The organism is Brachybacterium rhamnosum (assembly GCF_039526185.1).
Taxonomy (GTDB): domain Bacteria; phylum Actinomycetota; class Actinomycetes; order Actinomycetales; family Dermabacteraceae; genus Brachybacterium; species Brachybacterium rhamnosum.
Window position 1 is genome coordinate 1129291 of record NZ_BAAAIS010000002.1, and the last position, 110305, is coordinate 1239595.

122 protein-coding genes, 1 tRNA gene and 1 riboswitch (2 of these 124 running past the window's edge) are annotated in these 110305 nt (G+C 72.5%); of the genes, 89 read left to right on the forward strand and 34 right to left on the reverse strand.

Annotated features, from left to right (window positions below; all coding sequences use genetic code 11):
• Positions 1-1012: the 3' portion of a transglutaminaseTgpA domain-containing protein gene (locus ABD080_RS06910; protein WP_343904179.1), read on the forward strand. The gene continues 1553 nt to the left of window position 1, outside the view; only the last 1012 of its 2565 coding nucleotides appear in the window; its start codon lies off the left edge, out of view; it ends in the stop codon at positions 1010-1012.
• A 68-nt stretch (positions 1013-1080) separates the two neighbouring features.
• Here the strand turns inward: ABD080_RS06910 and ABD080_RS06915 are convergent, their stop codons facing one another.
• The gene (locus ABD080_RS06915) at positions 1081-2088 is read right to left on the reverse strand and encodes a helix-turn-helix transcriptional regulator (protein ID WP_343904180.1); all 1008 of its coding nucleotides are present in this window, start codon (positions 2086-2088) and stop codon (positions 1081-1083) included.
• 92 nt (positions 2089-2180) lie between these two features.
• Between ABD080_RS06915 and ABD080_RS06920 the strand changes: the two genes are divergently transcribed.
• The 8 genes from ABD080_RS06920 to ribH all read left to right on the forward strand — a co-directional run bounded on the left by ABD080_RS06920 (position 2181) and on the right by ribH (position 8338).
• Positions 2181-2546, forward strand: coding sequence for a VOC family protein (locus ABD080_RS06920; protein ID WP_343904181.1), 366 nt, complete (start codon positions 2181-2183; stop codon positions 2544-2546).
• Between the two features lie 119 nt (positions 2547-2665).
• The gene (locus ABD080_RS06925; protein ID WP_343904182.1) at positions 2666-3664 is read left to right on the forward strand and encodes a formylglycine-generating enzyme family protein; all 999 of its coding nucleotides are present in this window, start codon (positions 2666-2668) and stop codon (positions 3662-3664) included.
• Positions 3661-4023 carry a YidH family protein gene (locus ABD080_RS06930; protein ID WP_343904183.1) on the forward strand — a complete coding sequence of 121 codons (363 nt, stop codon included), beginning with the start codon at positions 3661-3663 and terminating at the stop codon, positions 4021-4023. Before ABD080_RS06925 ends, ABD080_RS06930 begins: the two co-directional genes overlap by 4 nt.
• A complete protein-coding gene (locus ABD080_RS06935; RefSeq protein WP_343904184.1) occupies positions 4020-4400 on the forward strand; it encodes a DUF202 domain-containing protein in 381 nt (126 codons plus the stop codon). The genes ABD080_RS06930 and ABD080_RS06935 overlap by 4 nt, the downstream gene beginning before the upstream one ends.
• A 122-nt stretch (positions 4401-4522) precedes the next feature.
• Positions 4523-4650: riboswitch (FMN riboswitch) on the forward strand.
• Between the two features lie 118 nt (positions 4651-4768).
• Entirely contained in the window at positions 4769-5863 is a 1095-nt protein-coding gene (gene ribD / locus ABD080_RS06940) for a bifunctional diaminohydroxyphosphoribosylaminopyrimidine deaminase/5-amino-6-(5-phosphoribosylamino)uracil reductase RibD (protein ID WP_377827283.1), read from the forward strand.
• Positions 5864-5883: 20 nt separating this feature from the next.
• Positions 5884-6510 carry a riboflavin synthase gene (locus tag ABD080_RS06945; RefSeq protein ID WP_343904185.1) on the forward strand — a complete coding sequence of 209 codons (627 nt, stop codon included), beginning with the start codon at positions 5884-5886 and terminating at the stop codon, positions 6508-6510.
• Positions 6507-7874 (forward strand): GTP cyclohydrolase II, encoded by a 1368-nt coding sequence (gene ribA / locus ABD080_RS06950; protein ID WP_343904186.1) that lies wholly within the window; start codon positions 6507-6509, stop codon positions 7872-7874. The genes ABD080_RS06945 and ribA overlap by 4 nt, the downstream gene beginning before the upstream one ends.
• Positions 7871-8338 (forward strand): 6,7-dimethyl-8-ribityllumazine synthase, encoded by a 468-nt coding sequence (ribH, locus tag ABD080_RS06955; RefSeq protein ID WP_343904187.1) that lies wholly within the window; start codon positions 7871-7873, stop codon positions 8336-8338. The genes ribA and ribH overlap by 4 nt, the downstream gene beginning before the upstream one ends.
• A gap of 87 nt (positions 8339-8425) precedes the next feature.
• Here the strand turns inward: ribH and ABD080_RS06960 are convergent, their stop codons facing one another.
• Positions 8426-9808 (reverse strand): NAD(P)/FAD-dependent oxidoreductase, encoded by a 1383-nt coding sequence (locus ABD080_RS06960; RefSeq protein ID WP_137769775.1) that lies wholly within the window; start codon positions 9806-9808, stop codon positions 8426-8428.
• A gap of 467 nt (positions 9809-10275) precedes the next feature.
• Here ABD080_RS06960 and ABD080_RS06965 point away from each other — a divergent pair, with 467 nt between their 5' ends.
• From ABD080_RS06965 to ABD080_RS06985, 5 genes are all read left to right on the forward strand, one after another.
• Positions 10276-12828: a 5'-nucleotidase C-terminal domain-containing protein gene (locus ABD080_RS06965; protein ID WP_343904188.1), complete on the forward strand. Its 2553-nt coding sequence runs from the start codon at positions 10276-10278 to the stop codon at positions 12826-12828.
• Between the two features lie 116 nt (positions 12829-12944).
• Positions 12945-15650, forward strand: a complete 2706-nt coding sequence (locus ABD080_RS06970; protein ID WP_343904189.1) for an ExeM/NucH family extracellular endonuclease — start codon at positions 12945-12947, stop codon at positions 15648-15650.
• 63 nt (positions 15651-15713) lie between these two features.
• On the forward strand, positions 15714-17033 hold the full coding sequence (locus ABD080_RS06975) for an APC family permease (RefSeq protein WP_343904190.1): 1320 nt from the start codon (positions 15714-15716) through the stop codon (positions 17031-17033).
• Positions 17034-17172: 139 nt separating this feature from the next.
• Positions 17173-17532 (forward strand): ArsR/SmtB family transcription factor, encoded by a 360-nt coding sequence (locus tag ABD080_RS06980; RefSeq protein ID WP_343904191.1) that lies wholly within the window; start codon positions 17173-17175, stop codon positions 17530-17532.
• Position 17533: 1 nt separating this feature from the next.
• On the forward strand, positions 17534-18193 hold the full coding sequence (locus tag ABD080_RS06985; protein ID WP_343904192.1) for an SRPBCC domain-containing protein: 660 nt from the start codon (positions 17534-17536) through the stop codon (positions 18191-18193).
• A gap of 4 nt (positions 18194-18197) precedes the next feature.
• On the opposite strand, the gene ABD080_RS06990 is transcribed toward ABD080_RS06985, so the two are convergent.
• The 3 genes from ABD080_RS06990 to ABD080_RS07000 form a co-directional block, all read right to left on the reverse strand.
• Complete coding sequence (locus ABD080_RS06990; protein ID WP_343904193.1) at positions 18198-18965, reverse strand: class I SAM-dependent methyltransferase; 768 nt, start codon at positions 18963-18965, stop codon at positions 18198-18200.
• Positions 18966-19062: 97 nt separating this feature from the next.
• Positions 19063-19758, reverse strand: coding sequence for a hypothetical protein (locus tag ABD080_RS06995; protein WP_343904194.1), 696 nt, complete (start codon positions 19756-19758; stop codon positions 19063-19065).
• A 144-nt stretch (positions 19759-19902) separates the two neighbouring features.
• Complete coding sequence (locus ABD080_RS07000) at positions 19903-21453, reverse strand: dihydrolipoyl dehydrogenase family protein (protein ID WP_343904195.1); 1551 nt, start codon at positions 21451-21453, stop codon at positions 19903-19905.
• Between the two features lie 78 nt (positions 21454-21531).
• Between ABD080_RS07000 and ABD080_RS07005 the strand changes: the two genes are divergently transcribed.
• The 3 genes from ABD080_RS07005 (at position 21532) to ABD080_RS07015 (ending at position 26725) form a co-directional block, all read left to right on the forward strand.
• The gene (locus ABD080_RS07005; protein WP_343904196.1) at positions 21532-22359 is read left to right on the forward strand and encodes a Cof-type HAD-IIB family hydrolase; all 828 of its coding nucleotides are present in this window, start codon (positions 21532-21534) and stop codon (positions 22357-22359) included.
• A gap of 65 nt (positions 22360-22424) precedes the next feature.
• A complete protein-coding gene (locus ABD080_RS07010) occupies positions 22425-23582 on the forward strand; it encodes an exonuclease SbcCD subunit D (protein WP_343904197.1) in 1158 nt (385 codons plus the stop codon).
• Entirely contained in the window at positions 23579-26725 is a 3147-nt protein-coding gene (locus ABD080_RS07015) for an AAA family ATPase (RefSeq protein ID WP_343904198.1), read from the forward strand. Before ABD080_RS07010 ends, ABD080_RS07015 begins: the two co-directional genes overlap by 4 nt.
• 18 nt (positions 26726-26743) lie before the next feature.
• On the opposite strand, the gene ABD080_RS07020 is transcribed toward ABD080_RS07015, so the two are convergent.
• Positions 26744-27154, reverse strand: coding sequence for an Lrp/AsnC ligand binding domain-containing protein (locus ABD080_RS07020; RefSeq protein WP_343904656.1), 411 nt, complete (start codon positions 27152-27154; stop codon positions 26744-26746).
• Here ABD080_RS07020 and ABD080_RS07025 point away from each other — a divergent pair.
• On the forward strand, positions 27035-27361 hold the full coding sequence (locus ABD080_RS07025; protein WP_343904199.1) for a branched-chain amino acid transporter permease: 327 nt from the start codon (positions 27035-27037) through the stop codon (positions 27359-27361). The genes ABD080_RS07020 and ABD080_RS07025 overlap by 120 nt on opposite strands.
• Positions 27362-27412: 51 nt before the next feature.
• On the opposite strand, the gene ABD080_RS07030 is transcribed toward ABD080_RS07025, so the two are convergent.
• Complete coding sequence (locus ABD080_RS07030) at positions 27413-28090, reverse strand: VanZ family protein (protein WP_137769788.1); 678 nt, start codon at positions 28088-28090, stop codon at positions 27413-27415.
• 132 nt (positions 28091-28222) lie between these two features.
• Here ABD080_RS07030 and ABD080_RS07035 point away from each other — a divergent pair, with 132 nt between their 5' ends.
• Positions 28223-29215 (forward strand): beta-ketoacyl-ACP synthase III, encoded by a 993-nt coding sequence (locus ABD080_RS07035; protein WP_343904200.1) that lies wholly within the window; start codon positions 28223-28225, stop codon positions 29213-29215.
• 79 nt (positions 29216-29294) lie between these two features.
• Positions 29295-29807, forward strand: a complete 513-nt coding sequence (locus ABD080_RS07040; RefSeq protein WP_343904201.1) for a DUF456 domain-containing protein — start codon at positions 29295-29297, stop codon at positions 29805-29807.
• Here the strand turns inward: ABD080_RS07040 and ABD080_RS07045 are convergent, their stop codons facing one another.
• Complete coding sequence (locus ABD080_RS07045; RefSeq protein ID WP_343904202.1) at positions 29808-30764, reverse strand: LysR family transcriptional regulator; 957 nt, start codon at positions 30762-30764, stop codon at positions 29808-29810.
• Between the two features lie 74 nt (positions 30765-30838).
• On the opposite strand from ABD080_RS07045, the gene ABD080_RS07050 reads away from it, so the two are divergent.
• Both ABD080_RS07050 and ABD080_RS07055 read left to right on the forward strand, forming a co-directional pair.
• Positions 30839-31675, forward strand: coding sequence for an aldo/keto reductase (locus ABD080_RS07050; RefSeq protein ID WP_343904203.1), 837 nt, complete (start codon positions 30839-30841; stop codon positions 31673-31675).
• An 80-nt stretch (positions 31676-31755) separates the two neighbouring features.
• Positions 31756-32688 carry an aldo/keto reductase gene (locus tag ABD080_RS07055; RefSeq protein ID WP_137769792.1) on the forward strand — a complete coding sequence of 311 codons (933 nt, stop codon included), beginning with the start codon at positions 31756-31758 and terminating at the stop codon, positions 32686-32688.
• A gap of 26 nt (positions 32689-32714) precedes the next feature.
• Here the strand turns inward: ABD080_RS07055 and ABD080_RS07060 are convergent, their stop codons facing one another.
• Positions 32715-33602 carry a helix-turn-helix domain-containing protein gene (locus ABD080_RS07060; protein ID WP_343904204.1) on the reverse strand — a complete coding sequence of 296 codons (888 nt, stop codon included), beginning with the start codon at positions 33600-33602 and terminating at the stop codon, positions 32715-32717.
• A 196-nt stretch (positions 33603-33798) separates the two neighbouring features.
• On the opposite strand from ABD080_RS07060, the gene ABD080_RS07065 reads away from it, so the two are divergent.
• The 8 genes from ABD080_RS07065 to ABD080_RS07100 all read left to right on the forward strand — a co-directional run bounded on the left by ABD080_RS07065 (position 33799) and on the right by ABD080_RS07100 (position 43734).
• Entirely contained in the window at positions 33799-34854 is a 1056-nt protein-coding gene (locus tag ABD080_RS07065; protein WP_343904205.1) for a zinc-binding dehydrogenase, read from the forward strand.
• A gap of 83 nt (positions 34855-34937) precedes the next feature.
• Positions 34938-35750 carry a class I SAM-dependent methyltransferase gene (locus ABD080_RS07070; protein ID WP_137769794.1) on the forward strand — a complete coding sequence of 271 codons (813 nt, stop codon included), beginning with the start codon at positions 34938-34940 and terminating at the stop codon, positions 35748-35750.
• A gap of 325 nt (positions 35751-36075) precedes the next feature.
• Positions 36076-36747 (forward strand): DUF6318 family protein, encoded by a 672-nt coding sequence (locus ABD080_RS07075; protein WP_264451018.1) that lies wholly within the window; start codon positions 36076-36078, stop codon positions 36745-36747.
• 189 nt (positions 36748-36936) lie between these two features.
• Positions 36937-38673, forward strand: coding sequence for an ABC transporter ATP-binding protein (locus ABD080_RS07080; protein ID WP_343904206.1), 1737 nt, complete (start codon positions 36937-36939; stop codon positions 38671-38673).
• Positions 38673-40757: an ABC transporter ATP-binding protein gene (locus ABD080_RS07085; protein WP_343904207.1), complete on the forward strand. Its 2085-nt coding sequence runs from the start codon at positions 38673-38675 to the stop codon at positions 40755-40757. The genes ABD080_RS07080 and ABD080_RS07085 overlap by 1 nt, the downstream gene beginning before the upstream one ends.
• A gap of 192 nt (positions 40758-40949) precedes the next feature.
• The gene (locus ABD080_RS07090) at positions 40950-41882 is read left to right on the forward strand and encodes an ABC transporter substrate-binding protein (RefSeq protein ID WP_343904208.1); all 933 of its coding nucleotides are present in this window, start codon (positions 40950-40952) and stop codon (positions 41880-41882) included.
• Complete coding sequence (locus ABD080_RS07095) at positions 41879-42856, forward strand: amino acid ABC transporter permease (protein ID WP_343904209.1); 978 nt, start codon at positions 41879-41881, stop codon at positions 42854-42856. Before ABD080_RS07090 ends, ABD080_RS07095 begins: the two co-directional genes overlap by 4 nt.
• Before the next feature lie 62 nt (positions 42857-42918).
• Positions 42919-43734, forward strand: a complete 816-nt coding sequence (locus ABD080_RS07100; protein WP_343904658.1) for an amino acid ABC transporter ATP-binding protein — start codon at positions 42919-42921, stop codon at positions 43732-43734.
• 525 nt (positions 43735-44259) lie between these two features.
• Here the strand turns inward: ABD080_RS07100 and ABD080_RS07105 are convergent.
• The gene (locus ABD080_RS07105; RefSeq protein ID WP_343904210.1) at positions 44260-46533 is read right to left on the reverse strand and encodes an HAD-IB family hydrolase; all 2274 of its coding nucleotides are present in this window, start codon (positions 46531-46533) and stop codon (positions 44260-44262) included.
• 152 nt (positions 46534-46685) lie between these two features.
• Between ABD080_RS07105 and ABD080_RS07110 the strand changes: the two genes are divergently transcribed.
• From ABD080_RS07110 to ABD080_RS07140, 7 genes are all read left to right on the forward strand, one after another.
• The gene (locus tag ABD080_RS07110) at positions 46686-47462 is read left to right on the forward strand and encodes an SDR family NAD(P)-dependent oxidoreductase (RefSeq protein WP_343904211.1); all 777 of its coding nucleotides are present in this window, start codon (positions 46686-46688) and stop codon (positions 47460-47462) included.
• A gap of 2 nt (positions 47463-47464) precedes the next feature.
• On the forward strand, positions 47465-48271 hold the full coding sequence (locus ABD080_RS07115; RefSeq protein WP_343904212.1) for a lysophospholipid acyltransferase family protein: 807 nt from the start codon (positions 47465-47467) through the stop codon (positions 48269-48271).
• Positions 48268-49980, forward strand: coding sequence for an FAD-binding oxidoreductase (locus ABD080_RS07120; RefSeq protein WP_343904213.1), 1713 nt, complete (start codon positions 48268-48270; stop codon positions 49978-49980). The genes ABD080_RS07115 and ABD080_RS07120 overlap by 4 nt, the downstream gene beginning before the upstream one ends.
• A 16-nt stretch (positions 49981-49996) precedes the next feature.
• Positions 49997-50602 (forward strand): histidine phosphatase family protein, encoded by a 606-nt coding sequence (locus tag ABD080_RS07125; protein ID WP_343904214.1) that lies wholly within the window; start codon positions 49997-49999, stop codon positions 50600-50602.
• A 10-nt stretch (positions 50603-50612) separates the two neighbouring features.
• Positions 50613-51047, forward strand: coding sequence for a hypothetical protein (locus ABD080_RS07130; RefSeq protein WP_343904215.1), 435 nt, complete (start codon positions 50613-50615; stop codon positions 51045-51047).
• Positions 51048-51343: 296 nt separating this feature from the next.
• Positions 51344-52123 carry a ThuA domain-containing protein gene (locus ABD080_RS07135; protein WP_259362033.1) on the forward strand — a complete coding sequence of 260 codons (780 nt, stop codon included), beginning with the start codon at positions 51344-51346 and terminating at the stop codon, positions 52121-52123.
• Positions 52113-53357: a Gfo/Idh/MocA family protein gene (locus tag ABD080_RS07140; protein WP_343904216.1), complete on the forward strand. Its 1245-nt coding sequence runs from the start codon at positions 52113-52115 to the stop codon at positions 53355-53357. Before ABD080_RS07135 ends, ABD080_RS07140 begins: the two co-directional genes overlap by 11 nt.
• A 110-nt stretch (positions 53358-53467) precedes the next feature.
• Here ABD080_RS07140 and ABD080_RS07145 read toward each other — a convergent pair whose 3' ends face one another.
• The 4 genes from ABD080_RS07145 to ABD080_RS07160 form a co-directional block, all read right to left on the reverse strand.
• On the reverse strand, positions 53468-54409 hold the full coding sequence (locus ABD080_RS07145; RefSeq protein ID WP_343904217.1) for a sulfite exporter TauE/SafE family protein: 942 nt from the start codon (positions 54407-54409) through the stop codon (positions 53468-53470).
• Between the two features lie 268 nt (positions 54410-54677).
• Positions 54678-55850, reverse strand: coding sequence for a tyrosine-type recombinase/integrase (locus ABD080_RS07150; RefSeq protein ID WP_343904218.1), 1173 nt, complete (start codon positions 55848-55850; stop codon positions 54678-54680).
• Entirely contained in the window at positions 55847-56272 is a 426-nt protein-coding gene (locus ABD080_RS07155; protein WP_343904219.1) for an ImmA/IrrE family metallo-endopeptidase, read from the reverse strand. The genes ABD080_RS07150 and ABD080_RS07155 overlap by 4 nt, the downstream gene beginning before the upstream one ends.
• On the reverse strand, positions 56196-56615 hold the full coding sequence (locus ABD080_RS07160; RefSeq protein WP_343904220.1) for a helix-turn-helix domain-containing protein: 420 nt from the start codon (positions 56613-56615) through the stop codon (positions 56196-56198). The genes ABD080_RS07155 and ABD080_RS07160 overlap by 77 nt, the downstream gene beginning before the upstream one ends.
• Before the next feature lie 147 nt (positions 56616-56762).
• On the opposite strand from ABD080_RS07160, the gene ABD080_RS07165 reads away from it, so the two are divergent.
• The 20 genes from ABD080_RS07165 to ABD080_RS07260 all read left to right on the forward strand — a co-directional run bounded on the left by ABD080_RS07165 (position 56763) and on the right by ABD080_RS07260 (position 65466).
• On the forward strand, positions 56763-56981 hold the full coding sequence (locus ABD080_RS07165) for a helix-turn-helix domain-containing protein (RefSeq protein WP_343904221.1): 219 nt from the start codon (positions 56763-56765) through the stop codon (positions 56979-56981).
• Positions 56982-57035: 54 nt separating this feature from the next.
• Positions 57036-57221 (forward strand): helix-turn-helix transcriptional regulator, encoded by a 186-nt coding sequence (locus ABD080_RS07170; RefSeq protein WP_343904222.1) that lies wholly within the window; start codon positions 57036-57038, stop codon positions 57219-57221.
• 105 nt (positions 57222-57326) lie between these two features.
• Positions 57327-57866 (forward strand): hypothetical protein, encoded by a 540-nt coding sequence (locus ABD080_RS07175; protein ID WP_343904223.1) that lies wholly within the window; start codon positions 57327-57329, stop codon positions 57864-57866.
• Positions 57866-58840, forward strand: coding sequence for an AAA family ATPase (locus tag ABD080_RS07180; protein WP_343904224.1), 975 nt, complete (start codon positions 57866-57868; stop codon positions 58838-58840). The genes ABD080_RS07175 and ABD080_RS07180 overlap by 1 nt, the downstream gene beginning before the upstream one ends.
• A 191-nt stretch (positions 58841-59031) precedes the next feature.
• Positions 59032-59190, forward strand: a complete 159-nt coding sequence (locus ABD080_RS07185; RefSeq protein ID WP_343904225.1) for a hypothetical protein — start codon at positions 59032-59034, stop codon at positions 59188-59190.
• Entirely contained in the window at positions 59187-59429 is a 243-nt protein-coding gene (gene nrdH / locus ABD080_RS07190) for a glutaredoxin-like protein NrdH (protein WP_343904226.1), read from the forward strand. Before ABD080_RS07185 ends, nrdH begins: the two co-directional genes overlap by 4 nt.
• Before the next feature lie 2 nt (positions 59430-59431).
• A complete protein-coding gene (locus tag ABD080_RS07195) occupies positions 59432-59902 on the forward strand; it encodes a single-stranded DNA-binding protein (RefSeq protein WP_343904227.1) in 471 nt (156 codons plus the stop codon).
• Between the two features lie 94 nt (positions 59903-59996).
• The gene (locus tag ABD080_RS07200; RefSeq protein WP_343904228.1) at positions 59997-60362 is read left to right on the forward strand and encodes a hypothetical protein; all 366 of its coding nucleotides are present in this window, start codon (positions 59997-59999) and stop codon (positions 60360-60362) included.
• Positions 60359-61258, forward strand: coding sequence for a hypothetical protein (locus ABD080_RS07205; protein ID WP_343904229.1), 900 nt, complete (start codon positions 60359-60361; stop codon positions 61256-61258). Before ABD080_RS07200 ends, ABD080_RS07205 begins: the two co-directional genes overlap by 4 nt.
• Entirely contained in the window at positions 61255-61752 is a 498-nt protein-coding gene (locus ABD080_RS07210) for a hypothetical protein (protein WP_343904230.1), read from the forward strand. Before ABD080_RS07205 ends, ABD080_RS07210 begins: the two co-directional genes overlap by 4 nt.
• A gap of 26 nt (positions 61753-61778) precedes the next feature.
• Positions 61779-62285: a hypothetical protein gene (locus ABD080_RS07215; protein WP_343904231.1), complete on the forward strand. Its 507-nt coding sequence runs from the start codon at positions 61779-61781 to the stop codon at positions 62283-62285.
• Between the two features lie 257 nt (positions 62286-62542).
• Entirely contained in the window at positions 62543-62740 is a 198-nt protein-coding gene (locus tag ABD080_RS07220) for a hypothetical protein (RefSeq protein WP_343904232.1), read from the forward strand.
• 88 nt (positions 62741-62828) lie between these two features.
• Complete coding sequence (locus ABD080_RS07225) at positions 62829-62990, forward strand: hypothetical protein (protein ID WP_343904233.1); 162 nt, start codon at positions 62829-62831, stop codon at positions 62988-62990.
• The gene (locus ABD080_RS07230) at positions 62987-63223 is read left to right on the forward strand and encodes a hypothetical protein (RefSeq protein WP_343904234.1); all 237 of its coding nucleotides are present in this window, start codon (positions 62987-62989) and stop codon (positions 63221-63223) included. The genes ABD080_RS07225 and ABD080_RS07230 overlap by 4 nt, the downstream gene beginning before the upstream one ends.
• The gene (locus tag ABD080_RS07235) at positions 63223-63582 is read left to right on the forward strand and encodes a hypothetical protein (protein ID WP_343904235.1); all 360 of its coding nucleotides are present in this window, start codon (positions 63223-63225) and stop codon (positions 63580-63582) included. The genes ABD080_RS07230 and ABD080_RS07235 overlap by 1 nt, the downstream gene beginning before the upstream one ends.
• 328 nt (positions 63583-63910) lie before the next feature.
• Positions 63911-64426 carry a hypothetical protein gene (locus ABD080_RS07240; RefSeq protein WP_343904236.1) on the forward strand — a complete coding sequence of 172 codons (516 nt, stop codon included), beginning with the start codon at positions 63911-63913 and terminating at the stop codon, positions 64424-64426.
• Complete coding sequence (locus tag ABD080_RS07245; RefSeq protein WP_343904237.1) at positions 64423-64566, forward strand: hypothetical protein; 144 nt, start codon at positions 64423-64425, stop codon at positions 64564-64566. Before ABD080_RS07240 ends, ABD080_RS07245 begins: the two co-directional genes overlap by 4 nt.
• Positions 64563-65039: a hypothetical protein gene (locus tag ABD080_RS07250; RefSeq protein ID WP_343904238.1), complete on the forward strand. Its 477-nt coding sequence runs from the start codon at positions 64563-64565 to the stop codon at positions 65037-65039. Before ABD080_RS07245 ends, ABD080_RS07250 begins: the two co-directional genes overlap by 4 nt.
• The gene (locus tag ABD080_RS07255) at positions 65036-65329 is read left to right on the forward strand and encodes a hypothetical protein (protein ID WP_343904239.1); all 294 of its coding nucleotides are present in this window, start codon (positions 65036-65038) and stop codon (positions 65327-65329) included. The genes ABD080_RS07250 and ABD080_RS07255 overlap by 4 nt, the downstream gene beginning before the upstream one ends.
• Positions 65326-65466, forward strand: coding sequence for a hypothetical protein (locus ABD080_RS07260; protein WP_343904240.1), 141 nt, complete (start codon positions 65326-65328; stop codon positions 65464-65466). The genes ABD080_RS07255 and ABD080_RS07260 overlap by 4 nt, the downstream gene beginning before the upstream one ends.
• A 451-nt stretch (positions 65467-65917) precedes the next feature.
• Here ABD080_RS07260 and ABD080_RS07265 read toward each other — a convergent pair whose 3' ends face one another.
• Positions 65918-66397 (reverse strand): hypothetical protein, encoded by a 480-nt coding sequence (locus ABD080_RS07265; protein ID WP_343904241.1) that lies wholly within the window; start codon positions 66395-66397, stop codon positions 65918-65920.
• 112 nt (positions 66398-66509) lie between these two features.
• On the opposite strand from ABD080_RS07265, the gene ABD080_RS07270 reads away from it, so the two are divergent.
• The 27 genes from ABD080_RS07270 (at position 66510) to ABD080_RS07400 (ending at position 89137) form a co-directional block, all read left to right on the forward strand.
• Positions 66510-66878, forward strand: a complete 369-nt coding sequence (locus tag ABD080_RS07270) for a hypothetical protein (RefSeq protein ID WP_343904242.1) — start codon at positions 66510-66512, stop codon at positions 66876-66878.
• A 97-nt stretch (positions 66879-66975) separates the two neighbouring features.
• Positions 66976-67443 (forward strand): hypothetical protein, encoded by a 468-nt coding sequence (locus ABD080_RS07275; protein WP_343904243.1) that lies wholly within the window; start codon positions 66976-66978, stop codon positions 67441-67443.
• A gap of 208 nt (positions 67444-67651) precedes the next feature.
• Complete coding sequence (locus tag ABD080_RS07280; RefSeq protein ID WP_343904244.1) at positions 67652-67855, forward strand: hypothetical protein; 204 nt, start codon at positions 67652-67654, stop codon at positions 67853-67855.
• A gap of 70 nt (positions 67856-67925) precedes the next feature.
• Positions 67926-68303, forward strand: coding sequence for a hypothetical protein (locus ABD080_RS07285; protein WP_343904245.1), 378 nt, complete (start codon positions 67926-67928; stop codon positions 68301-68303).
• 29 nt (positions 68304-68332) lie between these two features.
• Positions 68333-68899 (forward strand): ParB N-terminal domain-containing protein, encoded by a 567-nt coding sequence (locus ABD080_RS07290; protein ID WP_343904246.1) that lies wholly within the window; start codon positions 68333-68335, stop codon positions 68897-68899.
• A 17-nt stretch (positions 68900-68916) separates the two neighbouring features.
• Positions 68917-70173, forward strand: coding sequence for a PBSX family phage terminase large subunit (locus ABD080_RS07295; RefSeq protein WP_343904247.1), 1257 nt, complete (start codon positions 68917-68919; stop codon positions 70171-70173).
• The gene (locus ABD080_RS07300; protein WP_343904248.1) at positions 70170-71735 is read left to right on the forward strand and encodes a phage portal protein; all 1566 of its coding nucleotides are present in this window, start codon (positions 70170-70172) and stop codon (positions 71733-71735) included. The genes ABD080_RS07295 and ABD080_RS07300 overlap by 4 nt, the downstream gene beginning before the upstream one ends.
• Entirely contained in the window at positions 71732-72814 is a 1083-nt protein-coding gene (locus ABD080_RS07305; protein WP_343904249.1) for a phage minor capsid protein, read from the forward strand. Before ABD080_RS07300 ends, ABD080_RS07305 begins: the two co-directional genes overlap by 4 nt.
• A 70-nt stretch (positions 72815-72884) precedes the next feature.
• Complete coding sequence (locus tag ABD080_RS07310; RefSeq protein WP_343904250.1) at positions 72885-73565, forward strand: hypothetical protein; 681 nt, start codon at positions 72885-72887, stop codon at positions 73563-73565.
• Positions 73566-73581: 16 nt separating this feature from the next.
• A complete protein-coding gene (locus tag ABD080_RS07315) occupies positions 73582-74541 on the forward strand; it encodes a major capsid protein (RefSeq protein ID WP_343904251.1) in 960 nt (319 codons plus the stop codon).
• The gene (locus ABD080_RS07320) at positions 74541-74849 is read left to right on the forward strand and encodes a hypothetical protein (RefSeq protein ID WP_343904252.1); all 309 of its coding nucleotides are present in this window, start codon (positions 74541-74543) and stop codon (positions 74847-74849) included. The genes ABD080_RS07315 and ABD080_RS07320 overlap by 1 nt, the downstream gene beginning before the upstream one ends.
• Before the next feature lie 138 nt (positions 74850-74987).
• Positions 74988-75404: a hypothetical protein gene (locus ABD080_RS07325; protein WP_343904253.1), complete on the forward strand. Its 417-nt coding sequence runs from the start codon at positions 74988-74990 to the stop codon at positions 75402-75404.
• A complete protein-coding gene (locus ABD080_RS07330; protein WP_343904254.1) occupies positions 75401-75721 on the forward strand; it encodes a hypothetical protein in 321 nt (106 codons plus the stop codon). The genes ABD080_RS07325 and ABD080_RS07330 overlap by 4 nt, the downstream gene beginning before the upstream one ends.
• Before the next feature lie 12 nt (positions 75722-75733).
• Entirely contained in the window at positions 75734-76078 is a 345-nt protein-coding gene (locus tag ABD080_RS07335) for a hypothetical protein (RefSeq protein ID WP_343904255.1), read from the forward strand.
• Entirely contained in the window at positions 76075-76509 is a 435-nt protein-coding gene (locus tag ABD080_RS07340; protein WP_343904256.1) for a minor capsid protein, read from the forward strand. The genes ABD080_RS07335 and ABD080_RS07340 overlap by 4 nt, the downstream gene beginning before the upstream one ends.
• A gap of 13 nt (positions 76510-76522) precedes the next feature.
• On the forward strand, positions 76523-77011 hold the full coding sequence (locus ABD080_RS07345) for a phage tail tube protein (protein WP_343904257.1): 489 nt from the start codon (positions 76523-76525) through the stop codon (positions 77009-77011).
• A gap of 82 nt (positions 77012-77093) precedes the next feature.
• Positions 77094-77627, forward strand: coding sequence for a DUF7426 family protein (locus tag ABD080_RS07350; protein ID WP_343904258.1), 534 nt, complete (start codon positions 77094-77096; stop codon positions 77625-77627).
• Positions 77628-77819: 192 nt separating this feature from the next.
• On the forward strand, positions 77820-81557 hold the full coding sequence (locus tag ABD080_RS07355; RefSeq protein WP_343904259.1) for a phage tail tape measure protein: 3738 nt from the start codon (positions 77820-77822) through the stop codon (positions 81555-81557).
• On the forward strand, positions 81554-82333 hold the full coding sequence (locus ABD080_RS07360; protein WP_343904260.1) for a hypothetical protein: 780 nt from the start codon (positions 81554-81556) through the stop codon (positions 82331-82333). The genes ABD080_RS07355 and ABD080_RS07360 overlap by 4 nt, the downstream gene beginning before the upstream one ends.
• Positions 82333-84585, forward strand: coding sequence for a hypothetical protein (locus tag ABD080_RS07365; RefSeq protein ID WP_343904261.1), 2253 nt, complete (start codon positions 82333-82335; stop codon positions 84583-84585). Before ABD080_RS07360 ends, ABD080_RS07365 begins: the two co-directional genes overlap by 1 nt.
• Before the next feature lie 3 nt (positions 84586-84588).
• Complete coding sequence (locus tag ABD080_RS07370) at positions 84589-85821, forward strand: hypothetical protein (protein WP_343904262.1); 1233 nt, start codon at positions 84589-84591, stop codon at positions 85819-85821.
• 90 nt (positions 85822-85911) lie between these two features.
• Complete coding sequence (locus ABD080_RS07375; RefSeq protein ID WP_343904263.1) at positions 85912-86646, forward strand: pyocin knob domain-containing protein; 735 nt, start codon at positions 85912-85914, stop codon at positions 86644-86646.
• An 11-nt stretch (positions 86647-86657) separates the two neighbouring features.
• Positions 86658-86870 carry a hypothetical protein gene (locus tag ABD080_RS07380; RefSeq protein WP_343904264.1) on the forward strand — a complete coding sequence of 71 codons (213 nt, stop codon included), beginning with the start codon at positions 86658-86660 and terminating at the stop codon, positions 86868-86870.
• A 66-nt stretch (positions 86871-86936) separates the two neighbouring features.
• Entirely contained in the window at positions 86937-87914 is a 978-nt protein-coding gene (locus ABD080_RS07385) for a peptidoglycan-binding protein (RefSeq protein WP_343904265.1), read from the forward strand.
• 5 nt (positions 87915-87919) lie between these two features.
• On the forward strand, positions 87920-88426 hold the full coding sequence (locus ABD080_RS07390) for a hypothetical protein (RefSeq protein ID WP_343904266.1): 507 nt from the start codon (positions 87920-87922) through the stop codon (positions 88424-88426).
• Entirely contained in the window at positions 88419-88859 is a 441-nt protein-coding gene (locus ABD080_RS07395) for a hypothetical protein (protein ID WP_343904267.1), read from the forward strand. The genes ABD080_RS07390 and ABD080_RS07395 overlap by 8 nt, the downstream gene beginning before the upstream one ends.
• Positions 88856-89137 carry a hypothetical protein gene (locus ABD080_RS07400; RefSeq protein ID WP_343904268.1) on the forward strand — a complete coding sequence of 94 codons (282 nt, stop codon included), beginning with the start codon at positions 88856-88858 and terminating at the stop codon, positions 89135-89137. Before ABD080_RS07395 ends, ABD080_RS07400 begins: the two co-directional genes overlap by 4 nt.
• A gap of 61 nt (positions 89138-89198) precedes the next feature.
• Here the strand turns inward: ABD080_RS07400 and ABD080_RS07405 are convergent, their stop codons facing one another.
• The 9 genes from ABD080_RS07405 to ABD080_RS07445 all read right to left on the reverse strand — a co-directional run bounded on the left by ABD080_RS07405 (position 89199) and on the right by ABD080_RS07445 (position 94462).
• Complete coding sequence (locus tag ABD080_RS07405; RefSeq protein ID WP_343904269.1) at positions 89199-89456, reverse strand: hypothetical protein; 258 nt, start codon at positions 89454-89456, stop codon at positions 89199-89201.
• A gap of 141 nt (positions 89457-89597) precedes the next feature.
• Positions 89598-90188, reverse strand: coding sequence for a type II toxin-antitoxin system VapC family toxin (locus ABD080_RS07410; protein ID WP_343904270.1), 591 nt, complete (start codon positions 90186-90188; stop codon positions 89598-89600).
• Complete coding sequence (locus tag ABD080_RS07415; protein ID WP_343904271.1) at positions 90181-90960, reverse strand: hypothetical protein; 780 nt, start codon at positions 90958-90960, stop codon at positions 90181-90183. Before ABD080_RS07415 ends, ABD080_RS07410 begins: the two co-directional genes overlap by 8 nt.
• Before the next feature lie 95 nt (positions 90961-91055).
• Entirely contained in the window at positions 91056-91205 is a 150-nt protein-coding gene (locus tag ABD080_RS07420) for a hypothetical protein (RefSeq protein WP_343904272.1), read from the reverse strand.
• A 450-nt stretch (positions 91206-91655) separates the two neighbouring features.
• The gene (locus tag ABD080_RS07425) at positions 91656-91997 is read right to left on the reverse strand and encodes a hypothetical protein (RefSeq protein ID WP_343904273.1); all 342 of its coding nucleotides are present in this window, start codon (positions 91995-91997) and stop codon (positions 91656-91658) included.
• Positions 91994-92167 carry a hypothetical protein gene (locus tag ABD080_RS07430; protein ID WP_343904274.1) on the reverse strand — a complete coding sequence of 58 codons (174 nt, stop codon included), beginning with the start codon at positions 92165-92167 and terminating at the stop codon, positions 91994-91996. Before ABD080_RS07430 ends, ABD080_RS07425 begins: the two co-directional genes overlap by 4 nt.
• Positions 92168-92342: 175 nt before the next feature.
• A tRNA-Arg gene (locus ABD080_RS07435) sits at positions 92343-92418 on the reverse strand.
• A gap of 140 nt (positions 92419-92558) precedes the next feature.
• Complete coding sequence (locus tag ABD080_RS07440) at positions 92559-93602, reverse strand: FeoB-associated Cys-rich membrane protein (protein ID WP_343904275.1); 1044 nt, start codon at positions 93600-93602, stop codon at positions 92559-92561.
• Positions 93603-93739: 137 nt separating this feature from the next.
• A complete protein-coding gene (locus tag ABD080_RS07445; protein ID WP_343904276.1) occupies positions 93740-94462 on the reverse strand; it encodes a cell division protein CrgA in 723 nt (240 codons plus the stop codon).
• 113 nt (positions 94463-94575) lie between these two features.
• On the opposite strand from ABD080_RS07445, the gene ABD080_RS07450 reads away from it, so the two are divergent.
• Complete coding sequence (locus ABD080_RS07450; RefSeq protein ID WP_343904277.1) at positions 94576-95328, forward strand: DUF881 domain-containing protein; 753 nt, start codon at positions 94576-94578, stop codon at positions 95326-95328.
• Between the two features lie 30 nt (positions 95329-95358).
• On the opposite strand, the gene ABD080_RS07455 is transcribed toward ABD080_RS07450, so the two are convergent.
• From ABD080_RS07455 to ABD080_RS07495, 9 genes are all read right to left on the reverse strand, one after another.
• Entirely contained in the window at positions 95359-96024 is a 666-nt protein-coding gene (locus ABD080_RS07455; protein ID WP_343904278.1) for an anthranilate synthase component II, read from the reverse strand.
• Positions 96011-98230, reverse strand: coding sequence for a Stk1 family PASTA domain-containing Ser/Thr kinase (gene pknB, locus ABD080_RS07460; protein WP_343904279.1), 2220 nt, complete (start codon positions 98228-98230; stop codon positions 96011-96013). The genes ABD080_RS07455 and pknB overlap by 14 nt, the downstream gene beginning before the upstream one ends.
• Positions 98227-99714: a serine/threonine-protein kinase gene (locus ABD080_RS07465; protein WP_343904280.1), complete on the reverse strand. Its 1488-nt coding sequence runs from the start codon at positions 99712-99714 to the stop codon at positions 98227-98229. Before ABD080_RS07465 ends, pknB begins: the two co-directional genes overlap by 4 nt.
• Positions 99711-101156, reverse strand: a complete 1446-nt coding sequence (locus ABD080_RS07470; RefSeq protein ID WP_343904281.1) for a peptidoglycan D,D-transpeptidase FtsI family protein — start codon at positions 101154-101156, stop codon at positions 99711-99713. Before ABD080_RS07470 ends, ABD080_RS07465 begins: the two co-directional genes overlap by 4 nt.
• A complete protein-coding gene (locus ABD080_RS07475; protein ID WP_137769816.1) occupies positions 101153-102547 on the reverse strand; it encodes an FtsW/RodA/SpoVE family cell cycle protein in 1395 nt (464 codons plus the stop codon). Before ABD080_RS07475 ends, ABD080_RS07470 begins: the two co-directional genes overlap by 4 nt.
• A 1-nt stretch (position 102548) precedes the next feature.
• On the reverse strand, positions 102549-103832 hold the full coding sequence (locus ABD080_RS07480) for a PP2C family protein-serine/threonine phosphatase (protein WP_343904282.1): 1284 nt from the start codon (positions 103830-103832) through the stop codon (positions 102549-102551).
• Positions 103829-104341 (reverse strand): FHA domain-containing protein FhaB/FipA, encoded by a 513-nt coding sequence (locus tag ABD080_RS07485; protein WP_264451037.1) that lies wholly within the window; start codon positions 104339-104341, stop codon positions 103829-103831. The genes ABD080_RS07480 and ABD080_RS07485 overlap by 4 nt, the downstream gene beginning before the upstream one ends.
• A gap of 7 nt (positions 104342-104348) precedes the next feature.
• Positions 104349-105062: an FHA domain-containing protein gene (locus ABD080_RS07490; RefSeq protein ID WP_137769819.1), complete on the reverse strand. Its 714-nt coding sequence runs from the start codon at positions 105060-105062 to the stop codon at positions 104349-104351.
• A 250-nt stretch (positions 105063-105312) separates the two neighbouring features.
• Positions 105313-106077 (reverse strand): L,D-transpeptidase family protein, encoded by a 765-nt coding sequence (locus ABD080_RS07495; protein ID WP_343904283.1) that lies wholly within the window; start codon positions 106075-106077, stop codon positions 105313-105315.
• Between the two features lie 224 nt (positions 106078-106301).
• On the opposite strand from ABD080_RS07495, the gene ABD080_RS07500 reads away from it, so the two are divergent.
• Together ABD080_RS07500 and ABD080_RS07505 are read left to right on the forward strand one after the other, a co-directional pair.
• Positions 106302-107144, forward strand: a complete 843-nt coding sequence (locus ABD080_RS07500; protein WP_137769821.1) for a serine hydrolase domain-containing protein — start codon at positions 106302-106304, stop codon at positions 107142-107144.
• Positions 107141-107953, forward strand: a complete 813-nt coding sequence (locus tag ABD080_RS07505; RefSeq protein ID WP_343904284.1) for a serine hydrolase domain-containing protein — start codon at positions 107141-107143, stop codon at positions 107951-107953. The genes ABD080_RS07500 and ABD080_RS07505 overlap by 4 nt, the downstream gene beginning before the upstream one ends.
• A gap of 74 nt (positions 107954-108027) precedes the next feature.
• Here ABD080_RS07505 and folP read toward each other — a convergent pair whose 3' ends face one another.
• Entirely contained in the window at positions 108028-108954 is a 927-nt protein-coding gene (folP, locus tag ABD080_RS07510; RefSeq protein ID WP_343904285.1) for a dihydropteroate synthase, read from the reverse strand.
• A gap of 149 nt (positions 108955-109103) precedes the next feature.
• Here folP and ABD080_RS07515 point away from each other — a divergent pair, with 149 nt between their 5' ends.
• Complete coding sequence (locus ABD080_RS07515) at positions 109104-110252, forward strand: NAD-dependent epimerase/dehydratase family protein (protein WP_137769824.1); 1149 nt, start codon at positions 109104-109106, stop codon at positions 110250-110252.
• 10 nt (positions 110253-110262) lie between these two features.
• Positions 110263-110305: the beginning of a glycosyltransferase family 4 protein gene (locus ABD080_RS07520; RefSeq protein ID WP_343904286.1), read on the forward strand. The gene runs 1076 nt beyond the window's last position; 43 of the gene's 1119 nt are visible here — the first part of the coding sequence; it begins with the start codon at positions 110263-110265; its stop codon lies off the right edge, out of view.

Here is a 110305-nt window from a genome sequence, read left to right on the forward strand (position 1 = left end):
GCAGGGCTATCCCACGCGCGTCGTCATCGGCTTCACGGCCGGGGACGTCGACGGCGACCAGCGCGTGGTCTCCTCGACGAACGCGCACGCCTGGCCCGAGGTGTGGTTCGGCCCCGAGCACGGCTGGGTGCGCTTCGAGCCCACGCCGTCGGCCGCGAACAACGGCATCGACGTGCCGTCCGTGACCGACGAGTCCCAGGAGACCGCGCCGAGCTCCGAGCCGAGCGCCGCGCAGACGACCACCGAGGAGCCCACCACCGAGGAGACCACCACGGAGGAGGAGACGACCACGCCGGAGGAGTCGCAGACGGCCTCCGACGCCGGCACCGGCGGCGTCTCCCGCACCGGCGCCGAGGTGGCCGGGGACCTCCTGCGCACCGTCGCCGTGCTCGTGGGCGCGGCGCTCGTCGCGGGCCTGCTCGCCGCGGCCGCCGTGGTGCTGCTGCGCCGCCGCCGGGACGCGCGCCGCACCGCCCGTTGGGAGCGCATGCTCGAGCTGGCGCGCGCGGACGGCGTCTCCTCCGGGGACATGGTGCGCGGCGGGCCAGCCGAGAGCGAGCTGTGGCGCCGCGCCTCCGGGCTCGTGGCCTGGGAGGACCTCGAGGCGGAGCTGCGCGGCCGGGCCGCCGCGGTGCGCTGGCTGGGCTGGACCGGGCTCTGGGGCCGGCCGCCGCTGCACCTGCGCCTGGACGCGGCCCGCCCGCCCGCCGCCGCTCTGGACGCGCTGCTCGACGACATCGAGACCGGCTCCGGGGCCCAGGTCACGGACGAGCACCGCGAGGCGGCCGCGCGGATCGGCGACGCCGTCTCCGACGCCCGCTACGCCGTGCCCGTGGATCCGGCGCTGTGGGAGGAGTCCCCGGGAACCGGGGGAGGGGCCGACGGCGGCGGGGCCGACGGCGGCGGGGCCGACGACGGTGCCGCCGAGGGGACGGCTCCCGGCGAGGTCGAGCGGCGTGCGCTGCGGCCCGACCGCGACCTGCTCGTCGAGCTCGTGCGCCGGGCGCGGTAGGGCGCTCGAGCAGGGGGGGGGCGGCCGCAGGCGAGTGCTCAGGTGCCGGCCGGCAGCGACGGCACCCGTCAGCCCTCCGCCGCCGGCGCATGCGCCGCCGCCAGCTCCTGCGCGAGCTCGTGCACGCGCCGCACGGCCTCCGGCGGGTCCACGACCTGCAGGTGGTCCCCGAACTGCAGGAGCTGGCGCACCGCCTCGAGCTCCTCGCAGGCCACGGTGATCGTGACCCGATCGCCCTCCGGTTCCGAGACGCCGAGGAGTCGGGCGCCCAGGATGCGCCGGGCGAGGTCGAGCCGATTCGCTCGCAGCAGCGCCCGCACCTCGAGGGCCGGCGCGGGGGCGAACTGCTCGAGCAGCGCCGACCACACGCTCGCGAGCGTCGCGCCGTCCCGCAGCCGCGCCGGCTCCGGGAGCGCGGTGTGCGACCGGATCCGCGCGGCGTTGAACATCCGCGCCGTGCCGTCGACGTCGCCGATCAGGTACCACGAGCCGGCCTTGCTGACGAGACCGTACGGATCGACCGTCAGGCGCCGGGCGGCGCTCTCCCCGCTGCGCCGGTAGGCGAGCTCGACCCGTCGGCGCCCACGGCACGCGTCGAGCAGCGCGGTGAGGTCGGTGCCCGGATCGGCGTCGGGACCACCGTCGGACCCACCGTCGGACCCACCGTCGGACCTGGCCGTGAACCACCCTGCGGAGTCGATCCGCAGGACGTCCGCGAGCGGCACGGCCGGCGCGAGCGGCCCGCGCATAGCGGCCTCGAGCTTCTCCTGCGCCCGGGCGCCGAGGTTTCCGAGCCCCACCGCGTCCAGCTGCCGCGTATCCAGTCCCGCCGCGGTGAGGAGCTGCAGCTCCGCGGGCTCGAGGCGGCTGAGGTCGAGCCGTGCCCGGCGGTCCAGGACGATGCCGCCGCCGCGGCCACGCTCCGTGCGGATGGGGATGCCGGCCTCGGAGAGCGCCTCGACGTCCCGCAGGATCGTGCGGCGGGAGACCTCGAACCGCTGCGCGAGCTCCTCGGCGGTCATGGACCCGCGGGTCTGCAGCAGGAGCAGGGTCGACATGAGGCGGGAGGACTTCATGGCGACGATTCTCCCGCAGAAGGGGACAGGAACTGTCGTCTTTCCGTGGTGCTGTGGGCCCTGCATCGACCCCGACACCACAGGAGCACCCGATGACTGCCCCCAACCTCTTCCTCGTCTACGTCCGCGACGCCGAGCGGTCCACCGCCTTCTACCGCGGCCTGCTCGGCATCGAGCCCGTCTTCACGAGCCCCCGCTACGTCGCCTTCGAGGTCGCGCCCGGCGTGCTCTTCGCGCTCTGGACCGGCCGCAGCGAGCACGCCGTCCCGGGCACGCCCCGCACGAGCGAGGTGGGGCTGATGCTGCCCGGGCCCGCCGCGGAGATCGACAAGCTCCACGAGCGGTGGGTCGCCCAGGGCGTGCGCAGCGTGGAGCCGCCGACGGACGAGGTCTTCGGCCGCACCTTCGTCGTCGCGGACCCCGACGGCAACCTCCTCCGCGTGAGCCCGATCGACTGACCCGTGCCCCTCCGCCTCTCGCGGGATCCGCCGCGCCGAGTAGTCTGCGGCGTGACGAATCGCGAGGACGGAGCACGGTGAAGGTGGAGGACACGCGAGGATGCGGCTGCGGATGCGGCATGCCGTGGAGGGAGCAGTCCATCGGCATCGGTGAGAGGTCCCCGTCGTCCGCCGTCCCGTCAGCCGATGCCCCGTCGGCCGCCGCGCCCGCCCCGGCCCGCCATCGGATCGCGCAGGCCACCGTTCCTGCGGGGGCTTTCACGATGGGCGACTCCTCGGGTGACCGGAACCGGGCCGACGGCGAGGTGCCCCGCCATGAGGTGCGCCTGAGCGGCTTCGAGATCGACGCGACGACCGTCACCAACGCGGACTTCGCCCGCTTCGTCGACGCGACCGGGTATCGCACCGAGGCGGAGGTCTTCGGCTACTCCGCCGTCTTCCACCTCGCGATCACGGCGCCCGAGCAGGACCTCATGCCGCCCGCCGCCGGCACCCCCTGGTGGCGGGGCGTGCACGGCGCGGCCTGGCGCCGTCCCGGCGGCGCCGGATCGAGCCTCCACGGCCTCGAGGACCACCCCGTCGTGCACGTGAGCTGGAACGACGCCCGGGCCTACTGCGACTGGGCCGGGCGCCGCCTGCCCACCGAGGCGGAATGGGAGTACGCCGCGCGCGGCGGCATCGACGGCGCGAAGTATCCCTGGGGCGACGCCGAGGTGGACGAGGGCGGCTGGCGCGCCAACATCTGGCAGGGCGAGTTCCCGCGCATCAACACCCTCGAGGACGGCCACCTCACCACCGCCCCCGTTCGCAGCTACCAGCCCAACGGCTACGGGCTCTGGCAGCCCGTGGGCAACGTGTGGGAGTGGTGCGAGGACCGCTTCCACCCCGCCACCTACCGCCGCCCCGGGCTGAGCGGGGAGGTCGTCGACCCCACCGGCCCCGAGGACGGCGAGGAGCGCGTGCTGCGCGGCGGCAGCTACCTCTGCCACGACTCCTACTGCAACCGGTACCGCAACGCCGCCCGCTCCCGGAGCACCCCGGACTCCTCGATGGGCAACGCCGGGTTCCGCACCGTCGCGCTCCGCCCGACCGACGCCCCCAGCAGGGAGGACTCATGACCGACCAGCGCCGCTTCCCCGCCTCCGTGTACCGCGAGGGGGAGGAGCCCGATCCCCGCTTCAGCCTCGCCAACGAGCGCACCTTCCTCGCGTGGGTGCGCACCGCCCTCGCGCTCTACGCCGGGGCCTTCGCCCTCGAGGCGCTCGCGATCCCCGAGCCGATGGTGTGGCGCGCCTCCGCCGCCGCGGTGTTCCTCGTGCTCGGCACGATCGCCGCGCTGCAGGCCTGGTGGGGGTGGCGGCAGACGGAACGCGCCCTGCGCCGCGGTCTCCCGCTGCCGGGGCTCGGCGCAGGCGGCGTGCTCGTCGTGGGCGTGGTGCTCGCCGCCGCGCTCGTCGCCGTCGGGATGTGGGTGTGACCAGCGGCGACAGTGGTCGCGGAGTCGAGGGTGGCGCCGGTTCCGGGGCCGTGTTCGACCCGGGCCTGCAGCCCGAGCGCACCCTCCTCGCCTGGCGCCGCACCTGCCTCTCCTTCGCCGTGGGCAGCCTCGTCGCCATGCGCTTCGCGCTCGACGCGCTGGGCCCGCTCGCCGTCGTGGGCGGCGTGCTCGGCGCCGCCCTCTCCGTGCTCGCCTACCTGCTCGCCGCGACCGGGTACCGCCGCGCGCACCGCTCGCTCACCGCGCAGGGCGCCCTGACCCGCAGCGGTCTGCCGATGCTCGTCGCGACCCTCGCCGTGCTCGCGATCGGGGCGCTGGGCGCCGCCTTCCTGCTGCGCAGCGGGTTCGGGATCTGAGGCCCCGCGCGGCCGTCCCGCCCGCGGCCCCGTCGGCCCCGGCCGCGGGCCCGCGGATGTTCATCGGCCGACACCGCCGCGACGCCGGCTCCCGGCCGGTGCTAGCGTGTCCGGCGAATGAACCACATTTTCCGGGGTCAGTGAAACTCTGAGCCGGCGGTGACAGTCCGCGACCCAGCTCCTTCGGGAGCTGGTTGACCTGGTGGAACTCCAGGACCGACGGTGAAAGTCCGGATGGGAGGAGATGTGGCGTCGCCCAGGCGACGCCTGGTGCACCCTGCGTGCACCCTGCGTCGACCCCCGGCGTCGTCCATGGCCCTGTGCATGCTCCAGGCCATCTCCCCGGACCGCACTCCGGGAGGACGACCGTGCACGACCCGCACCCTCCGCAGCCCGCCGCCGCAGGCACCGCGCCGCTGCCCGCCACCGTGCTGCCCGCCGCCGAGCACGCCGCGCTGCGGCGCGCCCTCGAGCTCGCCGCCCGCGGCCCCGCCGACACCCCGAACCCGCAGGTCGGCTGTGTGCTCCTCGCCCCCGACGGGACGACCCTCGGCGAGGGCCATCACCGCGGCGCGGGCACCCCGCACGCCGAGGCCGACGCCCTCGCGGACGCCGCCGCCCGCGGCCACGACCCCCGCGGCGGCACCGCCGTCGTCACCCTCGAGCCCTGCCGCCACACCGGCCGCACCGGCCCCTGCGCCCGCGCCCTCCGCGAGGCGGGCGTGGCCCGCGTCGTCTTCGCCCTGCCCGATCCGGGCGCGGCCGAGGGCGGCGGCGGGGCCGAGCTCGCCGCCGCCGGCATCGACGTCGCCGGCGGCCCCGCGGCCGTGGGGGAGGAGCTCGCAGAATCGGCCCTCGACCTCATCGGCCCCTGGTACGCGCGCGCCGCCCGGCCTGCCGTGCACGTGATCCTCAAGACCGCGACCACGCTCGACGGCCGCGTCGCCGCCGCGGACGGCACGAGCCGCTGGATCACCGGCCCCGCCGCCCGCGAGCACGCCCACCGGGTGCGCGCGGGCGTCGACGCGATCGTCGTGGGCACCGGGACCGTCCGCGCCGACGACCCCGCCCTCACCGCCCGCCCCGCCGGGGCAGTAGCAGGACCTCAGCCGCTGCGGGTCGCCGTCGGCCGCCGTCCCGTGCCCGCGACGGCGCGGATCCGCGGATCCGACGGCCGCTTCCTGCAGGCGACCACGCACGACCCGGCGCTCGTCATCGCCCACCTCGCCGCTCGCGGCGTGCGGCGCGCCGTGCTCGAGGGCGGCCCGCGCCTGGGTACCGCCTTCCTCCGCGCGGGCGCCGTGGACGAGCTGCACGCCTACCTCGCCCCCGTGCACCTCGGCGCGGGTGCCGCCGCCGTCGGCGACCTCGGCGTCACCACCATCGACGGCGCCCTGCGCTGGCGCACCGTCCACGTCGATCCGCTCGGCGAGGACGTGCTCCTCGTCGCCCGCCCCGCCTGACCCCCACCGAAGGAGACCCCATGTTCACCGGCATCGTCGAGGAGATCGGCACCCTCACCTCCCTCACCCCGCAGCCCGACGGCTCCGCCCGCCTGCTCCTGACCGGCCCGCTCGCCGCCTCCGACGCGGGCCTCGGCGACTCGATCGCCGTGGACGGCGTGTGCCTCACCGTCGTCGACCTGCCCGGCGACGGCAGCTTCGCCGTGGACGCCGTCCCGGAGACCCTGCGACGCACCGCGCTCGGCGAGAAGGCCGCCGGCGCCCCCGTCAACCTCGAGCGCTCCCTGCGCGCCGACTCCCGCCTGGGCGGCCACATCGTCCAGGGGCACGTCGACGGCGTGGGGCGCCTCCTCTCCCGCCGCGGCGAAGGCCGCTGGGAGGACCTCCTGTTCTCCCTGCCCGCGGAGATCGCGCCGCTCGTCGCGGAGAAGGGCGCCGTGACCGTCTCCGGCGTCTCCCTCACCGTGACCTCCGCCGGGGCGGACTCCTTCGGCGTCTCCCTCATCCTCGCGACGCTCGAGGCGACGACCCTCGGCACGCTCCGCGAGGGGGACGCCGTGAACCTCGAGGTCGACGTCATCGCCCGCTACGTCGCCCGCCTCACCGGCTTCACCGCCGACGTGGCCGCGGAGGGGGAGGGGCGATGACCGAGCACGGCACGACCAGCCCCGCCGACGGCGCCCCCGCGGACGACGAGCGCTCCGCCCGCATCGCCCGCGCCCTCGCCGAGATGCGCGCCGGCCGCCCCGTGCTCGTCGCCGACTCCGCGGACCGCGAGAACGAGGTCGACGTCATCCTCTCCGCCGCCCTCGCCACCCCCGACTGGGTCGCCTGGACGGTCCGGCACTCCTCCGGCTACCTGTGCGCCCCGCTGCCCGCGGAGCTCGCCGACCGCCTCGAGCTGCCGCTCATGGTCCCCCGCACCCGCGACCCGCTGCGCACCGCCTACACGGTGAGCGTCGACGCCGCCCAGGGCGTCACGACCGGGATCTCCGCCGCGGACCGCACCCGCACCCTGCGCGCCCTCGCCGCGGCCGACGCCGGACCCGAGGACCTCATCCGCCCCGGCCACGTGCTGCCGCTGCGCGCGGTCGCCGGCGGCGTGCGCGAGCGGCCCGGCCACACCGAGGCCGCCGTGGACCTGTGCCGCCTCGCGGGCCTGCCGCCCGTCGGCATGATCTGCGAGCTCGTGCGGGACGACGGCGACGTCATGCGCCTGCCCGAGGCGGAGCGCCTCGCCGAGCAGCACGGACTCGCCCTCATCACGATCGCCGACCTCGCCGCGGACCTCGACGCCCGGGCGACCGCCGCGACGCGCGGCGCCGTGCCCGTGCCCGGCGCCGCGGAGCCCGCCCCGCGCGTGCACCGCGTCGCCACCGCCCAGCTCCCCACCCGGCACGGCGCCCTCACCGTGCACGCCTACCGGGACCGCCGCACCGGCGCCGAGCACCTCGCCCTCGTGGCCGGGGAGATCGGACCCGACGCCGTCACCACCGTGCGCGTGCATTCCGAGTGCCTGACGGGGGAGGCGCTGGGCTCGCTGCGCTGCGACTGCGGCCCCCAGCTCGACGCCGCCCTCGCCGCGATCGCCCGCGACGGCGGCGCGGTCGTCTACCTGCGCGGCCACGAGGGTCGCGGGATCGGCCTCGCCGAGAAGATCGCCGCCTACGCCCTCCAGGACCAGGGGCGGGACACCGTCAGCGCGAACCTCGAGCTCGGCTGGCCCGCCGAGGCCCGCGAGTACGGCGCCGCCGCCGCGATCCTGCAGGACCTCGGCGCGACCCGCGTGGACCTGCTGACCAACAACCCGGACAAGGCCGCGCAGCTCACCGAGCACGGCGTGGGCGTCGAGCAGGTCTCGCCGCTCGTGGTGGGCGTGGTCCCCGAGAACACCGCCTACCTGCGCACCAAGGCCGAGGAGATGGGCCACCGCCTCCCGCCCGAGCTGCTCGACCCCACTGATCCCACCAGCCCCGACACCACCACCCCCACGGAAGGACCTCTCTCATGAGCAAGGCCGGAGCCCCCGCCCTCACCCCCGACGGCCACGGCCGTCACGTCGTCATCGTTGCCGCGAGCTGGCACGACACGATCATGGACGCCCTCGTCGCCGGTGCGCAGCGCGCCCTCGACGCCGCCGGGGCCACCCACGAGCTGCTGCGCGTGCCCGGCTCCTTCGAGCTGCCGCTCGGAGCCCTCCGCGCCGCCGAGAGTGCGGACGGCGTCGTCGCCCTCGGCACCGTGATCCGCGGCGGCACCCCGCACTTCGAGTACGTGTGCCAGGCCGCGACCCAGGGCTTGATGGACGTCTCGCTGCGCACGGGGAAGCCCGTCGGATTCGGCCTCCTGACCTGCGACGACGAACAGCAGGCGCTCGACCGCTCGGGGCTGCCCGGGTCGAGCGAGGACAAGGGGGCGGAGGCCGCGGAGGCCGTCGTCTCCCTGCTCGCCGCTCTCCCGGCCCCCACCGTCTGAGCCGGCCGGGCGGCACCGGTCCCCGGGCATGCGGACGGGGGCGGGGCCAGGGCGTCTGCCCCGGCTCCCGCCCCCGTCGTGGGGCGATCAGGCCTGGTGGTCGGCGCCGAACTTGCGGTGCCGGGCCTGCTCCTCGAACTCGCGGGCCGCGCGCAGCGAGTCGACCTCGCCCACCACCGGGTTCGGCTGGTGGGTGGCGCGCGTGCCGCTGTACAGGGACAGCAGGTTCATGGCGACGGCGCGCTGGTTGCGGTGGCCGAGCAGCTTCGTGACGTGCACGCCGAGCCACGCGAACCAGCCGACGGTGCCGTTGAGGCCGATCGAGCCGACGCCCGGGAGCTCCGGCATCTCGGTGATCGCGGCATGGCGGCCGATGGTCGCCATCGTGCCGAGGTCGACGTAGTGGAAGGGCTTCTTGACCTTGCCGGCGACGTCGGCCGCGATCGCGCGGGCCACCGCGCGGCCGGCCTGGATGGCGGGCTGGGCGAGCTGGGGGAGGGAGCCGTCGCCACCGGCGATGTCACCCGCGGCGAACACGCCCGGGAAGCCCTTGACCTCGAGGTTCTCGTCGACGTCGAGGCGGCCGCGCTTGTCCTGGGGCAGGCCCCAGGTCTTCACGACGTCCGCGATGGCGACGCCCGCGGCCCAGATGGTGATGTCGGACTCGAGGACGGTGTCGTCATCGAGGGTCACGTAGTCGTAGCCCACGGACTTCACGCCGTGACCCAGGCACAGGTGCACGCCGCGGTCCTCGAGCTCGTGCGCCGCGTACTCGCGGAACTCCTCGCGGAACTCCTTGATGAGCTCGCCGCCGCGCTGCACGAGGCGGATGTTCAGGGTGCCCGGGTCGAGCTCCGGGTAGAGGATGTCCAGCTCCTGCTTGCGGAAGTCGGCGAGCGCACCGGCGATCTCGACGCCGGTGGGGCCGCCGCCCACGATCGAGACGTGCAGCACGTCCCCGTCGCGGGCGCGGCTCGCGCGCTCGAGCTCGGAGAACACACGGTCGCGGATCGCGATGGCCTGCGAGCGCGTGTACATCGGCATCGCGTGCTCCTCGGCGCCCGGCGTGCCGAAGTAGGTGGTCGTGGCGCCGTTGGCGAGCACGAGGTAGTCGTAGCGCAGGCGCTTCTCGCCGCGCTGGCCCTCGTCGACGGTGACGACCTTCTGGTCGGGGTCCACGCCGATGACCTCGCCCTGGCGGTAGCGCATGTTGGGGACCTTGAGCGAGAGGCCGCGCAGGAACATCGTGACGTCGCCCGGGTTCAGGCCCGCGGTCGCCACCTGGTAGAGCAGCGGCTGGAAGGTCTTGTAGACGTTGCGGTCGATGAGGGTGACGCGCACGCGGGAATCCGCCAGGCCCAGCACCGCGTTGGCCCCCGCGAAGCCGCCTCCGATGATCACCACGTGGGGCCAGCTCCCGCCGTCCTTCGCGGGGACGGTGGGACGACGTGCCAGGAACGGCAACACCATGGGGAGCTCCTTCTGGGTGACGGCGGGAGCCGGTCCGAGCGTGCCGCGTCGGGCGGGCCCATCGTCGAGGGGGTGTGACGGTCGGTAGGGCGGGACGGCGGTCAGGAGCACCACGGACGGGGCGCCGGACGCCCATCCGCGGGAAGTCGCATCGATGCTACCCAATCCGGGCTCCCGCGCCCATCCTCGCAGGCCCGGGATGTGGCTGAGGAGACGGACGCGGGGGCCCGCGATGCCCGGCGCCCCGGTCGCGGCGGCCCCGCGGGAATCGCGACGGGCGCCGACCGCGACCCCCGGGCGTCGTGAAGGCGGCATCCGGGCGAACGTTTGATAACGCTCCGGTCACCACCTCGGCGAACGGATCCGGGGAGACGCGCGGGCGGCTTGAATGGACGAGGCCCACGCCACAGCCGCCGTGGTGCCGCCCCCTCCCGTCCCCCGTCTCTCCCCGCGCCAGGAGCATCTCCATGACCCCCTCGGTCTCGCGCCGACTCGCCCGCCGCACCGCCGCCGGGCTCGGCATCGCCGCCGTCTCCCTCACCACGTTCCTCGGCGCCGGCGTCCCCGCCCTCGCCGCGGGCACGGGCGACCAGGTGACGCTGCTGAACATCAACGACTTCCACGGCCGGATCTCCTCGACCGCGAAGGACCTAGCGTGCACGGTCGTCACCGAGGAGAAGGCGGCGCCGAACTCGGCGCTGCTCTCCGCGGGGGACAACATCGGCGCCTCGGAGTTCGCGTCCTACATCGACGACGACAACCCGACGATCGACTACCTGAACGCCCTCGGCCTCGGCGCGTCGGCCGCCGGCAACCACGAGTACGACAAGGGCTACGACGACTTCACGACCCGCGTGCAGGAGCGGGCGGACTGGCCCTACCTCGCCGCGAACGTCACCAAGGACGGCAAGGCCACGACCGATCCCTACGCGATCGTCGACGCCGGTGACGTGAAGGTCGCCGTCGTCGGCGCCGTTACCCAGGAGACCCCGGGGCTCACGTCCCCGGCCGGCCTGCAGGGCGTCGAGTTCGGCGATCCGGTGGACGGCGTGAACGCCGCGATCGAGGAGCTGAAGGCCTCCGGCGAGCAGTACGACGTGCTCGCCGTCGAGTACCACGAGGGCTCCTCCGGCTCCTCCGAGCCGGGCAGCGCCCCCACCCCGACGCCCGTCTTCACGCACCTGATCGACGACACCTCCGCCGAGGCGGACGTCATCTTCACCGCCCACACGCACCAGTCCTACGTCTACCAGGCGGCCGTGCCCGGCGAGTCCGGCGAGACCCGGCCCGTCGTGCAGACCGGCTCCTACGGCGAGAACCTCGGCAAGGTCACCCTCGAGAAGGCCTCCGACGGCGACTGGGACGTCGTCGCCGACGCCACCGCGCTCGTCCCCACCGAGGGCGCGGACCTCGAGGCCTGCGCGGGCGACGCCGCCTACGACACCGCCGCGACGATCGCGGACGACGCTGCCGCCTCCGGCGCCGAGGCCGCGAAGAAGGAGGTGGGCGACATCGACACCGACGTCACCACCGCCTACGCGCCCGACGGCGCCGAGTACGTCGACGGCGTCTGGACGAAGAAGAAGGGCTACACCGGCCGCGGCGACGACCGCGGGAGCTCCTCGGCGCTCTCCGACGAGCTCGCCGACTCGATGGTCTGGGCCACCCAGCAGGACTCCTACTCCGGGGACCGCGCAACGATCGGCGTCATGAACCCCGGCGGCGTGCGCGACAACCTCGCCTACGCGCCCTCCGGCGACGAGGGCAACGGCGTGGTCACCTACGGCGAGGCGAACAACATCGTCCCCTTCGTCAACAACCTCTCCACCACGACCCTCACGGGCGCCCAGTTCAAGGACCTCCTCGAGGAGCAGTGGCAGCTCGACGCGGACGGCAACGTCCCCTCCCGCGGCTACCTGCAGCTCGGCCTCTCCGGCAACGTCGACTACACCTTCGACGAGTCCGCCGCGCAGGGCGAGCACATCACCTCCGTGAGCATCGACGGGAAGCCCCTGGACCCGAAGGCCTCCTACAGCCTCGTCGCCGCGAGCTTCCTCGTGGCCGGCGGCGACAACTTCCACACCTTCGCCAAGGGCACGAACACCAAGGACACGGGCCTGCTGGACCGTGACGCGTGGATCAGCTACCTCGGCAAGCACCGCGGCCTCAAGGCAGACTACTCCCAGCGCGGCATCGGCGTGCAGGTCACGGCCGGTACCGGCTCCTCGATCGTGCGGCTCACGGGCCTCGAGTCCCGCTCCCTCGGCGCCCCCCAGATCAGGACGGCGACGCTCGAGATCGACGGCGAGACCTTCTCCGCCCCGTACAAGCAGAACAAGGACGGTCAGTGGGGCGCCGACGTGCGCGTCACCCTCCCCGCCGGGGAGCACGAGGGCACCGTCACCGCCGTCCCGGTGACCGGCACCTCCGTCACCTTCCCGATCACGCTCGAGACGGAGCCGGTCTCCTTCTCCGACGTGCCCGCGGGCATGCAGTTCTCCGAGGACATCACCTGGGCCGCCGCCCAGGGCTACGTCACCGGCTGGAGCGACGGCACCTACCGCCCGCTGCAGGACGTGAACCGGGACGCGATGGCAGCCTTCCTCTACCGCATGGCGGGCGAGCCGGCCGTGACCCTGCCCGAGACGTCCCCGTTCACGGACGTGAAGCCCACGGACCAGCACTACACGGCGATCGTGTGGGCGCAGCAGCAGGGCATCACGACCGGCTGGAGCGACGGCACCTTCCGCCCCACCACCCCGATCGCCCGTGACGCGATGGCCGCGTTCCTGTACCGCTACGCCGGCGAGCCCCGCTACTCGGACCCGGTCAAGGGCCCCTTCGAGGACGTCTCCGCCTCGCGCAAGTACGCCAAGGAGATCGCCTGGCTGCAGTCCACCGGCATCTCCACCGGCTGGAGCGACGGCACGTACCGCCCGCTGAACCCCATGAAGCGTGACGCGATGGCCGCGTTCATGCACCGCATGGACGACGCCGGCATCGAGTACGTCGAGGACTGACCTCCTCCTCGGGTCCCCGGGGGTGGGCCGTCACGCCCGCCCCCGGGGACCCGCCCTGCCCCACGCCTCACCCCCGCCTCCTCCCCCTCCGCTGCGTCCCCCTGCTAGGAGCCCCCATGAGCCCCGCCCGCACCCTTCTCCCGCTGCGCCGCCTCGCCTGCGGCGCCGCCGCCCTCGCCCTCGGCGCCGGCCTCGTGCCCGCCCTCGACGCCCCGGCCCGCGCCGCCGATCTGCTGCCCCCGGACGACCTCCGCATCAGCGAGGTCTACGGCGGCGGCGGCAACTCCGGCGCCACCTACACCCACGACTTCGTCGAGCTGCGCAACACCTCCGACGCGCCGATCAGCCTCGCCGGCTGGTCCCTGCAGTACGCCGCGAAGGCCGGCGCGTTCTCCGCCGGGAACACGCTGCAGCTGACCGGCACCGTCCCCGCGGGCGGCACCTTCCTCGTCCAGCTCGCCCAGGGCAGCGGCGGCACCGACGCGCTGCCCACCCCGGACCAGACCGGGAGCCTCGCCCTCTCCGGCACCGGCGGCGTCGTCGCGCTGTCGAACGCGAGCGGCACCCTCACCTGCCAGTTCGAGACCTGCGCGGGCGAGACCGCCGTCGTCGACCTGCTCGGCTGGGGAGGCGCCGCGACTTATGCGGGCACCGCCCCCGCCGCGGCGACCACGAACGCCACCTCCGTCTCCCGCACCGCGGAGACCGGGGACAACGCCGCGGATTTCACCGCGGGCGCTCCCACCCCGCAGTCCTCCGGGGCGGATCCGACGGACCCGACCGACCCCACCGATCCCACGGACCCCGTCGAGCCGGGCGCCGTCGTCCCGATCGCGGAGATCCAGGGCACCGGCGCGGCCTCCCCGCTCGCCGGGACCACCGTCACCACCGAGGGCGTCGTCACCGCCGTCTACGCGACGGGCGGCCTGAACGGCTACGTCATCCAGACCGGCGGCACCGGCGGCGACATCGACCCCGCCACCGCGGAGGCCTCGCAGGGCCTGTTCGTGCACTCGCCCGCCACCGTCGGCGACGTCGAGATCGGCCAGGGCGTGAAGGTGACCGGTCAGGTCTCCGAGTACTACGACGCGACCCAGATCTCCGTCGCCGCGGGCGGCCTCACCACCCCGGACGCCGAGCTCGCCCCCGTCGAGCCGGCCGTCCTCACCGGCGGGTTCCCCACCGATCCCGAGCAGCGCGAGCGGCTCGAGAGCATGCTGATCCTGCCCGCAGAGGGCGACCTCACCGTCACCGACGTCTACGAGACGAACAAGTACGGCGAGGTGGGCCTCGCGATCGGAGACCAGGCCTACCGCCAGCCCGCGGAGACCCTGCGCCCCGGCGCCGAGGCGACCGCCCTCTACCAGCAGCAGCTCGACGACATGATCCTGCTGGACGACGGGAGGACCACGAACTTCTCCACCGCCACGGACGTGCCGATGTCCTACCTCTCCACCGAGGAGCCCGTGCGCGTGGGCGCCGGCGTCGGCTTCGAGGAGCCCGTCGTGCTCTCCTACTCCTTCGACACCTGGCGCCTTCAGCCCACGACCCCGTGGGAGTCCTCCGCGACCGACGGCATCAGCTTCGAGGACACCCGCCAGGCGACGCCCGACGAGGTGGGCGGCGACCTCCAGGTGGGCACCTTCAACGTGCTCAACTACTTCACGACCCTCGGCGAGGACACCCCCGGCTGCGAGCCGTACACCGACCGCGCCGGCGAGGGCACCTCCGTGCGCGGCGGCTGCGACCCGCGCGGCGCCTGGGGCCAGGACGACCTCGACCGCCAGCAGTCCAAGATCGTCGACGCGATCTCCACCTCCGGCCTCGACGTCGTGGGCCTCATGGAGATCGAGAACTCCGCACGGCTCGGCGAGGAGGCCGACGAGGCCACTGCGACCCTCGTCGCCGCGCTGAACGAGAAGGACGGCGCCGGCACCTGGGCGTACGTGCCCACCGCCGCGGCCTACGAGGCCGCCGGATCCGACGCCGGCCAGGACGTCATCTCGAGCGCTCTGATCTACAAGCCCGCCGCGGCCGCCCCGCAGGGCGATGCTGTGGTGCTCGCCGAGGATCCGGCCTTCGCCAATGCCCGTGAGCCGCTCGGCCAGGTGTTCGCGCCCGTCGGCGAGGACAGCAAGGGCCGTGCCGTGCAGGGCGAGCCGTTCTTCTTCGCCGTGAACCACTTCAAGTCCAAGGGCTCGAAGGACGCCGCGGACGCCTCCCTCCCCGCGGATCCGGTGCAGGGCAACTCCCGCACCTCCCGCCTCGCGCAGGCGAACGCCCTGAACGCATGGGTGCAGGAGCAGCAGGAGGCGCTCGGCGTCGAGGACGTGCTGCTGGGCGGCGACTTCAACGCCTACACGCAGGAGGACCCGCTGCAGGTGTTCTACGAGGCCGGCTACACGGACCTCGGCTCCACCTTCGACGAGGACGGCTGGTCCTACAGCTTCGACGGCATGACCGGCTCCCTGGACCACGTGCTCGCCAACGACTCCGCTCGCGAGCGGATCACCGGCGCCACGGACTGGTCCATCAACGGCGCCGAGTCCCCGCTCGCGCTGTACAGCCGCGCGAACACCAACGTCACCGAGCTGTACCAGGAGGGCCCCTTCGCCTCCTCGGACCACAACCCGATGATCACCGGCCTGGACGCCGAGTTCGCCCCGGCCTCCGGCGGCGGGAACGGGAACGGGAACGGCAACGGCCACGGGAACGGGAACGGCAAGGGCCGGGACAACGACAACAAGGGCCCCGGGAAGAACAACGGCACGCCCGGTGGCAGCAACAGCGGCATCGGGAAGGGCAAGGGCCGGCAGGGCTGAGCCCTGACCTCGACCGGTGCTGAGGCCGGGGCGCTCTCGCGGCGCCTCGGCCTGACCGATGCCGTGGCGGTGGGCCTCGCCGCGATGATCGGCGCGGGCGTGTTCGTCTCGCTCGGCGCCGCGGCGGATCTCGCCGGTCCCGCCGTGCTCGCGGCGCTGCTGCTCGCGGCCGTCGTCGCGCTCGCCAACGCCACCTCGACCGCCCAGCTCGCCGCTCGCTACCCGACCTCCGGCGGCAGCTACGTCTACGGGCGTGAGCAGCTGGGGCACGGGTGGGGCTTCCTCGCCGGCTGGTGCTTCGTCATCGGCAAGACGGCCTCCTGCGCGGCGATGGCGTTCGTGGTCGCGGCGTACCTGGTGCCGGAGGAGGCCTGGCGGCGGCCCGTCGCCGCGGGGGTGGTCCTGCTCCTCACGGCGGTGAACCTCGTGGGCGTCACCCGCACGGCGGCGCTCGCCCGGGTGCTCGTCGCCGTCGCGCTCGGTGCCCTGCTGCTCACCGCGGGCCGCCTCGCCGCGGGCGTCGTCACCGGGCCCGCCATCGGGGCCGACGGCGCGGGGGAGGCCGGGGGAGCGGCCGAGGGGGACGCCGTGGCCACCGGTGGGACCACGGCCACGGGCCTCGCGGCGGCGGTCCCGGGACCGCTCGCGGACGTGCCGGACGGCACCCTCGGCGTGGTCCTCGCGGTGCTGCAGGCCGCGGCGATCCTGTTCTTCGCCTTCGCGGGCTACGCCCGGGTCGCGACGCTGGGGGAGGAGGTCACCGCCCCGCGCCGCACCATCCCGCGGGCGATCCTGCTGGCCCTCGGCATCGTGCTCGCGCTGTACGTGCTGCTCGCGGTGCTGCTCGTGCTCGTCGGCCCCGCTCCGGACGCCGCCGGTTGGGGCCCGGCACCCTTCGTCTCCGCGCTCGCGGCCGTCGGGGCGGGCGGTGGGTGGACCCTCGTCGTGACGATCGGGGCGACGGCCGCCGCAGCGGGCTCCCTGCTCGCGCTCGTCGCCGGGGTCTCCCGCACGATGCTCTCGATGGCGCGCGAGGGAGATCTCCGGCGCCCGCTCGCGGCGGTCTCGGCGCGCTTCGAGGTGCCGTGGCGGGCGGAGGTGACGGTCGGGGCGCTCGTCGTGGCGCTCGTGCTGCTCGTGCCGAGCGCGCTCACGGCCGTCGCGGCCTCGTCCTTCGGTGTGCTGCTGTACTACGCGGTCGCGAACGCGGCGGCGCTCACCCAGAGGGGTGACGACCGGCTGTTCCCGCGGGCGCTCCAGGTCGTGGGGCTCGCGGGCTGCGTGCTGCTCGTCGCCGCGCTCCCGTGGCCGACGCTCCTCGCGGGTCTCGGCGTGGTGGCCACCGGGATCCTGGTGCGGCTGCTGGTCCGCTCCCGGCGCTGAGCGCCGCTCGTCCCGCGCCCCACCCACTCTGTCTGCCACACCCACTCTGTCTGCCCCGAGCACTCTGCCCGCCCCGTCCGCTCTCCCTTCCCCGCACTTAAGCTTTGACTTATATGACGCGAATGGGCAGGATGGCCGCGTGCACGCGCTCGACGTCCTCGGCGACCCCGTGCGGCGACGGATCCTCGAGCTCCTCGCCGCGGACGGGGAGCGCAGCGCGGGCGAGATCGGCGAGGTGGTCCAGGCGGAGTTCGCCATCAGCCAGCCTGCCGTCTCCCAGCACCTGAAGGTCCTGCGCGAGCACGGCTTCGCGAGCGTCCGCCCCGAGGGCAGGCGCCGCCTCTACGCGGTGGACCCGCGCGGGCCCGCCGAGGCCCGGCAGTGGCTCACCCCCTTCGAACGCTTCTGGCTCCCGAAGCTCGACGCGCTCGGCACCGAGATCGCCCGCGGGAAGCGGCAGCGCCGCCTCGCGACCCCACCCCACGAGAAGGAGACCTGACATGGTCGACGTCCCCACCCAGCTCACCTCCGTCACCCGTGCCTACCGCGTCGAGGAGCGCGACGGCGAGCCCCAGCACGTCCAGACCCTCGAGCAGGACTACCCCGCCGCCCTCGCGGACGTCTGGGAGGCCGTCACCACCGCGGAGCGCATCGCCCGCTGGTTCCTCCCGATCTCCGGCGAGCTGCGCGAGGGCGGCCGCTACCAGTTCGAGGGGCAGGCCGGCGGTGAGGTGCTCAGCTGCGAGCCCCCGGCCGACGGCGCCGCCGCCTACTCCGTGAGCTGGGAGGCCATGGGCAGCGTCTCCTGGGTGACCGTGCGCCTCGAGGCGGTCTCCGAGGAGTCCACCCGCTTCGAGCTCGAGCACAGCAGCAAGGTCGCCGACGTCCCCGCGGAGATGTGGGAGACCTTCGGCCCCGGTGCCACGGGCGTGGGCTGGGACGGCGGTCTGCTGGGCCTCGCCCTGCACCTCGGCGCCGTCGAGGGCTCGCTCGCCCCGTCGGAGGCGGAGGCCTGGGCGGGCACCGAGGAGGGACGTTCCTTCTATCGCGGCGCGGCCGACGGCTGGGCCGTCGCCCACACCGCCTCCGGCGAGGACCCCGAGGTCGCCCAGCGCAACGCCGACGCGACCTACGGCTTCTACACGGGCACCGGGGCCTGAGAGCTCAGACCGCGCGGGCGACCAGCACGTACTCGCGGCCCGGCCGGTCCGGCGCCTCCCGGATCTCCCGGACCTCGAGCCCGGCCTCCGCGAGGGAGGCGCGCAGCTCCGCCTCCTCGCGGAAGCGGAGGGTCGAGGTGGAGGAGCGCGTGGTGCCGTCCTCGAAGCGGAAGTCATCCGTGAAGGTCACCAGCGGCAGCGCCACCTCGACCGACCGCGCACGGCTGCGCACACGGCCCACGCCCGGCACTTCGTGCACCTGCGGATCCGTGTCCGCCTGCCATTCCTCCCAGGCCCGCCGCTTCGGCCTGCGGGACTCCGCGACGAACCATCCGCCGGGGCGCAGGGCGGCGCGGATCCCTCGCAGCGTGCGCAGCCAGGACTCGTCCGTGAGGAACACCTGGGCGACGTTCCCGGTCATCACCGCGAGATCCGCGCCGAGCGGCGGGAGGTCCGGGGCGGTGCCGTGGATCCAGGTGACCGCCTCGGCGTGGGGTTTGGACCGGGCGACGTCGAGGGAGGCGGCGGCCGGGTCCACCCCGGTCACCGTCAGACCCCGCGCGGCGAGCCGCACCGCGAGGGAGCCGGTCCCGCAGCCCACGTCCACGATCGTGCGGGCGCCGAGCTCGTCGATCAGCGCCTCGTAGTGGTCGAGGTCGTCGCGCTCGCCGTCGAAGGTGTCGTAGCAGGCGGCGAGTCGGGGGTCGGCATAGATCTGATCCGGAGCGGGGTCCGCGGCGGGCGGAGGCGGAGGAGGGGAGGTGGCGCTCACGACCGCGAGGCTAGGCCCTTCGCCGCGCCGAGGACCAGCGGTTTTCCTGCGGCAGCCGCGCCGTGTCCCGATCCCGGCAGGTGCCGCCCGCCTCGCCTCAGGTGAAGCTCGTCCAGGTGGTGTCCGCGTCGATGAGCCAGTGGTTGCGCAGCGTGAGCGCCCGCTCGGTCGCGGCGAGGGCGCCCGCGATGACGAGCGCGGTGTTCAGCTCGGCGCTCAGGCTGATCGGGGACGTGAAGGTGCCCACGCGCGCCGCGATCTCGTCGACCGAGGTCACGAGCTCCACGATCTGCGGGATCGTGACGGCGAGGCTCACCAGCAGCACGACGATCGCGACGGCGCCGAGGACCCGGCTCGCGAGCGGGAAGCGCCGGCCCAGCCGCGCCCGCAGCCCCTCGGCCGAGCGCGGGTGCGGGGTGAGCAGTCGCGCCTCGCCGCCGTCGGGCACGTGGTGCATGCGGGAGAGGCCGTAGCTGGTGCGCGCCACCTCGATCACCCCGCCGGGCACGGGGAAGGCGGCGGGCGGGTTCGCGACGTGGGTGCGGCGGCCGTCGCGGTACAGCGCCATCGGGGGAGTGGGCTCCTTCTCCTCGGGGTCCAGGCTCCCGGAGAGCTCGTCCGCGAGGTGGTGCACGTCCACCTCGTAGCGGTGCACGGCGCCGTCGGGCTCCTCGAGGTCGATGTGGAACAGGGTCCGATGCAGCAGCTGCCAGGTGCGGAAGGGCTTCAGTGCGCGGCCGTCACCGGGGCGCACGCGGCGCTCGCGGCGTCGTCGGCGGTGCTTGTCGAACATGACGGAGCTCCGATGGTGGGGGCGGGGCTCGGGGGAGGGCCGCTCCCATCCCACCCGGTCGCGCCGCCGATGGCCAGGGCCACGCGGGCATCCTGTCCGAAGGTCGGAGCGGGCGGAGCCGCCGCCACCCACCCTGGTCGCCCCTCAGCGCACCCGGTACTCGCGGGGGAGCTCCTCGAGCAGCCGCAGCCAGATCTCCGAGGCCGACGGGTAGCTGGCGACCGCGTGCCGCAGCACTCTGACCGGCACCCGGCCCACGATCGCGACGGTCGCGGCGTGGATCAGCTCCCCGGCCTCGGGGCCCACGAGCGTCGCCCCGAGCAGGGTCCGGGTGGCGGCGTCGACGACGATCTGCGCGGTCCCGGCGGCGTCGTCCCGCAGCAGGGCCGTGCCGGCGGCGCCGGTGAAGGGCACCTGCGCCGTGACCACCTCGTGGCCCGCCTCCCACGCGGCCCGCTCGGTGAGCCCCACGCGGGCCACCTGCGGGTCGGTGAAGATCACCTGCGGGACGGGGACCTCCTCGGGGACCGGCTCCGTCCCGTCGGCCCCGTCGGCCCGGTCGGGCTGCCCCTGCTCGCGCAGCGCCTCCGCGCGGATCGCGGCGCCGAGCACGCGGGCGCGGTACTTGCCCCAGTGCGTCAGCGGCGCCTCCCCGCTCGCGTCGCCCACGGCCGCGAGCCACGACGGCAGGCCGCCGGAGGTCACGTCCTGCGGGGTGAGGCCGAGGGCGTCCAGGCCCACGTCGTCCAGCCGCGGGCGGCGCCCCGTCGCGACGAGCACCTCGGCGGCGGTGAGCGTGCGCGCCTCGCCTACCGCGTCGCCGCCGCTCAGCTCGAGGGTCACCTCGCCGCCGTGCACGCGGCCCAGGCCCGTCGCCTCCGCCCGCTCGCGCCGTGCCGACGCGACGGTGGTCCCGGTGAGGACGGTGACGCCCGCGGCCTCGAGCGCTTCGCGCACGTGGATGCCTGCGAAGGGCTCCTCAGCGCCGAGGAGGCCCTCACCCCGCACGATCACCGTCACCTCGCTGCCGAGCGCCGCCATCCAGGTCGCCGCCTCGACCGCGACCACGCCGCCGCCCACGATCGCGAGGGAGGCCGGGACCTCGACCACGCCCGTCGCATCCCGTGAGGTCCACGGCTCGAGACCCGTGAAGGCCTCCGGGATCACGGGGACCGAGCCGGTCGCGATGACGACCCGGCGCCGGGCGCGCACGGTGACCGCATCGGCGCCCGCCGCCGGACCCTCGCCGGGCCCGACCCGCAGCTCCCGCTCGCCCGTGAGCACGGCGTGCCCGCGCACCACGCGGATCCCCGCGCCCTCGGCCCAGGAGACCTGGCCGGCGTCGTCGTAGCCGGAGACCCAGGCGTCGCGGCGGGCGAGCAGACCCGCCGGCTCGATCCGCGGGGTGGTGAGCCCGTCCAGGTGCGCGGCGGTGTGGGCCACGTCGATCGGGCGCAGCAGCGCCTTGGAGGGCATGCACGCGTAGTAGGAGCACTCCCCGCCCATGAGCTCGCGCTCGACGATCACCGCGGTGAGGTCCGTGCCCTCGATCGCGTACTGGGCGAGGTTCTCGCCCACCGGGCCGCCGCCGATCACGACGACGTCCGCGGTGACGGTCTGCGGGTCGGGGCGATCCTCGGGGGTGGTGCTCTCGGCGGCGGTGGTGGTGGACGGGCCCTGCGCGGCGGTGCTCATGGCGTCACGCTACGCGCGTCGGCGGGCCCGTGGTGGGGTGCGGCGAAGGGGGACAGAGCACGCCGGTACTCTCCGAGGGTGACCTTCCGACTCGTCGCCTCCGACCTCGACGGCACCCTGCTCCGCGACGACGGGTCCGTGGCGCCCCGCACCCGCGCCGCCCTCGACGCGGTGCGCGCCGCCGGCGCGGCGGTGATCCCCGTGACCGCCCGGCAGCCGATCGGCGTGCGGGCGATCGCGGCAGCGGCGGGGATCGAGGGCCGCGTGCTGTGCAGCAACGGGGCGCTGTGCGTGGACCCGGGCACGGGGGAGACGCTCTGGGAGGAGACGGTCGCCGTGGCCGCGCAGCGGGAGCTCGCCCACGCCCTCCGGCGGGCGGTCCCCGGCGTGCTGTTCGCGAGCGTCCGGGACCGGGGCGAGGTGTTCGTCGCCGAGCAGGACTACATCGCCGGCGTGCGCTACGCCGACCACAAGCGCGACCCGGCGACGATGATCCCGGCCGGGTGGGACCTCGTCACCGGCACGGCGAGCCTGAAGTTCCTCGCCCGCCACCCCGCGCTGCCGGCCGACGCCCTGCTCGAGGCGGCGCGGTCGCTGGGCGTCGAGGGCGTGGAGCTCACCCATTCGGGCGCGCCGTTCCTCGAGGTGCAGCCCGCCGGGATCACGAAGGGTGCCGCGCTCGCCCGGCTGTGCGACGCGCTGGGCGTGGCACGGGAGGAGGTGCTGGCCTTCGGCGACGCCCCGAACGACCGCGACATGGTCGCGTGGGCGGGGCACGGCGTGGCCGTCGGCAACGCCGCGGGCGAGGTGCGGGAGGTCGCGGCGGAGGTCACCGCGAGCAACGAGGACGACGGCGTCGCGCGGGTCCTCGAGCGCCTGCTGGCCGGCGGCGCTTTCGGGCGCTGAGACGGGCCGTCCACAGCGGTGGCGGTGGTCCTCGGTCGTCGGCCCCCGCTCGTAGGCTCAGGGGCATGAGGATCCTGCACACCTCGGACTGGCACCTGGGCCGCACCCTGCACAAGGTCGACCTGCACGAGCACCAGGCCGCGTTCCTGGACTGGCTGGTGGAGACCGTGGTCGAGCGCGCCGTGGACGTGGTCGTCGTCCCCGGCGACGTCTACGACCGCGCGGTCCCGGCCGTCTCGAGCGTGCGGCTGCTGGACCGGGCGCTCGCGCGCATGGCCGAGCACACCACCGTGATCATCACGCCCGGCAACCACGACTCCGCGGACCGTCTCGGCTTCGGCCGTGAGCTCATGCGCGCGGGTATCCACCTGCTCACCGACCTCCCCGGCATCGAGCACCCGGTGAGCGTCGAGGACGAGTACGGCGAGGTGCTCTTCTTCGGCCTGCCCTACCTCGAGCCGGACGTCGCCCGCACCGCGCTCGTCGGCCGGGAGGAGGCGCCGCTCGCCCGCAGCCACGAGGCCGTCACGCGCGCGGCCCTGGACCGGGTGCGGGAGCGGGCGGCCGCGCACCCCGGGGCGCGCACCGTGGTCCTCGCCCACACCTTCGTCACCGGCGGCGAGGGCAGCGACTCCGAGCGAGACCTCTCCGTGGGCGGCGTGGACTCCGTGCCCGCCGGGGTGCTGAGCGGCATCGACTACCTCGCCCTCGGCCACCTCCACGGCTGCCAGGACCTCACGGCGACCGTCGGCGCCCCCGCCTGGTACTCCGGGTCGCCGCTCGCCTTCTCCTTCTCCGAGCGCCGCCACCGCAAGGCCGTGCTGCTCGTGGAGCTGGGGGAGCGGGGACAGGTCGAGGTCGAGCGCCTCGCGACCCCCGTGCCGCGGCGCCTCACCGAGCTGCGCGGCACGCTCGAGGAGATCCTCGCCGAGGGCGAGGAGCACGGCGGGGACTGGGTCAAGGCCGTCGTCACGGACCCCGCCCGCCCCGCCCACCTGCAGGAGCGGCTGCGGGAGGCGTTCCCCGAGCTGCTGCTCACCGAGTACGCGCCCGAGGGTCGCGAGCAGGGCGCCGCCGCCCCCGTGGTGCGCCGCGAGGCGGATCCGCTCGAGGTCATCGACCAGTTCCTCACCGACGCGACGGGCGGCGCCCCGAGCCCCGCGGAGCACGACGTGCTCGAGCAGGCCTATGCGCACGTGCGCCGGGAGCAGGCCGCCTCGTGAAGCTCCACCACCTGCGCCTCACCGCGATCGGCCCCTTCGCCGGCACCGTCGACGTCGACTTCGCCGCCCTCGGCGCGAGCGGCATGTTCCTGCTCGAGGGGCCCACCGGCTCCGGCAAGTCCACGATCCTCGACGCGATCGTCTACGCCCTCTACGGCCAGGTCGCCGGCAGCGCCACGAGCACCGACCGCATCCGCTCCCAGTTCGCCGGCCCCACCGAGCCGAGCGTCGTGGACCTCGTGTTCGAGACCGGCGCCGGGATCTTCCGGGTGCGCCGCAGCCCCGAGTTCCAGCGCCCCAAGCAGCGTGGGACGGGCACCACCAAGGAGCAGGCCAAGGCCGTGCTCTGGCGGATCGGCTCGCCCGAGCTCATCCCCGCCGTGGTCGCGGACTCCGCCGGCGCCGGCGCGGGCCTCGAGGTCGTCGCGACCCGCATGGACGAGGTGGGCCGCGAGATCCAGCGCGCCGTGGGCCTCAGCCGCGAGCAGTTCACGCAGACGGTCCTGCTGCCCCAGAACGAGTTCGCCCGGTTCCTGCGCGCGGGCACAGCCGAGCGCCAGCAGGTGCTGCAGCGGGTCTTCGGCACCGAGCTGTACGAGCAGGTCGAGAAGCGCCTCGCCGAGATGCGTGTCGATGCGAACAAGCAGGTCACCGCCGCGAGGGAGACGCTCGGCCGGGCGCTCGCCCGCTTCGTCGAGGCGACCGGCGTCGAGGGGGAGCAGGAGGCGGCCCTCACCGGGCAGGCGCAGGCCCTGCGCCCGGAGGCGCTCGCCGAGGGGGCCGACGCCGCCCTCGCCGGCGTCACGGCGCGCGCGCAGGAGGCCACGGCCCGCGCGGCCGCGACGCAGCAGGCGGAGCAGACGGCGCGCACCGCCGCCGAGGCCGCCGCCCTCACCGCCCGCCGCATCGACCGCCGCCGCGAGCTGCGGACGCTCGCGGCGCGGCTCGAGGAGCAGAAGCCTGCCGTCGACGGCGCACGCACCGCCCTGTCCCGTGACGAGGCGGCCCGGCCGGTCGTCTCCGCGCTCGGGCGCCGCGACGAGGCCCGCGCCCGCGCCGCTGCCGCGATCGAGGCGCTCGCCGACCTCGGCGCCCGCACCGGCGAGGAGCGCCCCGACCTGCTCGCGCTGCTGCCCGACGGCACCGCCCGGCCCGACGGCGCTTCCGAGGCCGACGTCACTGCCGGGGCCGATGGGACGGCCGACGGCTCCCGGGCCGCGGAGGCGGACGCCGCCCTCGCCGCCGCCGTCCAGGAGTCGACCACCGCGGCCGGCGCCCTCGCCGATCTCGTCGCCCTCGAGACGGGGCTCGCCGCCCGGGAGAAGGCCCTCGACGAGGAGCGCGAGCGGATCGCCGCCTCGCGCACCGCCCTGGCCTCGGCCACCGCTCTGCTCGAGGCGCGGCCCGCCGCCCGGGAGGAGCTCGTCACCGCGCGGGACGAGGCCCGCACCCGCGCCGCCGGCCTCGCCGATGCGCGGCTCGCGCAGGCCGCCGCGACGGAGCAGGCGACCGCATCCCGCGCCGCGCAGCAGCAGGCCGCCGCCGTCGAGACCGCTCTGGAGACTCGGAAGAAGGCACTGGCCACGGCCTCCTCCGCCGCCGAGGCGGAGTCCGCGCTGCGTCGCCGTCGCTACGCCGGGATCGCCGCCGAGCTCGCCGTCGCCCTCGAGGACGGGGACCCGTGCCCCGTGTGCGGCGCTCTCGAGCACCCCCACCGCGCGGACCCGGCGAAGGACGCCGTGAGCCCCGAGCAGGTCGAGGCCGCGGAGGCCGCCCGGGTCGAGGCGGAGGCCGCACGCTCCCGCGCCGAGCAGGCCCACGCCCTCGCCGAGGAGAAGCTCGCGCGCCTGCGCGAGGCCGCCGGTGAGCTCGAGCCCGACGCCGCCCGCGCCGCCCTCGAGGCCGCGACCACCCGGGTGCAGGCCGCGCAGGAGGCGCAGGAGACGGCCTCCCGGCTCGAGCAGCGGATCACCGCCCACGATGCCGAGACCGAGCAGCTCACCCGGCGCGGCCAGGCGGACGCCCTCGCCCTCTCCCGTGCGGAGACGGCCCTCGAGGCCGCCGTGACCGCGATCGGAACGGACCGGGAGCGGATCGTCGAGGCCCGCGGGGAGGACGGCAGCGTCGGCCAGCGGCGCCGCGCGCACCTCGCGCGCGCCGCCGCCGCGACCACGCTGCGCGACGCCCTGCGTGCCCGCACCGAGGCCGAGGAGCGGGCCCGCGAGGCGGAGGAGGAATCCACCCGTGCCCTCGCCGCCGCCGCGATCGCCACGGACGAGCAGGCCCGCGCCGCCGTGCTCGAGCCCGCCGAGCGCAGGCGCCTCGCGACGCTCCTCGAGGCCCGGGCCGTGGACGAGGCCCGCCTCGCCGACGGCCTGGCCGAGGAGGGCGTCGGCGACGCCCCGACGACCGACGCCGCCCTCGAGGAGGCACGGGCCGCGGTCACCGCGACCGCGCAGGCCCTCACCGTCGCCCAGGCTGCCGCCCGGGAGGACGGCGCCGCCGCGGCGCGCCTCGAGGCGGTCGCCGAGCGCGGCCGCACCGCCCGCACCGCCCTCGACCGGGCGATCGACGAGGTGCGCAGCGTGAGCGAGCGCGCCGGCGTGATCGTGCGCGTCGCCGATCTCGCGACCGGCCGCTCTGCCGACGGGGAGCGCGTGCAGCTGTCCACCTACGTGCTCAAGTGGCGGCTCGACGCCGTGGTCGAGGCGGCCAACGCGCGCCTGGCCCTGTTCTCCGGGTCGGAGCTCGAGCTGCTGCGCGACACCGGCGCCCGCGGCGCCCGGAAGACGGGACTGGACCTGCTGGTCATGGACCGCCGCACCGATCAGGTGCGCGTGCCCGAGACCCTCTCCGGCGGCGAGACCTTCTTCGTCTCTCTCGCACTCGCCCTGGGCCTCGCGGACATCGTCATGGGGGAGGCGGGCGGCGTGCAGATGGAGACCCTCTTCATCGACGAGGGCTTCGGCTCCCTGGACCCCGAGACGCTCGAGACCGTGGTCCGCGAGATCGGCCGCCTCGCCGAGGGGGGCCGCACCATCGGGATCGTCAGCCACGTCGGCGACATGAAGGCGCAGGTCGCCGAGCAGATCCACGTGCGCCGCGGGGAGGGCAGCCGATCCACGCTCACGATCACCGCCTGAGCGGCGGGCACCTGCCGCTCAGCGCGTCGCGGCGGAGGGGGCGGACGCCGTGGGCCGCCAGCTCTTCAGCACCTTCATCGCGAAGCGGGAGGAGATCTTCGAGACGCCCGGGATCGTGATGACCTCGTCGGTGAGGAAATGCTCGTACGCCTCGAGGCCCGCGACGGCCACCCGCACGTAGTAGTCCGGCGAGCCGAACAGCCGGTACAGCTCGACCACCTCGTCGAAGCCCTGCATCGTCGTCTCGAAGCGCTCGACGGTCGTCGGCCCCGCAGGACACGCACGACCCGTCGGACCCGGAGGCCGCGCATGTCGGAGACCACCTACCTCCTGGCCGTGATCGTGATCGGCTTCGGCATCACCTTCGCCCTGCGGGCCGTGCCCTTCGTGATCCTGCAGCCGCTGCGCGACTCCCCGCTCGTCGCGCAGATGTCCCGCTGGATGCCGGTGGAGATCCTCGCGATCCTCGCCGTGTCGACCCTGCGCAGCTCGATCGGCGCGGACCTCGCGCACGTGCTCCCGGCCGCCGTCGCGACGGCCGTGACGGTCCTCGTGCACCTGATCGGCGGGCGCCGCACGCTGCTGAGCGTCGGCGCCGGGACGGCGACCTTCGTGCTGCTCGTGAACCTGGCCTGAGGGGGGACGGGTCCGCGACCCGGCAGACCGTCGGCTCCGACGGTCAGCAGCTCAGCGCCGGCGCCCGGAGTCGCCCCGCCCGGCGATGTCCTCGAGGACGTCGATCTCACCGGTGCGCGACCAGTGCCGCTCCTCACGGCCGAACAGCGGCACCCCGAGCCGCGTGAGCAGCGGGGCGAGCATCGCGCCCATCCATGCGCCGAGCGAGTTCGAGAAGACGTCGTCGATGTCCGCGATCCGCACCCCGCAGGGGTAGAGGCCCCAGGCGCCCGTGTACTGGGTCGCCTCGATGAGCACCGAGAGCATGACGCCCATCGCGAGCGCCGTCGTCACGTCGAGGCGGAACACGCCGCGCAGGATCGCGCCGAGCGGCACGAACAGCACGATGTTGGCGATCAGCTGCAGCGTGGGCCAGGCGATGAGCAGGCCGATGCCGGTCGTCCCCGCGCTGTACGTGTCGATGATCTGCGTGATCGCGTGGAAGGGGACCGCGCGCAGCTCCCCGCCCACGCGCCGGCTGCAGGTGACCGCGACCTCGTAGGCGGGGGCGACGGTGAGCCCCGCGAGCGCCATCGTGTACACGCAGATCGCGGCGACGCCGATCAGGCGCAGGGGGCGCCAGCGGCCGAACCGACGGCGCTGCAGCAGCACGGCCACAGGGCTGATCAGCACGAACACTCCGAGGCCGCCCACCACGCCCACCAGGGCCAGTCGCACCAGCTCGTTCACGCCGGGCACGCTACGACCGCCCGCTGGGAACTGTCCCGCGGGCCCGAGGTAGCTCACACCGGGTGGGCGTCCCCGCCCGCCCGGGCGCGCGGGGTTCTACGATCTCCTCGTCCCCCGACGGCAGGAGCCACCATGACGACCACGCCCGGCGCCGCCCCGCGCGCCTTCGCCCACCCCGCCCCCGCGGCGGGCTCCCGGATCGTCGGGACCGGCCACTACCGGCCTGAGCGCGTCATGACGAACACGGACCTCGAGAAGCTCGTCGAGACGAGCGACGAGTGGATCGTCCAGCGCACCGGCATCGAGGAGCGCCGCATCGCCGCGGAGGACCAGGACGTCGCGGACCTCGCCGCGGAGGCCGGCCGGATGGCCCTCGCCGACGCCGGCGTGGACCCCTCCGAGGTCACCCAGGTCATCGTCGCCACCTGCTCGAACCTCGAGCGCTCCCCGAGCGCCGCGGGCCGCGTCGCCCAGCTGCTGGGCCTCACGGACCCCGCCTCCTTCGACGTGGGCGCCGCCTGCTCCGGCTTCGAGCACGCGCTCGCCGTGGCGGACATGTCGATCCGCTCCGGCACCTCGACCACCACGCTCGTCATCGGTGCGGAGAAGCTCTCCCAGGTCACCGACTACACCGATCGCACCACGTGCATCCTCACGGCCGACGGCGCCGGCGCGATGGTCCTGCGCCCCAGCGACGAGCCGACCATCTCGCCCGTCGTCTGGGGCAGCGTCCCCGATCTCGCGGACGCCGTCACCATCAACGGCGAGGGCCCCGCCTTCGCGCAGGAGGGCCGCAAGGTGCTCGGCTGGGCGCTGCGCGAGGCGCCGAAGATCTCCCGCCGCATCGTCGAGGCCGCGGGCCTGACCATGTCGGACATCGATGTGTTCGTGCCCCACCAGGCGAACCTGCGGATGATCGAGCCGCTCGCCGCCGCGCTGGACCTGCGGGAGGACGCGATCGTCGCGGACGACATCGTCACCTCCGGCAACACCTCCGCCGCGACGATCCCGCTCGCGATCTCCCGCCTCCGCGAGGCCGGCCGGATCCCCTCCGGGGCAACCGCGCTGCTCGTCGGCTTCGGCGGCGGCTTCTCCTGGGCCGGTCAGGTCGTGCGCCTGCCCTGAGCCGGGTCCGTCCGGGGCGGCCGCATAGGATGGCGCCCGCCTGCTGCTCGCTCGTCCGTCCCCGCACCCGGAGGTCCCCGTGGTCGATTCGCTGACCGTCCAGGTCGTGGTGACCGTGCTCGTCGCCCTCGCCTACTCGGTGGGGCTCATGGGGATCATCGTGCCGGTGCTGCCGGGCACGATCCTCATCGTCATCTCGACTCTCGTCTGGGCGATCGTCATCGGCGGCTGGCCGGCCTGGGTCGCCTTCGCGATCGTGCTGGTGCTCGGCGCGATCGGGATGACCTGCAGCTACGTGCTCACGGGACGGAAGCTGAAGGCGCACGAGGTACCCACCTGGCCGCTGCTCGTCGGCATCGCGGCGGGCATCGTCGGCATCTTCGTGATCCCGTTCCTGGGCCTGCCGATCGGCTTCATCGTCGGGCTGTACGTCTCCGAGGCGCTGCGTCTGAAGGACGCACGCCGCGGCCTGACCAGCGCCTGGGTCGCCGTGAAGGCGCTGGGCACGGGGATCCTCGTGGAGTTCTCGCTCGCGATGCTCTCCACGATCACCTTCGCGATCGCGGTGACGGTCCACTTCGTGACCCGCTGATCACCCCAGCGGGACGAGCGGCCGCGCCTCCGGGAGCGGGGTCGCCGTGGTCACGGCCTCCGCCTCGGCCGTGCCGGGGGAGGGGGTCCCCAGCAGCTCGAGCAGCAGCACGGCGGGGACGTCGGCGCGCGGGCTGATCGGGCTCACCGCGCCCACCGTCCACTCCGGGGACTCCGCCCCGGGCAGCGGGATCGTGCGCAGCGTCGCCGCCTGCGGCTTGGCGGCCACGTGCTGGGGGACGATCGCCACGCCCAGGCCGCGGGTGACGAGGTCGAGGAGGGTGTGGACGTCGTTCACGCTGCAGCGCACGCGGCGCGTCACCGCATGCGCGGCGAGCAGCTCGTCGTTGAGGGTGCGCACACCCCACGAGGGGCTGAAGTCCACGAAGTCGCGGCCCGCGAGGTCGCTCCAGCGCAGGGGTGTGCGCGAGGCGAGGTCGCTGTCCGCGGGGACGACGAGCACGAGCGGCTCCCCGCCCAGGGGCTGGTGGCGCAGGGAGGTCGGCGGGCGCGTGGTCGCGACGAAGGCGACGTCGAGGGTCCCGCCGCGCACCGCGTCGACGAGCTCGTGGGAGCCGGACTGCGCGAACTCCGTGGCGACGCCCGGGTAGCGGCGGTGGAAGCGCTCGAGCAGCGTGGAGACGTCCACGAGCCCCAGGCACTGCTCGGCCCCCACCCGCAGGGAGCCGCTCACGGTCCGGGTCGAGCGCACCACGGCGTCGCGCGCGCGGGCCGCCTCGTCGACCATCGCCCTGGCGTGCGGCAGCAGCGCCTCCCCGGCGGCGGTGAGCTCCACCCGGCGCGTGGTCCGGTCGAACAGCGGCGTGCCGAGCTCCGACTCGAGGCTGCGGATGGCGCTGCTCAGCCCCGACTGCGACACCCCGGTGAGGGCCGCGGCCCGCGTGAAGTGGCGCTCCTCGGAGAGCGCGAGCACGTACTCCATCTGCCGCAGATCCATTGATCGGTCCTCCTCATGACGCACATCGGTCCATGCTGTTGGATTTCTGAAACAGCGCGTCCTATCGTCGCACCATGACGATCCCCACCCTCACCCTGAACTCCGGCCACGCCATCCCGCAGCTCGGCTTCGGCGTGTTCCTCGTCCCGGCCGACGAGGCCGAGGCCGCCGTCTCGAGCGCGCTCGAGATCGGCTACCGCCACATCGACACCGCCGCGATCTACCGCAACGAGGAGGGCGTCGGCGCCGCGATCGCCGCGAGCGGCATCCCCCGCGAGGAGCTCTTCGTCACCACCAAGCTGTGGAACGACCGCCAGAGCGGCGAGCAGCCGCACGAGGCCGCCCGGGAGAGCCTGGACAAGCTGGGCCTGGAGTACGTGGACCTCTACCTCACCCACTGGCCCACCCCGGAGAAGGACACCTACGTCAACGCGTGGGAGAAGCTCGTCGAGATCCGCGACCAGGGCCTGACCCGCTCGATCGGCGTCTCCAACCACCTGCCCGAGCACCTGGACCGCATCGTCGAGGCCACGGGCGTGGTCCCCGCCGTCGACCAGATCGAGCTCCACCCCGCTCTCCAGCAGCGGGACGTGCTCGAGTGGGCCGCCGCCCACGGCACTCTCATCGAGTCCTGGGGCCCGCTCGGCCAGGGGAAGTACCCGCTGTTCGAGAACCCCGCCGTGGCCGAGGCCGCGGCCGCGCACGAGGTCACGCCCGCTCAGGTCGTCATCCGCTGGCACCTCCAGCGGGGCTTCATCGTGTTCCCGAAGTCCTCGAGCCCGGAGCGCCAGGCCCAGAACTTCGACGTCCTCGGCTTCGAGCTCACCGACGCCGAGGTCGCGGCGATCGACGCCCTCGACCCGGGCGACGGCTCCGGCCGCGTGGGCTCCCACCCGCTCGACGTCAACTGACCCCCACCTCCGCATCCGGAGGGCCGGCGACGCACGCCGCCGGCCCTCCGCCCCCTCACCCCAGCACAGGAGCAGCGACGATGCGCACCTTCACCCTCCCCGGCACGGAGATCACCGCGCCCAACGTGGTCCTCGGTCTCATGCGGATCCAGGACAAGTCCGACGACGAGGTCCGCACCCTGGTGCGCACCGCCCGCGACGCCGGCATCGACTTCTTCGACCACGCCGACGTCTACGGCAGCTCCACCCACGGCTGCGAGCGGCGCTTCGCGGAGGCCATGCGGCTGACCCCGTCCGAGCGCGAGCAGATCACCCTGCAGACCAAGACGGGGATCCGCCACCCCGGCCCCTACTTCGACTTCTCCGCCGAGCACATCGTCGAGTCCGTCGAGGAGTCCCTCGCCGCGCTCGGCACCGACTACCTCGACATCCTGCTGCTGCACCGCCCGGACGCCCTCGTGGAGCCCGAGGAGGTGGCGGACGCCTTCGACCGGCTGCACGAGGCCGGCAAGGTGCGCTCCTTCGGCGTCTCGAACCACACGCCCCGGCAGATCGACCTGCTGAAGAAGCACGTGCGCCAGCCGATCGTCGCGAACCAGGTGCAGCTCTCGATCACGCACGCGCCGCTCATCGCCCAGGGCGTCGCCGCGAACATGCAGGGGCTCGACCAGTCGATCAGCCGGGACGACGGTCTCGTCGACCACGCCCGCCTGCACGACATCACGCTGCAGGCCTGGTCCCCCTTCCAGGCGGGCTTCTTCGACGGGCCCTTCCTGGGGTCGGAGAAGTACCCCGAGCTGAACGCGGTGCTGGACCGCCTCGCGCAGCAGTACGACGTCACGACCACCGCGATCGCGGTCGCCTGGATCACCCGGCACCCGGCGAACATGCAGGTGGTGCTCGGCACCACGACCCCGCAGCGGGTCACCGACTCCGCGGCGGGATCGGACCTGCCGCTCACCCGCGCCGAGTGGTACGAGATCCTCCGGGCGGCGGGCTACACCGTCCCCTGATCCCGCACCGCCCCTCCCGCCCCGGGCTACACGCTCCCCGAGGCGGGGGAGGCGGCGTCGTCGGCCGCACGCTCCGAGGCCCACCAGCTCGCGAGCAGCCGCAGCTTCTCCTCGCTCTCGGAGCCCGGGGCGGCCGTGTAGACGGTGAGATCGGCGCCCTCGTCGGCCCGCAGGTCCAGCACGTTGTACTCGAGCTCGACGAGCCCCACCACGGGATGGTCCAGGCGCTTCAGGCCCTCGATGTGCAGCCGCACGTCGTGCCGCGCCCAGCGCCGGCGGAACTCCTCGGAGCGGGTGGAGAGCTCGCCCACGAGCTCCGTGATCGAGGGGTCGAAGGGGTGCCGCCCGGCGACCGCGCGCAGGGACGCCACGTTGACGTCGGCGATCATCTCCCAGTCGGGGTAGAACTGCCGCGCCGCGGGGTCCAGGAAGATGAAGCGGCCGTAGCCGGGGCGCTCGCCCTGGGAGCGGAACAGCGGATCGTACAGCGCGCGGGCCAGCGGGTTCGTCGCCAGGATCTCGCTGCGCGGGTTCGCGAGCACCGCCGCGCCCTCGGAGATCGAGTCCACGAGGTGCAGCAGGCTGGGGCGGATCCCCTGCTCCTGGCGGCGCGGGGCCCGGGCGCGGTGGCCGGCGTTCGCGGCCCGCGCGAGGTTCATGAGGTACGTCTGCTCCGCCGCGTCCAGGCGCAGCGCCGTGGCGATCGCGCCGAGCACCTCGTCGGAGACACCGCGCAGGTCACCGCGCTCGACCTTCGTGTAGTACTCGACGCTCACGCCGGCGAGCACCGCGACCTCGCCGCGGCGCAGCCCGGGCACGCGGCGCGGGCCGCCCGGGGGCAGACCCACCATCGCCGGGGTCACCTTCGCGCGGCGGCTGATGAGGAACTCGCGCACCTCGTCCTTCTGGCTCATGCCCCCGAGCGTAGGGGCGCCCGCGGCCGCGAGGGAGGTCTCATGAGTACCCCGCACCGGGTCCTCGGCCCTGGGGGGGGCTCTCGCAGTACACCTCTCGCCCTGGACTCCCGGGCGTCGGCCGGTCCCCGCACGCTGGAGGGGTCCCCGCCGGCAGATTCCCGCCGACGGGCCCCGACCTCCCAGGAGACCCGCCATGAAGGCCACACTCATGTTCGGCGCGGGCGACGTCCGAGTCCAGGACGTCCCCGAGCCCACGATCCTCCACCCCACCGACGCGATCGTGCGCACCGTCCGCACCTGTGTGTGCGGCTCGGACCTGCATCCCTACCACTCGATGGAGGCGCAGGAGCACGGCCAGTCCATGGGCCACGAGTCCCTCGCCGTCGTCGAGGAGATCGGCGCCGAGGTCACCTCGCTGCGCCGCGGCCAGCTCGTCGTCGCGCCCTTCTCCTTCGCGGACAACACCTGCCCGATCTGCCGCGACGGCTTCCAGACGGCCTGCCCCCACGGCGGCTTCTACGCGACGCCGGAGACGAACGGACTGCAGGCGGAGTTCGCCCGCATCCCGCTCGCGGACGGCTCCCTCGTGCCCGTCCCCGAGGTGGATGCCGACACGGCCGACGAGTCCCTGCTCGCGTCCCTGCTGACCCTCTCCGACGTCTACCTCACCGGCTATCACGCCGCGTACGTGGCGAAGGTGCGCCCCGGCCAGACGGTCACCGTCGTGGGCGACGGCGCCGTGGGCCTCTCCGCGGTGCTCGCCGCGAAGCAGCTCGGCGCGGAGCGGATCATCCTCATGGGCCGCCACACCGCCCGCACCGACCTGGGCCGCGAGTTCGGCGCGACCGACGTCGTCTCCTCGCGCGGCGAGGAGGGCGTCGCGGAGGTCCTCGATCTCACCGGCGGCCTCGGCAGCGAGGTGGTCCTCGAGGCCGTGGGCCACATGCCCGCCTACGAGCAGTCCTACGGCGTGGTGCGTCCCGGCGGCGTCATCTCCCGCGTGGGCGTGCCCCAGTACGAGGAGGCGCCGGTGGGCTTCGGCTCCCTGTTCGGGAAGAACGCGCGCCTCGCCGGCGGCCCCGCTCCCGTGCGCGCCTATCAGGAGGAGGCGATCGGCCAGGTGCTGCGCGGCGAGATCGAGCCAGGCAAGGTGTTCGACCGCACCGTGGGCCTGGACGGCGTGCCCGCGGGCTACGCCGCGATGGACGCCCGCGAGGTGCTCAAGGTGATGGTGGACCCGCGCCTCTGAGCCTCTGAGCCTCGCCGCCCTCCCGCCTGTCCGTCCCCCGCGAGGGGGACGGACAGGCGGGCGCGCCGACTAGGCTCCCCCGCGTGAGCACCGACGACCCCCAGCACCCGCCGGTCCCGCCCGTGTCCCGCCGCTCTCAGCCGCGGTTCCGCTCCCGGGAACGGCGCGCCGAGCTCGCCGAGGCCTTCACCCGCACCGGCGCGGACTACGACCGGCTGCGCCCGGCCTATCCCGAGGCGGCGCTCGACGCGATCCTCGCCGCCCTTCCCGCCGCCGTCGAGCGCCGGACCGCGGTGGACCTCGGCGCGGGGACCGGCAAGCTCTCCGCCGCCCTCGCCGCCCGCGGCCTCGTCGTCACCGCGGTGGACCCCGCCGCCTCGATGCTCGACGCGCTCCGGGACCCGGGAGTCGAGCGCGTGGTGGGGACCGCGGAGGCGACGGGCCTGCCGGATGCCTGCGCCGATCTCGTGACGGCCGCCCAGGCCTGGCACTGGTTCGAGGCGGACGCCGCGAGCGCGGAGGTGCTCCGCCTGCTGCGCCCCGGCGGGGTGCTCGCACTGCTGTGGAACACCCTGGACGTGCAGATCCCCTGGGTGCACCGCTACTCGCGGATCATGCACGCGGGGGACGTGCAGCGCGACGACTTCGCCCCGCCCGTGGCCGGCGGGCTCGCCCTCGCCGAGCGGGTCGTCGTGCGGTGGGAGGACCCGATGGCAACGCCGGACCTCGTGGATCTCGCCCGCACCCGCAGCTACGTCATCACCGCGGAGGAGGAGCGGCGGGAGAAGGTGCTCGCGAACCTCGACTGGTACGTGCACGAGCACCTGGGCCATGAGCGGGGGAGCACCGTCGGCCTGCCCTATCGCACCGATCTCTTCCTCTACCGCGCGGCCTGAGCCCCGGCCCGCGCCGTCCCCCTGCGCACCGGCATCCGCCGATCAGGGGCACGGGACGTCCGCGCGCAGAAGTCCTCGATACGGGAGGGACGTGCGCGAAGAGGTCCCGTGACCGGCCCCGCCGCGGACCCGACTGTCCGATTGCGCGTCCCAGTTCCGTTCGTGGAACTCCGGCGCGCAATCGGACAGTGAGGGGGCGGGGCCGGGGGCTCGGGCCGGGGCCGGGGCGCGGCCGCGGGGCGGGGGCCGGGTCGTGGCGCATCGGGAGCCGGCCCGGCCGGGGCCGTGGAGGGCGCGCACGGCTCGGCCCGCTACCCTGGCCCGCGTGAACCGTCCCTTCCAGCGCATCGTCATCGTCGTCCTCGCCCTGCTGCTCGTGATCCCCGCCGGGATCCTCGGCATCGGGCAGCTGACGGGCGGCAGCGGCGATCCCACGGCCGGGACCGCGACGGAGTCCACCGAGGACCCGCGCCCCACCATGGACCCGGCGGATCAGACCCCGCGGCCCGAGGTCGCGAAGCCCGAGGCGCCCGCGGTGATGAAGGAGCAGACCGCCGAGGGCGCGCAGGCCACGCTCACCTACCTCCTGGACTCGTACACGTACATGATGACCACGGGGGACACGTCGCTCTGGGAGGCGTCGATCGACCAGGACTGCTCGGTGTGCACGTCCTTCCTCGACAACGCGACCACCCTGCACGAGCAGGACGGCTACCTCGTGGGCGGCGAGTTCACCGTGCACGGCACGACCTTCGAGGGGTCGGGGGAGCCGCCCGCGAGCGGCACCGTCGTCGCGGACTTCGAGGAGGCGGAGAGCACTCTCGTGGACGACCCCTCCCGCGTGCCGTACTCGCTCGAGTCGGTCTCCGGGCAGCTGAGCGCGAAGCTCATCTGGGACGGTGACCGCTGGCGCGTCGCGGACATGTCCCTCACCCCGGACGAGGACTCCGCCGCCTCCGACGCGGGCGGCGCGTCGGACGCGGGCTCCGCCGGCTGAGCCCCACCCCCGCCCGCCGCGACCGCCCCGGTCGGCCCCCGCCCCGTCGGCCGCGCCCCGTCCTCCCTCCGACGTCCTCCGCCGGACACCTGTCTCGAATCCCCAGCGCCCCCTCAGCGAGCGCACGCGGATGTCAGTAGGCTCGGCGGGGTCGTGCGTGCGCACGCACGACGCGTGAGAGGAACCCCTGTGCCGCTGCTCCGTCTCGTCCTGCGCTCGCTGCGCCCCTACTGGCTCTGGATCGCGCTGGTGGTCGTCTTCCAGATCATCGGCGTGCTCGCCTCGCTCTACCTGCCCACCCTCAACGCCGACATCATCGACGACGGCGTCGCGAAGGCCGACGTCGACCGGATCTGGGAGCTCGGGCGGATCATGCTCGTGATCTCGCTGGGCTACATCGTCGCGCTCGTCGCCGCGAACTTCTTCAGCGCCCGCTCCGCGATGTGCGTGGGCCAGGACCTCCGCAGGAAGGTCTTCGGCCAGGTCGCGACGTTCTCCCCGCGCGAGATGGACCGCTTCGGCACGCCCTCGCTCATCACCCGCTCCACGAACGACGTGCAGCAGGTGCAGATGCTCGTCTTCTTCTCCCTGAACTTCCTGGTGCAGGCGCCGGTGACGGGGATCGGCGGCGTGGTGCTCGCGCTGCGCGTCGAGCCCGGCATGGCGTGGCTGATCGCGGTGATGGTGCCGGTCATGCTGCTCGCCGTCGGGTTCATCATCGCGCGCGCCGCCCCGCTGTTCCGTCGCATGCAGGGCGTGATCGACCAGATCAACGGGGTGCTGCGCGAGCAGATCACCGGCATCCGCGTGCTGCGCGCCTTCGTGCGCGAGGACCGCGAACGGGAGCGCTACGGCGTCGTCAACGACGAGGTCACGGACCTGAACCGCCGGATCGGCCTGCTCATGATCACGATGCAGCCGATCATCATGCTGATCCTCAACATGTCCACCGTGGTCGTGCTGCTCGTCGCGGCGCCGCGCATCGACTCCGGGCAGATGGAGGTCGGCTCGATCACCGCTTTCATCGCCTACCTCATGCAGATCCTCATCGCGGTCATGATGGCGACCTTCATGACGATGATGGTGCCGCGCGCGATGGTCTCCGCGGAGCGCATCGGCGAGGTCCTCGAGACCACCACGACCGTCGTGCAGCGGGAGGACGGCGTGCGCGAGCTGAGCGGCCCCCTCGAGCTGACCTTCGAGGATGTCTCCTTCACCTACCCGGGGGCCGAGCGCCCGGTGCTCGAGAACATCTCCTTCAGCGCCCGCGCCGGGCAGACCGTCGCGATCATCGGCGGCACCGGCGCCGGCAAGACGACGCTCGTGAACCTCGTCCCGCGGCTGTCCGACGTCACCTCCGGGCGGGTCCTGCTGGGCGGCGTGGACATCCGCGAGCTCGACGCGCAGGTGCTCTGGGACCGGATCGGCCTCGTCCCGCAGCGCCCCTACCTGTTCTCCGGCACCGTCGGCTCGAACCTCCGCTTCGGCAATCCGGAGGCGAGCGACGAGGAGCTCTGGCACGCGCTCACCGTCGCCCAGGGCCGTGACTTCGTCGCCGCGATGCCGCAGGAGCTGGACTCGCCGATCGCCCAGGGCGGCACGAACGTCTCCGGCGGTCAGCGGCAGCGGCTGTGCATCGCCCGCGCGCTCGCCGCGAAGCCGTCGGTCTACCTCTTCGACGACTCCTTCAGCGCGCTGGACCTCACGACCGACGCCCGCCTGCGCACCGCGCTCGCCCCCGAGACCCGGGACGCGCTCGTGCTGATCGTCGCCCAGCGTGTCACCACCATCACCGGCGCCGACCTCATCCTCGTGCTCGAGCACGGGAGGGTCGTCGCGCAGGGCACCCACGCCGAGCTGCTCGAGGGCTCGGAGACCTATCGCGAGATCGTGCGCTCCCAGGGCGTCGAGGAGGAGGTGGCGTGATGAGCGAGCAGAAGCACGCATCCACCCCTGCGGCCGGGGACGAGGCCGAGGTCGCCGCGGAGATCGCGAGCGAGAAGGACGCCTCGCGCGGGCTGCGCCCGGGGCAGAGCGCGAAGAGCTTCTGGCCCTCCGCGAAGCGCCTGGTCCGTGAGATCGGACCGGAGCGGAAGTACCTCGTCCTCGCGATCGCCATCGGCGTCGTCTCCGTGGCGCTGAACGTCGTGGGACCGAAGATCCTGGGCCGCGCGACGGACCTCATCTTCTCCGGGCTGATCTCGAGGGAGCTCCCCGCGGGCGCCGATCCGGCGCAGGTCATCGCCCAGATGCGCGCCTCGGGCGAGGAGAAGATGGCGGACATGCTCTCCGGCATGACGCTCACGCCGGGACAGGGCATCGACTTCACGGCGCTCTACCAGGTGCTCGCCCTCGCGACCGGCCTGTACATCGCCGCCTCGTTGCTGATGTGGCTGCAGGGCGTCGCGCTGAACCGGCTGCTGGTGCGGATGGTCTCGCGGCTGCGCCGCCAGGTCGAGGAGAAGCTGCACCGCCTGCCGCTCGCGTACTTCGACCGGATGAAGCGCGGCGAGATCCTCTCCCGCGTCACCAACGACATCGACAACATCCAGAACACCCTCATGAACACCGTGACGGGGCTCGTGAACTCGATCCTCACGGTGATCGGCGTGCTCGTCATGATGCTGACGATCTCGGGGCGGCTCACGCTCATCGCGCTCGCCGTGATCCCGGTGGCGTTCCTCATCACGGCCGTCGTCGGCAAGCGCGCGCAGAAGCTCTTCGCCCAGCAGTGGGACGCGACGGGCGCGCTGAACGGCGAGGTCGAGGAGGCCTTCACGGGCCACGAGCTGATCACCGTGTTCGGCCGGCGCCGCGAGGTGGCCGAGCAGTTCGAGCGGTCCAACGGCCGCCTGTTCACGGCCACCTTCGGCGCCCAGTTCGTCTCCTCGCTGATCATGCCGTTCATGCTGTTCGTGGGGAACCTGTCCTACGTCGCGATCGCGATCGTGGGCGGTCTGCGGATCATCTCGGGGCAGATGACCCTCGGAGACGTGCAGGCGTTCATCCAGTACTCGCGCCAGTTCACGCAGCCGCTCAGCCAGGTCGCCTCGATGGCGACGATGCTGCAGTCCGGCGTCGCGAGCGCGGAGCGGGTCTTCGAGCTGCTGGACGCGGGGGAGCAGGAGCCGGAGACCGCGGATCCCCGCGCCGTCGCCGGGATCCGCGAGGGCCGCGTCGAGTTCGAGCACGTGCGCTTCTCCTACACGCCGGAGCGCGAGCTGATCCGGGACCTGTCCCTCGTCGCGGATCCGGGGCACACGGTCGCGATCGTGGGGCCGACGGGCGCGGGGAAGACGACCCTCGTGAACCTCGTGATGCGCTTCTACGAGATCGACGGCGGACGGATCACGATCGACGGCGTCGACATCCGCGATCTCACGCGCGCGCAGCTGCGCTCCCGCACCGGCATGGTCCTTCAGGACACGTGGCTGTTCGAGGGCACGATCCGGGAGAACATCCGCTACGGCCGGCTCGACGCGACCGACGACGAGGTGCTCGAGGCGGCGCGCGCCACCCATGTCGACGACTTCGTGCGGCAGCTGCCGGAGGGCTACGACACGGTCGTGGACGACGACGGCACGTCGATCTCCGCGGGCGAGAAGCAGCTGCTGACGATCGCCCGCGCGTTCCTCGCCCGGCCGAGCCTGCTGATCCTCGACGAGGCGACCTCGAGCGTGGACACGCGCACCGAGGTGCTCGTGCAGAACGCGATGAACCGCCTCCGGGAGGGTCGCACCTCCTTCGTCATCGCGCACCGCCTCTCGACGATCCGCGACGCGGAGCTGATCCTCGTCATGGAGAGCGGGGACATCGTCGAGCAGGGCTCCCACGAGGAGCTGCTCGCGGCGGGCGGCGCGTACGCCCGTCTGTACCGCTCGCAGTTCGAGGGAGCGACGTCGGATCCGGACGCGGAGGTCCCGGTCACGGGGGAGACGGGCGCGACGGAGCCGGCCCCGGTCACGGGCGAGGTGCCGACGACGACCGGCGGGATCGCCCCCGCGCTCTGAGCCCGCGGGAGGTCTGGTCGCACGGGAGGGCGCTGCGCCCGGACGCGGATCACGGTGCGGTCTCGGCGCGGGGGAGCGCCGGACGGCGGGGACGGCCGACGGTAGCGTCGGCCGTCCCCGCGCGACGTCGGGCCGTGAGGCACAGACCTCACGGATTTGTCGTCATGCACCGTTATGCATAAGGTTCCATCCGTGATCCCCACCCGACCCCGGCGGCGCAGCCTCCTCCGCGCGCTGCCCCTCGCCCTCGGCGGCGCGGCCCTCGCGCCTGCGCTCGCCGCCTGCACCGACGCCTCCGTGCGCCTGGACGCCGAGTCGAACGCGATCCCCACGATCGACCTCTCCGGCATCGAGGAGCGGCAGGACCTCGCCGAGCTCGTCCCCGCCGCGATCCGCGAGCGCGGCGAGCTCGTCAACGGCGCCGCCCTGAACTACGCCCCCGGCGAGTTCGTCGGCTCCGACGGGCAGGCCGTCGGCTACGACATGGACGTCCTCGCGGCGATCGGCAAGGTGCTGGGCCTGACGACCCGCACCGAGTCCGCGGTGTTCGCGCAGATCATCCCCTCGATCGGCTCGAAGTACGACGTCGGCATCTCGAGCTTCACCATCAACCCCGAGCGCCTCGAGCAGGTCTCGATGGTGTCCTACTTCGCCGCCGGCATGAGCTACGCCGTGAAGTCGGGGAACCCGTACGGGATCACGCCGCCGGACCTGTGCGGCACGCGCGTCGCCCACCAGGTCGGCACCTACATGGACGATGTCGTCGTCGAGCGGGACGCCGAGTGCCGCGACGGCGGCGGCAAGGGCATCGTGGACCAGCCCTACGTCGGCAACGCGGACGCCGCGACCGCCGTCGCCGGCGGCAAGGCCGACGTCCTCATCGGCGACTCGCCCGTCGTCGCCTACGCCGTGGACCGCTCGCGCGGCACCCTCGAGCAGGTGGGCGAGATCGAGGACGCCGCCCTCAACGGCATCGTCGTCGCCAAGGACCAGCCCGACCTGGCCGAGGCGATCCGCGGCGCCGTCCAGCACCTCATCGACTCGGGCACCCTCCGCGAGATCCTCGCGGCCTGGGGGAACGAGACCGGCATGATCGAGACCTCGGAAGTGGACCCGCAGCAGTGAGCACACAGACCCCCGCCGCCCCCGCCGCCCGGCGCCCCGCCGATCCGATCCCGGGTCGGATCCGCGCCAAGCGGCCGCCCCGCCCCGGCACCTGGATCAGCGCTGTGATCGTCGCGCTGCTCGTGCTGGGTCTCGCGAACTTCCTCGTCACGAACCCCGTCTTCGACTGGGGGACCGTCGCGACCTTCATCCTCGACGTCAAGGTCGTCCAGGGAGTCGGCTGGACGCTCCTGATCACCGTGCTGTCGATGATCCTCGGCACCGCGATCGCGCTCACCGCGGCGATCATGCGCCGCAGCGAGAATCCCGTGCTGCGGGGCGTGAGCTGGGCGTACATCTTCGTCTTCCGCGGCACCCCCGTGTACACGCAGCTCGTGTTCTGGGGTCTGTTCACGGTGATCGTCCCCAAGGTCGTGCTCGGCGTGCCCTTCGGCCCGGAGCTGTTCTCGTTCTCGACCCGTGACTACTTCCCGGCCTTCTGGGCGGCGGTCGTGGGCCTCGCGCTCAACGAGGGCGCGTACCTCGCGGAGATCATCCGCTCGGGCCTGAACTCGGTGGACAAGGGGCAGACGGAGGCGTCCAAGGCGCTCGGCATGAGCAACGGGAAGATCCTGCGGCGTATCATCATCCCGCAGGCCATGCGCGTTATCGTGCCGCCGCTGGGCAACGAGACCATCGGCATGCTGAAGACGACCTCGCTCGTCCTCGCGGTGCCCTTCACGCTGGATCTGACCTTCGCCTCGAACGCGATCGCGAACAAGCTCTACGCGCCGATCCCGCTGCTCATCGTCGCGGCCCTGTGGTATCTCGCGATCACGAGCGTGCTCATGGTGGGCCAGCACTTCCTGGAGCGGTACTTCGGCCGCGGCTTCGACGACCGCACCGGCTCACCCGCCGCGAAGCGCTCCCGCCAGTCCGCGGTGAACCGCGCCGGCACGACCCCCAAGGACTCGCTCCCGGAGGTGGAGCTCTGATGACGACCGCGCCCCAGAACACCCCGTCGCCGAACGGTCCGTCCCCGTCGGCCGACGGGGCGATGACCGCTCCCGCCGCCGGGGCGACCCCTGCGGCGAGCATCACGCCGACCCCGCTGATCAGCCTCGAGGGCATCCACAAGGCCTTCGGCGACCTTCATGTGCTCAAGGGCTGCGACCTCGAGGTCGCGGCCGGTGAGGTCACAGTGCTGATCGGCCCCTCGGGCTCCGGCAAGTCCACGCTGCTGCGCTGCATCAACCAGCTCGAGGAGCCCACCGCGGGCCGTGTCCGCATCGCCGGCGTGACCCAGGGCTACGCCGAGGAGCCCCTCGCGGACGGCCGCTGGCAGAAGCTCCCCTCCGGGCAGATCGCCCGGCAGCGCTCGCGGATCGGCATGGTCTTCCAGCGCTTCCACCTCTTCCCGCACATGACGGCGCTCGAGAACGTCATGGAGGCGCCGATCCAGGTGCTGGGCCGGGGGAAGGCGGAGGCGAAGGAGGCGGCGCTCGCGCTCCTGGACCGCGTGGGCCTCGGGGATCGCGCGGACCACTACCCCTCGGAGCTCTCCGGCGGCCAGCAGCAGCGTGTCGCGATCGCCCGCGCCCTGGCGATGGAGCCCGAGCTGATGCTCTTCGACGAGCCCACCTCGGCCCTGGATCCCGAGCTCGTGGCGGAGGTGCTCTCCGTCCTCAAGGAGCTCGCCGAGGGCGGCATGACAATGATCGTCGTGACCCACGAGATGGGCTTCGCCCGCGAGGTCGCCGACCAGGTGGTGTTCATGGACGATGGTCTGATCGTCGAGCAGGGCACCCCGGAGCAGGTCATCGACCACCCCGGGTCCGAGCGGCTGAAGGGCTTCCTCGCCTCGGTCCTCTGACCTACTCCTCCGACGGAGGCACGACCTACCCCGCGCCGCGCGTCGCCCGTCGGCCAGGGGGCGATCCGAGCACGGCCGTGTCCCGACCCGACTCGAGGTCGGTCCGTCTTTCTGAAAGGCGGGTCATCATGTACATGATGACCAGTCTTTTCGTGGGAGGCCCCGTCCGGTCGGCGGGGTAGCGCTCGATCCTGGCTCCCTGGCTCCCTGGCTCCCTGGCTCCCTGGCTCCCTGGCTCGCTGGCTCCCTGGCTCCCTGGCTCCCTGGCTCGCTGGCCTGCTCGCATCGCCGGTGCCGCCTCGCCTCGACCGGCCCGGTTCGACTCCGCTCGGGCCCCGGTGCCGCCCCTTCCGCGTCGTCCTGTCCCGTCACGCCCGACCTGCGGCGGAGGGGCCGACGCACGACGCCCGCCACGGGCCCGGCCGCTGCGAGGCGGAGGGCCGACGGCGGGCGTCGGGGTCGGGGTGATCGGGGTCGGTGGCCGGGAGCCGAGGCTCGGCCCGTCGGCCGCTGTGGCCCCGATGGTCACCACTCGAGGATCTGCCAGCGCTTCTTCTTCGCGAGCGAGAACAGGCCCAGGTCCGGGTTGATGGCGGTGGGGGTGCCCACGAGCTCGAGCCAGGCGGCGTCCGCGAGGGAGTCGCCGTAGCCGGAGGAGACCGAGAGATCCGCGCCCTGCCCGTCGGCGTACTTCAGCAGCCAGTTCCCGCGGGCCTCGTCGACCAGCGGGGGAGTGGCGAGGTAGCCGGTGAGCACGCCGTCGGCGTCGGCGTCCATCGGGGTGGCGATGACGTCGTCGAAGAGGTCGCGCAGCGGCTCGACGAGCAGGTCGAGCGCGCCGGAGACGAGCACGGTGCGGTGACCCGCGGCGCGGTGGCGCTCGATGAGCTCGAGGGCCTCCGGCCGGATCGAGGCCCGGATGCGGGTGCCCAGCTCGCCCTGCATGAGCGCACGCAGCTCCTCGGCGCGGTAACCCTTGTACCGGCGGTTGACCATGCGGATCAGCTCGGAGCGGTCACGCTGGTCCGCCCGCAGGTACCCCGGCACCGAGGCGAGCACGGCCGCGATCTCCCCGGGCCACTCGCGGCGCGGGCGGGTCGCCCGGACCACGTCGACGTACTGGCGCACCACGTTGGACGCGATGACCGTGCCGTCGAGGTCGAAGACGGCGAGGGCGCCCGGCTTCTCCGTGATCTCGACCGGGCGGCCCGCACGGCTGCGCAGGGCGGCCTTGCGGCGCGAGTACGCCTTGGTGAGCTCCGTGATGGCGGGGAGGTGGTGGTTGCGGAAGAAGTCCGACCAGTCGATGTCGTGCACGTCGAAGTCGTGCTCCGCGAGGAAGGAGGCCGGCAGCTCCTCGCGCAGGGCGCGGGTGTTCGCGTCGTCGAAGACCATCTCCGTCTTCGTGTACAGCCGGTACAGCTCGATGTACTTGCGCAGCGTGGTCAGGCCCGAGGTGGCCTTGTGCAGCTGGGTCGTCCAGGCGCGCGTCCGCGTCGTGGCGGGGAGCTGGGCGACGACCGCCGCTCCCGCCTTGGCGCTGAGCTCCTTGATCCGGAAGCGCTGCTCGATCATCTCCACCGCGGGGAAGCTCCACTCGGGGACGGCGATCTTCTCGCCCTTCTCGTCCTCGAGGGGGTGCTCCAGGAAGTAGCTCCGCACGGCCGAGAACATCACGTGCAGCGGCAGCGGGTTCGAGGCGCCGGAGACCACCTGGTAGTAGGCGTCGTCACCGCGCCGGGAGACGTCCTGCGTGGCGAGGGCGACGATCACGTTGACGACGAAGTCCACCGGGATGACGTCGAGGATCGAGTCGGCCAGGCCCGGGAACTCGGGCAGCATGCCGCGGCCGTACGCCATGATCAGCGGGTCGGCGACCTTGTAGCCGTCGATCCAGCCCGGGTAGGGGCTGCGCAGCGCCGACTCGATGATCGAGGGGCGCACCACGGAGAGGCGATGGCCGTTCCCGGCCCAGAGCTCCTCGGCCACGCGCTCGGCCATGGCCTTGGTGAAGGTGTAGATGTCGGTCCAGCCCACGGACTGGGCGCGGGTGCGGCCGAAGTCCACGAGCCGCTCGTCCACCCAGGCGCTGCGGGCGTCCTCCGCGGCGGAAGCGACGGCCTTGGGGCCCATGCGGCCGTCGCGCAGGCGGGCGCTGCGCATCTGGCCGCGCAGGGTCTCGGGCCGGCGGCTCTCCGCCTCGACGCGCTCGCGGGCCGCGAGGGCGGCATCGAACTCGGTGCGCCAGTCGACGGTGTGGTCGAGGCTGCCCTCCTGGCGCAGGCCCTTGGCCGCGCCGCCCACGTAGGCGGTCGAGACGTGGATGACGTGCGGGTCCTGGCCGGAGGCGAGGAGCGCCTCGTAGAGGTTGCGCGCGCCGCCCACGTTCGTGCGGAACGCCTCGTCGATCGGCGGGTCGAAGGAGACCGAGGACGCGGAATGGATCACGACGTCGAGCGGTCGGTCGATCGCGGGCATGTCGGTGAGGTCGCCCTCGAGCACGTCCACGCGCGAGCGGAAGACGTCGGCCGCCTTCTCGCGGTCGCCGCCGCCGACCTTCTCCACCCAGGTCGCGAAGACGGGCTTGCGCAGCAGGCCCTCGAGGCGCTTCGCGCCGGGGACGGAGCCCTTGGGGCGGATCACGGCGGTGACGTGCGTGTCCTCGGTGGTCTCGAGGAGGCTGCGCAGCACGGCCTGGCCCAGGAACCCGGTGACACCCGTGAGCAGGATCCTCCGCTTCCCGGTGGTCGGATCGCCGGCCGTGGCGGTCGCGGCGGGGGCGGGGGTGGTGTTCGACATGGGATCCCTCGGTGGACGGTGGGGCGTGTGCGGCGCGGCGGCCGCCCGGGGTTCCCGGGGGCGGCGTTCCTGCGCCCTCACACGCCCGCCGGAAGCGTTGGTGCAGGTCATCCCTGCGCAGGTCAGGGCGGGTCTAGTGTATCGTAGCCGCCATGCACAGGGCCCTGATCACCGGCGGCACCGCAGGCATCGGGGCCGCGTTCGCACGAGCATTCGCGGCGCGCGGGACGGACCTCGTCCTCGTCGCCCGGCACCCCGATCGGCTCGCGGAGGTCGCCGCCTCTCTCACCGAGACCTACGGCGTGCACGTCGAGACCGTCGCCGCGGACCTCTCCGACCGTGACGCGCAGCAGCGCGTCGCCGACCGCCTCGAGGCCGCGGCCGATCCGGTCGACGTCTTCGTCAACAACGCCGGCTTCTCCGTGCGCTCCTCCCTGCTCGACGAGGACCTCTCGCAGCACGACCTCGGCTTCGAGGTCATGATCCGGGCGGTCCTCAAGCTGGGCGGCGCCGCGGGCCGCGGCATGAGCGCGCGGGGCGGCGGCTGGATCGTCAACGTCGGCTCCGTGAGCTCGCTCGTCACGCAGAACAACTACTCCGCCATCAAGGCCTGGGTGGGCAACTTCTCCGAGTCCCTCGGCGTGCAGCTCTCCGGAACCGGTGTGAGGGTCACGTGCCTCATGCCCGGCTGGGTGCGCACGGAGTTCCACTCGCGCGCGGGGATCAAGGGCTCCTCGATCCCCGGGCCGCTGTGGCTGGACGCGGACTTCCTCGTCGAGCAGTGCCTGCGCGACGTGGCGCGGGGGCGCCCCGTCTCGATCCCGAGCCTCCGCTGGAAGGCGATCGTCGCCGTGCTGCGCACCACGCCGCGCGGCCTCGTGGCGAACCTCAGCTCGCTGCTCACCCACCGCCGCGACAAGGAGCGCTGAGCATGGCGGAGCAGGGCCCGCGCCAGGACCCCCGCGGCGAGCGGAAGCCGGGCCTGCTGGCCTCGCTCTCCGCCCGTTCCCGCGGTGAGGGCTGGGAGGCCCCGGAGGGGGACCTCGCCAAGTACCGCTCGCGCACGCGCTCCGCCCTGCGCTTCGTGCTGCAGCGCGGCGTGTTCCGCATCGTGGTGAGCGCCGCGATCACGCCGCGCACGATCGTCCACCGCCGCGTGCGCACCGTGCGCGGACCGTTCGTGCTGGTCGCGAACCATTCGAGCCACACCGACGCGCCGATGCTCGCCCAGGGGCTGCCGTGGGCGCAGGCGCGCTACCTCTCCACCGGCGTCGCCGCGGACTACTTCTTCCGGGTCTGGTACCGGCGGATCTTCGTGCGCGCGCTGTTCAACGCGTTCCCGATCGACCGTGACGGCTCGCGCAAGAACTCCGGCTTCTCCCGGCGCCTGCTGCGCTCGGGGGTGCCGATCCTGGTGTTCCCCGAGGGGACGCGCCAGCAGACCGGCCGCATCGGCTCCTTCAAGCCGGGCGGCGCCGCGCTCGCGATCGGCGTGGGGGTCCCCGTGATCCCCGCCGCGATGGTGGGCGCCTACGAGGCCATGCCCAAGGGGCGCAGCTGGCCCGTCCCCGGCCGCCCGCCCGTCGGCGTGGTCTACGGGGAGCCGATGCTCGCCGAGGAGGGCGAATCGGCCGTCGCGTTCACCGCGCGCATCCGGGACCGGGTGCAGTCGCTGTACGACGACAACTACGAGGAGATCCTGGGGCATCCGCACCCGGGGACAGAGGAGTCCGCATGACCGCACCGATCGCCGCCGCCGACGTCACCCGACACAAGTGGTGGGGATGGGGGCAGGACGACGTCGCCTTCTCCGTGACGAACCGCCCGGCCTTCATCGACCTCGCGCGCAACGAGATCGGCATCGATCTCGCGAACGCGCCGGACCCGGTGGCGCCGGTGCTCACGGACCACGAGGTGCCCGCGACGCGGCTCCCCGGCGCGGTGCGCGAGCAGCTCGCGCAGGCACTGGGCGAGGACGCGATCCGGGACGACGACGAGCACCGGGTGCTGCACTCCTTCGGCCGTTCGCTGCCGGACCTGTTCCGCGTGCGCACGGGCGCCTTCGAGCGCCTCGTCGACGCCGTGGTCTACCCGGGGAGCGAGGAGGACGTCGCCGCGGTGCTGCGGATCGTCCTCGAGCACGACCTCGTCCTCATCCCCTACGGCGGCGGCACCTGCATCTCCGGCTCGGTCACCCCCGACGCCGAGGAGCAGCGCCCGATCCTCACGATGAACCTGGGCCGGCTCTCCCGGATCCTCGAGATCGACGACACCTCGGGCCTCGCGCGGGTGCAGGCCGGCATGTACGGGCCGGACATGGAGGCGGAGCTCAACGAGAAGGGCTGGACCGTCGGCCACTTCCCGGACTCCTTCACCTTCTCCACCGTGGGCGGCTGGGCGGCGACCCGCTCCTCCGGCATGCAGTCGGACAAGTACGGCGACATCGAGGACATCGCGCGCGGGCTGCGGCTCGTGCACCCCGACGGCGTCGCCGTCACGAAGGCGATCCCGGGCCGCGACTCGGGCCCCAGCGTCCACGAGATGATCCTCGGCTCGGAGGGTCGCCTCGGCGTGATCACCGAGGTCACCGTGCAGGTGCACCGCTCCGCGCCGGTGCGCCAGGTGATCGGCTACATGTACCCGGACTGGGAGCACGGGATCCGCGGCATGCACGCGATCGCCCGCTCCACCGACGTCACACCGACCTTCACCCGGCTCTCCGACGGGCCCGAGACGAAGTTCTCCCTCGCCCTCTCCTCGAAGACGCCGACGACGACGAAGTCGAAGGTTTCCGCGAAGGTGCAGGACGGCCTGTTCGCCTACCTGCGCTCGCAGGGCTGGGACACGTCCGAGGAGATGTGCCTGAGCTACGTCTGCTTCGAGGGATCGAAGGCCTCCGTCGAGCAGCAGAAGTCGATCGTCAAGAAGATCGTCAAGGCGAACGGCGGCGTGACCCTCGGCGCGAGCGTCGGCAAGGTCTACGACCAGAAGAAGTTCGACACCCCCTACCTGCGCGACTTCCTGCTGGGCCACCAGGTCTTCGGCGACGTGTGCGACACCGGGGCGACCTGGTCGAGCATCAATGAGGTCCACACGAAGGTCTACGAGGCCTTCGAGGAGGTGCAGCGCGGCCAGGACCTGCCGGGCTTCATGTTCTGCCACATGTCCCACAGCTACCACGCCGGCGCTTGCCTCTACTTCACCTTCGCGTTCCCCTACTCGAGCGAGGAGCAGGCGCTCGAGCAGTACTACCGCGCGAAGGAGGCCGTGCAGCAGACCTTCGTGGACCTCGGCTCGACGGTCTCCCACCACCACGCGGTGGGCGTCGAGCACCGGCCCTGGATCACCGAGGACATCGGCGAGGTGGGCGTGCGGATGGTCGAGGGCCTGTTCGCGGACAACGACCCGGGGCGGAACCTCAACCCCGGCAAGATCGTCGCGTCCTGAGCGCGGGGGCCCGGCGATGAGCGTGCTCGTGCTGCGGCACGGCGAGTCCACGGCGAACGTGGAGGGCGTCATCGTCTCCTCCCCGGGGGCGCGCGCGCTCACCGAGGTGGGGCTCTCTCGCCGCGGCCGTGAGCAGGCCGCGGAGGCCGGCCGACGTGCCCGCGAAGCGGGCTTCGACGCGGGCACCATCGTGCTGAGCAGCGACTTCGCCCGTGCGGCGGAGACCGCCGCGGTGTTCGCCGCGGAGCTCGGCGCCCGCGGGGCGCGGATCGATGCGCGGCTGCGGGAGCGGGACTTCGGGCCCTTCGACGAGGGGCCCGCCTCCGCCTACGACGACATCTGGGCGGCGGACGCCGCGGGCCGCAGCGGCGAGCACGGGGTCGAGCCCGTGGCGTCGGTGGCCCGCCGGGTGGGCGCGGTGCTCGCGGAGGCCGATGCGCTCGCCGCCGACGGCCGCTCCGTGGTGCTCGTGGCCCACGGGGACGTGCTCCAGATCGCCCTCGCCCTCAGGGAGGGACGGGACCCGCACGAACATCGCGAGGTGCCGCACCTGGGCAACGCCGAGCTGCGGGAGCTGGGCCCGGCGCGGCCGGTCCCGGCCGACGCGTCGGCGCGGGCGTGAGCGCGCGACGATGAGCGTACCGACGCGAGGCGGCCAGGGCGCGGGCGGCACGGGCAGTGCCTGCGGTGCCGGTCGGGCCCTGCTGGTGGTGCGGGGGGACGTGGACGAGGTGCGCGCCCGCCTCGCAGCCTTCGTCGCGGAGCGAGGCTGGCGGGTCACGGACGAGCCGGGGGAGGAGCTGCTGCTCGAGCGCGGCAGCCGCGGCCGGACGATCGTCCTGGGATCCCTCGCGGGCCGTGCCTTCTACCTGAGCGCCCGGATCGGCACCCGGGCGGGGGAGGGCGGCACGCTCGTGGAGCACCGCTGGGGCGCGGGGGCGGGCCTCGTGCTGGGCGGCACCCTGGGCCGGGCCCGTGCGGCGCGCGCCCATGCGGAGCTCTCCCAGGCGCTGGAGTCGGCGCTCCGCGAGCAGGGGCTGCTGGTGCAGGTGCGCCGCGAGGGCTGAGCGCCCGGGGAAGAGGAAGAGGTTCCCTCGCCATTGAGGGAACCTCCGGACGACCATAGTCCAGGATCCGTGCGAACCAGGTCACACCACGGTCACGTTTTCCGTTACTACCTGGTCATTTGCTGTCGGGCTGCCCATGCTCCCCGGTCGTCGCGCGCCCCGGGCCTTGACTCCTGGGCACGTGGGAATCCGTCCCGGCGTGTCGCACCCTGCGGCGCCGCCCGCCCCTACGATGGATCGGACCGCATCGGCGCGGGCACGCCGCGCCCCGGAACCCACCACGAAGGGCATCCCCCATGACTCAGGGCAGCACCACCCTGCGCGTCGCCGTCTTCGGCGAGAACCGGCACGAGAAGGTCGACCCGCGCGTCCAGGAGCTCTATCCCGACGGCATGCACACGACGATCGCCGAGGCGCTGCGCAGCACCCTCGCGGCCGACGGCGTCGACGCCGAGGTGCGCGTGGCCCTGCTCGACGACATCGAGGAGTCCCTCTCCGAGGAGGCCCTCGCCCGGACCGACGTCCTCACCTGGTGGGGCCACATGGCCCACGACGACGTGCCCGATGAGATCGCCGAGCGCGTCGCCCGCCGCGTGCGCGAGGGCATGGGCCTGGTCCCGCTGCACTCCGCCCACTACTCCAAGGTGTTCCGCCTCCTCATGGGCACCTCGTGCAACCTGCTGTGGCGCAACGACGGCGACGAGGAGCGGGTCTGGACCGTGAACGGCTCCCATCCGATCACCCGCGGAGTGCCGCACCCGATCGTCATCCCCGAGCAGGAGATGTACGGCGAGATGTTCGACATCCCCGCCCCGGACGAGCTCGTCTTCGTCTCCTCCTTCAGCGGCGGCGAGGTGTTCCGCTCCGGCTGCTGCTTCCGTCGCGGCAAGGGCAAGGTCTTCTACTTCAGCCCCGGCGACCAGGAGTACCCCGTCTACCACCAGGCGGAGATCCAGCGCGTGCTCGCCAACGCCGTGCAGTGGGCCCGCCCCGAGCCCCGCGAGATCGCCCCCGTGAAGATCGCCAATGCGCCCCGCGACTGGTACCGCGACGAGGAGACCACCCGTGTCATCTGAGAGCACCGCGCACGCGGCCCGCGTCGGGGCGGCCGTCCCCACGTCGACCCGCTCCGCCGAGGCGGATCCGAACGCCGCGCTCGCCGCCGCCGCGGGGCAGGAGCCGCTGCGCGCGGTCGTCGTGGGCGCCGGCGGCATGGGCCGCTGGTGGGCGCGCGTCATCCACGACAGCCCCATGACCGAGCTCGTGGGCGTCGCGGACCTCGTCCCCGGCATGCCCGAGGAGTCGATCGCGCAGTCCGGCGTCCCGGACCCCTCCGCGGTCGCCGTCGGCACCGACGGCGTGGACCTCGCGCTCGAGGTCGGAGCGGACGTCCTCATCAACCCCACGGTCCCCGTCGCCCATCACCCGGTCACCGTGAAGGCCCTCCACGCGGGCATCCCGGTGCTGGGGGAGAAGCCCGTCACCGAGACGCTCCCGGAGGCGCTGAGCCTCATGGCGCACAGCGAGCTCACGGGCGTGCCGTTCATGGTCTCCCAGTCCCGACGCTTCTTCCCCCAGGTGCGCGAGCTGCGCCGCTTCGTCGCCGCCCACGGGCCGACGGTCCTCACGAGCGCGTTCTTCTCGCTGTTCACCGAGCACGAGGGCTTCCGCGCGCAGCAGCAGCACCCGCTGCTGCGGGACATGGGCATCCACGCCTTCGACACCGCGCGCTACATCACCGGCACCGACCCGATCGCGGTGACGGCGCACGGGGCGAACCCGTCGTGGAGCGTCTACGCCGGGGACGCGACCGTCACCTGCACCTTCGAGATGGCGGGGGCGGACGGCACGGGCTCGCTGTTCGTCTACAACGGGTCCTGGAACGCGCGGGGCCTGCCCACCTACTGGAACAGCGAGTGGCGGATCGGCGCGGAGCACGGCTCGGCGACCTGGGACGGCACCGGTGCGCCCGTGCTCGGCACGGAGGACGAGGAGCGCACGCGGGAGCTGCAGTCCGCCCTCGAGCAGGCGCTCGCGACCCCGGAGCCCGACCAGATCGACGCCTCGATCATCGAGTTCGCGACCGCCCTGCGCGAGGGCCGCACACCCCTGTGCGAGGTGCACGAGAACATCCTCAGCTTCGCCATGGTCGAGGCGGCGGTGGCCTCCGTGGAGCGCGGCACCCGCGTGGTCATCGACGAGCTGCTCGAGGAGGCCCGCGCGGAGGCGATCGCCGCGGAGCTCGATCCGGACGCGCGGGCGATCATGCAGGGCTGGGGATCGGTGCGCGAGGCGCTCACGGTCCGCTGACGGAACTGCTAGGCGCGGGCTGCGTCTCGCCTCCCGACGGCCGCGGGCCGGTACCTCCTCAGGTCCCGGCCCGCGTGCGGTACGGAGAGCGCGTCGGGGACGCGCGGTGCTCAGCCCTCGGTCGCGAGGGCCTTCTCGCGGTCCTCGTCGGCCGGGGCCTCGGGGGCGTCGGCCGGCGGGGCGGCGGCGAGCTCACGGCGGTAGGCGCGCACCGAGTGGACGACGGCCGCGGCCCAGACCACGGCGACGACGCCGAGGGACAGCAGTCGCACGTCGTCCGGCGCGTCGACGAGGTCGCTGCGGAGGATCGTGCGGACGTTGGTCAGCACGATGATGCCGCCGACGAGGGAGCCGAGCACACGCGGCGGGACGAGCCGCACGAGCCAGGCGGCGATCGGGGCCGCGACGAGGCCGCCCGCGAGCAGCGCGAGCACCCAGGTGAGGTCGATGCCGGCGGTGCCGAGGCCCACGAGGAAGCCGAGCGAGGCGGCGACCGAGATGACGAACTCGCTCGTGTCGATCGAGCCGATCACCTTGCGGGGCTCGATGCGGCCGCTCGCGAGGAGCGCGGGGGTGCCGACGGGGCCCCAGCCGCCGCCGCCGGTGGCGTCCATGAAGCCGGCGACGAGGCCGACGGGGGCGAGGAAGCGCCGGCGCAGCGGCTTGCCGAGGTTGCTGCGGTCGATCCCCTTGAACGTGAAGCGCACGAGCACGTAGACGCCGAGCGCGAGCAGGATCCCGGACATGACCGGGGCGGCGACCTCGGTCGACAGCCAGGTCAGGAACGTGGCGCCCGCGAAGGCGCCGATCGCCCCGGGCAGCGCGATGCGGCGCACGACCTTCCAGTCCACGTTCCCGAACTTCCAGTGCGAGAGGCCGGAGGCGAGGGTGGTGCCGATCTCCGCGAGGTGCACGGTCGCGGAGGCGGAGGCCGGATTGGTGCCGATCGCGAGGAGCAGCGTGGTCGAGGTGACGCCGTAGGCCATGCCGAGGCTGCCGTCCACGAGCTGGGCGCCGAGCCCTACCAGGGCGAGCAGGATGAGTCGTCTCATCGATCAGGTCCTTCCGGGGCGAGAGCTGTCCACTCGAGGGAGTCTCCTCGATGCGGCCCGATAGGACAATAGTGCAGACATGACGCGTCATAAAGAACGCTGATGGGGGCGTGCGGCGCGGCGCCTCGCGTGCGGGGATGACCCGGAATGCAGAGACCCAGAATGCAGAGAACCCGGGACATCGTCGCCGATGTCCCGGGTTCCTCTTCGGTGCGCCCGGAGGGATTCGAAACCTACTCATCGTCGCAGGTCACGGCCGAGAGTGCCCTCAACCTGCTTGCCCCACGATCCTGAGCGCACCGCGTGATGCCCGACCGTCAGGGGGGCTCGTGTTCAGCTCGTGTGCACGCCGCACCTCGAGCGCCGCCGACACCTCATCGAGGTCCGCATCGAACAGGTCCGCGTACACGTCCAGCGTCATCGACGCCGACGCGTGCCCGAGCATCCGCTGCACCACCTTCACCGACGCGCCCGACTGCACCGCGAGCGACGCCGCCGTGTGCCGCAGATCGTGGGGCGGCATGTACGGCAGCCCCGCGGCCGTGAGCGCAGCCTCCCACCACCGCACCACGAGCCGCGACCCGTCCGCCGCGCGGCCGGCCTTCGTCGGCGCCGTCATGTACTCGCCCCGCGCGCCGGGGAACAGCAGCCCGTCGCCGGCGTCCGGGAGCATGTCGATCACGAACCGGGGCAGCGGCACGGAGCGGCGCTCGTGAGACTTCGGGGTGCCGACGACCGGCTTCCCCCGCACCCACACCACCGCTTCGTCGACGCGCACCCGGCATCGGTCCCGGTCGACGGACGTGCCGCGCAGCGCGGTCGCCTCACCCCAGCGGAGCCCGCCGTAGGCGAGGAGGTACACGAGCGCCGGATGCCGGGAGATGGACGCGACGCGCTCCACCTCGACGTGCGAGAGGTAGCGGGCCGCGCGGCGCCGCTTCCTCGGGAGCTCCACGTTCCGGGCGGGGTTCGCGACGATCCTCCGGTCGCGGACGGCGACGTCGAGGATCCCCGCGAGGACGCCGTGCGCGCGGATCACGACCGTCGGGGACTTCTCCTCGGAGAGGTCACGGATCCACGACTGCACATCGGAGGGGAGCACGGCGGCGACCGCGGTCCGCTCCCACGTCGGGGCGACGTGGACGCGCCATGCGGTCTCGAGCGCCGCCCACGTCGACGCCTTCACCCGCACCTCCTTCCCGCGGAGCCAGGGCTCGGCGAGCTCGCCGATCGTCGCCCGGCCGGCGGACACGGCGACGAACTCTCCGCGGCGCTTCGAGGACTCGAGGTCGGTGAGCCATGCCTCGGCGTCGCGCTTCGTGGTGAAGCCGCGCTTCATCGTCTGCACGCCGTTCGGCTTCCGGTACCGGACGAGGTAGCGGGGCTTCCCGGTGCGCTTGTCGGTGTACTGCTTGATCTTCGGGTGCGAGGTGTCCCTCACAGCAGGCTCCTCATCATGCTCTGGAACGCCTTGACGACGTCGGGGGTGACGCCGAGTGCCGCGGCGAGGGCGCCGGGGTGCGGGCCGTGCTCCTGCTCGGCGGCCGCGTACGAGTCGACGTCGACGAGGTGCCGCGCGGCGAAGCGCCATGCGCGTGCTTCCTCGCGGTCCCCCTGGGGGCCGACGTCGTTGTAGTGGGCGTGGCCGAGCTCGTGGGCGAGCACGGAGCAAGCCTCGGCGGCGGTGAGGTCTGGGCGAAGCCAGATGCCACCGTGGCGGCATGACCATGCCCCATCACGGTCGCCGAGGCGGCGCCACCAGACGCGGAGCCCTCGTCGGTGCGCTTCACCAATCAGGTCCTCGATCGCGGGCGATGCGGGTCGCGGCAAGGTCGTAGTCATCCGGGGTGGGCTCCTCTCCATAGTCGCCCGGCTCCGTGATGGGGCGCTGCTCGGTGACGTTCTGCTCGTCGGCGGTGACGCGCTGGGTGAGCTCTGCGAGGAGCTCGGTGGCGGAGAAGCGGCCGAGGTCCCTCTCGGGGCGGGGCGCGCGGAGCTCGCCCTCGGTGACGTAGCCGGCGGCGAGGAGGCCGTCGGCGACGGGGGCGCCGTAGGCGCGTGCGATCGCGACGATCGCATCCATGCGGGGTGGGTAGTCCTTCCATCGGGTGGGCGTCGAGGGGGCGACGCCGATCTTGAGGGCGACCTGCCGTAGGGAGGCGTTGTCGCTGACTTCGTTGATCCATGTGATCCAGGCGGGGTCCATGCTGGCCACCGTATTGCAGGGGTGCAACAAACGAAAGTGATGCCCCTGGCCAGCGGGTTCTGCATCATGTCGACCCGCAAGGGTTGCACTTCTGCAACGTCGGGGTTAGGCTCTGATGCAGCACAGCAACATGAAAGGAGGGGAACGGTGCCCGCCTACACCATCGACCCCGACCGCCTCGCCACCTACCGCGAAGCCGAAGGCATCACCACCGACGCCGAGCTCGCCCGACGCATGGGCGTCGAGCCGTCCACCGTCTCCCGCGTCCTCGCCCACCGGACCGGCCCCTCGACTCGGTTCATCGCCGGGCTGGCCACCGCGTTCCCGGGCCGCGACGTGATGTCGCTGCTCACCCCCACGAAGTAACGGAAGGCGCCCCCGCCGAAGCGGGGACGCCCTCACACACACCAGGAGTATCCCATGCCGAACCGCCTGCTCACTATCCCCGAGGCCGCCGAGTACCTCGGGGTCTCCGACTCCACCCTCGGCACGTGGCGCTACGAGAAGAAGGGCCCCCCGTTCGTCCGTCAGGGCCGCTGGGTCCGCTACCCCGCCGACGCCCTCGAGGCGTGGCTCAAGGCGAGCACGGTGACCGCCGATGCCTGACCCGCTCCACCTCTGGCAGGGCGCCTGCGCCCTCGTCCTCATCACCGTCTGGGCCTACGCCCTCACCACCGAGTACCGCGACCACCGCACCAGGAAGGACCACCGATGACCGCCACCGACCACGCCCCCGACCTCCGCACTCTGAACTTCCAGTACGCCGCCCTCAAGCGCGTCGCCGACGTCGTCAAGGACGGCATGGCCCACATCAAGGAGCAGCACCTGCAGGCGCTGCTCGAGGAGAAGTCCCGCACCAACTCCAACCGCTGGGTCGTCGACGTCGACGGGAAGGACGTCGCCGTCCTCTCCCTCGCCGGCGGGAAGTCGAAGCCCGTCATCGTCTCCGAGTCCGCGCTCATCGAGTGGGCGACCGAGCAGCACCCCGAGATGGTCGAGACCCGCCCCCGCCTCACCGAGCAGGCCCGCGGGATCCTCGACGCGCTCGTCGCCGACTACGTCGACGGGACGCCCGTCACGAAGGACGGCGAGGTCATCCCCGGAGTCGAGGAGGGCCACGGCTCCGTCTACCAGTCCCTCCGCTTCAAGGCGGACAAGCACGTCGACGGGAAGCGGGAGATGGACCAGTTCCTGCAGGAGCTCGGTGTCGCCGGGCTCATCGAGGACGTCGTGAACGGCGGTGAGGAGTGATGCAGACCCGTCGACCCACCGGTTGCGCGCCGTGGCCGATCGTCCTCCTCGCCGGAGCCGAGAAGGCCGGGAAGTCCTGGGCCGCCGCCGAGGCGACCGGCCACGAGATGATCCGCGACGCCTACTGGCTCGGCATCGGCGAGGACGACCCGGACGAGTACGCCCAGGTCCCCGGCGCTGACTTCCAGATCGTCGAGCACGACGGCACCTACGCCGCGCTCCTCGCGTCGCTCCGCGACATCGTCGCCCTCGAGGCGGATCCGGACCGCCCGGACCTCCTCATCGTCGACTCCATGGGACGCCTGTGGGCGCAGCTATCCGACATGGCGCAGGCGGAGGCGAACGAGCGCGCCGCAGCGAAGGCCCGGAAGTACCACCGCTCCGAGCCCGAGGACGACGTGCAGATCACGATGGACCTCTGGAACCGGGCGAAGGGCCGTTGGGGTGAGGTCCTCGACCTCCTCCGCGCGTTCCGCGGCCCCGTCATCGTCACCGCCCGCCTCTCCGTCGTCACCGTCATGGACGCCCAGGGGCAGCCGACGAAGGAGAAGACCGACAAGGTCGAGGCGGAGAAGAACCTCCCCTACGAGGTCGCCGCCGTCGTGAAGATGCGGGCCCGCGGGGAGGTGGAGCTCTCCGGCGTCCGGTCGGTGAAGCTGCAGCTCGAGCGGCCCACCCGCCTGAACGAGTTCTCCGTCGCGAAGCTGTGGGAGTCCATGGGCGTCGGGGAGGGGATGGGGGAGCGGCACCACGCCGGTCACCCCGCGACTCCGCCCGCCGCCGAGGTCGACCCGGCCGTGCAGTGGCTCGACGCCGTCATGGCCGAGGAGACGGTCGACGGGCTCCGCGCCCTGTGGCGGGACGCGCAGAAGGCCGGCGCGATGAACGACGGGCTCGCCGCGGCGATCAACCAGCGCGCCGCGGACCTCGCACCCGAGGCCGCCGCCGAGGCCCCCGCGGAGTCGGCGGCATGACCCGGGCCCGTGTCCCGGTCGAGGTGGCGGAGCTCGTCCGCTGGCGCGACCGGGACCGGTGCCTCCGGTGCGGCGCCTACACCGCGGGCGGGTCCCTCCATCACCGGCAGGGGAGGGGAGGCGCGGACCCGCACAGGGCCGCGAACCTCATCCTCCTCTGCGGGTCCGGCACCACCGGGTGCCACGGGTGGGTGCACGCCCATCCCGCCGAGGCGTACGACGCGGGCTGGATGGTCCGCCGCCTCGGCACCGCCACCTGTGAGGACGTCCCCGTCCTCACCCCGCACGGTCTCGTCCGGCTCTCGCTGGACGGCACCACCACCCCCTACTCCCAGAAGGAGACCGCGTGACCCAGCTGCACGCCGTGGCCGTCTACACGAAGCCTGCCTGCCAGCAGTGCAACGCCACGAAGCGCCGTCTCGACAAGAACGGCACCGCCTACACCCTCGTCGACATCTCCGAGGACCAGGACGCCTACGACTACGTCCTCGAGCTCGGGCACCGCGAGGCGCCCGTCGTGGTCCTCGACGACGGCACCCACTGGTCCGGCTTCCGCCTGGACCGCATCGACGCACTCAAGGAGTCCTGACCATGGCAGACGCACGCATCACGATCGAGGGCGGCATCGTCACCGACCCTCGCTGGAACACGACCCAGTCCGGCCACCGTGTCGGGAACCTGACGGTCCGCGCGGGCCGCTCCCGCAAGGAGCAGGACGGCAGCTTCACCACCCTCTCGTCCACCGCCTATGACGTCGCGCACTGGGACCTCGTGCACGACCTCCTCGCCGCGCAGACCCCGGAGAAGGGTCAGCAGGTGACGATCACCGGCACCGTCGCAGGGGTCGAGATCTACACCGATCGAGACGGCAACACGCAGGCGACGGTGAAGGTCAACGCCGAGGGCGTCCGGGTGTGGCCGAAGCGCCAGCAGCAGGGCGGCTCCTACGGCGCCCCGCAGGGCCAGAGCGGGTACGGGCAGCCCCAGGGCGGCTACGGCCAGCAGGGCCCCGGGAACGCGCCGCAGGGCGGCGGCTACGGCACCGACGATCCGCCGTTCTGACCCATCCCAGCCCCGGCCCCCGCGTAGGCGGGCATCGGCGTCAAGGCCGAGCCGGGGCACGACACACCGCCACCACAGCAGAAGGAGGGACCCCATGGGACGCACCCGCGCGAGCGCCCGCGCCGCCGGCACCAGGTTCGAGCGGTCCGTCGCCGACTACCTCGCCGCCACCGTCGACGATCGCATCGACCGACGAGTCAAGACCGGCTCGAAGGACCGAGGAGACGTCGGCGGCGTCCGCGCCGTGCTCGGCGGCCGCGTCGTCCTCGAGTGCAAGGACGTCGCCCGCACGGACCTCGCCGGCTGGACCCGCGAGGCCGAGGTCGAGCGCGGCAACGACGACGCGGTCGCCGGCGTCGTCGTCCACAAGCGCCGCGGAACCGCTGACCCGGGCGAGCAGTACGTGACCATGACCGTCCGCGACCTCGTCGCCCTGCTCACCGGGTCGAGGCCGTCATGACCGACCGTGCCCCGTGGGGGAAGACCTACTCGGACCTCTGGCGGCACCCGAAGTGGGTGCAGCTCGAGGCGGGCCCGCGCGCGCTCTGGGTCACCGCCCTGTCGTGGACGGTGGAGTCGCGGACGTTCGGCGCCATCCCCACGCCGATGCTGGCCATGTTCCGGGCCTCCGAGGAGGACGCCGCCGAGCTCGTCCGGGTCGGCCTGTGGGACGCGACGAAGGACGGATGGCAGCTCCACGACTGGGACCACCACCAGACCTCGCGGGAGAAGTTCACGGCGACGTCGAAGGCTCGCGCAGTGTCCGGGTCGAGGGGTGGGAAGGCCCGTCACGCGAAAAGTACGAGAAAGTCTGTGACCAGCGACGACAGGCAAATTGCTAAGCAAACCGCAAGCAACCGTCAAGCAGAAGTAGAAGTAGAAGTAGAAGAACTACTCCCCCCTACCCCCCAGGGGGAGCTCCTCGCGGCGACCGCTCCGCGGCCCCGCGGGTTCGTGTACCCCGACTCCTTCGAGCTCTGGTGGAAGACCTGGCCGAAGAAGGGCGACACGAAGAAGACCGCCTTCGCTGCATGGGAGAAGGCCGTCAAGGGCAACCGCCGCCAGGCCGCCCGCGTCACCGCCGAGCACCTCCAGGCGGCCGTCGAGGCGTACGCCGCCGACCGGAACCTCCCCGAGCAGCAGTTCATCCCCCTCGCCACCACGTGGCTGAACCAGGACCGGTGGGAGAACGGGCCCCTCCCGCCCCGTGGCGGCAGCCGCGGCGGCCCCCAGGCCGGCGACACCGGCCGCGCCATGGCGCAGTCCTACGACGCGGCCCGCGCGTACGAGGCACTCGAGCAGTCCGGCTACTACGACCAGACCCCACCCCTGGCCCTCACGAGGAGGATCGCATGAACCGCTCCGAGCTCACGAAGCTGATCACCACCGCACGCGCGTTCGACGATCGCGTCGAGCCCCCCACCACCCCGTACCGGGACTCCGACGGTCGCCTCGTCCTCGACCCGCGGATCGAGGCGTGGATGCTCGTCCTCGGCGACATCGACGCGTCCCTCGCCCTGCAGGGCCTCGCGGAGCTGTACCGGGAGCCGCAGATGCTCCGGCTGCAGCCCGGGCACATCCGCACCGCGGCGGAGAAGGTCCGTCGCCGCAACGTCGCCTCCGCGGACCTCGGCCGCCTCACGCCGCCCGACGAGCTTGCCGAGGAGGAGGGGACCAGGTCCCCGGAGTGGAAGCAGGCGGCGGTCCGTGCGATCGGTCTCGGCGCCACGGTCGAGGAGGCGTCCGCCGCCGCGGATGAGGCGCTCGGCGTCACCCGACGGACGCTCGGTCCGCCCGTGCGTCGCCTCGAGCTCGAGCGGCGCCCGCGGGGCCTGGGCGGTGCGGCATGAACCCGTGCGGGTGGTGTGGCGCGCCGGTGAACGGGGCGGCCCTGTGCCGGCGGGACGCCGAGCAGCTGCTCGTCCTGATCCGCCGCTGCATCGGCATGGACGGGGATCTCGAGGCCGCGGTCGCGCGCCGCGGGCGTCATGGGGAGACCGTCGCTCGGTCCACGGCGCCGGGGCTGCCGGTGAACTTCGACGCGGCCGACGCGCGGCGGGAGCTCGGTGGGGCGCTGAACGACGCTGTGGGCCGGCTCCTGGGCGCGTTCCCCCGCCTGACGGTGTCCGGGGCCGCCGTGCTGCTGAGCGGCCACGAGCGGGCGCTCCGTGGGTCGTGGGCGGCGCCGGTGCTCCTCGGGGACCTCACGCCGCTGGTGCCGCGCGCGGTCGCGCACACGGACAAGCCCCGGGGTCGGCTGACGGTGAACGTGAAGTGCCCGCGGTGCGGCGCCGGCCCGCTCCGCCCTGTCGGCGGCACGCTCGAGTGCACGTCGTGCCGTGAGCGGATGAGTGTTGCGGAGGTGCGTCATGCGGCCGCGTGACCTGGTGGACACGGAGGTTGCGGGCCTCGCGTGCGGGCGGTCGTCGTGGACCGTGCGGAAGGCCGTGCGGGATGGGCTGCTGGTGAACTACGGGCGGGGGAGGGGGTATCGGGTGTCGTTGGCGCAGGTCATCGACGTGTTGGGGGATCCGTTGTGCATCGGATGATCACTCCATGCCCGGAGTGTTGCAGACCTGCATCTCAACGTGTAACGTGTGATGCACCGCCGCAACACACCCCCTCGAAGGGACCGCCGCCATGAACCAGAACACCGCCGCCCACCTCGTCTCCACCCTCGCCCACGGCACCCAGCACCTCCCCAAGGTCACCTACCGCCGCACCACCGACTCCTACATCGCCACCTGCCCCCAGTGCACCTGGACCGCCGGCCCCTCCCTCTCCCTCAACGACCTCCACGCCGCCGCCAACGAGCACTACGCGATGGTCACCCGATGAACCGCCGCCACCGCGCCCGCCCCCGGCACCTCCGCGACCTCATCCTCGCGCTCGCCACCACCGCCCCCACCCACAGGAAGCCCACCCGATGAACGCCGACCAGCACCCCAAGAACGAGCCCACCGCGGAGCCCGCCGGCGGGAAGGTCCTCGCGACCGTCGCCGTGTGGGCGACCGTCCTCCTCGGCGGCGGCCTCATCGCCTCCCTGGTCCTCGCCGGGATCGTGTCCCTGTGGCGGGTGATCCTGTGAGGCACGACCGGAAGGCCGCCCGCGCCACCCGCGACGCGTACGTCCTCGAGCAGATCGCGAGGTCCCACCGGCTGCAGGTCGCCACTATCGCCGGGAACCTCAAGGCCCGCACGCGCGCCGCCCGCCTCACCGGCCTGACGTCCGTCACGCTGCACCTGCCTCTCGGCGATGCCGCCGTCGTCGCTGATGCGCTCGACGCGTGGGCTCGCCGTGACGACGGGAGGGCCGCCTGATGCCCGCCCACCGCACCCGCACCGAGCGCCACGACTGCACGTGCGCCCACCACCGCCCCCACGGCCACCAGCACACGTACCAGCGCCACCGGTGCGGCTGCGACGCCTGCCGCACCGCCTGGAACCGGTACATCCAGAACCTCCGCGCCGGCGTCGCCGCCGGCCGCACCTCCTACGTGCCCGCCGGCCCGGTCCGCGACCGCCTCGCCGGCCTCACCGGCGCCGGCTGGACCATCCGCCAGGTCGCCGCTGTGACGGGATGGTCCCGGCACACGCTGTACGCGATCAGCCAGGGCCGGGGATCGTGCCGGCGCGAGCTCGCCGAGGACGTCCTCTCGATCCGGGCGGAGGCCGCGTGATGCCCGCCGGACACGGGACCCGCGCCCGCTACTGCCGCGGCTGCCGGTGCGAGGAGTGCCGGGCCGCGAACTCCGCCTACGACCGGGCGCTCCGAGCTCGGGCCGGCCTGCCGGACTCGAAGTCGACCCCGTCCGACGATGCGACCCTCCCGCGGCCCCATGGCCGGACCGCTGCCCGCATCGAGGATCTCGAGTTCCTGCTGTCCGTCGGGGAGCACCCGGACAGGGCCGCGGAGCGTGTCGGCTGGACGCCGAAGGCGGCGGAGCGTGCACTGCACCGGCACGGCCTGCACCAGCTCGCTTCGCGGCTTCGGGAGCGGGTGGCGTCATGACCGCGACCCGGGTCCGTGACGCCCTCGTCTGCCTCGCCGAAGCGCCCTACGACTCGCTGGCGATCCTCATCGGCACCCGCCCGCCGGACACCGGCGAGATCAAGGCCAGCGCGTCCGGCGACTGGGCGTACCGGAAGACCCGCCACGCCTTCCTCTACGAGTCCCGCGACACGTGGGGCGGCTGGTACGCGCGCCCGTGCCACGAGGTCACCTGGGAGGAGCTGGACGCCGCGGTCGCCGGCGACCCGCGGGTGGACGAGGTCCGCGCCTGGTCGGAGTCGCTCACCGCGGTCGACGCGTGGCGGGACCGGATGCGCCCTCACCGCCTCACGCCCCTCCCCGGTGACTGGCACCCGCACTACCACGAGGAGGACGAGACCCGGCCCGGCTGGGCGGCTCGCCTCCACGCATGGGAGCAGACGATCGCGCTCCTCCGCGACGCCGCTGCCCGCACACCCGACGAGCCCGAGCAGCTCGACATGCTCGCCTACCTCGAGGAGATGACCCCGTGAATGCTCTGCCTGACCTCTCGACCTACCAGTCGCCCGAGCTGACCCCGCCGGATCTGGACGACTACGACGGCCCGCTCGGGTGGGAGCTCGAGCTGGACTTCGAGGACCGGTTCGGTGCGGACTGCGGTGATGCCGCGTGAGCACCTACCGCCTCGGACAGCCCGTCACGATCACCGACTACCTCGTCCGCGCCGAACTGAGATTCCGCCAGGCGCTGACCCTCGCCGACCTCTGGGAGGACATGCCCTCGCAGATCGTGGCCGCCGCTCAGCGCATGAACGACCGCAAGGCGGAGCCCTGGGAGAGGAACATGCGCAAGTTCCGCGTGTGGATGCCCGCATCCCTCTACCCCGCGCTGGGGTGGGACGTCCGCCTCCTCACCCGCACGCACCCCGAGCCGTTCCCGTACTCCGGGCCTGGCGGGCTCGACTTCCCTCTCGCCGGCCTCGTGACCCAGCGGGTCCAGGTGCAGGACGGGCGCATCCATCGGGACTACGAGGAGGGGGCGACGTTCATCCATCAGAGCAGCCGCAAGGGCTACCGGGTGGCGCACGACGTCAACCGGCGGCCGCTGCTGGTGCTCCCCTCGATGATCCAGGAGGACCTCCCGTGACCACCCTCTACCGCCCGGTCCTCATCGAGACCGCCGAGCAGGCCGAAGCACTGCCCGTCGGGACCGTGGCCCACATCGACGTGTTCGGTGGTCCCAGGCGCTATGCAGCCGTCCGCACCCCCGGCGGCGACTGGTACCTGGGCGGCCGGGAGTACCACGAGCACACCTCGATGGTCGGCTGGACGGCGCTCATGCCCGTCGAAGCCGAGGAGGAGACGCAGGACGACGCCACGTTCGCGGAGCCGAACCGGGTGCTCCGCCGCCTCGTCACCCCCTGGGGGCCGGCGTGACCGCCCCCGAGACGACCGACCCCGCCCCGTGGCTCCACGAGAACGGCGCCCGGTACGCGAGCCTCCCCGACGCCCCACCGGGCGCCCTGTTCTGGATTCCCCGCCCCGAGTACACCACCGCGAAGGAGCCCCGATGACCCCCGACGACTACACCACCGCCGCCCACACAGCGGCCCGCGAGTACGCCCGGACGCCCCGCATGCACGTGGGCACGGTGCGGGACCAGATCGCCGAGGCGCACGCCGAGGGTGCCGAGTGGGCGCGCGTCTACCTGTCCCAGCAGGAGCCCACCGAGGCTGAGGTCGAAGCCGCCGCGCGCGCAATCATCGCCCTCGTCCCCGGCGAGACCGAGGAGACCGCGCACATGGACGACATCGACCAGGCATGGGACCACGCCCGTGCCGCTCTCCGTGCCGCTCGTGACGTGAGGGGGCAGGCATTAGCGACATCAAGTGCCCGAAGTGCGGCGACTCCATGCGGTCCTACGCCCCGTGGTACGAACCGCTCGAGAACCGCTACGACGAGTGCCGATCCTGCGGCCACACCGAGTGGCCCTACTGGCCTAGGGATGAGTCCTAGGAGCCGGACCTACTTCTCGCCCCTGGCAGAGTTTTCGGCGTCGGGGACGGCCACGAGGAGATCCGCCCACTCCCACATGAACTTCATCCGAGCTTCCTTCACGGCTGCTAGCGGTGCCCGAAGGCGGGCGTGTCTCTCCGCGGTCTCATAGAGCTGGTCAACGACTGCGACGCGGAGAGGATCAGCGAGTAGACGGGTCCTGGCCCTCGCCATCTCACCCTCAGATCGCAGGCCATCGGGAAGACGGTCCTCGCTGACATGCTCTTCGTTGAAGTCGCTGTACTCGATGAACTTTTCGACTACAGCCAGCAGGGCAGTCGCGGCTTCCAGTCGCTCGCTCGAGAGGTTTTTTCGGCCCTCGAAGGCAAGTTCCTCCCGCCGCCGCCGCCGGTCCTCCTCAGCCATCTTCCGCGAATGGCGCTGCGTCAATGCGAGGGTCGTGAGCGGTGCTGCGACGGCAAGAAACGAGGTCCAGTAGATCGGTTCCATGGGCACATCTTCCAGGATCCGGCCCGTCCCGAAAGTGGAAGTAGGCCGGCCCGCTACTTCCACTTCCCGGAGCCGGGCCCTGGATGTCGGACCCTGAACGGACAATGCCCCCATGACCGACAAGACCATCCGCAGCATCCTCCAGAACGGGCCCGATGGGCCCGAGAGCGTCGCCGGCCTGGCAGCCCGCCCCGTGGTCGAGCGGATCGCCATCCGGGACGCGACGGCAGGACTCAAGCCCCAGCAGGCCTACAACCCCATCCCGGCCTCCCAGCTCCTCGGTAGTCGAGAGGCACGGCGGACGAACGAGCGCCTCGCCGAGCTGCTCGAGCTCGCCAAGGCCGACGCGGAGGAGCAGCGCGCCAACGCAGGGGTCGAGCGGGGGAGGGCGCGACGGAACCTCGTGGCCGCCTGGGTGGCCTCGGGTGTTGCGGTGCTGAGCCTCATCGCGCAGGTGGTGTTCTTCTTCCTCGCCAAGTAGGCGCCATCTGCTGGCCTGTTGTGTCTCCGCATCCCAAGATGTACCGTATGTTGCGACACTGCAACAGCAGGGCACCCCACCGCCACCAAGGACCCCCATGAGCCTCCTCGACCGCCTCCGCCGCCGCACCACCCCCACACCCCCCGCACCCCTCACCGTCGAAGAACGCGGCCGCCAGCACCACGACGAGATCCGCACCATGCTCCGCGAGCAGGCCGCGTCCAGCCCCATCCAGGCCGCGCACATTGCCGCCGGCTCCGTCGACGGCACCCACTACCTCGAGCTCCTCGAGCCCATCAAGCAGGCGAAGCGCGAGGGCCGACTCGACGACGCTCTCGCCCTCGCCTACCAGGCGATCCAGGGCGCCGAAGGAGACCGCGGCGCGTACGGCCCCGCGCCCGCGTACACGGAGCACGCCGCGATCATCCTCCGCAAGCTCGGCCGCCTCGACGAGGAAGCCGCCGTCCTCGACCGGTACCTCGCCTGGCTCACCCCGGAGCAGCGGACCGGCCACCGGCTCGAGGAGCGCCGCGCGAAGGTCCGCGCCCTGCAGGCGGCCGCGTGAACGCAATGCCGCTGAACGTGCACGATCGCAACATGTGACGCCCCCCGTGTTGCGCCCACGCACCATCTCCGATAGGTTCTGATCGACTGGTCACGACCGGGTCGAGCGCTCCAGGCGGTGACGCTCCCCAGGGTCAACAGTCCCAACGGCCCCGCCACCCCCTCGGGTGGCGGGGCCGCATTCGTACCGCACACCCCGGGAGGCCCCCATGGCACGCCGCGTCACCCCCACCGTCCTGGACTCCGTCCCCGAAGCGGACAGCCCCGCCGACACCCCCGCCGCCGTCATGGAGGAAGCCGCCGAGCAGGCCGGGAAGCGCCTCTACGGCGCACAGCGCGGCCTCACCGGCCCCGCCCTCGAGAAGGCCTGGGCCGCTGCCCCCGACGGGCTCCGCGCCTACTACACCGCCTGACCCCTCGTCCCCCAGGCGGGGACACCGCACCGGCCCCCCAGGAGGGGACCTGCACAGAACGGACCCTCCCATGGCGACACGACGCAGCATCGAGCGCGAAGCACGAGACCAGCGGATCTACGGCCTCGCCGCATCCGGCCTCACCTACCGGGAGATCGCGGCCCGCGAGTCCCTCTCCCTCGGCCGCATCTCCGCGATCGTGAACGCGCAGGCCGCCGAGCACAAGGACGAGAACCTCCGCCTCGCCCGCGACATGATCCTGCAGCGTGGCCAGCTCATCGTCCGCAAGCACATGGCGAACATCGGCGACCCGAAGTCCGCGGAGATGGTCCTCCGCGTCAACGACCAGCAGGCGAAGCTCCTCGGCCTGTACACGCCGCAGCAGGGCGCCGGCGTCGCCGAGGCCGCATCCATGCTCGCCCAGCTCATCGGCCGGGACGCCGCATGACCCCTAAGCCCCGGGGAGGAGGTGGCCAGGTGCACGACCTCACCATCCGGAACCTTCCCGTCGCAGACCTCGCCCTCCTCCCCGGCAACCCCCGCCAGGGTGACGTCGGCGCCGTCTCCGAGTCCATGCGCGTCAACGGCATCTACCAGCCGATCATCGTCAACGCCGGCACCCTGACGGGCCGGCCTTTCGAGGTGATCGCCGGGAACCACCGCGCGCAGGCCGCCCGCGCGCTCGGCCACGAGACGATCCCCGCGGTCGTCCTCGACGTCGACGATGACGCCGCGACCCGCATCGCCCTCGCCGACAACCGCACGTCGGACCTCGCCACCTATGACGACGACGCGCTCCTCGTCATGCTCCGCGGCCTCGACGACCTCGCCGGCACCGGCTACGACCCCGACGACCTCGACGACCTCACCCGGGACCTCGACGCCCCCGACCTCGGCGAGGACCCCACCACCCCCGCGGCCTTCCCCGCCGTCGTCGTCATGTTCCGCACCGAGGCCGAGCGTGACACCGCCCTCGAGCGGATCCGCGACGACCACGAGCAGGCGCAACCCATCGCCTACACCCCGAAGAACCAGGGGGCCTGAACCTCGAGGAGAGTGCCGTGCCGGGACTGTCCACGGCGCAGCACGCGTCCATCCTCGAGTCGACCGGCGCCGTCAACGGGTGGGAGGGCTCCATCCGGTCGGGGAAGACCATCGCCTCCCTGATCCGGTGGGCCGAGTTCGTCACCGCCGCCCCACAGGGGCACCTCGCGATCCTCGGCTGGACCCTCACCACCATCCAGCGGAACGTCCTCGACCCCCTCGCGAACCTCCACCCCAGCATCGTCCGCCACACCCGCGGGCAGAACATCGCCTGGATCATGGGCCGCGAAGTGCAGCTCGTCGGCTTCTCCGACAAGCGGTCCGAGGCCGTCATCCGCGGCCTCACCCTCGCCGGCGCCTACGTCGACGAGGCGACGCTCATGCCCGAGCAGACGTTCGTCCAGCTCCTCGGCCGCCTGTCCATCGACGGGTCGAAGCTGTTCTTCACCACGAACCCTGACTCGCAGTCCCACTGGCTGCGCCGCCGCTACCTCGCCCGTCTCCGCGACCTTCCCGACTGGCGGGTCTTCCACTTCACCATGGCGGACAACCCGTCCCTCTCCCCGGCGTACGTCGAGGCGAAGCGACGCGAGTTCACGGGCCTCTGGTACCGCCGGTTCATCCTCGGCGAGTGGGTGTCCGCGGAAGGCGCGATCTACGACGCCTGGGACCCCGACACCCATGTCATCCCCTGGGAGGACCTGCCGCCGATGCGGCGCCTCCTCGGCGTCGGCCTCGACTACGGCACCACGAACCCCACGAGCGCGATCCTCATCGGCCTCGCCGACGACGGGACCCTCTACCTGATCGACGAGTGGCGGCACGACCCCGCCGTCGCCCAGCAGCGCCTCACCGACGCGCAGCTCTCCACCCGCCTCCGCGAGTGGCTCGACCAGCCTCACCTCCCGTACCCCAGCGACCTCCGCCCCGAGTGGCTGTTCATCGACCCCGCCGCCGCATCCCTCAAGGTGCAGCTGCACCAAGACGGGGAGCGGCGCGTCACCGACGCCGACAACGGCGTGAAGTACGGCATCCGCACCACCGCATCCCTCCTCGCCCTCGGCGCCCTCCACGTCACCGATAGGTGCGAGGGGTTCATCGACGAGGCCCCCTCCTACGCCTGGGACCCGAAGGCGACGGAGAAAGGCGAGGACAAGCCCCTCAAGGTCGCCGACCACTCCCTCGACGCGGCCCGCTACGCGATCACCACCACCGAGACCTACTGGCGTCCCTGGGTCGACGACTGGAAGACCCGACAGGAGACCTCCCCATGACCACGTGGCCCCCGGCGCAGCTCGACGTGATCCTCCCCGCGATGCGCCGCTGGGACGCCTGGTACGCGTCCCGCACCGACGTCCTCGCCGACATCTACGCACGCGAGGGCCAGCGGCCCACGTTCCGCCGGGACGGCCTGATCGGCACGGTCCGACGGTTCTTCTGGGGCTCCAACACGGGCGACGCCCCGTCGAAGAAGCTGCACGTCCCCATCGCCGCCGACCTGTGCCAGGCATCCGCTGATCTGCTGTTCTCGGAGCCGCCGACCCTCACCGTCGCCGACGAGGACACGCAGGCCCGCCTCGACCTGATCATCGGCGCCGGCGCCCACGACGAGCTCGCGGCCGCCGCGGAGCTCGGCGCCGCCCTCGGCGGGACGTACATGCGCGTCGCCTGGGACACGGACCTCGAGCAGCACCCGTTCCTCTCCCGCGTCGACGCGGACCACGCCCTCCCCGAGTTCCGTTGGGGCCGCCTGTCCGCCGTCACCTTCTGGCGTGTCGTCGGCGAGGACCATTCGACGATCTGGCGCCACCTCGAGTGGCACGGCCTCGAGGACGGGATCGGCGTCGTCCAGCACGTCCTCCACCGTGGCACCGCCACGGACCTCGGCGAGGTGCGGCCCCTCACCGATCATCCCGCCACCGCGGGGATCGTCACCGACGAGGAGGGGTTCATCTCGACCCTCACGCCGGGCCTGGACGTCGTGTACGTCCCCAACCAGTCCCCGAACCGGGCATGGCGGAACCACCCGCTCGGCGCGAACCTCGGCCGCTCCGACCTCGACGGTCTCGAGCCGCTGATGGACGCGTACGACGAGGCCTGGTCCTCGTGGATGCGGGACCTCCGCGTCGGCAAGGCCCGCATCGTCGCCGCGCAGTCCCTCCTCGAGGACCACGGGCCGGGACAGGGTGCATCCCTGAACCTCGACCGGGAGGTGTACGAGGCGGTGAACACGCCGCCGTCGTCCGCCGCGTCCAGTGGCGATCTGCCGCTCAAGGCGGTCCAGTTCCAGATCCGCGTGCAGGAGCATCAGGCGACCTGCGAGGCGCTGCTCACGCAGATCCTCCGCACCGCCGGCTACTCCGCGCAGACGTTCGGTGCGGACACCGCGGGCGCCGCGATGACGGCGACGGAGGTGCAGGCGAAGGAGCGGCGCTCGTTCCTGACCCGTGACCGGAAGACGCGGCCGTGGCGGCCGGCGCTCGAGGCGCTCGCGGCGAAGGCCCTCGCGATCGACGTGGTCGTGTTCCGCTCGGCCGCGAAGGCGGACCTCCCTGTGACCGTCGAGTTCGGGGACACGGTGCAGGAGTCGCAGATCAGCCTCGCGCAGACCGCGCAGGCGATGTTCCAGGCACAGTCCGCGTCTGCCCGTGTGCGGGTGCAGCTCATGCACCCCGACTGGTCGGAGAAGGACGTTGACGAGGAGGTCGCGCGGATCGCCGAGGAGTTCGGCATCACCGCGGCACCGGACCCTGACGCGCTCGGCGTCGGCGGGTTCGGCCTCCCTCCCTTCGAGGAGACCCCCGCCGAGGAGCCGCCGGCGGGTGACGTGCCGTGACCATCTCCCCGGACTACGCGCGCGCCGTCGCCGCCCGGGTCCGGGCCTACTACCAGACCGCCGAGGACGACGCCCTCGCCCGCATCATCGTCGCCCTCGGCCGCGGCCTGGACCTCCCCGATTGGCAGGCCCGGAAGGCCCTCGACCTGACCACGGTGCTCCGCGTCATCGACGAGGGCCTCGCCCGCCTCGACGACGCAGCCCCTGAGCTCATCACCCGCGCGGTCGCCGAGGCGTACCAGGCGGGGACTGGCGCCGCGTGGGGTGAGGTGCGCGCCGCCGGTGCCCTCCCGATCGGTGGGCGGCGTGCGTCGCGCGCGGTGGACGTCCTCGCCGAGGACACGGTCCGTGCACTGTCCGGGATGCGCCCCCGCATCATCCGCGCCGTCTCCGACGTGTACCAGCAGGTCACAGCAGACACCGCGGGGCAGGTGCTCACCGGTGGCCAGTCCCGCCGCGAGGCGGCCTACACGGCGGTCCGGGAGTACGCCCGGCAGGGGGTCCGCCCGTTCGTCGACTCCTCCGGGAGGCGCTGGGAGACCGGCGCCTACGCGGAGATGGCGACTCGCACCACCGCGGGGCAGGCCGCGATCGCCGGGCACACGGACCAGCTCGAGGTCCTCGGCCAGGACCTCGTCATCGTGTCGACGTCCCCGGAGTCGTGCGACCTGTGCGGCCCGTGGGAGGGGAAGGTCCTCTCCATTTCGGGTCGGTCTCGCGGGAAGGCGTCCGACGGGGTCCGCATCGCCGGGACCATCGCGTCCGCGCGCTCCGCTGGCCTGCAGCACCCGAACTGCACCCACACCGTCGGCCTGTACCTGCCCGGCCGGACGAAGCCCCACACCACCACCCGCGACCCCGAGGCGTACAAGGTCCGCCAGCAGCAGCGGGCGAAGGAACGGGGGATCCGGCAGTCGAAGCGGGACGTCCTCATCGCCGAGGAGACCCTCGGCAAGGACTCGCCGGCCGCGAAGGCCGCGCGCGTGAAGCTCCGCGGTCAGCAGGCCTCGTTCAAGGCGTGGCGTGAGGACCACGGTCGGAAGGACCTCGCGTACCGGACCAGCCTCACCGCTCGGTGAGCGCTCCCTGATCCCCCGCCCTGGCCTGGCGCCGCGGCGGGTCCACCCCGATGCCCCCAGGAGGGACAGCATGACCACCGATCCGCAGACCACCGACGGTCAGATCGTCACCACCCCCCAGGCGCCCCAGGAGGCCCCGCAGACCCCGCAGGGCACCCCGACGCCCCGGGACGTCCAGCAGGCCGCCAGCGAGGCGCACAGCGACACCCAGGGCGGTGAGGCGGAGTCCGTCGACGCTCTCCCCGCGTGGGCGCAGCGGGAGATCCGTTCCCTCCGCACCGAATCCGCCCAGCAGCGCACCGCCCGCGCGACCGCCGAGCAGGACGCCCAGGCCGCCGCCGACGAGCGCATCCAGGCGATCCTCAAGGCCGCCGGCATCGACACCGGCGCCAGCGACGAGGACCCCGTCAAGGCCGCCGCCACCGCCCGCGCAGCCGCGGAGGAGGAGGCGAAGGCCGCGCGCCTCGAGCTCGCCGTCTACCGCGCCGCCACGACCGCCGGCGCCGACCCCGCCGCGCTCCTCGACTCCCGGGCCTTCCTGACCCGGGCCCACGACCTCGACCCCACGGACACGGCCGCCCTCACCAGCGCGATCCGTGACGCGGTCCAGGAGAACCCCCGACTCGGGACCGTCCAGGCGGCGACCCGGTCCAGTGCCGACTTCACCGGCGGGAACGGTGACGGCGCGACCAGCAAGTACAAGCCCGGCATGAGCATCGCGGACGGCCTCGCCGCCGACGGTGCCCGCTGACCCAAGGAGAACCCCCATGCCTGTCACCCTCGAGCAGGCCGCCCAGAACGCGGTCTCTGCCTACTCCGCGGCCGTCATCGACGAGTTCCGCACCAACCCCCTCCTCGACCAGATCGTGTTCGACGACGTGGTGAACCCCGCCGGCGGCGGCGCCACCCTGTCCTACTCGTACCGTCGCCTCGTGACCGCGCCCTCCGCGCAGTTCCGTGCGCTGAACACCGAGTACGCGCCCACCGAGGTCACCACCGAGCAGAAGAGCACGAAGCTCGCCGTGCTCGGTGGCGCCTACCAGATCGACCGCGTCCTCGCGCGCGTCGGCGCGTCCGCCACCGGCGAGGTCGCCCTGCAGTCCTCCCAGAAGGTGAAGGCCGCGCAGGCGCTGTTCGGTGACGCCGTCATCAACGGCGACTCCGAGGCCGTCACCGGCACCTACAAGGACTCCTTCGACGGCCTCAAGAAGGCCCTCGCCGGTACGTCCACCGAGGACACCACCGTCCGCAACTGGTCCGGCGCCATGGATCAGGCCAAGGCGTTCCAGGTCCTCACCGACGTCGACGACCTCCTGTCCCTCCTCGATGGGCAGGCCGGCGTCATCATCTCGAACCGGAAGGCGATCAACCTCGTGAAGGCCGCCTCCCGCTTCGCGAACCAGTACGTCGAGCAGGTCGGCCCTCGGAACACGGCCCTCGCCACCTATGGCGGCGCCGTCCTCGTCGACGCCGGCTTCAAGGCGGGCTCCGCCGACCCGGTCATCCCCGAGGCGTCCAAGCAGGTCGCGATGTACGCGGTCCGCATGGGCCTCGACGGGTTCCACGGCGTGTCCACCGTCGGCTCCTCGGTCATCCAGGCGTACGCCCCGGACTTCGACTCGGCGGGCGCCGTCAAGACCGGCGAGGTGGAGATGGGCCCGGTCGGCGTCGCCCTCAAGGCGACGAAGGCCGCGGGTGTCCTGACCAAGGTCCAGGTGACCGCGTGATGAGCGCGGACCCGCGGGACTACCCGCTGACCGTGCCGGTCCTGCCCCGTGACGGGGCCGTCGATCCGTCGGAGGGTGACTACCTCGGGCCGTCCAATGCGGGGGAGCCGGGCGAGCTCGGCAACCCGCACGGCCCGTCGGTCGTCTCCCCGGGGATCCACGGCGTGCAGGGCGTGCGCCCCGTGCGCCCCGGTGACGTGTCCTCCGACCCCGCCGTCCAGGACGCCGCGGAGAAGGAGCACGTCGCGGAGTGGCACCCGGACACCGTGCCCCCCGAGCCGGAGCCGGAGCCCGACCCGGCGGGCTGATCCCCAGAACCGGGGTGACGGGGCGTCAACACGCCCGCGCGGACCGGCGTGAAGGCGCCACCGGCCAGGACCCCTTCCCTGGCTGCCATGGCGGCGCCTGCGCCCCGTCACCCCACCCCCTTGCCCCAGGAGGCACCCATGCGCGTCTACGCGACCCAGGAGGACCTCGCCGAGTGGTCCAGCGTCCCGATCCCCGACACCGTGGATCGGATGCTCGAGGCGGCGTCCCGGCTCATCGAGCGGGCCACCATCACCGCGGTCTACCCCACGGACCCGGATGGCTACCCGGTCGACGGGGACACGCGGGACGGGTTCCGCATGGCGACCTGTGCGCAGGTCGCCGCGTGGGTCGAGCTCGGCGTGAACCCGATCCTCGGCGCCGCCGGCGTGACCGCGAAGCCGACCCTCACGGGGAAGTCGATCGGTGGCGCGTCCCTGTCCTACTCGCCGGGCGCGACGTCGGACGTGACCGCGACGATCGGCGGGCTCACCGAGCAGGCCGCCGCGATCCTCGCCGGTGTCCTCCCGCACTCGCGGATCGAGGTTCTCGGGTGAGCAGCGAGATCGAGTCCATGTTCATCCACACGGTGACCGTGGAGGCGTACCTCGGGACGGGCGCGTACGGCGACCGGTGGGCCGACCCGGTGACGGTGCCGTGCTTCGTCGACGAGACCCGCCGCCTGGTCCGCGACGCGACCGGCACGGAGGTCGTCTCCGAGGCGACGGTCTACGCCGCCACCGGGGCGTACGAACTGTTCCCGCCCGGGTCCCGCGTCACCGTCCGGTCGTCGTCCACGCACGTGATCGGGCGGGCCCTGTTCGACGGGGACGCGCTCGAGCTCCCCTCCCACCTCGCCGTCACCCTCGCCTGACAGGAGCACCGCATGGCGAAGGAAGTCGTCTTCAAGGCCGGTGTCGACGTGACGAAGGCGGTGCAGGACGCGGCCGCCCATGGCCTCGCCCTCGCCGCCGAGTACCTACTCGAGGCCGCGAACCGCACCGTCCCCCTCGAGGAGGGCACCCTGCAGCGCTCCGGCCGCGCCAGCGTCGACGACGACGGCCTCCGCGCCGCCGTCTCCTACGACACCCCGTACGCCATCCCCGTGCACGAGGACCTCACTGCCCGGCACGACGCCGGGCGCCGCGCGAAGTGGCTCGAGCTCGCCATGCAGGAGGAGGCCGACACCATCCGCCAGATCATCGTCGACGCCATCAAGGAGCAGACGTGAGCATCGAGGACGACGTCACCCGCGGCCTCGCCGAGCTGCTCCACGAGAAGGGGATCGCCACCTGGCGCCCCGACACCCCGTACACGGCGAGCGACGTGCCGATCACCATCGGTGCGCTCCCCTCGACCCCCGACCGTGCCATCGCCCTCGCGGTGTACGGCACCGAAGACGACCCGCTGCTCGCCGACACGGTCGTGATGGTCCAGGCGACCATCCGCGGCACCAGCGACATGCGGGAGGCAGACGAGCGCGCCGGGCGCGTGTTCGACCTGCTGCACGGCCGAACCGGGTTCACCCTCGGCGGCGTCCCCATCATCGCCGCCCGACGGGCGTCGTGGGCACGCCTCGGCCTCGACGCGGGCGGCCGCTGGCGCCGCTCCGAGAACTACTACCTGCAGGCCCACCACCCCACCCCCCACCGCACATTCTGAGGAGCCCCAGATCATGGCTGATTCCATCTCCACCCTCGCCCGGAAGTTCCAGGTCGACGTCATGCCCGGCGCCGGCGACCCCGAGACCGGCCCCTGGCTGCCCGTCCGCGGGATCCAGGAGTTCACCCCGTCCAAGGAGGACAACCTCGAGGACGACTCCGACTACGACTCCGACGGCTGGACCTCCCAGGTCCGCACCGGCCAGTCCTGGGCGCTCGAGGTGAAGGTCGCCCGCAAGCAGACCGGTGACACCACGAAGGCGTACGACCCGGGCCAGGAGCTCATCCGCGCCGCCAGCGACCAGTTCGGCATCGACGGCACCGTCCGCGTCCGCTGGTACAACCGCGAGGGCGGCAACGAGGCCTACTCCGGTCTCGCGCAGGCCGGCTTCACCGACGACGGCGGCGCTTCCACCGCCCTGTCGACCGCGACGATCACCCTCACCGGCAACGGCAAGCGGGAGACGATCGCGAACCCCGTCACCGCCGGCGGCGGCGCCTGACCCCACCTCGCACCTGAACGCCCGGCCCTCCATCCACGGAGGGCCGGGCGTTCGTGCATCCACTACCAGAAGGGAACCCACCATGACCGACGACGACCGCACCGTCGACGACCAGAACGACGACCTCACCGACTACGACTCCTGGGACGAGGAGGACGAGGCGCTGGTCCTCCCGTACCGCGGGAAGGAGTACCGGATCGCCCCGGTCTCCGCCCGCGTCGGCCTCCGCATCGAGCGGATCATGTCCGCCGCCGAGCGCGCGCAGCGCGGCGCCTCCAAGGACGACGACGAGGCACAGGTCCTCTCCGACGCCGAAGAGCTCGACCTGTACCCCGACGTCCTCGGCCCCGTCTACGACGAGCTCCTCGACGACGGCGTCCCGTTCCGCCGCCTCAAGCTCGCCGCGACCGCCGCGATGCTCTGGACCATCCACACCGAGGACGTGGCCCTCGACTACTGGGCCGCGGGGGGAAAAGCACCGGCCCCCAACCGGGAGCAGCGACGGGCCGCGACGACCCGTACGGGCGGGGCGAATTCGACGAAGCGTCGGGCCTCTGGGACTGGTACGAGTACCCGTCCGCAGCGGAGCGCGCAGCCGCGCAAGGGCGCGGCCTGACCTGGACCCGGCTCCTCTCCCACTGGTCCCTCATCGAAGCGGACCTCCACCAGACCTACGGCATCGACACGTCCGGCGGGATCCTCACCCGCCGGACGTGGCGGTGGCTGTCGGTGCGCATCATCCAGCTCCTCACCGACCCGGACACACGCCTGCATCGCGTGATCTACCCCGAGAACAGGACGTGACCCGATGGCCCTCGAGCTCGGCGAGATCACCGGCTTCCTCGACCTGGACGCCTCCAAGTTCCAGGAGGGCATCGGGTCCGCGCTCGGGGCTCTGAAGTCGAAGGACTGGAAGAAGTTCGGCCTCGCCGCGGGTGCCGCGTCCGCCGCGGCGCTCGGCGTCGGCTTCAAGGGCGCCGTGGACCTGCAGTCCGCGAACGCGAAGACCGCCGCGCAGCTCGGCCTCACGAAGGACGAGGCCGCGAAGGTCGGCACCATCACCGGCAACCTGTACTCGCAGAACCTCGGTGAGTCCATGGAGGACGTGTCCGGGGGAGTGGCCGCCGTGATGGGGTCCTTCAAGGACCTCCGCAACGGCTCCCAGGCCGACATCGAGGCGGCGTCGAAGTCCGCGCTGACGTTCGCGTCCGTGATGGACGTCGACGTCGCCGGGGCCGCGACCACCGCCGGGACGCTCGTGCAGAACGGCCTCGCCGGCGACGCGACCGAGGCGTTCGACCTCCTCGCCGCCGCCGGGCAGAAGGTCGGCCCGTCCATGGTCGAGCCGCTCATGGACGCCACCAACGAGTACAGCAAGCACTTCGCCATGCTCGGCTTCGACGGGCAGCAGGCGATGACCACGCTCGCGGACGCCGCCGCCGGGGGCGAGATCTCCATCGACAAGGCCGGCGACGCCGTCAAGGAGTTCGGGATCCGCGCCACGGACCTCGGCGACACCGGCGCGCAGGAGGCGATGGGGAAGCTCGGTCTGTCCGGGAAGGACATGGCGAACGACCTCCTCGCCGGCGGGGACCGTGCGCAGGAGGCGACGGGGAAGATCACCGACGCGCTCCTCGGCGTGAAGGACCCCGCCGAGCAGGCCGCCCTCGCCGGTGCCCTGTTCGGCACGCAGATCGAGGACATGGGCAAGGACCAGCTGCCCGGGTTCCTGACCGCCATGTCCGGGTCCTCGGACTCCCTCGGCGACGTCGAGGGCGCGGTCACCAGCATGGGCGACACCATGTCGGAGACCGGTGTGGCGAAGCTGCAGGCGTTCGGCCGCGGCGTCCAGACCGAGCTCATCGACATGATGGCCGGCGCCGTCGAGTGGCTCACCACCGCCGCCGGGGGACTGGACGGGCTCGTCCAGTACACGGGCCCCGTCGTGATCGCCCTCGGTGCCATCGCCGGGATCATCGGCGCCGTCAACCTCGCGATGACCATCTGGAACGGCCTGCTCGCGATCCAGAAGGGCGCGATGGCCGTCGCCACCGCCGCCCAGTGGCTGTGGAACGCGGCCCTCAACGCGAACCCCATCGGCCTGATCATCCTCGGCATCGGTGCGCTCGTCGGCGCCCTGTACCTGTTCTTCACGAAGACGGAGACCGGCCGGAAGATCTGGGAGACCGTGTGGGGCGCCATCAAGGCCGCCGCCGCCGCGGTCGCCGACTGGTTCACCGGCACCCTCCTGCCGATCCTGCAGGCCGCCTGGAACGGCATCGCCGCCGGCGCGATCTGGCTGTGGCAGACCGTGATCCAGCCCGCGTGGCAGGGCATCCAGGCCGCCGCTGCCGCGACCGCCGAGTGGATCATGGGGACCCTCGTCCCGTGGCTGCAGACGGCGTGGCAGACCATCGCCACCGCCGCGATGTGGCTGTACCAGTCGGTGATCCTCCCCGTCTGGAACGGCATCAAGACCGCGATCGCGGTCGTCGTCGCCGTCGTCATGACCTACATCAACCTGTGGGTGGCGATCTTCCAGAACGTCCTCGCACCCATCTTCGTGTGGCTGTGGCAGTCGATCATCGTCCCCGCCTTCCAGGGCATCCAGGCGGCGATCGGTGCGGTCGTCGGATGGGTGACGGGCACCGCGGTCCCGTTCCTGCAGGCCGCCTGGCAGGTCATCGCGTCGACCGTCACCTGGCTCTACCAGTCCGTGATCCTGCCCGTCTGGAACGCGATCCAGGCCGCGATCTCCGCGGTCGTCACCTGGTTCCAGACCACGGCGGTGCCGTTCATCCAGGCGGCGATCAACGTCGCGAAGGCGGCCTTCCAGGTCCTCCGGGATGCCCTCGCCGTCATCTGGGGCGCGATCAAGTCCGCGATCGCGACGGTCGTCGACTGGTTCATGACCTACGTCGTCGGCACCTACGCGACCGCGATCGGGCTCGTGCTCCAGGCGTTCGGGCTCGCTCGAGACGGTCTCGCCGCCGTCTGGTCGTTCATCCGCGACTCCATCATCCGGCCCGTCGTCACCTGGTTCCAGACGACCGTCGTCGGCGCGTTCCGCACCGCGGCTGACGCCGTGAAGGGCGTGTTCCAGTCCGTGCAGGACCGGCTCTCCACCATCTGGTCCGCGATCCGGGACAACATCGTCCAGCCCGTGGTCTCCTGGTTCCAGGACACCGTCGTCGCGAAGATCCGCGACGTCGCCGACAAGGTGAAGGACGCCTTCACCACCATGAAGGACACCGTCGGCAAGGTCTGGGACGAGGTCAAGGAGAAGGCCGCAGCGCCGATCCGGTTCGTCGTCGACACCGTCATCAACAAGGGCATCGTCTCCAACTTCAACAGCATCGCTGGGAAGTTCGGCGTCTCCAAGCTGCCCGAGGTGTCCGTCGGCTTCGCCGGCGGCGGCGTCCTCCCCGGCTACACCCCGGGCCGCGACGTGCACTCCTTCTTCTCGCCCACGTTCGGCCGCCTGAACCTCTCCGGCGGTGAGGCGATCATGCGCCCCGAGTTCACCCGCGCAGTCGGCGGCGAGGCCGGCGTCGCCCGCCTGAACATGGCTGCCCGGAAGGGTGGCCTCCGCTCCGACGCGTTCGCGTCCGGCGGAGTGTTCGGCACCCGCTCCTACGCCGGCGGCGGCGTCCTCGGCTGGCTCAAGGGCGCCTCCGACACCGTCACCGGCTGGGTCACCGACTCCGCGAAGTTCATCGCGGACGCCGTCTCCGACCCCGCGGGCGTGTTCTCCAAGCTCGCCTCCGGCCTGCTCGGCGGGATCCCCGGCGGCGGGCTCATGACCGACATCGCGAAGGGCATCGCGACGAAGATCGGCGACGGCATCGGCTCCTTCCTCGCAGGGAGGGGGGAGACCGGTGGGGACACCAGCCCCACCGCGACCGGCACCGGCGGGTCCCTCGCAGAGGCGTCCCGCATCGCCGCGAAGCACGGGCTCACGATGACGTCCGGGTACCGTCCCGGCGCCGTCACCTCGTCGGGGTCGCCGTCCATGCACGGCCTCGGCCGCGCACGCGACTACTCCAACGGCTCGTCGCCGACGCCGCAGATGATGGCGTTCGCCCGCGAGATCCTCCGCACCTCGAACCCCACGGAGCTGCTCTACACGCCGCTCGGTGCGTCGAACGTGCACCGCGGGGGAGGCCGCTACGCGAACACGGGGACCGTCGCGTCCCTGCACCGCAACCACGTGCACGTCGCCTACAAGGACGGCGGCGTCATGGACGCCCTCGGTCGCGGCTACGCGACCGGGACGCTCAACGCGACGCCCGGCTGGCACATGGTCGGTGAGCAGGGCCCGGAGCTCCTCCGCTTCCGTGGCGGGGAACAGGTGAGGACGACGCCGCAGACCGCTCAAGCGCTCGGCGGCGGCACCCTCACCCTCGACGAGGCCGCGCTCGAGCAGATCGCGACCGCGGTCCGCGAGGGCGCCTCCCAGGCCCGCATCGGTCTCAGCTCGAGGGACCAGGCCAACATCTACCAGGGCGGGAAGTCCGCCGCTCGATCGTTCGGAGGTGTCCGGTGAGCGCGTTCATCGTGTCCGCTGGTGTGCTGCTCGAGGTGGGAGCTCCGTCGACCCTCACCCGGTCGACGGAGTCCCGCGCGGCGTTCACCGGCACCATCGGTGGGAAGCGGAAGGGGTTCATCCGCCGTGGCGGCCGCCGCGAGTGGGCGCTCGACGTGTCCATCGCCCGACCCGGCATGGTCTCCACCATCGAGACGATCGCCCGGAACGGCGGCCCGGTCGGCTGGTACGGGTCCGACGCCACGATCGGGAACCTCCTCTCCCCGCAGGCCAGCGGATTCGACGTCCCGCAGTTCAACGCGACGGACGCGGGTCTCGTGCAGCTCCCCGACGGGACGATCGCGCGGGCGGTCGTCCTCACCGGCGCCGTGTCCATCGGCACCGCGCACGGGTCGTTCGAGGCCGTCCCCGTGGTGCCCGGGTCCCGCATCACCGTCTCCGGGTGGGGCCTCGGCGGGCTCCGCTTCACCGGCACATGGCGCGACCAGACGTACGCCACGACCGGATTCCTCTCGGGCACCACCTTCACCCACAACGGGTGGGGGTTCGCGTCGCAGACCTTCACCGTCCCCGCGACGGCTTCCGCCCTGTCGATCGTGGTGCAAGGGGCGACGCAGGTCGCCCGTCCCGCGATCGCGTGGGGTGCCTCCGCCAGGGACGAGCTCGGCACCGGATGCCCCGTCGCCGTCATCCACGGCGCCACCCACGCGCCCATCACTCTGATGGGCGCCGCGAACTACTCGAAGACGAGCTACCAGGTCACGGAGGTCGGCTGATGCTGCAGGTCCGCACCCCGCGGGACGTGTACACGCCCCAGGTGGAGACCACCATCGGCGGCCGCACGGTCGACGCTGACTCCCTGTCGATCGACCGCGCGTTGCCTGACCCGCTCGCCGCCGAGCAGCTCCGCGCCGCGTCCGGGTCTGTGACCGTCACCGACGGCCCGGACGTCGCCTCGAGCGCCGCCACCCCGTGGGATCCCTCCACCGTGTGGCCTCCCGTCCAGGAGACGCCCCTGTCCATCCGCACCGACATGGGCGATGGGTGGGTGCCGTCCCTCACCGGTGGCCGCGTTACCGACGCGTCCGGAGGGATCGGCACCCGCCAGGTCGAGGTCGGCTTCGCGGACCGCTACGAGTCCCTTCTCCGGTCCATCTCCTGGGAGCCCGTCGCCGAGGCCATGCCCGCGATCACCAGCGGCAACCCCCGCCGCTTCGTCGGCATGTGGACGACGTCCATCACCGACCAGATCCTCCGCCAGTGCGGCTGGTACTCGACGCCGCCCCCGCAGGGGTTCTCCGTCCTCTCCGTCCCCGCACAGGGCACCCTCTGGGGAGAGCGGGGGCTGTGCGTGTCCGCCGGCTCCGCGGCAGGCGTCGGCACCGAGTACCCCCGCTTCGGCGTCACTTCGTGGGGCATCGGCACGGAGGACGCATCCGCCACCTACACCGTCTCCGGCGGCTACTCGATCAAGGCCCGCGGCCGGATGGAGCTCTCCGCGCTCACCTCCTCCACCGGTGGCACGGGACGCGTCACCGCGAACACCGGCACCGGCGGGGGACTGGTCCGACTCGTCTGGTCCGACACGACCGGGAACGTGTGGATCGGCGGCGACGGGATGACGCTCACTGCCGTGGCGACCGTCGCCCGCGCTGACGGGCTGCTCTACGCGACCGTCGAGCACGTCACCGACACCAGCGTCCGGGTGATCCTCCGCTCCGGCACCGCAACGCAGACCGTCACCGTGACGGTCCCCGCGTCCATCACGACCGGCGCCGTGACGACCTGCTCGATCCTCGCCGACGGGAACCGCTCCGGCGGCTACCAGGTCGCGTTCCCCGCGACCGCCGGCGGCCTCACCTCGTGGACCCCGAACGCGGTAATTCACGCTCGAGGGTCGAACCTGAACCGGATCATCGCCAGGCCCGCGGTGCAGGGGGAGTCGTGTGTGGACCTCCTCGCGCAGCAGTGCGAAGCGGAGTCCGCGACCTACTGGATCGACGAGCTCGGGACCCTCCACTGGTGGGACCTCCGCCGGCTCGAGGCCCGCACCTCCGCCACGACGCTCACGAGCGGAGACGACCTCTCCGAGAAAGGGTTCACCTGGTCGCACGACAGGTCCCAGGTGAAGTCCAGCGTCGAAGTGAAGTGGCGAGAGGCGGTGCAGGAGTTCTCCTCCCGCGCCACTATCGACCTGTGGCAGGGGTCAGGGATCACCCTCACCTCGGGCACTGTGTCGGAGTCGTGGGTGAACGTGCCCGACGACGAGGTATGGCTGATGCCGGACACGAACCTCCGTCCGCCTTCCTCGGACCCCGCCAACACCGACTTCAACTACGGGGTCGGATCCTGGTACGGCGGCGTCATCGAGGACACGGACACGTGGGCGCACAACGCGGGCACGCTGGCTGGGTCGATCACGCAGGTGACGCCGGGAGCGTTCAAGCTCCGCCTGTCCTGGTCGGGGACGGGCCGCGTCATCATGCACACCGTCTCGAAGGACCTGGCCGGGTCGACCCTCTGGATGCGGCGCCGAGACTTCAACCTCCCCATCCTCCGCGGGAAGTCGAAGGTCACGTTCGCCGACCGCACCACGATCGGCGCAGCGACCGGACCGGCCGGCGCCCCGGAGAAGTCGATCGACGCGGGCTGGTGGATCCAGTACGAGTCGCAGGCGCAGTACACCGCGGACTACGCCGCGGCGCGGGTCACCGTCCCGCAGCCTGTCCTCTCATCCGTCGAGCTGATCCCGATCCCCGGTCTGCAGCTCGGCGACATCGTCACGATCTCCGACACCCACGAGTCCCTGCTCACCGTGCAGGGCATCGTCATCGGCGACTCCCGGTCCGTAGATGCGGACATGGGCGTCACCCACACCATCACCGTCCGCCCCCTCACCGTGGCCCGCAACTCCATCACCTGGGCCGAGTGGGCGGGGGAGGCGCGTCCGAAGACGTGGCGGGAGTGGTACCTCAATCAGCAGACGACGTGGGCCGCGTGGGGCGCGGACCCGCTCGGAAAGGAGTAGGCCATGCCGCAGACGCTCTCCGAGGGGCCCGTGGTGCCCCTGTCGGATGGATCGGAGGCGATCTCGTCGACCGGTGTCGCCGAAATGCGCACCCTCGGCACGACAACGAATGCCGCGCTCGCGTCGAAGCTGGGCGTCGTCACTCTCACCGCCTCGGACGTCCTGGACAGCCTGACGAAGCCGGGCCTCTACGAGGTGCCTTCCGCAGCGGTCGCGACGGCGATCGGCTTTCCGACGGACGCCCCTGGAGGGGTGAAGGTCGAGACGACCGGGTACAACGGAGCGAACGGGCCGATCGTCCGGCAGGCGGCCTGGGGGTACACGTCGAACATCGGCTACCAGCGGACGCGGCTCGCGTCGGGCCTGTGGAACTCGTGGGATACCGGGATCATCCGGGCTGATTTGGGGTCCGCCTCCGGTAATATCGCACGTATGTCCAAGTGGTCCGCCGAGAACCCTCCCGTGTCGACGGGTGGCCTCGGTGCGGTCGCGTTCACCTTCGATCACGGCCTCACGTCGTTCAAGGCGAACGGGCTCCCGGGGGCGCTCGCGGCTCGCGGGTTCGGGTACGGGCTCGCGCTGAACGACTCGACCCTCTCCACGGCCGAGAACTCGGGCGCGTCCGACGCAGACGTGCTCTCCTGGGCCGGGGCCGAGATCTGGAACCACGGCTACAACCACAGCAGCACGAACAACGAGGCGACGGTCCGCTCGATCATCGTGCAGGGGAAGACCGCTCTCGAGGCCCGCTACGGGCGAGAGGTGTTCGGGTTCATCCCCGCGGGTGTCGGCGCGACGGGCCTCGCCGGCTTCGACGGCGGGTCCACCCCGGAGATGTGGTCCCAGACCCTCGCCGGGCAGCTGATCCTCGAGTACCACGCCGTCACCACCGGCTACATGGGCGCCGGCGGGATCCGCCAGCTGACCGGACAGGTGCAGCAGGGCGTCTCTCGCTTCACGATGGATTCCCAGACCCTCTCCCGGATCAAGCTGCAGATCGACCTCGCCGCGACCACCAAGGTCGGCGTGATGTTCATGCTGCACCCCGCGCTGATGGGGACCGGCTCCTACATCTCCGTCGCGAACGTCCTCGCGGTCCTCGACTACGCGAAGGCGAAGCAGGACGCCGGCGAGCTCGTCGTCCTCCCTCCGGGCGAGCTCGTCCGCGCCGATGCGACGATCCCGCAGGTCGACGCGAACGCGGCGGTCGCCGCGTACATGGCTGCCCGCTCCTAACTCGCTCGCCCCCTCCTGCCACGGTCTCACCCCTCGACGGGGGTGGGGCCATTTTCATGCGCCCCCAGGTGGGGCGAGGAAGGACGCCCCATGGCGGACCTGGAAGACCTTGCAGTCGTCATCGCGCAAGACGTGACCGGCCTCGCGAATCGCGTCTCCAAGCTGGACACGCCCATCAACATCCTGACGACGCACATCGACACCCTGACCACCCCGTGCACCTTCATCCAGTCGAACGACTCTCGCGCCACGGAAGCCAACGGGTACCCCCCGGTTCCCTTCGGCGGGTACGGAGTCGTCACCAGATGGGGGCTCACGGACAACGCCCTGCTCATGCGGTACTACCCCCGCGTCGGCCCCGCGGCGAAGCGGCAGATGTACAACGGCACGTGGAGCGTGTGGACCGCCATGGATGGCGGCCCGCTCCCGGCGTGGACGACGGCCAACAACATCACCCCGAGCTATGACAGCGGCGTCCGCAACGTCGCCCAGGCATTGCTCGGCGCGTACACGAGCGCCACCTCGAACTGCTCCCTGCAGCGGCTCGGGAACCTCGTCGAGTTCAACCTGTACGTCCGCCAGTTCGACAAGGCAGGGGCTCCCGTCGGGACGACGCTGTTCACGCTCCCCGCGGGATTCCGCCCGCGGGTCGCGTACCGGATCGCCACGACTGCGCCGACCCTCCAGATCTCCGTGCTGACCAGTGGAGCCGTCCAGCTCGCCGTCGGCGAGATCACGGTGGGGCAGTACGTGACCTTCAACCTCAGCCACCTCACGGGGAATGCAGCGCCGAGCGCAGCCAGCCTCCCCGGCAGCGCCGGATGACAGGAGAAGCCATGGACCTGACGAACATGTCCGACGAGGACCTCGACGATCTCCGCCGGGGCGTCCTCGACGAGCAGGAGCGGCGAGCGAAGCTCTCGCAGCTCCCCGACCAGCTGGCCGCGATGACCCGGGATGCGGTCGCGGCGGGGTGCGACCCCGAGTCGATCCGGGAACGAGTTGCCGATGCCCTGACCCCGGAGCAGGTCGCCGCGCTCGACGCCTGACCCCAGCACCCACCAGGCCCCGTGACCATCCGGTCCGGGGCCTTCCTCATACCCAGGAGGCACCCCATGACCGTTGCCAATGGCCAGCTCGACACGAGCGATCTGGCCCCGATCCCCGCCGAGTTCTTCACCCACGGCCGCACCGCCTACCTCCGCGACGACGCCGCAGCGTCGTTCCTCCGCCTGGCCTACGGCTTCCAGGAACGCTTCGCGAAGCGTCTCGTGGCGATGTCGTTCTACCGGCCCCGCGCGGACCAGGTGCGGATCTTCCTGAAGAACTACTACCGCTACAACGGCCGCCGCCGCCCCGGCACCACGGACCGGTCCTACAACGGATCCACCTACCGGCTCCGTGCCGGCATGTCCCCGGTCGCCTCCCCGGGCTACTCCAACCACGGCCTGGCGATCACCGCCGACTTCAACAGCGGCGTGCAGACCCGCGGGTCCGACGAGCACGCCTGGATGCTCGCCGAGGGCGTGAAGTACGGGTGGGACTGGACCGAGGGGAAGCGCATCGGCGAGCCCTGGCACTGGACGTACATGCCCGCCAAGGACCGCATGAAGTCCGCCCCGGCAGCGTCCGCGGGCTCCGCGGCGAAGCCGCCCGTCCTGATCCCCACGACCGCGCCCGCCGTGGGCGACGTCGCCACGGCTCAGCAGCACCTCCTCGAGCTCGGCTACCAGCCCGGCCCCGTGGACGGCTCCCTCGGCGACGCGACGCGTGCCGCCGTCACGCAGTTCCAGACCGACCAGGGGCTCGCCGCTGACGGCGTCCCCGGACCCGACACCCGAAAGGCACTGGCAGACATCATGGCCAAGATCGACGACCTCATCGCCATCGCAACCGAGAACCAGAAGCGCATCACCCGCGTCCTCGACGCCGTCGAGAACGGCAAGGCCGGCACCCGCTCCGACGGCACCCTCGTGAAGCTGATCAAGGACCAGCACAAGGAGACCCTCGGGATCATCGCCCCCGGGCAGAAGGGCGTCCGCACCGACGGGTCCCTCGTCAACGTCATCAAGACCGAGGCCCGGAAGGGCTGACCGCGGTGCACGCGACCACCGAGGTCGACGTCAGGGAACCTCCCGGCCTCGCCCGCTTCCACGTCGCCCTCTTCGCCCTCCTCGCCGCCTACGCCGGCTTCCGCGCCGCATCGTTCTTCATCGCTCTCGGCGGTGGACGGGGCGGCGCAGTCCCCTCCGTGATCGACGCCGCCTTCTCCCTGCAGGTATGGGCCGGCCTGTGGACCGCCGGCGCAGTCCTCCACCTCCTCGCCATCCGGTGGGAATGGGCGCGCTCGGCGACCCTCTGGACCTTCTCGATCAAGGGCCTCGCGGTCTCGACGGCCTTCATCATGTCGAACGGGTCGCTCGGCGGGCTCGTCTCCTACGGTGCCCCCGTGGTCGCCCTCTGGCTGATCCAGTGGGCGCTCGCACTGCGCACCACCGTCGTCGTCCAGGCGGTGCCCGTGATCGAAGCGCAGACCGTCGCGGACGCGGCCCGAGAGCGGATCACGGCCGAGACCGGTGAGATCCCGGAGGTGCCGCATGGGTGACCCCACCGTCCTCGTCGCCGCGATCGGTGGCGTGTCCGCTGTCATCGTCGCCCTCGTCTCCCAGGGGCTCAAGCGCGCCGGCGCGAGCTCGGACCAGCAGATCGCCCAGCAGGTCCGGGAGACGGCGCAGTCCGCAACGAAGGCCGCCGACGAGTCCGCCCGCCAGGTCGGCGTCGACGTCGGCGGGGTGGTGTCGGCGGCGATCACCGCGGCCGTCGCACCCGTCGACGCGCGCCTCAAGACCGTCGAGGGAGAGGTGCGGGTCCTCCGCTCCGACCTTGTCCCCGTCGCCGTCTCTGACCGGGGCCTGGTCCTGTCGAAGGTCGCCGAGGGCCTCATCCACCCGCACCAGGTCATGCCGATCCCCGAGTCCGTCTCGCCCCTGTACCCCGATCACCTGCGGCACGTGCCGCGCCCGAAGGAGACCCCGTGAACACCCACAAGGCGACTCAGGTCGCCCACCCCTGGAAGGCGACGGCCCGCACGGTCGTCGCGTACGTGATCGCCCTCGTGCCGGTCCTCATCATCGTGATCCCGATCGTGCAGGAGGAGCTCGGCCCCTACCTCCCGCCCTCGTGGATCGCATGGCTCGGCGGCGCGGTCGCCGTGCTCGGCGCGATCGTCGGCGCGGCGACGCGGATCATGGCGCTCGAGGCCGTGCAGGACTTCCTAGCGAAGGTCGGTCTCGGCACCGGCGTCGAGAAGGAGTGACCCCGGGGACGACGAAGCGGCCCCTCCCACACCGGGAGGGGCCGCTCGGTCCTGCCGAAGATCAGCCCTCGGCGTCGAGGACCTCGACCTCGGTGTCGTCCTTCACCGTGACGGAGACGCCGTACGGCTCCACGACGGGCTCGAGGCGGAGCTGCACTCCGAAGTCCTGGAACCCGACCCCCGCGACGACACCCTCCACGATCGAAGCTCCCGAGACGCGGATCCGCTTCCCGACGATCGACTTCGTGAGGTCCTTGCCCTGCACCATGATGTTGCCCTTCCGGCGGTGTTGCGCGTGCCGGCCGACACGCGCACCCATCATCCCATCCGACTCGGACATTCACGGCGGAACTGTGGACAGCCCCCTCCTTGGCCTACGGGCCCGGGAGGGGGCCTTTCGGCGTCCATCAGCACAGCGAAGCGCCCCCACTCTCCTACGGGAGGGTGGGGGCGCTTTCCGTTACTGAAGGTATGTACTGAGTCCTGGAATTACGCTGAGAAATGCCGGGGGATCGGTACTGCCCTCAGGGGCAGCCGTATCACCGGAGTCTGATGCCGAAGAGTTTGAGACATCCAAAAGATAAGGCTGGGAAACTTCCACGCCCTGTTCATTGCCGACCTTAAGTAGCCCCCTATCAAAGGTAAATAGATGGGAGCATCCAAACTCAATCGCCGCGGCAAGATGCATTGCGTCCGGCCCCTTCAACTGGTAGCGAAGGCCGAAATCTCTAACCATAACCCCCTGTCGACGCGTATTCTCAACTAGGATGCATGCATCCCAGCTCTCGAGATGCCCGAGAAACTTATCGACGCGACGAATTGAATCCAGCGCAGACTTCTTTGCGAGTGAAGGCGTCATTCCTGACCGCGTGACCTCGCGAATCTTTGGCGTGCCGTAAATCTCCGCAATAACCAGCGGGCTGATAACGCACTCAGCCACTCCGTTCTTGAAGCTCTCTAGAACCTCTACGGTATCTTCCGCGCGATCCTCATTAAGGAGAACAGCAACTATAACCGAGGTGTCCAGGTAGACAAGGCCGGACTTACTCATGGGTTCCCCTCGCTTCAAGCCACTGGTCGAGGCTGGTCTCGGCGAATCCTGGCCCCGTGAAAGCGCCTAGCATGGAACGGAACTCCGGCACGGGGCTCGGAAGACGACTGGGCAACTCAATGCAGTCAAGCATTTCGGCGGCAACGATGTCGCCAAAACCGTTTCTCCCAACTCGGCAGCGAGCCTCGACGCGCGAGTCGACGAACTCGCGCATCCTCTCTTTCATCCCCTCCGGGTACTCAATAATTATATGTTTACCCAAGTCGGTAGTGAATCCGACAGCGGGGTTCTTGCGACGAATACTCCATTCGTCAATTACGCCAACGAGCGAGGTGAGTGAATGGTGCTTCACCTGAAGAATTGCGGCCGCTTCTGCTTCAAAATTATCATCCACAGCAATCGACTCAGATCGCCGAGACGCCAGGGAGATCACGGTCCCCGGCTTGCGGTTACGCGCGCGCGCGAGCTCCAACGCGAGAGTGACCTCGCGCCGGCCCCAGCCGCTCGGTAGACCACGGCCAGACGCGACGTGACGAAGGTTGGAAATGAGACGCCGGGGAGCTTCGGTCTCACGGTCGGGTGCGATACCGCATATAGCAGACCCGATCTTCAGGTCAGCAATCTGCCAGGCGACATCATCTGAAGCCTCGGCACGAAGTAGCTTGAGGAGTGCATCGAGTGCTTGCTGGAAGGCGCGCGCATCCACGGGGGCATGCCGCTCTCGGCCGTCCTCCAGTTCCTGACGAAGCTCTAACGTAATGTCCTCGTCCACAGCCCACCTCCACCCGTCGTCCCATGCATCGTAGTCGCAAGCTCCCATATCCGACACACTCGGTACGATAGGAAAGCGGGCGGACTGACCTGCCGTCACCCCCGCTCGGCGCGCTCCATCCGCGCGACCCAGTCCGCGTGCCATACGCACACCATGATCGGCTCCTCGCCGACCTCGAGGCGCAGCTCGAGGACCATCGGCACCGTCCCGGGTGCAGTGCAGTCGAAGAGGTCACAGGCGTCCATGAGCAGTGACCCTACGTCGGGGTGAGCCGACCGCGGTGACGGCTTGTGGACAGCGGGAGACCCACGTAGGTTCAAGCCTGGCTGTTCCGGTGCTTGAAACCCTCCGGATTCATCCTTGCTGGGTGCCCCCGTCCTCTCCTCCAGGAGGGCGGGGGCGCTTTCGCGCCACAGGGGTCAGTGCCGGTCGAGGTACTTTCGCGCCTGCTGCTGCGCCTTATCGATCTTCGAGGCGTGCTTCGGGGAGACACGGCGTGCCGTACTGGCAGCGGTGTCGGTAAGTCGGGTGGCGGTCTCCCGACCCTTCTGGGTACGGAGGGCGGACTTGGCGGCGTAAATCAAGCGTCGCAGGTTCATGCGCAGATCGCACCACGCGATCCTGGCATCACGCTGTGACCCACCCGACAGCGAAGCGCCCCCACTCTCCTACGGGAGGGTGGGGGCGCTTTCGTGTCACCCGTCGGGGTGGACCTGCTGCCAGGCCTGCAGCCACTCCGGCGCGAGCCGCTTCGAGTCCGTCTGCAGCTTCGCGGCATGCAGGTCGACGTGCGCCAGCAGCCAGCCGAAGACGCGAGGCTGCACCTCGTCCGTGCGGCCGACCCACTCCTCCGAGCGCAGGAGCAGCTCGTGGCCGCCCGTGCGCACGCGCACCGAGTACGCCGGCAGCGAGTCGTCCAGATCGGAGTGCGCCCACTCCACCTCCGGCCCGTCCAGCGTGATCCCGTAGCGGATCACCAGACCCGCCACGTGCTGCTGCACCGCCTGATGGGCCAGGTACACCTCGTGGCCGGTCATGCCGCGTTCCAGCCGCCGGGGTCCTGGGACTCCTCGCCGGCGAGGTCCTGCCGCCCGTCGAGGTCGATCGACTGCCGGGAGATGAGGCCGAGTTCGAGCTCGGCCTGTCGATCGTCGATCCGCTCTCGCACCTGCCTTGCCCAGACGGCGTACTCCTCGCGCATATTCATGGGAGCCAGTGTCCGCCGCTGGTCTGACGGACTGAGGTCGATCTGAGGGGCACCCGAGAGGGCCCAGCAGCGGCGATGACAGGCTGGAAAGGTGGCCTCATGTGTTCAGATCGTGTGCAGGGACGCGAGAAGGGCCCCACTGGCGGATGTTTCCGCTGGTGGGGGCCCTTTCCTGTGGTGCGCCCGGAGGGATTCGAACCCCCAACCTTCTGATCCGTAGTCAGATGCTCTATCCGTTAAGCTACGGGCGCCTGCCAGCTGCGCTGACCTGGAATACATTACCGGCCCGCCCGGGGCGGCGCCACTTGAGCGGCCATGAGTCGGCTCACATCCGCGGCGCCGCCCGGGTCCCGACGCGTCGTCGGGACCGCTCAGGAGGCGGTCGCGTGGCTCAGGAGCCCCACGTGCCCTGGCCGTTCCCGCCCTGCTGACCGTTCCCGCCCGGGGCGTCGCCGCCCTGGCCCGGCTGGGGCGGGTTCTGCCACGGCTGCTGCGGGGCCGGCGGCGGGGACTGCTGTCCGCCCTGCTGCTGCCAGGGCTGCCCGCCCTGCTGGCCGGGCTGCTGGCCGCCCTGGTGGCCGAACTGGTCCTGACCGCCCTGCTGCGGCGGCTGGCCCCACGGCTGCTGACCCTGCGGGGCCTGCGGTGCCTGCGGTGCGGAGCCCTGGCCCACGGCCGGGGAGCCCGGGGCGGCGGGGGCGCCCGGATAGGCGGCGGCGCCGAAGGCCGCGGGGGCCACGGGGGCCTGCGAGGAACCGTTGCCGCCGCCGTTCTTCTTGCGGCGCGAGCGGACCACGAAGAACACGATCGCCGCGATCACGAGCAGGGCGAGGAAGCCGAGCACGACCAGGATGATGATGACGACCAGCCACGGGAAGCCGCCGGACTTCGCGGTGATGTCCACGCCCTGCGAGAGGTCGACGATGTCGGTGTAGACGACGGTGTTGCCGTCGATCGTGCCGCCCTGGGAGCTGGTGACCTCGCCGGGGAAGGAGAAGACGACATTCACCTGGAGCTGGTCCGCCTCGGGGAAGACCGCGAGGTCCTCCTCGGTGATGCCGCCGCTGGCCTGGCTCATGACGAAGTGCAGCTCGCCGCTCTCCTCGGTGAGCTCGAAGTCGGAGCCGAAGTCGTCACGGGTGAGCGTGCCCTCGATCGTGCAGCCCCACATGCCGTCCTTCTCGTACGGCTCCCAGGTCGCGGTGCCGAAGCCGCCGGACTCCTCGGACTCCGAGCTCGCGCAGAACTCCTCCGCCGAGGAGTAGTACTCCTGGATGACGTCGGTGTTGATCGCGAGGTCCATCGAGATGTCGATCGTGTCGACGTCCTTGACGTCGAAGGTCGCGTCGATCTTGCCGCAGCCGGCGAGAAGCAGGAGGAACGGCAGCATCAGCAGTGCGGCCAGCCGCCGCCTGCGTGAGGTGAGGGTGTGCATGAGGAGCCCCTGGGAAAAGGTGTCGGCACGGACGCGCCGAGCGGCGGCCGCAGCCTCAGCCTAGCGAGAGACTCGCCACTTCGCCTTGGGGAGAACTCCCCATCATGGACAGGTGTCCACTCCTCGGGCTCCCGGGATCACTTCCAGAACATGAGCATGCCGCCGCCGGTGAGCATCACGCCGAAGCCCACGGCGAGGTTCCAGTCGCCGATCGGCAGGGGCAGCGTCGCCGAGGACAGGTAGTAGACCACCAGGTAGAGCAGTCCCAGGATCAGCAGGACGACCGCCGTCGGCGCGAGCCACACCGGGTTCGGGGCCACGGCGGCGACGCGGCGCCGGTTCGTGCGGGCGGTCTCCGCGGCGGCGCTGCGGCGGGGCGAGGAGGAGCGCGTGGCGTCCTTCGCCTCCTCGGGCACCTCGGGGACGGGGGCGCGGTCCTTGGCCTTCTTCGCGCCCTTGCCCTTCTTCGCTCGCGCGGCCTTCGCGCCCTTCCCCGTCGCGGCGTCCTTCTCCGCGTCCTCGTCCGTCTCGGCGAGGTCGTCCACATCGTCGGCATCCACGTCATCGGCGGCGTCGGCAGTGGAGTCGGCGTCGTCGGAGCCGGCGGCGTCCTCGGCGACCGTCGCACGACGGCGGCCGCGGCGCACGGGATCCTTGGCGGAGGCGGCGGTGGAGGCGGTGCCGGACGCAGGGGAGGTCGTGCCCGACGCGTCGCCCGCGTCCTCGGCGCCGCCGTCGGCGGCGTCCTCGGCAGCGTCCGCGGTGTCCGCCACGAGGGCGTCCTGCTCCTCGGGTGCCGGGGCGGCGGTCCTCGCCTTCGCCGTCGCGCGGGCGGACTGCTTCCTCGTGCTCCTCGCCATCGGGCGCTGCTCCTCGGATCGGGGTCGTGCGGGCGTGCCGCGCGGGCTCGGCGGGTGCGAGCCGTGACCTAGGGTAATGGGCGTGCCTGGAGGGCGCGACGAGAGGAGGCGACATGGCGAGCGAGGAGAGCACCCCCGCACCGGACCCGGACGCCCTGCGGCGCCCCTTCGGCGGCCGGATCGGCGTGGCCGTCGTCATGGCGCTGTGCGGCGTGCTGTTCGTGACCACCGCGCGCCTCGCCGGTGGCGACTCCCTGCGCGACGACTCCGGGGACGTCGCCTCCGTGCTCCGCGAGCGGGACGTGGAGATCTCCCGCCTGGGCGACGAGGCGCGCACCAAGCGCGAGGCGATCGACGGCCTCACCGCGCAGGGCGCGGACGCCGAGACCGAGGCCCGCACGCAGGTGCTCACCGACGAGGTGGGCCTCAGCGAGGTCTCCGGTCCCGCCCTGCGGATCACCCTCACCGATGCGCCGACGGGCGTGCTCGGCTCGATGGACGGCGTCGAGCCCGACGACCTCGTCGTCCACCAGCAGGACATGGAGTCCTTCATCAACGCCCTCTGGGCCGGCGGCGCCGAGTCGATGATGCTCATGGACCAGCGCGTGGTGGGCGGCAGCGCCTTCCGCTGCGCGGGCAACACGCTCCTGCTCGAGGGCCGGGTCTACTCCCCGCCGTTCGTCATCACCGTGATCGGGCCGACGGACCGCATGCTCGCCGCCCTCGACGCCGATCCCGGCGTGAGCGTCTACCGGGAATGGGTGGACTACGTGGGCCTCGGCGAGAAGATCGAGACCCTCGACACGACGACCCTCCCGGCCTTCGACGGCTCCCTCACCCTCGACGCCGCGAGCACCACGCCCTGAGGCACGGGGCCGGGCCCTCCCGCGAGGCGCTCAGGAGGAGGCGAGCAGCGGGGCGAGACCCCGCGAGCGCTCCTCCGCGTCGATCCCGTCGCACATCTCCAGGAAGCGCGCGAGCATGAGGTGCCCACCCTCGGTGAGCACGGACTCCGGGTGGAACTGCACGCCGTGCAGCGGCAGCTCCCGGTGCGAGAGGCCCATGACGACGCCGTCCGCGGTGCGGGCGGTGACCTCCAGGACCTCCGGCACCGACTCCGGCAGCACCGTCAGCGAGTGGTAGCGGGTGACCGTCAGCGGGCTCGGCTCCCCGGCGAACACGCCGTGGCCCTTGTGCTCGATGACGCTCGTGCGCCCGTGCATGAGCTGCTCCGCGTGCGCGACCGTCCCTCCGAAGCGCTCGCCGAGCGCCTGATGGCCCAGGCACACCCCGAGCATCGGGACCACCTGCTCCGCGCAGCGGCCGATCACGTCGAGGGAGCGGCCCGCGGTCCCGGGATTGCCCGGACCGGGGGAGACGAGCACGCCGTCGAAGCCCGTGAGGTCCACGGCGCCGTCGGCCGTCTCCGGCACGGCGTCGTTGCGCACCACGGTGCACACGGCGCCCATCTGCTCGAGGTAGCCGACGATCGTGAAGACGAAGCTGTCGTAGTTGTCGATCACCAGCACGCGTGCGCCGCGACCGGGCTCAGCCGTTGCCATTGCCGTTGTTCCCGTTCCCGTTCCCGTTCCCGTTGCCGTTCCCGTTCCCGTTGCCGTTCCCGTTGTTGCCGTTCGACGTCGTGGTGGGCGCCTCAGTGGTGGTCGGGTCCTCCGTCGTCGGCTCCTCCGTGGTCGGGGTCTCCGTCGTGGGCGCCTCTGTCGTCGGCACCTCCGTGGTGGGGGTCGGCGTCGCCTCCGGGCCCGTCGAGACGATCACCGTGATCGTCGAGCCCGCGTCGACCTTCTCGTCGGCCTGCGGGTCCGTGCGGATCACGCTGCCCTCGTCGATCGAGTCGGAGGACTCCGTGTCCCCGCGCTCCACACCGAAGCCGGCGTCCTCGAGGATCGTCTTGGCGTCTTCGTAGGAGCGGCCCGTGACGTTCGGGACCGCGACCGGCCCGGGGGCCGTGGCGATCGTCAGCTGGATCGTCGCGCCGATCTTCGCGGAGGAGTCCTTCGGCGGGGTCTGGTCGGTGACCGTGCCGGCCGTCGCGTCCGAGGACTCCGCCTCGGTCGTCTCGACCTGGAAGCCGATGTCCTCCAGGCGCTTGGTCGCCTCCTCCTCGGTGAGACCCTCGACGCTCGGCACCGTGTAGCTGCCGGTCGCGACCCACACCTGGATCTCGTCGCCGGGCGTCGCGGAGGAGCCGGCCTGCGGGCTCGAGCGGGTGACCGTGCCGGCCTCCGCCTTCACGGCGTCCTCCTCGCCCGCGACGGTCATCGTCAGCCCGACCTCCTCGAGGGCCGCGCGCGCGTCGTCGCTCGACTTCCCCGTGAGGTCCGGGACGTCCACGGGGGCGGGGCCGGAGGAGACCACGACGTTTACCGTGGAGCCCTTCGCGACCTCCTGCCCGGCGCCCGGGTCCGAGGAGATGACGGTGTCCTCGTCGACGTCGGCGGAGGCCTCCTGGGTGTACTTCCCCTTCAGCCCCGCCTCCTCCAGGCTCTGCGCCGCCTCGTCCTGGGTCTGCCCCTGGAGGGTCGGCACGGCGACCGTGGCGGGGGCCTGCTGCGCCCACGGCTGCCAGAACCACAGCAGCACGCCGAGCACCGCGAGGACCGCGAGGACGACGAGCGCGATGAGCCACCACGGCTTGCGGCGCTCGTCCTCCTGGACCTCGTCCGCCGAGCGGGGCGCGATCTGCCCCGTCGCCGGACCGGTCGCGGCTCCCGCCGCCCCCGCGCCGGCCAGCGCGGCCCCCGCGGGGACCGCGGACTGCGCCGAGGTCACCGCGGGCAGCGCCTCGGTCTCGTCGCCGACGGGCCCGAGGACCGTGGTCGCCGGGGTGTCGTCCCCGGGCCCGGTCGCCGCGCCCACCGGGACGGCGCCGTCCACGAGCTTCGGCTCACGACCGGCGACGGCCGCGGCGATGTCCCGCGAGAGCGCGACCGCGCTCGGGTAGCGCTGCTCGCGGTCCTTCGTCAGGCCCGTGAGGATCACGGCGTCCAGCGCCGGGGTGATGCTCGGGTTGATCGCCGAGGGCGCCACCGGGTGCTCGCGCACGTGCTGGTAGGCGATCGAGACGGGCGTGTCCCCCGTGAAGGGCGGGCGGCCCGTGAGCATCTCGTAGAAGACGCACGAGGCGGAGTAGATGTCCGAGCGGGCGTCGACCAGCTGGCCGCGCGCCTGCTCGGGGGAGAGGTACTGGGCGGTGCCCATGACGGCCTGGGTCGCGGTCATCGCGCTCGTGGCGTCCGCGACGGCGCGGGCGATGCCGAAGTCCATGACCTTCACGGTGCCCGCGTCGGTGATCATGACGTTGCCGGGCTTGATGTCGCGGTGCACGATCCCCGAGCGGTGCGAGTACTCCAGCGCGCTCAGCAGCGCCGCCATGATCTCGCCCGCGCGGTGCGGGTCCATGGGGTGCTCGGGATCGATGTGCTCGCGCAGCGTGGTGCCGCGCACGTACTCCATGACGATGTACGGGATCGTCACCTCGGCGCCCGTGACCGTGGTGTGGTGCTCCTCGCCGGTGTCGTACACGGCGACGATCGAGGGATGGTTCAGTGCGGCGGCACTCTGCGCCTCGCGGCGGAAGCGCTCCTGGAAGGAGTCGTCGCGCGCGAGGTCCGAGCGCAGCACCTTCACCGCGACGGTGCGGTGCAGGCGCTTGTCCTCCGCCAGGAAGACCTCCGCCATGCCCCCCTGGCCGAGGATCCGCCCGAGGGAGTAACGGCCCCCCAGAACCAGACTCTCTCCGCTCACTCCACACCCGTCCTCGTGCCGTGGCCGCTGCGGGCCGATCGTCCCATCGTAGTGCGTGGGCGCTCCGCCCCCGGCCTGTTCAGGCCCGGTGCGAGCAGGCCCACTGCGGCGCCCTGCGCCGCCCCCGCGGCGGGGACCGGCAGCCAGCCCATGCCGCCCGCGACCGCGGCCAGCACCACGACGAGCAGGATGAGCAGCAGCACGAAGCCCGGCAGGGACATGCCCATGACCTTGCGGCCCGTGACCGAGCCGCGGCTCGTGCGCTCCGTGCGGTCGGTGCGCTCGCGCCGACCCGCCTGGTCCGGACCGGCGGCGGCTCCCGCCCCCGGCCGGCCGGCCCCTGCCGCCGGAGCCGCCGGCGAGGGCGAGGCCGCGGAGCGCAGGGCCGGCGCCGAGCTCGCCGAGGAGGCGGACAGCGCCGACGGCCCCGAGGCGCCCGAGCGGTGGCGGATCCCGCGGCCGCGGCCCGAGAGCGGCAGCGGCATCGCGGCGGTGCGGGTGGGCCCCGTCGCCTGAGGTCCCGTCCCCGGGGAGCCCGCGGGCGAGGCGGCCGAGCCGCCGCGACTGCGCGCCGCGGAGCCGGTCGGGTTCTCGCCCGTCCAGTCGTGGTCCTCGACATGGGTCACCGGGATCGCGCCGGTCGTGAAGCGGGGCTCCTCGCCGCGCTGGATCGCCTCGAGGATCCGGGCGACGGCCGCCGCCGAGCGGGGACGGTTCGCGGGGGCCTTCGCGAGGCACATCATCACCAGGCGGCGCAGGTCCGGGTGGATCCCCGAGGGGAGCTCCGGCGGCTGCTTCTTCACCTGGGCCATCGCGATCTCCACCTGGCTCGAGCCGGTGAAGGGGCGATGCCCCACGAGCATCTCGTAGGCGACGATGCCGAGCGCGTAGATGTCGGAGAGCGAGGTGGCCTGCTTGCCCATCGCCTGCTCCGGGGAGAGGTACTGGGCGGTGCCCATGACCAGGCCCGTCTTCGTCAGCCGCGCCTGATCGGAGCTGCGGGCGATGCCGAAGTCCGTGATCTTCATGGACCAGTCGTTCTTCTCGTCCACGAGCACGTTCTCGGGCTTCACGTCACGGTGCACCACGCCCTTGGAGTGGGCGGCGTCGAGCGCCCGGGCGAGGTCGATGAGCACGGGGATGATCCGCCGCTCGGGGAGCCCGCCGGGGTTCTCCTCGATGATCTCGGAGAGCGGCCGGCCGGGGCAGAGCTCCATGACGATGTACGCGCGGCCCTCGAGCTCGCCGTAGTCGTACAGCGCGGCGATCGCGTCGTGCGAGAGCGCGGCGGTGTGCCGCGCCTCCGCGCGGAAGCGCTTGAGGAAGCCCTCGTCGAAGGCGTACTCCTCGCGCAGCACCTTGATCGCGACCTCGCGGTCGAGCTCGGTGTCCACACCCCGCCACACCTGGCCCATGCCGCCGGTGGCGATCAGGCTCCTCAGCTCGTACCGTCCCTCGAGCACCAGTCCCGCTTCGGTCCTCATGGCTGGATCACCGCCTCCATCACGTCACGGGCGATCGGCGCGGCGGTCCGCGAGCCGTAGCCGCCCTCCTCGACCACCACGGCCACCGCGACCTTCCTGTCGTCCTGCTGCGCGTATCCCACGAACCACGAGTGGGCGGTGCGGCCGTCGCCCCACTCGGCGGTGCCGGTCTTGCCGCCCACCTCGGCGCCGTCGATCTGGGCGGCGGTGCCCGTGCCCTCGCTCACCACGCCCTCCATCATCTGCCGCATGAGCGCGGCGTTCGAGGCGCTCAGCGGCCGGCCCAGCTCCTTGGGCGTGAGCTCGGAGATCGTGGAGAGGTCCGAGGTGCTGACCTTCTGCACGAGCTGCGGCTGCATGACCGCGCCGTCGTTCGCCATCGCGGAGGCCACCATGGCCATCTGCAGCGGCGTCACGCGGTCCTCGTACTGGCCGATCGACGTCGTCGCGAGCTGCGAGGCGTCGAGGTCATCCCCGATCGTCGAGGGGGTCACCGAGAGCGGGATCGAGAGCTTCTGCCCGAAGCCGAACTCCTCGGCCGTGGTGCGCAGCTGGTCCTCGCCGACCTCCTGGCCCAGCAGGGCGAAGGAGGTGTTGCACGACTGCTCGAGCGCCGCCTGCAGCGTCGAGGAGTCGTCCGGCCCGCAGGCCTCGGTGCCGCCGCCCGCGTGGTTGTTCATCACGGAGCTGGACTGCGGGAGCGTGTAGGTGCCCGGGCCGGGGATCTGCGTCTCCGGCGTGTAGCCGCCGGACTCGAGCGCCGCCGCGGCCGTGACGAGCTTGAAGGAGGAGCCCGGCGGGTAGAGGTCGCCCGCGATCGCCCGGTTGGTCAGCGGGCGGTCGGGGTCGTCGTTGAGCTTTGACCAGGCCGCCTGCACGTCCTTCGTGCTGTGCGAGGCGAGGTCGTCGGGGTCGTAGCTGGGGGCGGAGACCATGGCGAGCACGGCGCCCGTCTCCGGGTCCAGCGCGACCGCCGCGCCCTTCTTCCCGTCGAGGGCGTCGTAGGCGGCCTCCTGGGCCTTCGCGTCGATCGTGAGCTCGACCGTCGCGCCCTGCCCCTGCTTGCCGGAGAGGATGTCGGAGATGCGCTGGTAGAACAGGGCGTCCGCGTCCCCGGAGAGGGTGTCGTTCAGGGCCCGCTCGAGGCCCGAGAAGCCGTAGACCACCGAGTAGTAGCCGGTGACCGGGGCATACATCGCCCCCGGGTCGTAGCTGCGCAGGTAGCCGTAGGAGTCGTCCGAGCGCGCGGAGGAGGCGATCGCGGTGCCGTCCACGACGATCGGCCCGCGGTGGCGGCCGAACTCGTTGTAGATCGTGCGGACGTTGCGGCCGTCGGCGTTCAGGCGGCCCTGGGCGACCACCTGGAAGTAGGTGGTGGAGGTGAACAGCAGCACGAAGAGCACGCTGACCACGAGCCAGAGATGGCGCAGGGGACGGTTCATGCGATCGCCTCCGCGGGGGAGCCGCCGGCCGGGGCCGGGGAGGGGGCGCCCGGCACCTGCCGCGCGGCCGGGCGGCGCGCGGCGTCGGAGAGCCGCACGAGGATCCCGGCGATGATCCAGTTGCACACGAGCGAGCTGCCGCCCGCGGCGAGGAAGGGGAGGGTCAGGCCCGTGAGCGGGATGACCCGGGTGACGCCGCCGATGACGACGAACACCTGCAGCGCGATGACGAAGCCGAGGCCAGCGGCGAGCAGCGTGCCGAAGCCGTCGGAGATGCCGACGGCGGCGCGGAAGGCGCGCTCGACGAGCAGCAGGTAGAGCAGCAGCAGGGCGAAGGCGCCCACGAGGCCCAGCTCCTCCGCGAGTGCGGAGAAGATGAAGTCCGACTCCGCGAAGGGCACCACGTTCGGGCGCCCCTCGCCGAGGCCGGCGCCCGTGATGCCGCCGTTGGCGAGGCCGAACAGGCCCGCGTTGATCTGACCGCAGCGGTCGAAGTTCTCGCTCGAGAGCGGGTCCAGCCAGCAGGTCAGGCGCGTGCGCACATGGCTCATCTGGGTCGCGGCGATGACCGCCGGCGGCAGGAACAGGACCGCGCCGATGACGAGCCAGGAGAGGCGGTCCGTCGCGACGTAGAGCATCGCGACGAACAGGCCGAAGAACATGATCGAGGTGCCGAGGTCCGTCTCGAACACGAGGACCGCCATGGCGAAGGCCCAGGCCACGAGGATCGGACCGAAGTCCGCCCAGCGGGGGAGCCGGATCCCGAGCACCTTGGGGCCCGCGAGCGCGAGCGTGTCGCGGCGCGAGACGAGGTACCCGGCGAAGAACACCGCGAAGCAGATCTTCGCGAGCTCCGCGGGCTGGAAGCTGTTGCCGGCGATCGAGATCCAGATCTTCGAGCCGTAGCGCGAGGAGCCCAGGCCGGGGACGAGCGGGGTCAGCAGCAGCACCGCACCGGTCACGGCCGCGATCCAGGTGTAGCGGCGCAGCCAGCGATGGTCCCGCAGGGCCACGAGCAGCGCGGCGCACAGGATCACACCGAGGCCCGCCCAGAGCATCTGGCGGTCCGCGACGGCGCTGCTGCGGTCCTGGTAGAGGATGCGCGCGGAGTCCACGCTCGCGATCACCGCGATGCCCAGCAGGTTCAGCAGCACGACGAGCGGCAGGATCACCGGATCCGCGTACGGCGCGCGCCACATGACCACGGCCTGCAGCACGACGGCGACCACGAGGGCGCCGACGGCGTGCTCGACCAGGCCCGGGGGCAGCTCGTCGAAGCGCCCCAGCCAGACGAGCGCGTAGGCGGTCACGCCGATCGCGACGGCGGCCAGCAGCAGGAGCGCCTGGGTGATGCGCCGCGGCCGTGCGGTGTAGGAGACGATCGTGGCCATGTCAGCCGGCCTCGCCGGAGTCGCTGCCGTCGGAGGGCGAGCCGGTGCCCTGCGGGTCCACCGGGATGTCCGTGATCGCGGACTGCTCGAGGCGGCCCACGATCTGCTCGGCGGCGTCGCGGTTCGCGGCCGTGATCGTCGCCTCGACCTGCTGGCGGGTCACCTCGGGGAGGTCCGCCATGGCGACGTCGGTGACCTCGACCTCGGAGGACAGCGAGATCGGGCCGAGGTCCTGAGAGAGTCCCTGGTAGACGACGACGTGCGTGCCGTCGGAGCCCACGTAGTACTGCCGCTGGCTCCACGCGTACCCGGCCCACAGGGCGCCGGCGAGCAGCGCGACGAGCAGGGCGACGGCGACGAGCACCGGCCACGGGCTGCGCCGCGGGGGCTCGTCCTCCGCGAAGTCCTCGTCGGCGTAGGGGAACTCGGGCTCCTCCCGCGTGAGCGCGGCGGCCTTCGCGGCCGGACCGGAGGCGGTCGTGGGGGCGTGGCGGGTGCGCGCGGCGGAGCCCACGATCTGCGGGGTCGTCGAGGGCGCCTCCTCGCCGCGGGGGAGGTCGTCGAGGTCGAGGACGTCCGCGATGATGCAGGTGATGTTGTCGGGGCCGCCGCCCTTGAGGGCGAGCTGGATCAGCGCGTCCGCGCACTCGCCCGGGTCCTCGATCTCCTGGAGGGTCGCGTCGATCGTGTCGAGGGAGACGAGCCCCGAGAGGCCGTCGGAGCACAGCATCCAGCGATCGCCCACGTGCGCGGGGCGCAGGGAGAGGTCCAGCTCCGGATCGGCGTCGACGTCGCCGAGCACGCGCATGAGCACGGAGCGCTGGGGGTGGCGCTCGGCCTCCTCCTCGGTGAGGCGGCCCTCGTCGAGGAGACGCTGGACGAAGGTGTGGTCCTTGGTGACCTGCGTGGTCTCGCCGTCGCGCAGCAGATAGGCGCGCGAGTCGCCGATGTGGGCGAGCGCGAAGCGGCTCTCGAGCCGCAGCAGGGCGGTGATCGTGGTGCCGAGGCCGGCGAGCTGGGGCTCGTCCCGGGCGCGGCGCAGGATCTCCTGGTTCGCCTCGAGGACGGACTCCTCGAGGGTCGCGACGATGTCCGAGGCGGGGGTGTCCGCGTCGAGGCGGGCGAGGTGGCCGATCGCGACGGAGGAGGCGACGTCGCCGCCGGCGTGGCCGCCCATGCCGTCGGCGACCACGAGGAGGTGGCTGCCGGCGTATCCCGAGTCCTGGTTGTTCGAGCGGACCAGGCCCACGTCCGAGCGTGCGGCATAGCGGAGGGCGACGGTCATCGGGGGCCTCGTCTCAGTTCGATCTCGGTGCGGCCGATGCGCACCTGGGCGCCGGGCCGGAACGGCACCGAGCCCTCGATGCGGCGGCCGGACACGAGGGTGCCGTTGGTCGAGCCGAGGTCCTCGACCACCCATTCGTCGTCGCGCTGGAACACGCGCGCGTGGCGGTTGGAGGCGTAGTCGTCGTCGAGCACGAGCGTGCACTCGGGCGCGCGGCCGATGAGGACCGGGGTCGAGCCGAGGGTCAGCGACGTCCCGCGCAGCGGGCCGGCGGTCACGACGAGCGTCGTCGCGGTCACGGCGGGATCGGTGCGCGTGGCGCCGCCGCCCGCGGTGGGCGGTGCGCCCGCCGCGGAGGGCCGCTGCTCACGGCGCGGGTCCTTGCTCGAGCGGGTCACGACGGTGGTGCCGAAGAGGTCCCCGCGCAGCACGATGACGACCGCGATGACGAAGAGCCACAGGGCCAGCACGAAGCCGAGCCGCAGGGCGACGATGGTCAGTTCGCTCATGCGTCGCTCACCAGCTCTCCGGCGCACCGGCCGGGAGCAGGACGGTGAGCCGGGTGCGTCCGATCTTGACCAGCGAGCGGTCGTGCAGGACCACGGGCGTGCGGATGCGCTCGCCGTCCACGTGGGTGCCGTTGGTCGAGCCGAGGTCGGTGACGACGAGCGTGCCGTCGGCCTCCGTGCGCAGCTCGATGTGGTGCCGGGACACGCCGGTGTCCTCGAGGATGATGTCGGCGTCGCCGCCGCGGCCGATCACGGTCACGGGACCGGTGAGCAGGTACTGCTGGCCGTCGATCTCGACGATCGGGTGGCCGCCGGCGCCCGCGCGACCGGCCGCCGTGGCGGGTGCGACGCTGCCGCGCTCGGTGCGGGACTCGGTCTCGAACCGGCCGGGACGCACGTCGTCGTCCTGCGCGAGGTCGACGTGGACGGGGCCGACGAACATGTAGCGCTGTTTCTCGGCGTGCTCCATGAGCACGCGCACGAGCTCCTCGACGAGGGTGTCCTGCCACGAGGAGAAGCGCTCGAAGTCCTGGCTGTGCAGGTAGACGGTGTAGGCGTTCGGCGCGAGGGTGCGCACGCGGTCCATGACCTGGATCTGGTCGTCGCACTCGCGCTTGAGACCCTGGGCGAGGTCCAGCGGCTTGAGCTGTCCGCGCCCGGGGGAGAACACGCTCGTCACCCCGCGGTCGAGCCCGCGCTCGATCCGGTCCAAGATCCCCACGGTGAACCCTCGCTGTCCTCGTGCCATCGGTGCTCCGCCGGCCCGTGCCGCGCGGGGCTGTTCGCCCCCCGATCGTAGCGTGCAGGTGGGGGCGCGGAGCGGGGGCCGCGCGGCAGGACGGCGAGGGAATCGTGCAGGCCTCGTGAAGGAGGGGCCTCATGGAGGAGGAGCCCCGCCGTGCGGCGGGGCTCCTCCGGGTGTCCCTCGGCCCGGACTGCCGGGGACGGGGCGAGGGACGGTCGTGGCGCGGTCAGCGCACGAGGACGCGGCGGTCCTTGACGATCCAGTTCTCCCGCCACAGCAGATCCGTGGCGGCGGTCGAGATGCGGGCGCAGCCGTGGGAGGCGGGGTAGGGCGGGATCGAGGTGGATCCGTGGATGGCCCAGCCGCGGTCGTAGTAGCCGGGGCGGTAGAGCCGGCCCAGGGAGCCCGTCTGCCAACCGGCGCTGTAGAGGCGGTACATGCGGAAGCTGCCCTTGGGCGTCGTCGCCGTCTTCCAGCGGCCTCCCGAGTAGTAGCGCTCGCCGCTGCCGGTGGAGGTGTTGAAGGTCCACTTCACGCGGCCGCCGGTGTAGCAGATGAGGATCTGCCGCTTGAGGTCGATGTCGAAGGAGGAGCCGCTCGTGACGGCGCTCCTCGGCTTCTTCTTCGCGGCGATCGCGGCCTGGGTCTTCGCGCCGACGACGCCGTCCTTGCCGAGCCCGGCGACCTTCTGGATGGCGTAGACGGCCTGCTCCGTGACGTGGCCGAAGCTGCCGTCCGCCGTGCCGCACCAGTAGCCGAGGGCGCTCAGGTTCTTCTGGAGCGTGGTGACGGCGGAGCCGCGGGAGCCCTTCTTGAGCACCGGGGCGGCGAGCGCCGTGCCGGTGCCGAGCGTGAGGCCCGCGCCGAGGGTGCCGACGCCGAGCAGGATCAGCCCGCGCCGCGACGTGACGGGGAGCTGGTCGACCGGCGGGGCCGGGTCGGACTCCGACGGCAGCGGCCGCGCGGAGAGATGGATGAGCGGACGGTTCATGATGGTCTTCCCCCTGTGATGCCGGTATTGCCTGGGTCGTCCGGTATCTCCGGCCCCCTGGGACATCATGCACGAGCCGCACTCGAGTCAACAAGGGGTAAAGAGTTCCTGGTCAGCAGGTTTCTGGTCAGTAGTCGAGAATCCCCCAGGTGCGGGGCACGGCCGGCCCCGGATCACGATTCGGCCACCCCTCGTCCCGGCGGGCGCTGTGCGATCATCGCCCGGTGGAGAACGTCGCGCCCCCGCCCCCCGAGCCGCTGCCCGCCCCGCACGAGCTCGGGCTGAGCGACGCCGACGCCGTGCTGCGCACGGAGGGCGACCCCGCCCGGGTCCGCCCCCTCGCGAGCGTCTCCAAGCCGATCACCGCGCTCGCCGCGCTCGTCGCCGTGGACCGCGCGCTGATCGACCTCGAGGACGCCGTGGACCGCGAGGGCGTCCCCGCCGGCGCGACCGTGCGCCACCTCCTCGCCCACACCGCCGGCCTCCCCTTCGAGGGCGCCGAGGCGATCGCCGAGCCCGGCACCCGCCGCATCTACTCCAACGCCGGCTTCGAGGTGCTCGGCGCGGTCCTCGAGGACGCCACCGGTCACGACCTCCCCGACTGGGTCGAGCAGACCGTCCTAGCGCCGCTGGGCCTCACCGACCTCGAGGTGGACGGCTCCCCGGCCGCCGGCTACCGGGGCAGTGTGCGCGACCTGCTCGCCGTGGGCCGCGAGCTGCTCGCCCCCACGCTCCTGCCCGAGGACCTCCACCGGGAGGCGACGACCGTGCAGTTCCCCGGGCTCGACGGCATCCTCCCCGGCTACGGCCGCCAGCGCCCCAACGACTGGGGCCTCGGGTTCGAGATCCGCGGGAGCAAGCACCCGCACTGGACCGGCTCCCGCAGCAGCGAGCGGACCTTCGGCCACTTCGGCCAGTCCGGATCCTTCCTCTGGGTGGACCCCGTAGCGGGCCTCACCGCCGCCTACCTCGGCGCGGAGCCCTTCGGTCCCGCCCACGTCGCCGCCTGGCCCGGCCTGACCGACGCCCTGCTCGCGGACGCCCTGCCCGGGGAGAGCGGCCCGTGAGCACCGCGCTCGACCTCCTCGACGGCTTCGGCTTCGAGGCCGCCGCGATCGTCATCGGCCCGGAGGGGGTGCGCGCCGCCCGCGGCGACCTCGACCTCGTGCGTCCCTGGCGCTCCGTGACCAAGACCGTCACCGGCACCGCCTGCGCGATCGCCCTCCAGGAGGGGTGCGCGGACCTCGAGGACCCGGCCGGCCCGCCCGGCTCCACCCTGCGCCACCTGCTCGCGCACGCCTCCGGCTACTTCTACGAGTCGGACTCGACGCTGCAGGCGCCCGGGCTGCGCCGCCACTACTCGAACTTCGGGATCGACGAGGCGGCCCGCCACGTCGAGCGCGCCGTCGGCCGCGACTTCGGCGACTGGGTGCAGGAGCGGGTCGCGGACCCCCTCGGCATGACCGGCCTCGACTGGACCGGCTCCGCCTCCGTGGGCGCCCACGGCGCGCTCACGGACCTCGCCCTGCTCGCGGGGGAGCTGCTGCGGCCCACCCTGCTCGAGGCGCCGTGGATGCGCGAGCTCACCACCCCCCAGCTGCCCGAGCTCGTGGGCATCATGCCGGGCTTCGGCAAGCAGGACCCGAACCCCTTCGGCCTCGGCATCGAGGTGCGCGGCCACAAGTCCCCGCACTGGACCGGGAGCGGGAACTCCCCGGAGACCTTCGGCCACTTCGGCATGCGCGGCACCGCCTTCTGGGTGGACCCCGTCGCGGACCTCGCGCTCGTGGTCGGCACCTCGCACGACTTCTGCGACGCCCACCGCGAGGTCATGCCGCGGCTGGCCGACGCCGTGCTCGCCGAGCACCGACGCTGACGCTGACGCCGACACAGACGCCGACGCCGGCGCCGGCGCCGACGCTGACGCTGACGCCGGCGCCGCCGTCGGCCTCACACGTTGTGCACGAGCGGGCCCTCCGGGTCCCGCCAGCCCCGGATCACCTCGAGCATCCGCACCAGGCGCACCGTCGCGGCGACGTCGTGCACCCGCAGCAGCCGGGCGCCGCGCTCGATGACCCAGGCGGCGGAGGCGAGCGACCCCTCGAGGCGCTCGGCCGCCGGGAGGCCCAGCGACTCCCCGATGACGTCCTTGCGCGAGAGCGCCGCGAGCACGGGATGGCCGAGATCGGCGAAGCGCTCCCAGCCGCGCAGCACCTCGAGGGTCTGCACGGTGGACTTGTTGAGGTCCGGGCCGGGGTCCACGACGATCCGCCCCGGGGCGATGCCCGCCGCGAGGGCCTGCTCCACGCGCACCGCGAGGAACTCCCGCACCTCGGCGACGACGTCCCCGTAGACAGGATGCGGGTGCGCCCGGCGGGGCTCGGCGAGCGAGTGGGTGATGACGAGGGAGGCGTCCGTGCGGGCCACCACGCCGGCCAGGCGCGGGTCGGAGAGCCCCGTCGTGTCGTTGATGAGATCGGCGCCCACGGCGATCGCGGCCTCCGCGACGTCGGCGTGGAAGGTGTCCACGGAGAGCAGCACATGGGGCAGCTCGCGGCGCAGGCGCTCGAGGACGGGGACCACGCGGTCGATCTCCTCGGCCACCGGGACCGGCTCGCCGGGCGCGAACTTCACGCCGCCCACGTCCACGAGGTCCGCCCCCGCCGCGCCCGCCGCGAGGCCCGCCGCGACCGCCTTCTCGAGGGAGTCGGTGCGGCCCTGGTCGAAGAAGGAGTCCGGGGTGCGGTTGACGATGCCCATGACGAGCACCCGGCGATCCGTGGGCGGCAGCGGCCGCGGGCGGAGGGGGCCGAGGAGGTCGAGGGTCGGTGCGGGCGCCGGCACGACGGTGACATCGGGGCGTCGGTCCTGGGTCATCGGTCATTCCTCTGCTGTTCATGACGGCGGGAGTCCGTCTTTGACGGCCTGTCGCCCTGCATTACGTTAAGAGCGGACGCTCTGATCCTCGATCCGGCCGAGGGCGTCCCCGCGAACGCCGGGAACCGACCTATCGGAGGTATCGAACCATGAAGATCGTCGTCGCCGGCGGAGACGGATTCTGCGGCTGGCCCACCGCCCTCTACCTCTCGCAGAAGGGCCACGAGGTCACGATCGTCGACAATCTGGTGCGCCGCGAGATCGACGAGGAGCTCGGCTCGAACTCCGTGACCCCCATCCTCCCCCTCGAGGAGCGCGTGCAGGTCTGGAAGGAGGTCTCCGGGAAGGACATCGCCGTCGTCATCGGCGACCTCACCGACTACGAGACCGTCTCGCACCTGTTCGAGGACCTCCAGCCGGAGGCCTTCGTGCACTTCGCGGAGCACCGCAGCGCCCCCTACTCGATGATCGACCGCGAGCACGCGATCGAGAACCACCGCAACAACGTCGAGGGCACCCTCAACGTGCTGTGGGCGATCAAGGACCACGCGCCGGACTGCCACCTCGTCAAGCTCGGCACGATGGGCGAGTACGGCCAGCCGAACATCGACATCGAGGAGGGCTGGATCGAGATCGAGCACAAGGGCCGCAAGGACCGCCTCCCGTTCCCCAAGGCCCCCGGATCGTTCTACCACCTCACGAAGGTGCACGACAGCGACAACATCATGTTCGCGTGCCGGGTCTGGGGCGTCCGCGCGACGGACCTCAACCAGGGCGTCGTCTACGGCCTCGAGACCGACGAGACCCGCCTCGACCCGCGCCTCGTGAATCGCTTCGACTACGACGCCGTCTTCGGCACCGCCCTGAACCGCTTCATCATCCAGGCGGCGATCGGCCACGACCTCACGGTCTACGGCAACGGCTCGCAGACCCGCGGCTACCTCGACATCCAGGACACGGTGCGCTGCATCGAGCTGGCCTGCCTGAACCCCGCCGACCGCGGCGAGTTCCGCGTCTACAACCAGTTCACCGAGCAGTTCTCCGTGCTCGAGCTCGCGCAGAAGGTCCAGAAGGTCGCCCGCGACCTCGGGATGCAGGCGGAGATCGCGAACACCGAGAACCCGCGCGTGGAGAAGTACGACCACTACTACAACGCGGTCAACACGAACCTCCTGGACCTGGGCCTGGAGCCGCACCTGCTGACCGACGAGCACCTCGCCGAGGTCCTGAAGGTCGCCCAGCAGAACACCGAGCGCGTCAAGCGCGAGCTCGTCATGCCCACCGTCACCTGGAAGTGACGACCACCCGGTGAGGATCGCGATCGTCACGGAGACCTTCCTGCCCTCCGTGG

Excerpts from the sequence above, each read along its gene's own strand:
- ABD080_RS06915 (WP_343904180.1), bottom strand. The coding sequence starts at position 2,088 with ATGAAGTCCTCCCGCCTCATGTCGACCCTGCTCCTGCTGCAGACCCGC.
- ABD080_RS06920 (WP_343904181.1), top strand. The coding sequence starts at position 2,181 with ATGACTGCCCCCAACCTCTTCCTCGTCTACGTCCGCGACGCCGAGCGG.
- ABD080_RS06925 (WP_343904182.1), top strand. The coding sequence starts at position 2,666 with ATGCCGTGGAGGGAGCAGTCCATCGGCATCGGTGAGAGGTCCCCGTCG.
- ABD080_RS06930 (WP_343904183.1), top strand. The coding sequence starts at position 3,661 with ATGACCGACCAGCGCCGCTTCCCCGCCTCCGTGTACCGCGAGGGGGAG.
- ABD080_RS06945 (WP_343904185.1), top strand. The coding sequence starts at position 5,884 with ATGTTCACCGGCATCGTCGAGGAGATCGGCACCCTCACCTCCCTCACC.
- ribA (WP_343904186.1), top strand. The coding sequence starts at position 6,507 with ATGACCGAGCACGGCACGACCAGCCCCGCCGACGGCGCCCCCGCGGAC.
- ribH (WP_343904187.1), top strand. The coding sequence starts at position 7,871 with ATGAGCAAGGCCGGAGCCCCCGCCCTCACCCCCGACGGCCACGGCCGT.
- ABD080_RS06960 (WP_137769775.1), bottom strand. The coding sequence starts at position 9,808 with ATGGTGTTGCCGTTCCTGGCACGTCGTCCCACCGTCCCCGCGAAGGAC.
- ABD080_RS06965 (WP_343904188.1), top strand. The coding sequence starts at position 10,276 with ATGACCCCCTCGGTCTCGCGCCGACTCGCCCGCCGCACCGCCGCCGGG.
- ABD080_RS06970 (WP_343904189.1), top strand. The coding sequence starts at position 12,945 with ATGAGCCCCGCCCGCACCCTTCTCCCGCTGCGCCGCCTCGCCTGCGGC.
- ABD080_RS06985 (WP_343904192.1), top strand. The coding sequence starts at position 17,534 with ATGGTCGACGTCCCCACCCAGCTCACCTCCGTCACCCGTGCCTACCGC.
- ABD080_RS06995 (WP_343904194.1), bottom strand. The coding sequence starts at position 19,758 with ATGTTCGACAAGCACCGCCGACGACGCCGCGAGCGCCGCGTGCGCCCC.
- ABD080_RS07000 (WP_343904195.1), bottom strand. The coding sequence starts at position 21,453 with ATGAGCACCGCCGCGCAGGGCCCGTCCACCACCACCGCCGCCGAGAGC.
- ABD080_RS07010 (WP_343904197.1), top strand. The coding sequence starts at position 22,425 with ATGAGGATCCTGCACACCTCGGACTGGCACCTGGGCCGCACCCTGCAC.
- ABD080_RS07025 (WP_343904199.1), top strand. The coding sequence starts at position 27,035 with ATGTCGGAGACCACCTACCTCCTGGCCGTGATCGTGATCGGCTTCGGC.
- ABD080_RS07035 (WP_343904200.1), top strand. The coding sequence starts at position 28,223 with ATGACGACCACGCCCGGCGCCGCCCCGCGCGCCTTCGCCCACCCCGCC.
- ABD080_RS07045 (WP_343904202.1), bottom strand. The coding sequence starts at position 30,764 with ATGGATCTGCGGCAGATGGAGTACGTGCTCGCGCTCTCCGAGGAGCGC.
- ABD080_RS07050 (WP_343904203.1), top strand. The coding sequence starts at position 30,839 with ATGACGATCCCCACCCTCACCCTGAACTCCGGCCACGCCATCCCGCAG.
- ABD080_RS07055 (WP_137769792.1), top strand. The coding sequence starts at position 31,756 with ATGCGCACCTTCACCCTCCCCGGCACGGAGATCACCGCGCCCAACGTG.
- ABD080_RS07060 (WP_343904204.1), bottom strand. The coding sequence starts at position 33,602 with ATGAGCCAGAAGGACGAGGTGCGCGAGTTCCTCATCAGCCGCCGCGCG.
- ABD080_RS07065 (WP_343904205.1), top strand. The coding sequence starts at position 33,799 with ATGAAGGCCACACTCATGTTCGGCGCGGGCGACGTCCGAGTCCAGGAC.
- ABD080_RS07085 (WP_343904207.1), top strand. The coding sequence starts at position 38,673 with ATGAGCGAGCAGAAGCACGCATCCACCCCTGCGGCCGGGGACGAGGCC.
- ABD080_RS07100 (WP_343904658.1), top strand. The coding sequence starts at position 42,919 with ATGACCGCTCCCGCCGCCGGGGCGACCCCTGCGGCGAGCATCACGCCG.
- ABD080_RS07105 (WP_343904210.1), bottom strand. The coding sequence starts at position 46,533 with ATGTCGAACACCACCCCCGCCCCCGCCGCGACCGCCACGGCCGGCGAT.
- ABD080_RS07110 (WP_343904211.1), top strand. The coding sequence starts at position 46,686 with ATGCACAGGGCCCTGATCACCGGCGGCACCGCAGGCATCGGGGCCGCG.
- ABD080_RS07115 (WP_343904212.1), top strand. The coding sequence starts at position 47,465 with ATGGCGGAGCAGGGCCCGCGCCAGGACCCCCGCGGCGAGCGGAAGCCG.
- ABD080_RS07120 (WP_343904213.1), top strand. The coding sequence starts at position 48,268 with ATGACCGCACCGATCGCCGCCGCCGACGTCACCCGACACAAGTGGTGG.
- ABD080_RS07125 (WP_343904214.1), top strand. The coding sequence starts at position 49,997 with ATGAGCGTGCTCGTGCTGCGGCACGGCGAGTCCACGGCGAACGTGGAG.
- ABD080_RS07130 (WP_343904215.1), top strand. The coding sequence starts at position 50,613 with ATGAGCGTACCGACGCGAGGCGGCCAGGGCGCGGGCGGCACGGGCAGT.
- ABD080_RS07135 (WP_259362033.1), top strand. The coding sequence starts at position 51,344 with ATGACTCAGGGCAGCACCACCCTGCGCGTCGCCGTCTTCGGCGAGAAC.
- ABD080_RS07145 (WP_343904217.1), bottom strand. The coding sequence starts at position 54,409 with ATGAGACGACTCATCCTGCTCGCCCTGGTAGGGCTCGGCGCCCAGCTC.
- ABD080_RS07155 (WP_343904219.1), bottom strand. The coding sequence starts at position 56,272 with ATGGAGAGGAGCCCACCCCGGATGACTACGACCTTGCCGCGACCCGCA.
- ABD080_RS07160 (WP_343904220.1), bottom strand. The coding sequence starts at position 56,615 with ATGGACCCCGCCTGGATCACATGGATCAACGAAGTCAGCGACAACGCC.
- ABD080_RS07170 (WP_343904222.1), top strand. The coding sequence starts at position 57,036 with ATGCCGAACCGCCTGCTCACTATCCCCGAGGCCGCCGAGTACCTCGGG.
- ABD080_RS07175 (WP_343904223.1), top strand. The coding sequence starts at position 57,327 with ATGACCGCCACCGACCACGCCCCCGACCTCCGCACTCTGAACTTCCAG.
- ABD080_RS07180 (WP_343904224.1), top strand. The coding sequence starts at position 57,866 with ATGCAGACCCGTCGACCCACCGGTTGCGCGCCGTGGCCGATCGTCCTC.
- ABD080_RS07195 (WP_343904227.1), top strand. The coding sequence starts at position 59,432 with ATGGCAGACGCACGCATCACGATCGAGGGCGGCATCGTCACCGACCCT.
- ABD080_RS07200 (WP_343904228.1), top strand. The coding sequence starts at position 59,997 with ATGGGACGCACCCGCGCGAGCGCCCGCGCCGCCGGCACCAGGTTCGAG.
- ABD080_RS07205 (WP_343904229.1), top strand. The coding sequence starts at position 60,359 with ATGACCGACCGTGCCCCGTGGGGGAAGACCTACTCGGACCTCTGGCGG.
- ABD080_RS07210 (WP_343904230.1), top strand. The coding sequence starts at position 61,255 with ATGAACCGCTCCGAGCTCACGAAGCTGATCACCACCGCACGCGCGTTC.
- ABD080_RS07220 (WP_343904232.1), top strand. The coding sequence starts at position 62,543 with ATGAACCAGAACACCGCCGCCCACCTCGTCTCCACCCTCGCCCACGGC.
- ABD080_RS07225 (WP_343904233.1), top strand. The coding sequence starts at position 62,829 with ATGAACGCCGACCAGCACCCCAAGAACGAGCCCACCGCGGAGCCCGCC.
- ABD080_RS07235 (WP_343904235.1), top strand. The coding sequence starts at position 63,223 with ATGCCCGCCCACCGCACCCGCACCGAGCGCCACGACTGCACGTGCGCC.
- ABD080_RS07240 (WP_343904236.1), top strand. The coding sequence starts at position 63,911 with ATGACCGCGACCCGGGTCCGTGACGCCCTCGTCTGCCTCGCCGAAGCG.
- ABD080_RS07265 (WP_343904241.1), bottom strand. The coding sequence starts at position 66,397 with ATGGAACCGATCTACTGGACCTCGTTTCTTGCCGTCGCAGCACCGCTC.
- ABD080_RS07270 (WP_343904242.1), top strand. The coding sequence starts at position 66,510 with ATGACCGACAAGACCATCCGCAGCATCCTCCAGAACGGGCCCGATGGG.
- ABD080_RS07275 (WP_343904243.1), top strand. The coding sequence starts at position 66,976 with ATGAGCCTCCTCGACCGCCTCCGCCGCCGCACCACCCCCACACCCCCC.
- ABD080_RS07280 (WP_343904244.1), top strand. The coding sequence starts at position 67,652 with ATGGCACGCCGCGTCACCCCCACCGTCCTGGACTCCGTCCCCGAAGCG.
- ABD080_RS07285 (WP_343904245.1), top strand. The coding sequence starts at position 67,926 with ATGGCGACACGACGCAGCATCGAGCGCGAAGCACGAGACCAGCGGATC.
- ABD080_RS07300 (WP_343904248.1), top strand. The coding sequence starts at position 70,170 with ATGACCACGTGGCCCCCGGCGCAGCTCGACGTGATCCTCCCCGCGATG.
- ABD080_RS07310 (WP_343904250.1), top strand. The coding sequence starts at position 72,885 with ATGACCACCGATCCGCAGACCACCGACGGTCAGATCGTCACCACCCCC.
- ABD080_RS07315 (WP_343904251.1), top strand. The coding sequence starts at position 73,582 with ATGCCTGTCACCCTCGAGCAGGCCGCCCAGAACGCGGTCTCTGCCTAC.
- ABD080_RS07320 (WP_343904252.1), top strand. The coding sequence starts at position 74,541 with ATGAGCGCGGACCCGCGGGACTACCCGCTGACCGTGCCGGTCCTGCCC.
- ABD080_RS07325 (WP_343904253.1), top strand. The coding sequence starts at position 74,988 with ATGCGCGTCTACGCGACCCAGGAGGACCTCGCCGAGTGGTCCAGCGTC.
- ABD080_RS07335 (WP_343904255.1), top strand. The coding sequence starts at position 75,734 with ATGGCGAAGGAAGTCGTCTTCAAGGCCGGTGTCGACGTGACGAAGGCG.
- ABD080_RS07345 (WP_343904257.1), top strand. The coding sequence starts at position 76,523 with ATGGCTGATTCCATCTCCACCCTCGCCCGGAAGTTCCAGGTCGACGTC.
- ABD080_RS07350 (WP_343904258.1), top strand. The coding sequence starts at position 77,094 with ATGACCGACGACGACCGCACCGTCGACGACCAGAACGACGACCTCACC.
- ABD080_RS07355 (WP_343904259.1), top strand. The coding sequence starts at position 77,820 with ATGGCCCTCGAGCTCGGCGAGATCACCGGCTTCCTCGACCTGGACGCC.
- ABD080_RS07365 (WP_343904261.1), top strand. The coding sequence starts at position 82,333 with ATGCTGCAGGTCCGCACCCCGCGGGACGTGTACACGCCCCAGGTGGAG.
- ABD080_RS07370 (WP_343904262.1), top strand. The coding sequence starts at position 84,589 with ATGCCGCAGACGCTCTCCGAGGGGCCCGTGGTGCCCCTGTCGGATGGA.
- ABD080_RS07375 (WP_343904263.1), top strand. The coding sequence starts at position 85,912 with ATGGCGGACCTGGAAGACCTTGCAGTCGTCATCGCGCAAGACGTGACC.
- ABD080_RS07380 (WP_343904264.1), top strand. The coding sequence starts at position 86,658 with ATGGACCTGACGAACATGTCCGACGAGGACCTCGACGATCTCCGCCGG.
- ABD080_RS07385 (WP_343904265.1), top strand. The coding sequence starts at position 86,937 with ATGACCGTTGCCAATGGCCAGCTCGACACGAGCGATCTGGCCCCGATC.
- ABD080_RS07395 (WP_343904267.1), top strand. The coding sequence starts at position 88,419 with ATGGGTGACCCCACCGTCCTCGTCGCCGCGATCGGTGGCGTGTCCGCT.
- ABD080_RS07405 (WP_343904269.1), bottom strand. The coding sequence starts at position 89,456 with ATGGGTGCGCGTGTCGGCCGGCACGCGCAACACCGCCGGAAGGGCAAC.
- ABD080_RS07410 (WP_343904270.1), bottom strand. The coding sequence starts at position 90,188 with ATGAGTAAGTCCGGCCTTGTCTACCTGGACACCTCGGTTATAGTTGCT.
- ABD080_RS07420 (WP_343904272.1), bottom strand. The coding sequence starts at position 91,205 with ATGGACGCCTGTGACCTCTTCGACTGCACTGCACCCGGGACGGTGCCG.
- ABD080_RS07425 (WP_343904273.1), bottom strand. The coding sequence starts at position 91,997 with ATGACCGGCCACGAGGTGTACCTGGCCCATCAGGCGGTGCAGCAGCAC.
- ABD080_RS07430 (WP_343904274.1), bottom strand. The coding sequence starts at position 92,167 with ATGAATATGCGCGAGGAGTACGCCGTCTGGGCAAGGCAGGTGCGAGAG.
- ABD080_RS07440 (WP_343904275.1), bottom strand. The coding sequence starts at position 93,602 with ATGCACACCCTCACCTCACGCAGGCGGCGGCTGGCCGCACTGCTGATG.
- ABD080_RS07445 (WP_343904276.1), bottom strand. The coding sequence starts at position 94,462 with ATGGCGAGGAGCACGAGGAAGCAGTCCGCCCGCGCGACGGCGAAGGCG.
- ABD080_RS07450 (WP_343904277.1), top strand. The coding sequence starts at position 94,576 with ATGGCGAGCGAGGAGAGCACCCCCGCACCGGACCCGGACGCCCTGCGG.
- ABD080_RS07455 (WP_343904278.1), bottom strand. The coding sequence starts at position 96,024 with ATGGCAACGGCTGAGCCCGGTCGCGGCGCACGCGTGCTGGTGATCGAC.
- ABD080_RS07465 (WP_343904280.1), bottom strand. The coding sequence starts at position 99,714 with ATGAGGACCGAAGCGGGACTGGTGCTCGAGGGACGGTACGAGCTGAGG.
- ABD080_RS07470 (WP_343904281.1), bottom strand. The coding sequence starts at position 101,156 with ATGAACCGTCCCCTGCGCCATCTCTGGCTCGTGGTCAGCGTGCTCTTC.
- ABD080_RS07475 (WP_137769816.1), bottom strand. The coding sequence starts at position 102,547 with ATGGCCACGATCGTCTCCTACACCGCACGGCCGCGGCGCATCACCCAG.
- ABD080_RS07480 (WP_343904282.1), bottom strand. The coding sequence starts at position 103,832 with ATGACCGTCGCCCTCCGCTATGCCGCACGCTCGGACGTGGGCCTGGTC.
- ABD080_RS07485 (WP_264451037.1), bottom strand. The coding sequence starts at position 104,341 with ATGAGCGAACTGACCATCGTCGCCCTGCGGCTCGGCTTCGTGCTGGCC.
- ABD080_RS07495 (WP_343904283.1), bottom strand. The coding sequence starts at position 106,077 with ATGAACCGTCCGCTCATCCATCTCTCCGCGCGGCCGCTGCCGTCGGAG.
- folP (WP_343904285.1), bottom strand. The coding sequence starts at position 108,954 with ATGACCCAGGACCGACGCCCCGATGTCACCGTCGTGCCGGCGCCCGCA.
- ABD080_RS07515 (WP_137769824.1), top strand. The coding sequence starts at position 109,104 with ATGAAGATCGTCGTCGCCGGCGGAGACGGATTCTGCGGCTGGCCCACC.